The organism is Streptomyces sp. NPDC020898 (assembly GCF_044333925.1).
GTDB lineage: Bacteria > Actinomycetota > Actinomycetes > Streptomycetales > Streptomycetaceae > Streptomyces.
The window spans coordinates 1,281,202-1,395,616 of record NZ_JBIRRV010000001.1 but is presented as its reverse complement, the minus strand read 5'-3'; the positions used below and the strand labels follow the sequence as shown (position 1 = coordinate 1,395,616).

100 protein-coding genes, 1 tRNA gene and 1 pseudogene (2 of these 102 running past the window's edge) are annotated in these 114,415 nt (G+C 70.6%); 63 read left to right on the top strand and 39 right to left on the bottom strand.

The window, feature by feature from the left end; translation table 11 throughout:
- The 3 genes from ACH4TV_RS06090 to ACH4TV_RS06080 all read right to left on the bottom strand — a co-directional run.
- On the bottom strand, positions 1–802 hold the 5' end (the start) of the coding sequence (locus tag ACH4TV_RS06090; protein ID WP_398394648.1) for a heavy metal translocating P-type ATPase. 1,490 nt of this gene lie to the left of the window's left edge; only the first 802 of its 2,292 coding nucleotides appear in the window; the start codon lies at positions 800–802; the stop codon falls past the left edge of the window.
- A gap of 19 nt (positions 803–821) precedes the next feature.
- Positions 822–1,061: a heavy-metal-associated domain-containing protein gene (locus ACH4TV_RS06085; protein WP_398394646.1), complete on the bottom strand. Its 240-nt coding sequence runs from the start codon at positions 1,059–1,061 to the stop codon at positions 822–824.
- A gap of 519 nt (positions 1,062–1,580) precedes the next feature.
- Positions 1,581–1,985 carry an STAS domain-containing protein gene (locus tag ACH4TV_RS06080; RefSeq protein ID WP_398394644.1) on the bottom strand — a complete coding sequence of 135 codons (405 nt, stop codon included), beginning with the start codon at positions 1,983–1,985 and terminating at the stop codon, positions 1,581–1,583.
- Between the two features lie 332 nt (positions 1,986–2,317).
- Here ACH4TV_RS06080 and ACH4TV_RS06075 point away from each other — a divergent pair, with 332 nt between their 5' ends.
- The gene (locus ACH4TV_RS06075; protein ID WP_398394642.1) at positions 2,318–3,361 is read left to right on the top strand and encodes a zinc-dependent alcohol dehydrogenase family protein; all 1,044 of its coding nucleotides are present in this window, start codon (positions 2,318–2,320) and stop codon (positions 3,359–3,361) included.
- Here the strand turns inward: ACH4TV_RS06075 and ACH4TV_RS06070 are convergent.
- The 3 genes from ACH4TV_RS06070 to ACH4TV_RS06060 all read right to left on the bottom strand — a co-directional run bounded on the left by ACH4TV_RS06070 (position 3,264) and on the right by ACH4TV_RS06060 (position 5,494).
- Positions 3,264–3,908: a GNAT family N-acetyltransferase gene (locus ACH4TV_RS06070; protein ID WP_398394640.1), complete on the bottom strand. Its 645-nt coding sequence runs from the start codon at positions 3,906–3,908 to the stop codon at positions 3,264–3,266. The two genes, ACH4TV_RS06075 and ACH4TV_RS06070, sit on opposite strands and share 98 nt — an antisense overlap.
- A 154-nt stretch (positions 3,909–4,062) precedes the next feature.
- A complete protein-coding gene (locus ACH4TV_RS06065) occupies positions 4,063–4,263 on the bottom strand; it encodes a helix-turn-helix transcriptional regulator (RefSeq protein WP_398394638.1) in 201 nt (66 codons plus the stop codon).
- Positions 4,264–4,555: 292 nt separating this feature from the next.
- Positions 4,556–5,494, bottom strand: a complete 939-nt coding sequence (locus ACH4TV_RS06060) for a sugar phosphate isomerase/epimerase family protein (protein ID WP_398394636.1) — start codon at positions 5,492–5,494, stop codon at positions 4,556–4,558.
- Positions 5,495–5,619: 125 nt separating this feature from the next.
- Between ACH4TV_RS06060 and iolC the strand changes: the two genes are divergently transcribed.
- The 9 genes from iolC (at position 5,620) to ACH4TV_RS06015 (ending at position 17,698) form a co-directional block, all read left to right on the top strand.
- Positions 5,620–6,570 carry a 5-dehydro-2-deoxygluconokinase gene (iolC, locus tag ACH4TV_RS06055; protein ID WP_398394634.1) on the top strand — a complete coding sequence of 317 codons (951 nt, stop codon included), beginning with the start codon at positions 5,620–5,622 and terminating at the stop codon, positions 6,568–6,570.
- Positions 6,571–6,872: 302 nt separating this feature from the next.
- Positions 6,873–7,802, top strand: coding sequence for a deoxyribose-phosphate aldolase (locus tag ACH4TV_RS06050; RefSeq protein ID WP_398394632.1), 930 nt, complete (start codon positions 6,873–6,875; stop codon positions 7,800–7,802).
- A gap of 8 nt (positions 7,803–7,810) precedes the next feature.
- Entirely contained in the window at positions 7,811–8,641 is an 831-nt protein-coding gene (gene iolB, locus ACH4TV_RS06045; protein ID WP_398394627.1) for a 5-deoxy-glucuronate isomerase, read from the top strand.
- Entirely contained in the window at positions 8,638–10,530 is a 1,893-nt protein-coding gene (gene iolD / locus ACH4TV_RS06040) for a 3D-(3,5/4)-trihydroxycyclohexane-1,2-dione acylhydrolase (decyclizing) (RefSeq protein WP_398394625.1), read from the top strand. The genes iolB and iolD overlap by 4 nt, the downstream gene beginning before the upstream one ends.
- Before the next feature lie 14 nt (positions 10,531–10,544).
- Positions 10,545–12,047 carry a CoA-acylating methylmalonate-semialdehyde dehydrogenase gene (gene mmsA, locus ACH4TV_RS06035; protein ID WP_398394623.1) on the top strand — a complete coding sequence of 501 codons (1,503 nt, stop codon included), beginning with the start codon at positions 10,545–10,547 and terminating at the stop codon, positions 12,045–12,047.
- A gap of 228 nt (positions 12,048–12,275) precedes the next feature.
- Complete coding sequence (locus ACH4TV_RS06030; RefSeq protein WP_398394621.1) at positions 12,276–12,410, top strand: hypothetical protein; 135 nt, start codon at positions 12,276–12,278, stop codon at positions 12,408–12,410.
- Between the two features lie 38 nt (positions 12,411–12,448).
- Positions 12,449–15,112 carry an alpha/beta fold hydrolase gene (locus ACH4TV_RS06025; protein WP_398394620.1) on the top strand — a complete coding sequence of 888 codons (2,664 nt, stop codon included), beginning with the start codon at positions 12,449–12,451 and terminating at the stop codon, positions 15,110–15,112.
- On the top strand, positions 15,109–15,972 hold the full coding sequence (locus ACH4TV_RS06020; RefSeq protein ID WP_398394618.1) for an ABC transporter permease: 864 nt from the start codon (positions 15,109–15,111) through the stop codon (positions 15,970–15,972). Before ACH4TV_RS06025 ends, ACH4TV_RS06020 begins: the two co-directional genes overlap by 4 nt.
- Positions 15,973–16,129: 157 nt before the next feature.
- The gene (locus ACH4TV_RS06015; RefSeq protein ID WP_398394616.1) at positions 16,130–17,698 is read left to right on the top strand and encodes a von Willebrand factor type A domain-containing protein; all 1,569 of its coding nucleotides are present in this window, start codon (positions 16,130–16,132) and stop codon (positions 17,696–17,698) included.
- Between the two features lie 79 nt (positions 17,699–17,777).
- Here ACH4TV_RS06015 and aroQ read toward each other — a convergent pair whose 3' ends face one another.
- From aroQ to ACH4TV_RS05995, 4 genes are all read right to left on the bottom strand, one after another.
- A complete protein-coding gene (aroQ, locus tag ACH4TV_RS06010; protein WP_398394614.1) occupies positions 17,778–18,395 on the bottom strand; it encodes a gamma subclass chorismate mutase AroQ in 618 nt (205 codons plus the stop codon).
- Between the two features lie 198 nt (positions 18,396–18,593).
- Positions 18,594–19,001, bottom strand: coding sequence for a rodlin (locus ACH4TV_RS06005; RefSeq protein WP_398394612.1), 408 nt, complete (start codon positions 18,999–19,001; stop codon positions 18,594–18,596).
- A 161-nt stretch (positions 19,002–19,162) separates the two neighbouring features.
- Positions 19,163–20,032 (bottom strand): LCP family protein, encoded by an 870-nt coding sequence (locus tag ACH4TV_RS06000; RefSeq protein ID WP_398394610.1) that lies wholly within the window; start codon positions 20,030–20,032, stop codon positions 19,163–19,165.
- Positions 20,033–20,303: 271 nt separating this feature from the next.
- Positions 20,304–20,714 (bottom strand): rodlin, encoded by a 411-nt coding sequence (locus ACH4TV_RS05995; protein ID WP_398394608.1) that lies wholly within the window; start codon positions 20,712–20,714, stop codon positions 20,304–20,306.
- A gap of 252 nt (positions 20,715–20,966) precedes the next feature.
- Between ACH4TV_RS05995 and ACH4TV_RS05990 the strand changes: the two genes are divergently transcribed.
- The 3 genes from ACH4TV_RS05990 (at position 20,967) to ACH4TV_RS05980 (ending at position 22,995) form a co-directional block, all read left to right on the top strand.
- Positions 20,967–21,377, top strand: a complete 411-nt coding sequence (locus ACH4TV_RS05990) for a rodlin (RefSeq protein ID WP_398394606.1) — start codon at positions 20,967–20,969, stop codon at positions 21,375–21,377.
- A 285-nt stretch (positions 21,378–21,662) separates the two neighbouring features.
- Positions 21,663–21,914, top strand: a complete 252-nt coding sequence (locus tag ACH4TV_RS05985) for a chaplin (protein WP_398394604.1) — start codon at positions 21,663–21,665, stop codon at positions 21,912–21,914.
- A gap of 103 nt (positions 21,915–22,017) precedes the next feature.
- Positions 22,018–22,995 carry an LPXTG cell wall anchor domain-containing protein gene (locus ACH4TV_RS05980; RefSeq protein ID WP_398394603.1) on the top strand — a complete coding sequence of 326 codons (978 nt, stop codon included), beginning with the start codon at positions 22,018–22,020 and terminating at the stop codon, positions 22,993–22,995.
- A 107-nt stretch (positions 22,996–23,102) separates the two neighbouring features.
- Here the strand turns inward: ACH4TV_RS05980 and ACH4TV_RS05975 are convergent, their stop codons facing one another.
- Together ACH4TV_RS05975 and ACH4TV_RS05970 are read right to left on the bottom strand one after the other, a co-directional pair.
- Positions 23,103–24,380: an NAD(P)-binding domain-containing protein gene (locus ACH4TV_RS05975; RefSeq protein WP_398394601.1), complete on the bottom strand. Its 1,278-nt coding sequence runs from the start codon at positions 24,378–24,380 to the stop codon at positions 23,103–23,105.
- The gene (locus tag ACH4TV_RS05970; protein ID WP_398394599.1) at positions 24,380–25,678 is read right to left on the bottom strand and encodes an ATP-grasp domain-containing protein; all 1,299 of its coding nucleotides are present in this window, start codon (positions 25,676–25,678) and stop codon (positions 24,380–24,382) included. The genes ACH4TV_RS05975 and ACH4TV_RS05970 overlap by 1 nt, the downstream gene beginning before the upstream one ends.
- Positions 25,679–25,874: 196 nt before the next feature.
- Between ACH4TV_RS05970 and ACH4TV_RS05965 the strand changes: the two genes are divergently transcribed.
- Positions 25,875–27,194: a glycoside hydrolase family 26 protein gene (locus ACH4TV_RS05965; RefSeq protein ID WP_398394597.1), complete on the top strand. Its 1,320-nt coding sequence runs from the start codon at positions 25,875–25,877 to the stop codon at positions 27,192–27,194.
- Between the two features lie 22 nt (positions 27,195–27,216).
- On the opposite strand, the gene ACH4TV_RS05960 is transcribed toward ACH4TV_RS05965, so the two are convergent.
- From ACH4TV_RS05960 to ACH4TV_RS05920, 9 genes are read right to left on the bottom strand one after another with little or no spacing between them, the layout of a single operon-like run.
- The gene (locus ACH4TV_RS05960; RefSeq protein ID WP_398394595.1) at positions 27,217–28,371 is read right to left on the bottom strand and encodes a GNAT family N-acetyltransferase; all 1,155 of its coding nucleotides are present in this window, start codon (positions 28,369–28,371) and stop codon (positions 27,217–27,219) included.
- Positions 28,368–29,015: a lipopolysaccharide biosynthesis protein gene (locus ACH4TV_RS05955; protein ID WP_398394593.1), complete on the bottom strand. Its 648-nt coding sequence runs from the start codon at positions 29,013–29,015 to the stop codon at positions 28,368–28,370. Before ACH4TV_RS05955 ends, ACH4TV_RS05960 begins: the two co-directional genes overlap by 4 nt.
- Positions 29,012–30,169 (bottom strand): glycosyltransferase, encoded by a 1,158-nt coding sequence (locus ACH4TV_RS05950; RefSeq protein ID WP_398395386.1) that lies wholly within the window; start codon positions 30,167–30,169, stop codon positions 29,012–29,014. Before ACH4TV_RS05950 ends, ACH4TV_RS05955 begins: the two co-directional genes overlap by 4 nt.
- 5 nt (positions 30,170–30,174) lie before the next feature.
- Positions 30,175–30,864 carry a polysaccharide deacetylase family protein gene (locus ACH4TV_RS05945; RefSeq protein ID WP_398394591.1) on the bottom strand — a complete coding sequence of 230 codons (690 nt, stop codon included), beginning with the start codon at positions 30,862–30,864 and terminating at the stop codon, positions 30,175–30,177.
- 46 nt (positions 30,865–30,910) lie between these two features.
- On the bottom strand, positions 30,911–32,692 hold the full coding sequence (murJ, locus tag ACH4TV_RS05940) for a murein biosynthesis integral membrane protein MurJ (RefSeq protein ID WP_398394589.1): 1,782 nt from the start codon (positions 32,690–32,692) through the stop codon (positions 30,911–30,913).
- Complete coding sequence (locus ACH4TV_RS05935) at positions 32,689–34,005, bottom strand: O-antigen ligase family protein (RefSeq protein WP_398395384.1); 1,317 nt, start codon at positions 34,003–34,005, stop codon at positions 32,689–32,691. The genes murJ and ACH4TV_RS05935 overlap by 4 nt, the downstream gene beginning before the upstream one ends.
- Before the next feature lie 33 nt (positions 34,006–34,038).
- Complete coding sequence (locus ACH4TV_RS05930; RefSeq protein WP_398394587.1) at positions 34,039–35,487, bottom strand: exopolysaccharide biosynthesis polyprenyl glycosylphosphotransferase; 1,449 nt, start codon at positions 35,485–35,487, stop codon at positions 34,039–34,041.
- Entirely contained in the window at positions 35,484–36,665 is a 1,182-nt protein-coding gene (locus tag ACH4TV_RS05925; protein WP_398394585.1) for a glycosyltransferase, read from the bottom strand. Before ACH4TV_RS05925 ends, ACH4TV_RS05930 begins: the two co-directional genes overlap by 4 nt.
- A 46-nt stretch (positions 36,666–36,711) precedes the next feature.
- Positions 36,712–37,794, bottom strand: coding sequence for a DUF3344 domain-containing protein (locus tag ACH4TV_RS05920; protein WP_398394583.1), 1,083 nt, complete (start codon positions 37,792–37,794; stop codon positions 36,712–36,714).
- Positions 37,795–38,214: 420 nt separating this feature from the next.
- Here ACH4TV_RS05920 and chpG point away from each other — a divergent pair, with 420 nt between their 5' ends.
- The 7 genes from chpG to ACH4TV_RS05885 all read left to right on the top strand — a co-directional run bounded on the left by chpG (position 38,215) and on the right by ACH4TV_RS05885 (position 42,844).
- Complete coding sequence (gene chpG, locus ACH4TV_RS05915; RefSeq protein ID WP_398394581.1) at positions 38,215–38,454, top strand: chaplin ChpG; 240 nt, start codon at positions 38,215–38,217, stop codon at positions 38,452–38,454.
- Between the two features lie 261 nt (positions 38,455–38,715).
- Positions 38,716–39,519 carry a hypothetical protein gene (locus ACH4TV_RS05910; RefSeq protein WP_398394580.1) on the top strand — a complete coding sequence of 268 codons (804 nt, stop codon included), beginning with the start codon at positions 38,716–38,718 and terminating at the stop codon, positions 39,517–39,519.
- A 268-nt stretch (positions 39,520–39,787) separates the two neighbouring features.
- The gene (locus ACH4TV_RS05905) at positions 39,788–40,078 is read left to right on the top strand and encodes a hypothetical protein (protein ID WP_398394578.1); all 291 of its coding nucleotides are present in this window, start codon (positions 39,788–39,790) and stop codon (positions 40,076–40,078) included.
- Positions 40,079–40,231: 153 nt separating this feature from the next.
- Complete coding sequence (locus ACH4TV_RS05900; protein WP_398394576.1) at positions 40,232–40,729, top strand: DUF5949 family protein; 498 nt, start codon at positions 40,232–40,234, stop codon at positions 40,727–40,729.
- Between the two features lie 162 nt (positions 40,730–40,891).
- Positions 40,892–41,401, top strand: a complete 510-nt coding sequence (locus tag ACH4TV_RS05895) for a hypothetical protein (protein ID WP_398394574.1) — start codon at positions 40,892–40,894, stop codon at positions 41,399–41,401.
- A 119-nt stretch (positions 41,402–41,520) separates the two neighbouring features.
- A complete protein-coding gene (locus ACH4TV_RS05890; protein WP_398394572.1) occupies positions 41,521–41,988 on the top strand; it encodes a tyrosinase family oxidase copper chaperone in 468 nt (155 codons plus the stop codon).
- Positions 41,972–42,844 carry a tyrosinase family protein gene (locus ACH4TV_RS05885; RefSeq protein ID WP_398394570.1) on the top strand — a complete coding sequence of 291 codons (873 nt, stop codon included), beginning with the start codon at positions 41,972–41,974 and terminating at the stop codon, positions 42,842–42,844. The genes ACH4TV_RS05890 and ACH4TV_RS05885 overlap by 17 nt, the downstream gene beginning before the upstream one ends.
- Before the next feature lie 65 nt (positions 42,845–42,909).
- Here the strand turns inward: ACH4TV_RS05885 and ACH4TV_RS05880 are convergent, their stop codons facing one another.
- Positions 42,910–43,197, bottom strand: coding sequence for a chaplin (locus ACH4TV_RS05880; protein ID WP_398394568.1), 288 nt, complete (start codon positions 43,195–43,197; stop codon positions 42,910–42,912).
- A gap of 135 nt (positions 43,198–43,332) precedes the next feature.
- Here ACH4TV_RS05880 and ACH4TV_RS05875 point away from each other — a divergent pair, with 135 nt between their 5' ends.
- From ACH4TV_RS05875 to ACH4TV_RS05850, 6 genes are all read left to right on the top strand, one after another.
- The gene (locus tag ACH4TV_RS05875; RefSeq protein WP_398394567.1) at positions 43,333–43,563 is read left to right on the top strand and encodes a DUF2087 domain-containing protein; all 231 of its coding nucleotides are present in this window, start codon (positions 43,333–43,335) and stop codon (positions 43,561–43,563) included.
- 366 nt (positions 43,564–43,929) lie between these two features.
- Positions 43,930–45,141 carry an ATP-binding protein gene (locus ACH4TV_RS05870; RefSeq protein WP_398394565.1) on the top strand — a complete coding sequence of 404 codons (1,212 nt, stop codon included), beginning with the start codon at positions 43,930–43,932 and terminating at the stop codon, positions 45,139–45,141.
- A complete protein-coding gene (locus ACH4TV_RS05865) occupies positions 45,138–45,539 on the top strand; it encodes a roadblock/LC7 domain-containing protein (RefSeq protein WP_319090109.1) in 402 nt (133 codons plus the stop codon). The genes ACH4TV_RS05870 and ACH4TV_RS05865 overlap by 4 nt, the downstream gene beginning before the upstream one ends.
- On the top strand, positions 45,536–45,916 hold the full coding sequence (locus tag ACH4TV_RS05860) for a DUF742 domain-containing protein (RefSeq protein WP_398394563.1): 381 nt from the start codon (positions 45,536–45,538) through the stop codon (positions 45,914–45,916). The genes ACH4TV_RS05865 and ACH4TV_RS05860 overlap by 4 nt, the downstream gene beginning before the upstream one ends.
- The gene (locus tag ACH4TV_RS05855; RefSeq protein ID WP_398394561.1) at positions 45,891–46,484 is read left to right on the top strand and encodes a GTP-binding protein; all 594 of its coding nucleotides are present in this window, start codon (positions 45,891–45,893) and stop codon (positions 46,482–46,484) included. Before ACH4TV_RS05860 ends, ACH4TV_RS05855 begins: the two co-directional genes overlap by 26 nt.
- A 184-nt stretch (positions 46,485–46,668) precedes the next feature.
- On the top strand, positions 46,669–47,988 hold the full coding sequence (locus ACH4TV_RS05850) for a cytochrome P450 (RefSeq protein WP_398395382.1): 1,320 nt from the start codon (positions 46,669–46,671) through the stop codon (positions 47,986–47,988).
- A 101-nt stretch (positions 47,989–48,089) separates the two neighbouring features.
- Here the strand turns inward: ACH4TV_RS05850 and ACH4TV_RS05845 are convergent, their stop codons facing one another.
- From ACH4TV_RS05845 to ACH4TV_RS05835, 3 genes are all read right to left on the bottom strand, one after another.
- Positions 48,090–49,148, bottom strand: a complete 1,059-nt coding sequence (locus ACH4TV_RS05845) for an LPXTG cell wall anchor domain-containing protein (protein WP_398394559.1) — start codon at positions 49,146–49,148, stop codon at positions 48,090–48,092.
- A 153-nt stretch (positions 49,149–49,301) separates the two neighbouring features.
- Complete coding sequence (locus tag ACH4TV_RS05840) at positions 49,302–49,850, bottom strand: PadR family transcriptional regulator (RefSeq protein WP_398394557.1); 549 nt, start codon at positions 49,848–49,850, stop codon at positions 49,302–49,304.
- 45 nt (positions 49,851–49,895) lie between these two features.
- Complete coding sequence (locus tag ACH4TV_RS05835) at positions 49,896–51,911, bottom strand: FAD-dependent oxidoreductase (protein ID WP_398394555.1); 2,016 nt, start codon at positions 51,909–51,911, stop codon at positions 49,896–49,898.
- A 516-nt stretch (positions 51,912–52,427) separates the two neighbouring features.
- Here ACH4TV_RS05835 and icmF point away from each other — a divergent pair.
- The 6 genes from icmF to ACH4TV_RS05805 all read left to right on the top strand — a co-directional run bounded on the left by icmF (position 52,428) and on the right by ACH4TV_RS05805 (position 60,586).
- Positions 52,428–55,655, top strand: a complete 3,228-nt coding sequence (gene icmF / locus ACH4TV_RS05830) for a fused isobutyryl-CoA mutase/GTPase IcmF (RefSeq protein ID WP_398395380.1) — start codon at positions 52,428–52,430, stop codon at positions 55,653–55,655.
- A 113-nt stretch (positions 55,656–55,768) separates the two neighbouring features.
- Positions 55,769–56,854, top strand: coding sequence for an S-(hydroxymethyl)mycothiol dehydrogenase (locus tag ACH4TV_RS05825; RefSeq protein ID WP_398394553.1), 1,086 nt, complete (start codon positions 55,769–55,771; stop codon positions 56,852–56,854).
- The gene (locus ACH4TV_RS05820) at positions 56,854–57,486 is read left to right on the top strand and encodes an MBL fold metallo-hydrolase (protein ID WP_398394551.1); all 633 of its coding nucleotides are present in this window, start codon (positions 56,854–56,856) and stop codon (positions 57,484–57,486) included. The genes ACH4TV_RS05825 and ACH4TV_RS05820 overlap by 1 nt, the downstream gene beginning before the upstream one ends.
- Positions 57,487–57,747: 261 nt before the next feature.
- The gene (locus ACH4TV_RS05815; protein WP_398394549.1) at positions 57,748–58,110 is read left to right on the top strand and encodes a bifunctional 3-phenylpropionate/cinnamic acid dioxygenase ferredoxin subunit; all 363 of its coding nucleotides are present in this window, start codon (positions 57,748–57,750) and stop codon (positions 58,108–58,110) included.
- On the top strand, positions 58,107–59,282 hold the full coding sequence (locus ACH4TV_RS05810; RefSeq protein ID WP_398394547.1) for an NAD(P)/FAD-dependent oxidoreductase: 1,176 nt from the start codon (positions 58,107–58,109) through the stop codon (positions 59,280–59,282). Before ACH4TV_RS05815 ends, ACH4TV_RS05810 begins: the two co-directional genes overlap by 4 nt.
- A 179-nt stretch (positions 59,283–59,461) precedes the next feature.
- Entirely contained in the window at positions 59,462–60,586 is a 1,125-nt protein-coding gene (locus ACH4TV_RS05805) for an aromatic ring-hydroxylating dioxygenase subunit alpha (protein ID WP_398394545.1), read from the top strand.
- Positions 60,587–60,645: 59 nt separating this feature from the next.
- On the opposite strand, the gene ACH4TV_RS05800 is transcribed toward ACH4TV_RS05805, so the two are convergent.
- On the bottom strand, positions 60,646–61,392 hold the full coding sequence (locus ACH4TV_RS05800) for an IclR family transcriptional regulator (protein WP_398395379.1): 747 nt from the start codon (positions 61,390–61,392) through the stop codon (positions 60,646–60,648).
- 201 nt (positions 61,393–61,593) lie between these two features.
- Here ACH4TV_RS05800 and betA point away from each other — a divergent pair, with 201 nt between their 5' ends.
- From betA to ACH4TV_RS05785, 3 genes and pseudogenes are all read left to right on the top strand, one after another.
- Positions 61,594–63,261: a choline dehydrogenase gene (gene betA, locus ACH4TV_RS05795; protein WP_398394543.1), complete on the top strand. Its 1,668-nt coding sequence runs from the start codon at positions 61,594–61,596 to the stop codon at positions 63,259–63,261.
- A gap of 140 nt (positions 63,262–63,401) precedes the next feature.
- Positions 63,402–63,912: pseudogene (locus ACH4TV_RS05790) on the top strand (5,10-methylenetetrahydrofolate reductase); the annotation flags it as partial.
- Between the two features lie 141 nt (positions 63,913–64,053).
- Positions 64,054–64,638, top strand: coding sequence for a TerD family protein (locus tag ACH4TV_RS05785; RefSeq protein WP_398394541.1), 585 nt, complete (start codon positions 64,054–64,056; stop codon positions 64,636–64,638).
- A 169-nt stretch (positions 64,639–64,807) separates the two neighbouring features.
- Here the strand turns inward: ACH4TV_RS05785 and purU are convergent, their stop codons facing one another.
- Positions 64,808–65,680, bottom strand: a complete 873-nt coding sequence (gene purU / locus ACH4TV_RS05780) for a formyltetrahydrofolate deformylase (RefSeq protein ID WP_398394539.1) — start codon at positions 65,678–65,680, stop codon at positions 64,808–64,810.
- A 277-nt stretch (positions 65,681–65,957) separates the two neighbouring features.
- On the opposite strand from purU, the gene ACH4TV_RS05775 reads away from it, so the two are divergent.
- The 8 genes from ACH4TV_RS05775 to ACH4TV_RS05740 all read left to right on the top strand — a co-directional run bounded on the left by ACH4TV_RS05775 (position 65,958) and on the right by ACH4TV_RS05740 (position 79,726).
- A complete protein-coding gene (locus tag ACH4TV_RS05775; RefSeq protein ID WP_398394538.1) occupies positions 65,958–67,433 on the top strand; it encodes an aldehyde dehydrogenase family protein in 1,476 nt (491 codons plus the stop codon).
- A gap of 20 nt (positions 67,434–67,453) precedes the next feature.
- Positions 67,454–68,572 (top strand): glycine betaine/L-proline ABC transporter ATP-binding protein, encoded by a 1,119-nt coding sequence (locus tag ACH4TV_RS05770; RefSeq protein ID WP_398394536.1) that lies wholly within the window; start codon positions 67,454–67,456, stop codon positions 68,570–68,572.
- The gene (locus ACH4TV_RS05765; RefSeq protein ID WP_398394534.1) at positions 68,569–70,587 is read left to right on the top strand and encodes an ABC transporter permease; all 2,019 of its coding nucleotides are present in this window, start codon (positions 68,569–68,571) and stop codon (positions 70,585–70,587) included. Before ACH4TV_RS05770 ends, ACH4TV_RS05765 begins: the two co-directional genes overlap by 4 nt.
- A 12-nt stretch (positions 70,588–70,599) precedes the next feature.
- Complete coding sequence (locus ACH4TV_RS05760) at positions 70,600–71,586, top strand: ABC transporter substrate-binding protein (protein WP_398394532.1); 987 nt, start codon at positions 70,600–70,602, stop codon at positions 71,584–71,586.
- A 414-nt stretch (positions 71,587–72,000) separates the two neighbouring features.
- Positions 72,001–74,448, top strand: a complete 2,448-nt coding sequence (locus tag ACH4TV_RS05755; RefSeq protein ID WP_398394531.1) for an FAD-dependent oxidoreductase — start codon at positions 72,001–72,003, stop codon at positions 74,446–74,448.
- Between the two features lie 135 nt (positions 74,449–74,583).
- On the top strand, positions 74,584–75,816 hold the full coding sequence (locus ACH4TV_RS05750; RefSeq protein ID WP_398394529.1) for a sarcosine oxidase subunit beta family protein: 1,233 nt from the start codon (positions 74,584–74,586) through the stop codon (positions 75,814–75,816).
- Positions 75,817–75,840: 24 nt separating this feature from the next.
- Complete coding sequence (locus ACH4TV_RS05745) at positions 75,841–79,116, top strand: sarcosine oxidase subunit alpha family protein (protein WP_398394527.1); 3,276 nt, start codon at positions 75,841–75,843, stop codon at positions 79,114–79,116.
- The gene (locus ACH4TV_RS05740; protein ID WP_398394525.1) at positions 79,109–79,726 is read left to right on the top strand and encodes a sarcosine oxidase subunit gamma; all 618 of its coding nucleotides are present in this window, start codon (positions 79,109–79,111) and stop codon (positions 79,724–79,726) included. Before ACH4TV_RS05745 ends, ACH4TV_RS05740 begins: the two co-directional genes overlap by 8 nt.
- A gap of 37 nt (positions 79,727–79,763) precedes the next feature.
- Here the strand turns inward: ACH4TV_RS05740 and ACH4TV_RS05735 are convergent, their stop codons facing one another.
- Positions 79,764–80,375 (bottom strand): helix-turn-helix domain-containing protein, encoded by a 612-nt coding sequence (locus ACH4TV_RS05735; RefSeq protein ID WP_398394523.1) that lies wholly within the window; start codon positions 80,373–80,375, stop codon positions 79,764–79,766.
- A 121-nt stretch (positions 80,376–80,496) separates the two neighbouring features.
- Here ACH4TV_RS05735 and ACH4TV_RS05730 point away from each other — a divergent pair, with 121 nt between their 5' ends.
- The gene (locus tag ACH4TV_RS05730; protein ID WP_398394521.1) at positions 80,497–81,291 is read left to right on the top strand and encodes an IclR family transcriptional regulator; all 795 of its coding nucleotides are present in this window, start codon (positions 80,497–80,499) and stop codon (positions 81,289–81,291) included.
- A 28-nt stretch (positions 81,292–81,319) separates the two neighbouring features.
- Here ACH4TV_RS05730 and dmpG read toward each other — a convergent pair whose 3' ends face one another.
- The 5 genes from dmpG to ACH4TV_RS05705 are packed head-to-tail and all read right to left on the bottom strand — an operon-like array spanning position 81,320 to position 86,079.
- Positions 81,320–82,342, bottom strand: coding sequence for a 4-hydroxy-2-oxovalerate aldolase (gene dmpG / locus ACH4TV_RS05725; protein WP_398394519.1), 1,023 nt, complete (start codon positions 82,340–82,342; stop codon positions 81,320–81,322).
- Complete coding sequence (locus tag ACH4TV_RS05720; RefSeq protein WP_398394517.1) at positions 82,339–83,301, bottom strand: acetaldehyde dehydrogenase (acetylating); 963 nt, start codon at positions 83,299–83,301, stop codon at positions 82,339–82,341. The genes dmpG and ACH4TV_RS05720 overlap by 4 nt, the downstream gene beginning before the upstream one ends.
- Positions 83,298–84,101, bottom strand: coding sequence for a 2-keto-4-pentenoate hydratase (locus ACH4TV_RS05715; protein ID WP_398394515.1), 804 nt, complete (start codon positions 84,099–84,101; stop codon positions 83,298–83,300). Before ACH4TV_RS05715 ends, ACH4TV_RS05720 begins: the two co-directional genes overlap by 4 nt.
- On the bottom strand, positions 84,098–85,069 hold the full coding sequence (locus ACH4TV_RS05710) for a 3-carboxyethylcatechol 2,3-dioxygenase (protein ID WP_398394513.1): 972 nt from the start codon (positions 85,067–85,069) through the stop codon (positions 84,098–84,100). The genes ACH4TV_RS05715 and ACH4TV_RS05710 overlap by 4 nt, the downstream gene beginning before the upstream one ends.
- Positions 85,066–86,079 (bottom strand): zinc-binding dehydrogenase, encoded by a 1,014-nt coding sequence (locus ACH4TV_RS05705; protein WP_398394511.1) that lies wholly within the window; start codon positions 86,077–86,079, stop codon positions 85,066–85,068. The genes ACH4TV_RS05710 and ACH4TV_RS05705 overlap by 4 nt, the downstream gene beginning before the upstream one ends.
- Before the next feature lie 101 nt (positions 86,080–86,180).
- Between ACH4TV_RS05705 and ACH4TV_RS05700 the strand changes: the two genes are divergently transcribed.
- From ACH4TV_RS05700 to ACH4TV_RS05655, 10 genes are all read left to right on the top strand, one after another.
- Positions 86,181–87,572, top strand: coding sequence for an aromatic ring-hydroxylating dioxygenase subunit alpha (locus tag ACH4TV_RS05700; protein WP_398394510.1), 1,392 nt, complete (start codon positions 86,181–86,183; stop codon positions 87,570–87,572).
- A complete protein-coding gene (locus ACH4TV_RS05695; protein ID WP_398394508.1) occupies positions 87,569–87,919 on the top strand; it encodes a non-heme iron oxygenase ferredoxin subunit in 351 nt (116 codons plus the stop codon). Before ACH4TV_RS05700 ends, ACH4TV_RS05695 begins: the two co-directional genes overlap by 4 nt.
- Positions 87,916–89,166 carry an NAD(P)/FAD-dependent oxidoreductase gene (locus ACH4TV_RS05690; RefSeq protein WP_398394506.1) on the top strand — a complete coding sequence of 417 codons (1,251 nt, stop codon included), beginning with the start codon at positions 87,916–87,918 and terminating at the stop codon, positions 89,164–89,166. Before ACH4TV_RS05695 ends, ACH4TV_RS05690 begins: the two co-directional genes overlap by 4 nt.
- A gap of 4 nt (positions 89,167–89,170) precedes the next feature.
- Entirely contained in the window at positions 89,171–89,746 is a 576-nt protein-coding gene (locus tag ACH4TV_RS05685) for a 3-phenylpropionate/cinnamic acid dioxygenase subunit beta (protein ID WP_398394504.1), read from the top strand.
- Positions 89,747–89,805: 59 nt separating this feature from the next.
- Entirely contained in the window at positions 89,806–90,681 is an 876-nt protein-coding gene (locus tag ACH4TV_RS05680; protein ID WP_398394503.1) for an alpha/beta fold hydrolase, read from the top strand.
- Entirely contained in the window at positions 90,678–91,514 is an 837-nt protein-coding gene (gene hcaB / locus ACH4TV_RS05675; protein WP_398394501.1) for a 3-(cis-5,6-dihydroxycyclohexa-1,3-dien-1-yl)propanoate dehydrogenase, read from the top strand. Before ACH4TV_RS05680 ends, hcaB begins: the two co-directional genes overlap by 4 nt.
- 82 nt (positions 91,515–91,596) lie before the next feature.
- Positions 91,597–93,186 carry an AMP-binding protein gene (locus ACH4TV_RS05670; RefSeq protein ID WP_398394499.1) on the top strand — a complete coding sequence of 530 codons (1,590 nt, stop codon included), beginning with the start codon at positions 91,597–91,599 and terminating at the stop codon, positions 93,184–93,186.
- Between the two features lies 1 nt (position 93,187).
- Positions 93,188–93,658 (top strand): hypothetical protein, encoded by a 471-nt coding sequence (locus ACH4TV_RS05665; protein WP_398394497.1) that lies wholly within the window; start codon positions 93,188–93,190, stop codon positions 93,656–93,658.
- 549 nt (positions 93,659–94,207) lie between these two features.
- Positions 94,208–97,147, top strand: coding sequence for a glycosyl hydrolase 115 family protein (locus ACH4TV_RS05660; RefSeq protein ID WP_398395377.1), 2,940 nt, complete (start codon positions 94,208–94,210; stop codon positions 97,145–97,147).
- 121 nt (positions 97,148–97,268) lie between these two features.
- Entirely contained in the window at positions 97,269–97,991 is a 723-nt protein-coding gene (locus tag ACH4TV_RS05655) for a cinnamyl alcohol dehydrogenase (RefSeq protein WP_398394495.1), read from the top strand.
- Positions 97,992–98,202: 211 nt separating this feature from the next.
- On the opposite strand, the gene ACH4TV_RS05650 is transcribed toward ACH4TV_RS05655, so the two are convergent.
- The gene (locus ACH4TV_RS05650) at positions 98,203–98,766 is read right to left on the bottom strand and encodes a hemerythrin domain-containing protein (RefSeq protein ID WP_398394493.1); all 564 of its coding nucleotides are present in this window, start codon (positions 98,764–98,766) and stop codon (positions 98,203–98,205) included.
- A gap of 198 nt (positions 98,767–98,964) precedes the next feature.
- Complete coding sequence (locus ACH4TV_RS05645; protein WP_398394492.1) at positions 98,965–99,996, bottom strand: Ppx/GppA family phosphatase; 1,032 nt, start codon at positions 99,994–99,996, stop codon at positions 98,965–98,967.
- 143 nt (positions 99,997–100,139) lie between these two features.
- Here ACH4TV_RS05645 and ACH4TV_RS05640 point away from each other — a divergent pair, with 143 nt between their 5' ends.
- The 3 genes from ACH4TV_RS05640 (at position 100,140) to ACH4TV_RS05630 (ending at position 101,944) form a co-directional block, all read left to right on the top strand.
- Positions 100,140–100,517 carry a DUF6479 family protein gene (locus tag ACH4TV_RS05640; RefSeq protein ID WP_398394490.1) on the top strand — a complete coding sequence of 126 codons (378 nt, stop codon included), beginning with the start codon at positions 100,140–100,142 and terminating at the stop codon, positions 100,515–100,517.
- Positions 100,518–100,619: 102 nt separating this feature from the next.
- A complete protein-coding gene (locus tag ACH4TV_RS05635; protein WP_398394488.1) occupies positions 100,620–101,039 on the top strand; it encodes a CBS domain-containing protein in 420 nt (139 codons plus the stop codon).
- A gap of 116 nt (positions 101,040–101,155) precedes the next feature.
- Complete coding sequence (locus ACH4TV_RS05630; protein ID WP_398394486.1) at positions 101,156–101,944, top strand: Fpg/Nei family DNA glycosylase; 789 nt, start codon at positions 101,156–101,158, stop codon at positions 101,942–101,944.
- Positions 101,945–102,158: 214 nt separating this feature from the next.
- Here the strand turns inward: ACH4TV_RS05630 and ACH4TV_RS05625 are convergent, their stop codons facing one another.
- The 4 genes from ACH4TV_RS05625 to ACH4TV_RS05610 all read right to left on the bottom strand — a co-directional run bounded on the left by ACH4TV_RS05625 (position 102,159) and on the right by ACH4TV_RS05610 (position 106,607).
- Positions 102,159–103,796 (bottom strand): amino acid ABC transporter substrate-binding protein, encoded by a 1,638-nt coding sequence (locus ACH4TV_RS05625; protein WP_398394485.1) that lies wholly within the window; start codon positions 103,794–103,796, stop codon positions 102,159–102,161.
- Between the two features lie 5 nt (positions 103,797–103,801).
- A complete protein-coding gene (locus ACH4TV_RS05620; protein ID WP_398394483.1) occupies positions 103,802–105,943 on the bottom strand; it encodes a hypothetical protein in 2,142 nt (713 codons plus the stop codon).
- Between the two features lie 269 nt (positions 105,944–106,212).
- Positions 106,213–106,335: a hypothetical protein gene (locus tag ACH4TV_RS05615; protein WP_398394481.1), complete on the bottom strand. Its 123-nt coding sequence runs from the start codon at positions 106,333–106,335 to the stop codon at positions 106,213–106,215.
- 199 nt (positions 106,336–106,534) lie between these two features.
- A tRNA-Arg gene (locus ACH4TV_RS05610) sits at positions 106,535–106,607 on the bottom strand.
- A 323-nt stretch (positions 106,608–106,930) separates the two neighbouring features.
- Between ACH4TV_RS05610 and ACH4TV_RS05605 the strand changes: the two genes are divergently transcribed.
- From ACH4TV_RS05605 to ettA, 5 genes are all read left to right on the top strand, one after another.
- Positions 106,931–108,550 carry a dynamin family protein gene (locus ACH4TV_RS05605; RefSeq protein ID WP_398394479.1) on the top strand — a complete coding sequence of 540 codons (1,620 nt, stop codon included), beginning with the start codon at positions 106,931–106,933 and terminating at the stop codon, positions 108,548–108,550.
- 5 nt (positions 108,551–108,555) lie between these two features.
- Positions 108,556–110,604, top strand: coding sequence for a GTPase (locus tag ACH4TV_RS05600; RefSeq protein ID WP_398394477.1), 2,049 nt, complete (start codon positions 108,556–108,558; stop codon positions 110,602–110,604).
- Between the two features lie 359 nt (positions 110,605–110,963).
- A complete protein-coding gene (locus tag ACH4TV_RS05595; protein ID WP_398394475.1) occupies positions 110,964–111,446 on the top strand; it encodes a single-stranded DNA-binding protein in 483 nt (160 codons plus the stop codon).
- A 317-nt stretch (positions 111,447–111,763) separates the two neighbouring features.
- The gene (locus ACH4TV_RS05590; RefSeq protein WP_398394473.1) at positions 111,764–113,185 is read left to right on the top strand and encodes a TQXA domain-containing protein; all 1,422 of its coding nucleotides are present in this window, start codon (positions 111,764–111,766) and stop codon (positions 113,183–113,185) included.
- Between the two features lie 193 nt (positions 113,186–113,378).
- A protein-coding gene (gene ettA, locus ACH4TV_RS05585) for an energy-dependent translational throttle protein EttA (RefSeq protein ID WP_398394472.1) crosses the window boundary here: on the top strand, positions 113,379–114,415 show its 5' portion. Its footprint extends 628 nt past the window's final position; only the first 1,037 of its 1,665 coding nucleotides appear in the window; the start codon lies at positions 113,379–113,381; its stop codon lies off the right edge, out of view.

Below are 114,415 nucleotides of genomic sequence, written 5' to 3'. Positions count from 1 at the left end.
GCACCGAGACGTCTTTCGCGCCCAGTTGCATGAGCGCCCGCAGAGCCGCGCCCGAGCGCCGCTTGGCGCGGGCCTCCAGATAGCGGCCGAGGAGGATGAACGCGACGACCCCGGCGGCGACTTCGAGATAGATCTCCGAGGTGCCACCGGTGCGGGAGGCGGTGAACGAGAAGCTCTCCCGCACCCCCATCCCGTCCATCCCGGCCATGCCCTCCATCCCCGGCATCACGGGTCTGCCCGCGTCACCCCAGAACAGCGCCCACAGGGACCAGCCGTACGCGGCGAGCGTGCCGACCGAGACCAGGGTGTCCATGGTGGCCGCGCCGTGCCGGGCGTTGGTGAACGCGGCCCGGTGGAAGGGCAGTCCGCCCCAGACGACGACCGGCGAGGTGAGGGTCAGGGCGAGCCATCGCCAGTTGTCGAACTGGAGCGCCGGGACCATGGACATCAGCACGACGGGCACGGCGAGGAGCGCGGAGACGGTGAACCGCTGCCGCAGACCGGCCAGTTCGGGGTCCGCCTCCTGGTCGGCCGGGCCTTCCTCGACCGCGACCGGCGGGGGCGGCTCCTCGGCCGTGTACCCCGTCTTCACGACAGTGGCGATCAGGTCGTCGACCCCGACCCCGTCGGGGTACGAGATCTTCGCCTTCTCCGTCGCGTAGTTGACCGTGGCGAGGACGCCGTCCATACGGTTGAGCTTCTTCTCGACGCGGGCCGCGCAGGAGGCGCAGGTCATCCCGCCGATGGTCAGCTCGACCTCATGGGGTGCGGCGGTCGGCGTCTCTGTGCTGGTGCTGGTCATGGTCCCGGCGTATCCGGGGTCAGATCCGGCCGACGAGCTCGAAGCCCGCCTCGTCCACCGCGGCGCCGACCGCGGCCTCGTCGAGCGGGGCCTCTGACACGACGGTGACCTCGCCGGTGGAGGCGACGGCCTGTACCGAGGTGACACCCGCGAGCTCGGAGATCTCACCGGAGACCGAGCCCTCGCAGTGCCCGCAGCTCATTCCGCTCACCTTGTAGACGGTGGTGACGGAACCGGGGGTGTGGGTCTGCGCGGCCATGTAGTTCTCCTCATCGGGGGTAGTCGGGGCGTACGTGTCCCTTGGGACGCCTCAGGACGCTCAGGGTATACCCCTAGGGGGTACTAATCCAACCCGGTCAGTGGACGGTGGCCAGGACTGCCGAGGGGTCCAGTCGCCGTCCAGGGCGCCGGCACCGAAACACGCGGCCCCGCCCCGGCACCGACCCGCGTGCCCGGACCCCGGCACCGGAACACGCGGCCGGGCGCCCCGCCGCCGCGGCGAGCACCCCGGCCGGCTGCCGCTGACGGTGCCTCCCCCCGGTGGGCGCGGCGGGCGAGGACCTTCTGACCAGCCATGGGGCATCGGACCATCCCGCGCCGACGGTGCCCATGGTTCGCCGCGCACCCGGTCGCGTACAGGACAGGGTCGCCGACCGGTCCGCGGACAGGAGGCGCACTCCGGCGCGAGAGGGCCGCGGTCCTCTTACGCCGGGTGACGCCGGGTCGGCCTGGGCGGCGGGGAGCGGCCACGCGGTGGTGGTGCGGCGGTGCGGGTCCGTCAGGTCACGCCCATGGCGCGGGGCGACCGTCCGCCGTCCTGGCCGGAATCCACGGGCAGGTCGTCGGGGTCGAGGAAGACGAAGTCCCGCTCCGCGCACGCCAGCCGGAAGACCCGCATCACCCTTGCCGTGCCGCGTACGACCCGCAGCCTTCCGCCGCGGGCGACGGCACGCTCCTGGACGCGGTCCAGGAGCCGGAGGCCGCCGCCGTCCAGGAAGGTGACCTGGCGCAGGTCGACCACCACTTCGGGCGGATACCCGGCGATGAGCTGATCCGTCCGCGGCGCCAGTGCGAGCGACGCGTGGATGTCGATCTCCCCGCTCAGTTCGATGACGACGGTCGTGCTCGCGCCCTTCCCGGTGACGTGTTCCCGCATGACGAAGGCGGACTCGTCGGTGCTCATGGTGGACCCCCAGCAACATCCTGCGAACTCCCGCCCAGGCACCTGCCGGTCGGGTGGGCGACACCACCGGGGTCCTGGGCAGCGCCATCCTTACTACAGCACGGTGATGCCCGGTTGCCACCGGATTCGTACATGGCGGACGGAGTCGGGTTCACATCGGACAGCATCGGACGCGAAGGCCCGCCCACCGGCGGGCCGTTCCACCGCCCGCCGAGGTGACCGGGCGAGCCGGGCGGGCACGCGGTTGGTGTTCCGCCGCGTGATCCACGAAGCTCGGAGCCCTGGCTCTCCGGCACGGACGAGCACGAGGACGAGGGTGAGGGCGAGAGCGTATGCGCGCGGTGGTGTTCGAGCGGTACGGGGAACCGGCCGACGTACGGGAGGTGCCGGACCCGGCGCCCGCGCCGCACGGGGTCGTGGTGCGCGTCGAGGCCACCGGGCTGTGCCGGAGCGACTGGCACGGCTGGATGGGCCACGACCCCGACATCGCGCTGCCGCACGTGCCCGGCCATGAACTCGCCGGTGTCGTCGAGGCGGTCGGCGCCGGAGTGACCGGCTGGCGGTCCGGCGACCGGGTCACCGTGCCCTTCGTGTGCGCCTGCGGGAGCTGCGCGTCCTGCGCGGCCGGTGACCAGCAGGTGTGCGAGCGGCAGACCCAGCCGGGGTTCACGCACTGGGGTTCGTTCGCCGAGTTCGTGGCGCTGGACCACGCCGATGTGAACCTCGTCGCCGTACCGGAGGGGATGTCCTTCGGCACGGCGGCCTCGCTGGGCTGCCGGTTCGCGACGGCGTACCGGGCGGTGGTCCAGCAGGGGCGGGTGGCGGCGGGGGAGTGGGTCGCCGTGCACGGGTGCGGCGGGGTCGGCCTGTCCGCCGTGATGATCGCGGCGGCCTCGGGAGCACGGGTCGTCGCGGTCGACGTGTCACCGGGGGCCCTGGAACTGGCGCGGAAGTTCGGCGCGGCGGAGTGCGTGAACGCCGCCACGACCGACGACACGGCAGCCGCCGTACGTGAACTGACGGGCGGCGGATCCCAGTTGTCGCTGGACGCGCTCGGCTCACCGGTCACCTGCGCGGCCTCCGTGAACGGCCTGCGGCGCCGCGGCCGTCATGTCCAGGTCGGCCTGCTCCCGTCGGACACCGGCACAACACCCGTCCCGATGGCCCGCGTTGTCGCCCTCGAACTCCAACTCCTGGGCAGCCACGGCATGGCCGCCCACACCTACCCGCCGATGCTGGAGCTGGTACGGGCCGGCGTACTGCGGCCGGACCTCCTGGTCACGTCCACCATCCCGCTGACCGAGTCCCCGGCCGCGCTGGCGGCGATGGGCACGGCACCGGGGGCGGGGGTGACGGTTGTCGAACCGTGGCGCTGACCCGGCCCGCCCACTCGTGGTCGAGGATCGCCATCAGCACCGCGTCGGCCCACTCGCCCTCCCGCAGCTGAACCTCCCGCCGCACGCCTTCCACCACGAAGCCCACCTTCTCGTACACGCGCAGGGCCCGCCGGTTGTGGGCGTAGGCCTCCAACTCGATGCGGTGCAGGCCGAGTTGCTCGAAGCCGTACGCCACGATGAGTCGCGTCGCCTCGGTACCGAGGCCGCGTCCACGGCCCCTCGGGCCCAGCAACGTGCGGAACGTGCAACTCCGGCCGACCGGATCCCACTCGTACAGCACGACCTCGCCCACGAGTTCGCCGGTGGCACGGTCGGTCACGGCGAGGTCGAGGCGGTCGGTCTGGGCGGACCGTGAGCCGTACCAGGAACGCAGGCGGTCCAGGGTGATCACGGTGCCCGGCTCGAAGGTGAAGCGGATGACCTCGGGGTCCTCGACGATCTCGGCGATCACCTCGGCATCGGCCTCGGTGAACGGCCGCAGCACGGTCTTGTCACCGGTGAGCACGGGTTTGACGGAGAAGTCCATGCCCGGATCCTCGGCAGCGGCCCGGCGTACGGGCAAGCCAATAAAGAGGCGTGCCCCTCTCGGGAGGAGAGGGGCAGGAACAGATGGAGATGGAGATGGCGACAGAGGCCGAGATGGAGATGGAGCGTGGAACGGGTCCGGCGGATCAGTCGGATCAGTCGGATCTTCGGCCGCGGTTGCCGGGCCGGGCCGCGACCCAGGCCCGGACGGTGTCCGCGTACCAGTAGGGTTTTCCGCCCTCCACATGGTCGGGCGGGGGCAGCAGACCGTGTTTGCGGTACGAGCGCACGGTGTCCGGCTGGACACGGATGTGTGCGGCGATGTCTTTGTACGACCAGAGCCGTCGATCGGTCATCGGTTGCACCTCCCTGCGCGCACGTCACGGGGTCGGCCAGGGTCGGCCGTCGGGGGAGCCGGACGCTTGCGCTGGCGATCACAAAGCCTGTGCCCGCTGAACGACGCGCGGTGACTGTAGGTCAGTGCCTGTTGGCAGCACGTGACGCAGAACCCGCGTACGTGCGACATGTGTGACAGAAGGGGGGTGTTTGTGGCACAAGTGACGCAAAGGCGTACGCCCGCAGGCCGGAGCGGCGCATTGACCTGCAGGGCGTACGTCGATATGGGAAGGGAACGGTCCGGTCGGCCGGTCAGGCGCCGCAGGACCTCAGGAACGCGCGCGTCCGCTGGGCGATCGGCAGCGGCTTGTCCGGCTCGCACGGGTACATGTCCTGCTCGACGATCGCGAACAGGTCCACGTCCAGCTTCTGCGCGGCGGCCAGGACCGGGCCCAACTCGGGTACACCGGACGGGGGTTCGCACATGACACCGCGGGCGACCGCCGGGCCGAACGGGACCTCGTTCGCCCGTACGTCCGCGAGGATCTCCGGGTCGACCTGCTTGAGGTGCAGGTAGCCGATCCGCTCGCCGTAGGTCTCGATCAGCTTGACGCTGTCGCCGCCGCAGTAGGCGTAGTGGCCCGTGTCCAGGCACAGCGAGACGAGCGAGGAGTCGGTGCCGTCGAGGAAACGGGTGACGTTCTCCTCGCTGTCGATGTGCGTGTCGGCGTGCGGGTGGACGACGATGTCGAGGCCGTACCGCTCCCGCACCTCGTGGCCGAGACGCTCCGTCTGCGAGGTGAGATGGCCCCACTGCTCGGGCGTCAGCGTGTCCGGCTCCAGCACCTCACCGGTCTTGTCGTCCCGCCAGAAGGACGGGATGACCACCAGGTGGGACGCGCCCATGGCCTGGGTGAGGGCGGCGATGTCCGAGACGTGCGCCCAGGTCTTCTCCCAGACGTCGGGGCCGTGGTGCAGGCCCGTGAACACCGTGCCGGCGGACACCTTCAGGCCGCGCCTGGCGGTCTCGTCGGCGAGGACGGCCGGGTCGGAGGGCAGGTACCCGTACGGGCCCAGCTCGATCCACTCGTACCCGGACTGCGCCACCTCGTCGAGGAAGCGCTGCCAGGGGACCTGCTGGGGATCATCGGGGAACCACACGCCCCAGGAATCGGGCGCCGAGCCGATCCGGATGCGCGACAGCGGGGCACCCGACGGGGAGGAAGGGGACTGTGGCGACAACGTAGTCATGGGCGTCAGCTTCAGCTGATCCCGGGACGCGTGTCAAGGTCTGGTCCGAATGTCCGGACAAAGTATTGACAGGGCTCCGGGAACCGGGCTAGATCTGTGTGCTGAGCCGACACGAAGGGAAACCGATGGCGTACGACGTGATCACCATGGGGCGGATCGGAGTGGACCTGTATCCACTCCAGACGGGTGTGCCGCTCGCCCAGGTGACGACCTTCGGGAAGTTCCTCGGCGGGTCGGCGACGAACGTCGCGGTCGCCGCGTCCCGCCTGGGGCGGAGCACCGCGGTGATCACGCGGACCGGGGACGACGCCTTCGGACGCTACCTGCACGAGGCCCTGCGCGACTTCGGCGTGGACGACCGCTGGGTCACGTCCGTGCCCGGACTGGCGACCCCGGTCACGTTCTGCGAGGTCTTCCCGCCGGACGACTTCCCGCTGTACTTCTACCGGCAGCCCAAGGCGCCGGATCTTGAGATCGATGCCCACGAGCTGGACCTGGACGAGGTCCGCGCGGCGAACATCTTCTGGGTGACGGGCACCGGCCTGAGCGAGGAGCCTAGCCGCACGGCGACCCTGGCCGCCCTCACCCACCGCGCCAAGTCCGGTACGACGGTCTTCGACCTCGACTGGCGCCCCATGTTCTGGAAGGACCCGGCGGAAGCCCGCCCCTTCTACGTCGAGGCCCTCCGCCACACCACCGTCGCCGTCGGCAACCTGGACGAGGTGGAGGTGGCCACCGGCGTACGCGAGCCGCACGCCGCCGCCCGCGCTCTCCTCGACGCCGGCGTCGAACTGGCGGTCGTCAAGCAGGGCCCCAAGGGCGTCCTCGCGGTCAACAGCAAGGGCGAGACGGCCGAGGTGCCCCCGCTCCCGGTGACCGTCCTCAACGGCCTCGGCGCGGGTGACGCTTTCGGCGGCTCCCTCTGCCACGGCCTCCTCGAAGGCTGGGACCTGGAACGCATCATGCGGTACGCCAACGCGGCCGGCGCGATCGTCGCCTCCCGCCTTGAGTGCTCGTCCGCGATGCCCACCCCGACCGAGGTCGAGGCGGCACTCGCGGCAGGAGCGGTGCTGTGAGCGCCGGAGCAGCGCAGACGCGGGACGGGAGTGGTTCGGTGGCTGGGCCTGTAGGTGGTCGAGTGGCTGAGCCAGCGAGTGGCCAGGTGGCTGAGCCGGCAAGTGGTCGAGTGGATGAGTCAGCGAGTGGCCCGGTGGCTCAGCCACTGACCGGTCGAGTGGCTGAGCCAGTGACTGGCGGAGTGGCTGAGCCAGTGGGTGGCCGAGTGGCTGAGCCGGCGGGTGGTTCGGTGGCTGAGCCACTGACCGGCCGCGTGGCCGAGTCGGCGAGTGGCCCAGTGGGTCGGCCGCTGGCAGGCCGAGTGGCCGAGCCAGCAAGTGGCTCGGCAGGCAGCCCGGCCAACCCAGTCAGCCCCGTAGACATCTCCGCCCTCGCCGCCACCCGCGCCCGGCACCCCGAGGCGATCGCGGAAGCCGCGGCGCGCCGGACCCGGCGGCCCCTCCTCGGGGACTCCGGCCGGCTGATGATCGTCGCCGCCGACCACCCGGCCCGTGGCGCCCTCGGCGTCGGTAACCGCAAGCTGGCGATGGCGAACCGCGCCGACCTGCTCGAACGCCTGTGCCTGGCGCTCTCCCGTCCCGGTGTCGACGGTGTCCTCGCGACCGCCGACATCCTGGACGACCTGCTCCTGCTCGGCGCCCTGGACGGCAAGGTCGTCATGGGGTCGATGAACCGTGGCGGTCTCTCGGGCGCGTCCTTCGAGCTCGACGACCGCTTCACCGGCCACCGCCCCGAGGACATGGCACGCCTCGGCTTCGACGCGGGCAAACTGCTGGTGCGCATCGACTACGAGGACCCGGGCTCCCTCGCCACCCTGGAGTCCACCGCCCACGCGATCGACGCGATGGCGGAGCGGCAACTCCCCCTCTTCGTCGAGCCGTTCATCAGCCGGCGCGGCCCCGACGGCAAGGTCCGCAACGACCTCTCCGCCGAGGCCGTCACCAAGTCCATCGCCATCGCTTCGGGCCTGGGCGGCAGTTCGGCGTACACGTGGCTGAAGGTTCCCGTCACCGAGAACCCGGACGACATGGCGGAGGTCATGCAGACCTCGACCCTGCCGGCCGTGCTGCTCGGCGGCGAGGTCGGCGACGACCAGGAGGGCGCGTACGAGAAGTGGCGCGGTGCGCTGCAACTCCCCACCGTCCAGGGCCTGGTGGTCGGCCGTTCGCTGCTGTACCCGGCGGACGGTGATGTGGCCGCCGCCGTGGACACCGCCGTCGGACTGCTGTGAGGCGCGCGATGACCGAGCTGTACGTCGAAAGCGGCACCTCCGCGAACGGGCAGTACGCCGTCGACATCGACCCGAAGCGGGCCGGCTGGACCCACAGCAGCCTGCGTGTCGTCGAGTTGGCCCCCGGCGGCACCCACACGTTCACCTCCGGTGACAGCGAGTGGATCGTCCTGCCGCTCAACGGCGGTTGTACGGTGCGAGTAGAGGACGGCACCACGCACGACGAGTTCCAACTCCTGGGCAGGGAAAGCGTGTTCGCGTCGGTCACCGACTTCGCATACGTACCCCGGGACACCCAGGCACAGATCGCCTCCGGCGCGGGAGGCCGCTTCGCCCTGGCAGGAGCGAAGTGTGGGCGACAACTCCCCGCTCGCTACGGCCCCGCGCCGGAGGTCCCCCTCGAAGAACGCGGCACCGGCAACCGCACCCGCCACGTCCGCAACTTCGCCTCCGCCGACGCCTTCGACTGCGACAAGCTGATCGCCGTCGAGGTCATCACGCCCGGCGGCAACTGGTCCTCGTACCCGCCGCACAAGCATGACGAGCACCGGCCGGGCGTGGAAGCGGAGTTGGAGGAGATCTACTACTTCGAGATCGACGGCCCGAACGGTTTCGGCTATCAGCGCGTATCCCCTTCCCGTGAGGGCGGATCCGACGTCCTCGCGGAGGTCCGCTCCGGCGACGCCGTCCTCGTACCCGACGGATGGCACGGCCCTTCCATCGCCCAGCCCGGCCACGACATGTACTACCTCAACGTCATGGCGGGGCCGGGTGAGACGCGGGAGTGGCGGATCTGCTTCCACCCGGCCCACGTAGAAAGCACAGGGGGATACCGATGACCCCGCAGACCTCAATGACGAGGCTCACGGTCGCGCAGGCGCTCGTACGCTTCCTGGCCGCCCAGTACACCGAACGGGACGGCGTCCGCCGCCGGTTGATCGAGTCGACCTGGGGCATCTTCGGCCACGGGAACGTCGCCGGCCTCGGCCAGGCGCTCATCGAGTACGGCGACGAGATGCCGTTCCACCAGGGCCGCAACGAACAGTCCATGGTGCACGCGGCAGTTGGCTACGCCCGCCAGTCCAACCGCCTCTCCACGCACGCCGTGACGACCTCGATCGGCCCCGGCGCGACCAACCTCGTCACCGGCGCCGCGCTCGCCACGATCAACCACCTCCCGGTCCTGCTCCTCCCCGGCGACACCTTCGCGACCCGCACGGCGGACCCGGTCCTCCAGCAGCTCGAAGTCCCGTACGCCGGCGATGTGTCGGTCAACGACTGCCTGCGCCCCGTGTCGAGGTACTTCGACCGCGTCACGCGCCCCGAGGCACTGATCCCGGCCGCGCTGCAGGCAATGCGCGTACTGACGGACCCTGTTGAGACGGGCGCCGTAACTCTCGCTCTCCCGCAGGACGTTCAGGCCGAGGCGTACGACTGGCCGGACGAGTTCTTCGCCGACCGCGTGTGGCACGTACGCCGCCCGGCCGCCGACCCCGACGAGCTGACGGAGGCGGTACAGGCGATCCGTACCGCCCGCCGCCCCCTGATCGTGGCAGGCGGCGGAGTCCACCACAGCCGAGCCGAAGAGACGCTGGCGGAGTTCGCTTCGTCGACCCGCATCCCGGTCGCCTCCACCCAGGCAGGCAAGGGCTCCCTGCGCCACGACCACCCCCAGGACGTAGGCGGTATCGGCCACACCGGCACGGCGACGGCGGACGAACTCGCCCGCACAGCCGACCTGGTGATAGGCATCGGCACCCGCTACACGGACTTCACCACGGCCTCCCACACCCTGTTCGAGTCGCCGGACGTCCGCTTCCTGAACCTCAACATCGCCCCGTACGACGGCCACAAGCTGTCCGCCACCCCGCTGATCGCGGACGCCCGCAGCGGCTTGCAGCAGCTGACCGAGGCGCTCCAGATGCACGACCACCGGGTCACGGACGCGTACGTCGGCGAGTACACCGAGGACAAGGAACGCTGGGAACAGCGCGTCGACGCGGCCTACGAGGCCGACGAGCCGGACGTACGCCCCACGCAGCCCCAGGTCCTGGGCGCGCTGGACGAGATCGCCGACGAGTCGGACGTGATCATCAACGCGGCCGGCTCGCTCCCCGGTGACCTGCACAAACTGTGGCGCGCGCGGTCGCGGGACCAGTACCACCTCGAATACGGCTACTCGTGCATGGGGTACGAGATCCCGGCCGCGATCGGTGTGAAGCTGGCGGCGCCCGAGCGTCCCGTCTGGGCGCTGGTGGGCGACGGCACGTATCTGATGATGCCGACGGAGATCGTGACGGCCGTGCAGGAGGGGATCGCCATCAAGATCCTCCTGATCCAGAACCACGGCTACGCGTCCATCGGCGGTCTGTCGGAGTCGGTGGGCGGCGAGCGCTTCGGCACCGCCTACCGCTACCAGGCGGACGACGGAACCTACACGGGCGCCCCGCTGCCCGTGGACCTGGCCGCCAATGTGGCCAGCCTTGGCATGCGCGTCCTGCGCGCGAAGACGGTACGGGAGCTGCGGGCGGCGCTCGCCGAGGCCCGTACCGCCGACTCTCCCACTTGTGTCTACGTCGAGACCCAAACGGCAGACACAGTGTCGGGCGCGCCTCCGGCGCAGGCCTGGTGGGATGTCCCTGTGGCCGAGACCGCGACCCGCCCGTCAGCGGTCAAGGCACGTGAGCTGTACGAACGGCACGTCTCTACCCGACGCCGCCATCTGTGAAGGAGAACCTGGGCATGACGAAGATCGTCAACCACTGGATCGGCGGCAAGACCGTCGAAGGCGCGTCGGGCACGTACGGGCCGGTCACCGACCCCGCGACCGGCGCGGTCACCACGAACGTCGCTTTCGCCACCGTCGACGAGGTCGACGCGGCGGTAGCGGCGGCCAAGGACGCGTACGCGACCTGGGGCAAGTCGTCCCTGGCCAAGCGCAGCACCATCCTCTTCAAGTTCCGCGCGCTGCTGGACGCGAACCGTGACGCGATCGCCGAGCTGATCACTGCCGAGCACGGCAAGGTGCACAGCGACGCGCTGGGCGAAGTGGCCCGCGGCCTGGAGATCGTCGAACTCGCGTGCGGTATCACCGTGCAGCTGAAGGGCGAGCTGTCGACGGAGGTGGCGAGCCGTGTCGACGTCTCGTCCATCCGCCAGCCGCTGGGTGTCGTCGCCGGCATCACGCCGTTCAACTTCCCGGCCATGGTGCCGATGTGGATGTTCCCGCTGGCCATCGCGTGCGGCAACACGTTCGTGCTGAAGCCGTCCGAGAAGGACCCGTCGACCGCGCTCAAGCTCGCCGAACTGCTGTCCGAGGCGGGCCTGCCCGACGGCGTCTTCAACGTCGTCAACGGCGACAAGGTGGCGGTCGACCGTCTCCTGGAGCACCCGGACGTCAAGGCGATCTCGTTCGTCGGCTCGACCCCGATCGCCCGCTACATCCACACCACGGCCTCGGCGAACGGCAAGCGTGTCCAGGCCCTGGGCGGCGCCAAGAACCACATGCTGGTCCTCCCGGACGCGGACCTGGACTCGGCGGCCGACGCCGCTGTCTCCGCCGCCTACGGCTCGGCGGGCGAGCGCTGCATGGCGATCTCCGCGGTCGTCGCGGTGGGCGCGATCGGCGACGAGCTGGTCGAGAAGATCCGCGAGCGCGCCGAGAAGATCAAGATCGGCCCCGGCAACGACCCCACCTCCGAGATGGGCCCGCTGATCACCGCGGTCCACCGCGACAAGGTGGCCTCGTACGTCACGGGTGCGGCGGCCGAGGGCGCGGAAGTCGTCCTCGACGGCAGCGGCTACACGGTCGAGGGCTTCGAGGACGGCCACTGGATCGGCATCTCGCTCCTCGACAAGGTCCCGACCTCGGCGAAGGCCTACACGGACGAGATCTTCGGCCCGGTGCTGTGCGTGCTGCGCGTCGACACGTACGACGAGGGCGTGGCGCTGATCAACAGCTCCCCCTTCGGCAACGGCACCGCGATCTTCACCCGGGACGGTGGCGCCGCCCGCCGCTTCCAGATGGAGATCGAGGCCGGCATGGTCGGCGTCAACGTCCCGATCCCGGTCCCGGTGGGCTACCACTCCTTCGGCGGCTGGAAGGACTCCCTCTTCGGGGACCACCACATCTACGGCAACGACGGCACCCACTTCTACACCCGAGGCAAGGTCGTCACCACCCGCTGGCCCGACCCGGCGGACGGCCCCTCAGCCGTGGACCTGGGCTTCCCGCGCAACCACTGAGCGAGTTCCTGTTGTACGCCGGTGCCCGCCTCCTTACTGGGGGCGGGCACCGGCGTTACGCGGCCCAGCTGCCGGGGGCCTTGGGGAAGGCGGCGCGGAATCGCGCCCTTCAGGGGCGCGGGGCTGTATCGATCTGCGGCTCCGCCGCGGGGCGCGACCAGCCCCCACGGGCCCGCGGTCAACGAACTACACGCGCCTCGAAGTCCTCACCCGAACAGGTGCTCGGCGGTGGCCACCTCGACGACCGTCACGGCGCGGCGCATCTCCCCAGCCCGCATCTCCAAGGGCCCGTTCGTACCACGGCTGGTGTACGCCGGTCCCGTGCCGTACGCCCGCAGGATGGTGGGAGGTTCCGACCGGTGATGGCCTCGGATGTCAGTGCGGACACGTACCGTTGACGCATGGATCTTCGAATGCCCGGACTGCGAGGGGCGCGGCCCCGGCGGCCACGGCGGCTCGTCGCCGCCGTGGCCGCCGCCGTCGTACTCGCCGGTGCCGGTACGTGGACGGCCGTCGCCTCGGACGACACGCCCGCGGTGCACCGCGCCGACCGCATCATGGACATGGGCGGCGGGGTGCACCTCGACACCTCGTACTTCACCTCGGGGCCGGACTCCGACCGCCGTCCCGCCGTTCTCCTCGCGCACGGATTCGGCGGCAGCAAGGACGACCTGCGGGACCAGGCCCAGGACCTCGCCCGCGACGGATACGCGGTGCTGACCTGGTCAGCACGCGGGTTCGGCAGATCGACCGGGAAGATCGGGCTGAACGACCCGAAGGCCGAGGTCGCCGACGTCTCCAAGCTGATCGACTGGCTGGCCAAGCGCCCCGAGGTCCAGCTCGACAAGAGCGGCGACCCGCGCGTGGGCATGGCCGGCGGGTCCTACGGCGGCGCGATCTCGCTCCTCGCCGCCGGATACGACGACCGGGTCGACGCCATCGCGCCCGCGATCACCTACTGGAACCTCGCGGACGCCCTCTTCCCGAACGGCGTCTTCAAGAAGCAGTGGGCCGGCATCTTCATCAACACCGGCGGCGGCTGCGACCAGTTCGAGGCCACGCTGTGTGAGATGTACGACAGGGTCGCCGAGGCCGGCAAGCCGGACGCCGAGGCCACCACCCTCCTCGCCGACCGGTCGCCGTCAGCCGTCGGCAACCGCATCAAGGTGCCCACCCTGCTGATCCAGGGCCAGACCGACTCCCTCTTCCCGCTAGGCCAGGCCGACGCCGCCGCAAAGGCGATCCGCGCCAACGGCGCCCCCGTGGACGTCGACTGGATCTCCGGCGGCCATGACGGCGGCGACCTGGAGACGAGCCGTGTCCAGTCCCGGGTCACCTCCTGGTTCGACCGCTACCTGAAGAACGACAAGGGCACCGACACCGGCCCCGCCTTCCGCGTCACCCGCACCGGCGGCATCGACTCGACGGACGGCGCGGCAACCCTCCGCGGCGCCACCTCGGACACCTACCCGGGGCTCGAGAGCGGGCAGCGCGCGGTCACCCTGACCGGCAGCGAGCAGACGTTCGACAACCCGGCCGGCGCCAACCCGCCCGCCGTGTCCTCCCTGCCCGGCCTCGGCGCGGCGGGCGGCCTGTCCCAGCTCTCCTCACTCGGCGTCGGCCTCTCGATCGACTTCCCGGGCCAGAACGCGCGCTTCGACTCGGCGCCGGTCGTCGACGACGTACGGATCACCGGTTCCCCCACGGCGACCGTCCACATCAAGTCGACCAGCGAGGACGCGGTCCTCTTCGCCAAGGTGTACGACGTCTCGGCGAACGGCGGCCAGCAGGTCCTGCCCGCCCAGCTCGTCACCCCGATCAGGGTCGAGGGCGCCAAGGAGGGCAAGGACGTCACGATTACCCTCCCGGCGATCGACCACGAGGTCGAACAGGGCCACCGCCTGCGCCTGGTCCTCGCCTCCACGGATCTCGGCTACGCGTCACCGGTCGCCCCGGCCTCGTACACCGTCTCCCTGAAGGGCGACCTGGAGATCCCCACCGCCCCCGGCGTCACCACGGCCTCGGCCGGGCTGCCCGCCTGGGTGTGGTGGCTGCCCCTCGCGGGCGCCGGGCTCGCCCTGGCCCTGCTCCTGTCCGGCCGCCGGCGTACGGCGGCACCCTCCGCCCCGGACCCCGAACTGGCCGAAGTCCCGCTCCAGATCACCGACTTGAGCAAGCGGTACGCCAAGTCCTCGGACCGGTACGCCGTACGGGACCTGTCGTTCCGCGTCGAGAAGGGCCAGGTCCTCGGACTCCTGGGCCCCAACGGCGCCGGCAAGACGACGACCCTGCGCATGCTGATGGGCCTCATCAAGCCGGACGACGGCGAGATCCGTGTCTTCGGGCACGCCATCCGCCCCGGAGCCCCCGTGCTCTCCCGCGTCGGCGCCTTCGTCGAGGGCGCCGGCTTCCTCCCGCACCTCTCCGGCCGCGAGAACCTGGAGCTGTACTGGCAGGCGACAGGCCGCCCGGCCGAGGACGCGCACATGGACGAGGCCCTGGAGATCGCGGGCCTCGGCGACGCACTCGCGCGCGCGGTCCGCACGTACTCCCAGGGCATGCGCCAGCGCCTGGCCATCGCCCAGGCCATGCTCGGCCTGCCCGACCTCCTCATCCTCGACGAACCGACCAACGGCCTCGACCCGCCCCAGATCCGCGAGATGCGCGAGGTGCTGATCCGGTACGCGGAGGCCGGCCGCACGGTGATCGTCTCCAGCCACCTGCTGGCGGAGGTCGAGCAGACCTGCACGCACCTCGTCGTCATGGACCGCGGCAAGCTGGTCCAGGCGGGCCCGGTCAGCGAGATCATCGGCTCCGGCGACACCCTGCTCGTCGGCACCACCACCCCCGTGGAGGAGCCGATCGTCGAGAAGGTGGCCGCCCTCCCGGGCATCGTCACCGCGGTACGCACCGACGACGGCCTCCTGGTCCGGCTCGCCCCCGACGACGGCAGCGCCCAGCGCCTCGTCGTCGAACTCGTCCGCCTCGAAGTGCCCGTGGAGTCGGTGGGCCCCCACCGACGCCTCGAAGACGCCTTCCTCACCCTGATCGGAGGTTCCGCATGAGCACGCTCGTGGAGCGGGCGGAGACCGCCGACGGGTACCGCGCCCGGCGGACACTGCCCCTGCGCGTCGAGCTGGTCCGCCAGCTCAAGCGCCGCCGTACGCTCGTCATGGGCGGCATCCTCGCCGCGCTGCCGTTCATCCTCGTCGCCGCGTTCGCGATCGGCGGCGAGCCCGACGGGCGCAACGGCCAGGTCACCCTGATGGACACGGCCACCGCGTCCGGCGCCAACTTCGTCGCCGTCAACCTCTTCGTCTCCGCGGGCTTCCTGCTCGTCATCCCCGTCGCCCTGTTCTGCGGGGACACGGTCGCCTCGGAGGCCAGCTGGTCCTCCCTGCGCTATCTGCTGGCCGCCCCGGTGCCGCGCGCCCGCCTCCTGTGGTCCAAGCTCGCCGTCGCCCTCGGCATGAGCCTGGCCGCGATGGTGCTGCTGCCGGTAGTGGCCATCGCCGTCGGCACGGCGGCCTATGGCTGGGGCCCCCTGGAGATCCCCACCGGCGGTTCGCTGTCCGCGGGCACGGCGGCCCAGCGTCTGGTGGTGGTCGTGGGATACCTCTTCGTGTCCCAACTGGTCACCGCCGGGCTGGCGTTCTGGCTGTCGACGAAGACGGACGCCCCCCTGGGCGCGGTCGGCGGCGCTGTCGGCCTGACCATCGTCGGCAACGTCCTGGACGCCGTGACGGCCCTCGGAGGCTGGCGCGACTTCCTGCCCGCGCACTGGCAGTTCGCCTGGGCCGACGCCATCCAGCCCCGCCCGGAGTGGGGCGGCATGATCCAGGGGACGGCGGTTTCCGTAACGTACGCCCTGGTGCTGTTCGCCCTGGCCTTCCGGGGTTTCGCCCGCAAGGACATCGTCTCCTAGGTCACCGGAGGATCACCTACCGGTCTCGGAGGCCGCCTGCCGTGGCCACTTCGAGATCCATCCGCAACACCCCGTACCGCACATTCCCGCCCCCTCCGCCGTCACAGTCACAGAGGTTGACGTCGGCCGACGTCAACGGACGGAGGGGGCACGGCAGATGGAGCGGAACAGAATACGGAAGCTGCGGGGCACGCTGATCGCGCTGACGGCCGCGGGCGGCCTGCTGGTCACCGGGTGCAGCGGAGTGAACGGAAGCAGCAGCGACGACAGCGGCAGCGGCAAGCAGAACTCCGGCGGCACCTCGGGCTACCTGCCCGCACCGGACCGGAGCGGCGGGAGCGGCGAACAGGGCGAGGGCGAAAGGGAGGGCGAACAGCGGGACACGGAAGGGGACTTCGCCCCGGCCCCCGACTACCTCTCCACCTTCGCCCTCGACGTCGACACCGCCTCCTACGGCTACGCGCGCCGCACCCTCGCCGACGGCCACCGCCCCGACCCCTCGACGGTCCGGCCGGAGGAGTTCGTCAACAGCTTCCGCCAGGACTACGAACGCCCCGACGGCAACGGCTTCTCGGTCACCGTCGACGGCGCCCGCACCGACCGCGAGGACTGGTCCCTGGTCCGCGTGGGCCTCGCCACCCGCACCGCCGAGCGGGAGGGCGAACGCCCGCCGGCCGCCCTCACGTTCGTCATCGACATCTCCGGTTCCATGGCCGAGCCCGGCCGCCTCGACCTCGCCAAGGACTCCCTCGGCGTGATGACGGACCGTCTGCGCGACGACGACTCGGTCGCGATCGTCACCTTCAGCGACGAGGCCGAGACCGTGCTGCCGATGACCCGCCTCGACGACCACCGCGACCGCGTCCACGAGGCGATCGACGACCTGGAACCGACCGAGTCGACCAACCTCGGCGCAGGCGTCCGCACTGGCTACGCCACCGCCGTCGAAGGTCTGCGTGAGGGCGCCACGAACCGGGTCGTCCTGGTCTCGGACGCGCTCGCCAACACCGGCGACACCGACGCAGACTCGATCCTCGACCGCATCTCCGACGCCCGCCGCGAACACGGCATCACCCTCTTCGGGGTCGGCGTCGGCAGCGACTACGGCGACGCCCTGATGGAAGGCCTCGCCGACAAGGGCGACGGCCACACCACCTACGTCTCGAACGAGACCGACGCCCGCAAGGTCTTCTGCGAGGAGCTCCCGCGCAACATCGACCTCACGGCCCGCGACGCCAAGGCGCAGGTCGCCTTCGACCCGGAGACCGTCGCCGAGTTCCGCCTGATCGGCTACGAAAACCGCGAGGTCGCCGACGACGACTTCCGCGACGACCGTGTGGACGGGGGAGAGGTGGGCCCCGGCCACACGGTCACCGCCCTCTACGCCGTCCGCGCCAAGCAGGGCACCTCGGGCCACCTCGCCACGGCGACGGTCCGCTGGCTCGACCCCGAAACCCGCGAACCCCACGAGGAATCCGGCCAGTTGGAGTCCAAGGCGGTGGACGAAGCGCTCTGGGACGCCCCGTCCCGCCTCCAGGTCACCGCGGTGGCCGCCTACTTCGCCGACGCCCTGCGCAAGAGCGACGACCGCTGGACCACCCTGCCCGGCGCCCCTTCCCTCAACGAACTGGCCGACAGGGCCGACGACTTGGCGGACACCACAGAGGACAAGGCGGTACGCCAACTGGCCGAGGCGATAGAACAGGCCGACCGCTACGAGGACTGAGATGAGCGCCCCTCAGGGGCGCGGGGAACTGCGCGACAAGCCCCCACAGGCCTGCGGCCGACAAACATCCCAAGGCACGCTAACCGCAGACCGACGGCACAGCTCGCCCAAGCCCCGTCAGATGCAAGTAATCCAACCGGTACTCATACGCGGAGCGCCCCGCAGCAGCACCCAACAACAACTCGCACCTGTACCCGTACCCCTTCCTCACCCCTTCCGTCGCTTTCAACGCGTCCAGCAACTCGGTAGTGATCCGATCCAGAATCGGCCGGACCTCCTTGACCAGGTCAGGCCGCTCGGTCGGCCGCAGCTCGGGATGCGCGTCCCAGCGGGCGTACAGCCCACGCTGGACCACCTTGTTCGCCTCGATCTGGTCCCGGAACACCGCGGCCACCGCCTCCGGGTCGAGGCCGAGCCCGACGGCCCGCGCGGAGACGTCGGCCAGGATCTGCTGCTCGCGCACCGGATCGTCGATCGGCTTGTCGGTGCCGTACTTGGCGGCGGCGACCTTGTCGGCGACCAGCAGTCGCTCGGCGAACAGGTCGGTCAGCGGGGTGAGGGAAAAGGATCCGGTGGAAGCAACAGCAGCTGCCCGTACCGGAGTCGAGGCCGGAGTCGAGGTCTGAGCGACGGCGGGCACCGCGCCGGAGACGGCCACGAGGGCCGACGTGCACACGGCGAGAAGAACGGACCGCACGGGATTCCTTTCGGTGGGGGGAGGTCGAGCCGGCGCCGGACCGTCGCCCCGCGCCGTGCTGAAACGTACCCACGCCGTGCGGGGCCGGGTCCGCCGGGTGCCTCCCCTGCGTACCGTGCGGCACCTCGTCCGCCGGAAACGCCGAACGGCGGGTCACCGGAGAACCGGTGACCCGCCGCCGCGACCGAGCGGGGAGGCTCAGTTGTTGTGGGCGCCGTTGCCGGACAGCACGGGGATGTCGCTGAGGATGTGCGACAGGGGCTCGTCACCCTTGGCCTGCGTCGAGTTCTCGACACACTGCTGGTTCTGCGGGGCCGACAGGATCGGGATGTCCTGGACGGCGATCGCCGCCACGCCGGCGAGGGAACCGACGTTGAGCTTGGCCGGGAGGCCGATGCACGGCTTGTTCAGCGAACCCTGGACCAGGGAGAGCTGCGGGCTCATGTCACCGAACGTGGCCGAGTTGCCGAACTCCTGCTCGGCGCCGTTGCCGCTGATGGAGGTGGTGCCACCATCGTTGGCGATCGCCAGGGCCTGGGGTGCTGCCGTCGCCGAGATACCGGCGACGGAGGCGGCGATGGCCGCGGAAGCCCACAGCTTCTTCATATTCGTTCCCTTCGAAATGCGGACTCCGGTGAGGAGCTGCGTGATCGTCAACGCGCCGACCCCGGCCGGGGTTGCGGTGATTGCCCCGTTTGGCCCAGCGATTGAGGTGTGCGAGCAGCCCTTCATGGGCAGGGGACTGCTCGCCCTCGCCGACCACCCGCTCAGGGGCACGCCAGCCTGCTGCCCCGTACCGGTACGTCCTTCCCGAACCGCGGTGGATCGCTGGGCTTGGGGTCCGAACCGGCCGGGATCAGTGGCCGGTCCTCGCGCACCTTGGCGAACATGGCCTTCGCTTTCGCGGCGTCCCAGCGCAGAGTCGAACCGATGCCCGCCTTCGGCGGGTTGAACCCGGCGATCGGCACGGTGGCGAACTCCGTCCGGGCGGCCGGCACCTTGCTCAGCGCCGAGGCGAGGGCGACCAGCGCCTTCGTCCCGTCCTTCCCGAACCCCTGCTGGACCTTGGCCGGACCGAGCAGCGTCCGGGCCACCCACGCCATGGCGACCGGGTCGGTGAGCACCTTCCGGGCGGTCAGCTGCTCCAGTGCCGCGACCAGGGACCGCTGCTGCCGCTGGATCAGCCCCAGGTCGGCGCTCAGGTCGACCTTCCGCGAGCGGACGTACTGCAAGGACTGCCCGCCCTTGAGCCGCCGGTTCGTGCACACCTCGACGCCACCGACCTGGTCGACGGCGTCGATGAACCGCCGGAAGCCGAGCTGCAGATAGTGCTCGACGCTCACCCAGGTCGCCGCCTCCACCGTACGTTCGACGAGCGGGGCCCCGCCCTCCGCGTACGCGGTATTGAGCTTCGCGGGATGCGCGGAGCGCTGCTTCGCGGAGGGTTTGGGTCTGTACGCCGGAATCGTGACGAAGGAGTCGCGCGGCAGGCCGATCACGCTGACGCGGTCACGCGCGGCGGACATGTGGATGAGCATCATCACGCCCGCGCAGTTGCAGGGCACACCGCCCGCGTGGAACTTGCGCCGTTCCTTCTCGGTGATGGTGCTGCGGCCGTCCGTGCCCAGCAGCAGCATGTCGGCGCTCTTGGCGGGGACCGGCGCCGCCCGCGGGTCTCAGCGGCCGCTCCTGGGAGGTGCCACAGCCGATCGCGGTCGCGGCGCACACCAGCGCGACGCCACACAGCCGGGCAAGAACGGGATAACCGGGGCGAAAAGTGCCTCGTTGTCACCTGGCGCAACGTAGGCCAGCGGGCCGCCGGTAATCCGACGGCCCGCTGGTGAAGGCTCGAAGAGAGCCCGGACGTACGCCCGGCTCAGTTGTCGCCGGTGGAACTGGTGGTGCCGGTCAGTTGTTGCCGACGCCGTTGCCGGACAGGACCGGGATGTCGCTGAGGATGTGCGACAGCGGCTCGTCACCCTTGGCCTGCGTCGAGTTCTCGACACACTGCTGGTTCTGGGGAGCCGACAGGATCGGGATGTCCTGGACGGCGATCGGCACCACGCCGGCGGCGGAACCGAGGTTGAGCTTCGCCGGGAGGCCGATGCACGGCTTGTTCAGCGACCCCTGGATGAGCGCCATCTGCGGGCTCATGTTGCCGTACGTGGCCGAGTTGCCGTACTTCTGGATGGCGCCGTTGCCGCTGGTGGAGGTCGTGCCACCGTCGTTGGCGATCGCCATTGCCTGCGGAGCGACCGCGGCGGAGGCACCGATGACGGAAGCGGCGACTGCGGCGGCAGCCATAACCTTCTTGATCACTTGCTAGTCCCTTCGGAAGAAACCCCGTCCACCGGAGCCGCCCTGGTCAACTGTCTCCGGGGCGCATAGTTGCTGCGGTTCACTCCGATGGCCCACATCGGGGAGCGTTTCTGAGGGTTGTGCATGCCGGGCGTTCCACGAATTTCCGGGTGAGGAACGGGCCAACCGGGTGAAGCAGCGAAACCAATCCCCGCGCACCCGGTTGATGAGAGAGCAGGAACAGTTGTGTCTCTGCCAGGAAAGGAAAGCGAAATGCTGAAGAAGGCAATGGCCGCGGCGGCGGTAGCCGCATCTGTCGTCGGAATCTCGGCGGCGACCGCCCCTCAGGCGCTTGCCACAGCGGACGACGGCGGCACCACGTCCGTCAGCGGGAACGGCGCGGTCTCGAAGTTCGGCAACTCCATGACCAAGGGCGACATGAGCCCCCAGATGAGCCTCGCGCAGGGCACATTGAACAAGCTCTGTGTCGGTCTGCCCGTCAAGGGCAACGTGGGCTCCGTCCTCGGCGGGGTGCCGATCGCCGTCCAGGACATCCCGATCCTGTCTGCTCCGCAGAACCAGCAGTGCGCCGAGAACTCGACGCAGGCCAAGGGCGACGAGCCCCTGTCGCACATCCTCAGCGACATTCCGGTCCTGTCCGGCAACGGCCTCGGCAACAGCTGACCTGTCGCCGCCGGCTGACTAGTCGTCAACAGTCGTCCGGTAGCCCGTAGATGCAGCTCGGGCAGCCCTCGCACCATGTGCGGGGGCTGCCCGAGTTTTTTGTCCCCCGAGTTCTTTCCTTCATTCGTGTGATGTGTGTTTCCCCCTGCTTCAGGGCGTTCGAGTGAATTACCAGTGGGAGTACGTTCCGTAGTTTCTTCGGCTGTCTATCTCTCGTTTTACAACTGCCGGTCATGGTGCGAGCCGTCCATGTGTGCTCGCTCGGTCTTCGGCCGACATAGGGGCATGACCGCAGAGAAGGGAAACTTCATGAAGAAGAGCGTTGCTGTCATCGCCGGCGTGATCATGGCGCTCGGAATGGCCTCCCCGGCGTTCGCGGACGCCGAGGCGGAGGGCGTCGCCGCCCACTCCCCGGGTGTGCTCTCCGGCAACGTCGTCCAGGTTCCCATCCACATTCCGATCAACGTGTGCGGTAACTCGATCAACATCATCGCGCTGCTGAACCCGGCGGTCGGCAACACCTGCATCAACGACTGACGTCGTCGCACCTGCCGTTCGGCGGTGTCTGGGCCGGTCTTGGAGAGCCATTCGGTGCCAAGGCCGGCTTTTTCTCACCTCTCCCACCAGAAAGATAATCAGAATGCGATCGACTCTGAGCAGGGGGATGGTCGTGGCGGCCGCCGCGACGAGCATCTTGTCCCTGTACGGCGTGACAGCCCTCGCCGACGCGAGCGGGACCCCCAAGGGCTCACCCGTCGCCGTGTCGGGCAGCACGGCGAATGCGCCGGCGCACGTCCAGGCGGACACCTGCGGCAACTCCTGTGCCAACGGCTCGGGTTCGCACGGAGCGCCTGGCGCTCCGCACGACGACCCGGGTTACGGCAACGGCAACGGCAACGGCAACGGCCATGGCGAGGGCCACGGCCACGAGGAGGGCCACGGCCACGAGGAGGGCAACGGCAACGAGGAGGGCCACGGCAACGGCGGGTCGGACACACCCGGCGGCTACGGCGACACCCCACCCACGAAGCCGCCCACCACGCCTCCGACGACTCCTCCAACGAAGCCCCCGACGACGCCTCCGACGAAGCCGCCCACGGGCCCCCCGACCACGCCCCCGACGACTCCGCCGACGAAGCCGCCCACGGGCCCTCCGACCACGCCCCCGACGACTCCGCCGACGAAGCCGCCCACGGGCCCGCCGACCAAGCCCCCTACGACGCCTCCGACGAAGCCGCCCACGAGCCCCCCAACCACGCCACCCACGACGCCTCCCACGGGCCCGCCGACCAAGCCCCCTACGACTCCGCCGACGAAGCCGCCCACCACGCCTCCGACGAAGCCCCCGACGCCTCCGACAAAGCCGCCCACCACGCCTCCGACGAAGCCCCCCACGGGCCCGCCGAGCACGCCCCCCACGACTCCGCCGACGAAGCCCCCCACGGGGCCCCCCACCGGGTCGCCGACCGCGCCGCCCACCGTCCCGCCGACGAAGCCGCCCACCCTGCCGGAGACCGGTAGCCGGGAGGAACTGTTTGCGGCCGGGGCTGTCAGCGCCGTGCTGATCGCCGGTGGAGTTGTCCTGTACCGCCGGGGCCGATCCGGCGACCATCAGTGACGCACGGGTGACGCACCGGGTGCCGCCCGCGCTCTGAGCGGACCTCGCGAAGTCGAGTGCAGCCCCGCGCCCCCCCTCAGGGGCGCGGGGTGCTGCGCGCCCGGTGCCTAACGCCGTGCCGCCTCCACCGCGCTCGCGCGCCGCACCGGCCCCGGTACCGTCCCGTCGGCGTCCCGGGCCCCCGCCCGCAGCCGGCGTCGTACCCCTCGTACGAGGGTCTGGGCCGTGAAGGTCGCGCCGTGGACGAAGCGCATCGCCGGGCCGAAGCCGGAGGCTGTCACCAGGCCCGCCAGGAACAGGCCGGGGTGCGAGGACTCGAAGTGCCGTCCGACCGCCGGCGAGCCGTCGTCCAACGCGAGGAGGCCGGCGGCGAGTTGGGCGTCCAGCAGGGCCAGTCGGTCGCAGGTCGCCCTGAACCCCGTGGCCGCGATGACGTGTTCGGTCTCCAGGGAGTGCCGCTCGCCGGACCGGGTGACCGTGTCCAGGCGTACGCCGCCACCCGAGCTTCCCCTCAACTCCCTTGCCTCCGCGACCTCCTGGCCGAGGAGCATCTCCACCGCCGGTTCCACGCGGTCGCGTACCCACCAGGCGCCCGCCGGGCCCAGGGCCGTCGCGGCGATGCGGGCGCGGGTCGGGTCCGGGAGGTGGTGGAAGAGACCGGGGCGTTCGGCGTAGAACCAGTTGCGCCAGCCGCAGCCCAGGCCGCTGTGCGGGGCGCGGGCCGAACGCCACCAGGGGCGCTGCCACGGGGGCGGTACGTCGTTCCAGTTCACGTGCTCCGCGCGGGCCAACACCCTTACCCGGGTGCCCTGTTCGGCGAGCAGGGCCGCCGTTTCCAGGGCTGCCTGGCCGCCGCCGATCACCGTGACGTCCCGGTCGCGGAAGCGGTCGAGGTCGCCGTGGTGGCTGCTGTGGGACACCAGGTCCGGGCCGAGGCCGCGCAGGGGAGCCGGGATCTCCACGAAGGGCAGCACACCGACCGCCAGGGCGACGGTCCGGGCGCGGACCGTCTCGCCGTCCTCCGTCAGCGCCTCGAAGCCGCCGGGCACGGGTGTCACCCGGGTCACCGTCCGCTCGTCGACCTCGGGTACCGCGTTGCGGGCGAACCACTGGCCGTACGCGGCGAACATCTCCAACGGGATCGGCTCCCCGTGCCGAGCCTCGACGCCCTGCCCGGCGCAGTACGCGTCCAGGCGCCAGCGGCCGTCGGGGTCGGACAGGTTCGACGCCCACGGCTCCGACTTGAGGTACATGCCCCGGGGCATGTGGTCGCGCCAGGAGGCCATGGGGCGGCCCAGGACGCGCAGGCGGAGTCCGGCGCCCGCGGCGTGGGAGGCGATGGACAGGCCGTAGGGGCCCGCGCCCACCACCAGCAGGTCGTACATCAGTGACTGGTCGCTTTCTCGTCGTCGGTCAGGGAACTGTCGGTCAGGGGCGGTGCGGTGTTCGCCGACTGGCGGACCACGCGGGTGCGCGTGTCGTCCCGCTCGGGTCTCTCGCCCAGCCGTCGCAGCCGGGCCGGCAGCCGGCGGGCCGCGTGCCGGGCCCACAGGGCCCACATCGCCCAGCCGGGGCCGAGGTCGTCCGGGGCGTGCCAGGCCAGTTCGCGGCCGGCCGGCGCCGGGCGCAGCGCGCTGAGCGGCGCGTAGTTCTCGACCACGAACGCCCGCCCGGGCCGGGGCGCCCCCTGCGGCATGGGACGGTGCGTCAGGTCGAGGTGCTGGGCGCGTACGACGTCCAGTCCGGCCGTGTCGGTGAACAGCCGGAACTGGGCGCCGGGGCGCGGGTTGAAGTCGAGCAGGTGGTAGGCGCCGGTGGTGGGGCAGCGGCGGAAGTCGAGGTCGAAGATGCCCCGGTAGCCCAGTTCGCCGACGAGGCGTTCGGTGAGCGCCCGCACCGGCGCGTTCGGCGTCCAGCGGCCCACCGAGGTCAGGCCGGCGCCGCGCGGCCAGGCGTGGAGTTTGCGGCCGGGGCCGCCGCCGCGCACGGTGCCGGTGCGGTCGGCGTACCCGTGGCAGAACCAGTCGAGGTCGGGTCCCGGGGGCAGGAACGCCTGGAGCAGCAGCCGGCTGCCCGCCTCCGCCGTCCGCAGATACAGCTCCCGTGCCTGCCGGGCGGAGCGGATCACGACCGTGCTGCGCAGGTCGCCGGCCGCCGGGAGCAGCCAGGGGCGGCTCCACTTCGCCACCGCCGGCAGGCCGAGCCGCCAGGCCGCGGCGGCGGCCTCGGCCGCGCTGTCCGGGATCAGCGTCAGTGGGTGCGGCAGGTCCAAGGCCGCGCAGACGGCGGCCAGTTCGGCCTTGTCGGCCACCTGTGCGGCCAGTGCGCCGGGTTGCTGCGGCAGGAGAAAGGCGGGCGCCAGCTCGACCCGGGCCCGGCTCACCGCGACGGCGCTCGCGTCGTCGAGCGGGATCAGTACGGCGGGCCGCGCGACCCGGGCGGCCACCCGCAGCAGGACGCGGGCGATGTCGGCGGGGGCCGCGCCGGGTGGCGGCGGCGGATGCAGTTGTCGTACGAAACGGGATCTGCGTACGGGACTTCCGCCGACATCGGCGACCAGGTGCACGTCGACGCCCGCGCGGCCGAGCGAGCGTACGGCGCCCAGCGTTCCGTGGTGGAAGGGATTCCGGTCGATCCGTACGAGGACGGCGGGGACGCGGGTGTCGAGCAGCGATACGGACATGTGTTTTCGGGTTTCCCTCGGGTCGGTTCACTCGTGCGGGCGAGCGGAACACTCGAAAGTCCTAAGCGCGGTGGCGGCATTCATACTCATATGACTGAGTGTCAGTAGGTGAAAAGGCAGAACGAGAACTGGCCTGGCAGTGCGGAACCGAGACAGCGAGAAAGCAGGGAGTACGAGAGTGGAGGAAGGAGCAGGCATGGCCCCACACAAGCGACGGGCCCGCACCGGTCGGCTGGCGTTCATCGCGGCGACGGTGGCCGCGTCGGCCGTCCTGGCGACGGGGCCGGGACACGCCGTGGGCGCGGGGGTGGCCGATCCTCCCGTTCCCGTACCGACCACGGTGTCGCCGCCCACCTCGACGGTGGCACCGGTCGCGCCCGTGGCGCCCGAGCCCCCGGTGGCACCCGAGCCGCCCAGGATCGAGCCCCCCGAGCCGCCGGCGGCACCCCGCCTCCCGGCCTTCGGTGCGTACGTCGACTACGACGGCAGCCGGGGTACGGCCAGGATCGCCGCCCTCAGCCGCTGGCTGGGCGATGCCGATCTGACCGTCGGGCACACCTACCTGCCGGGTGACCGGTGGAGCAACATCGAGGGACTGCCCGGGTTCCTCGACGTGTGGGCGGACTGGCGGCGGGCCGAGGAGGACCGGCTGTTCGTCCTCAACGTGCCCATGCAGGAGCGCAACGAGGAGGGGGTCTCCGACCGCGAGGTCCGGGGGCTGCTGCGGCTGGGCGCGGCGGGTCTCTACGATCACCACTTCCGGGCCCTGGCCCAGCGGCTGGTCGATCTGAAGATCCCGGACACGGTCATCGTGCTCGGCTGGGAAATGAACGGCATTACCTACACCCATCGCTGCGGGCCGGACCCGGAGGCCTGGAAGAAGTACTGGAACAGGATCGTCACCACCATGCGTGCGGTGCCGGGCCAGAAATTCCGGTTCGATTTCAATCCGACCCGGGGCAAGGACGCCATTCCCTGGACGCAGTGTTATCCGGGGGACGACACGGTCGACATCATCGGAATGGACTCCTACGACCAGCCCCGGGGGCTGTCATTCGACGAACAGGTGACAGAGCCCTACGGACTCCAGGCGCACGTCGACTTCGCCAAGGCGCACGGAAAGCCCATTTCCTATCCGGAATGGGGGCTCTTCCGTAACGGTGACAACCCGGAGTACATGCGGCGCATGCTCGCGTGGATGGACGAGCACAAGCCGCTGTACAACACGCTGACCGACTACTGCCCGCACGGCGTGTGGCAGTGCGGCAGCAATCCGCAGGCGTCCGAGGTGTACCGCCAGGTGCTGATGGGCCGTAAGGACACGGTGCCGACCGTGCCGACGCCGGTCCCGACGCCGGTCCCGACGCCCGAGCCGCCGAAGCCCACGGTCCCGGTCACGCCGCCCGTGCCGCTGCCGCCGCCCAGCTGTTCGCCGGTGGAACTGGGCGACTGGGTGGAGTACTGGATCGGCGGGAAGCTGTGTCTGCGCTTCGACTGGTGGTCGCGCAACCGGTGACCGCCCGGTGGCGGCGGGTCGTTCACGATCCGCCGCCACCGTTTCCGTTTCCGCCGCTGTTTCCGCCTCCGTCGCGTTCCCGGAGCCGGCGCAGGAGTTCCTTGCCCCGGCTGCGGGCAGCGACATCGCACAGGACCGCCGACAGCAGCGGTGCCGTCCGCCGCCGGGCCAGCAACAGGCGCTGGTTGACGACCGGTTCGGGGCGCCAGTGGTGCTTGTACGGCTCGTCACCGCGCAGCAGACTCAACGTGCCGTGCCCGCCCGCCCCCGTGTGCTGGGCGCAGGCGTCCAGCAGCATCACGGCGACGTCCGCCTTCCGCTTCCGCAGGCCCGGGTGGGCGCCGTACAGATAGCCGCCCGCGAGGCGTCCCGACAGCAGCGTCAGATCGACGGCGACCACGCTGTCGTCGAGGCGGAACTCGGTGACCACGGCGTCGCCGGAGCGCACCATCGGGCCGACGGACCGGGCGAGGTGCTCGCGGAACCGGGGCTGGAGGTGTTCCGACGTCACCTTGCGGCCCTGCCACTGGAGTTGGTGCAGCTCGAGCAGGCGGGCCAGGGCCGTGTCGACCTCGTCGGGGCGGACGACGCGGCGCTCGACGCCGAGGGCGGTCAGCTTGCGCAGCTTGGCGCGGACCCGCTGTGCCTTCCCGGAGGGGAGGCGGGAGACCAGGCCGTCCATGGAGACCGCGGGGAGTTCCAGACACAGGGAGTCCCTGACCTGGCGGCGGGGGCCGAGCCACCGCTCGTACACGCGTTCCGCCGCGCCGCCCGGACGGACCTCGCGGAAGTCGATGAGCGCGGTGCGGGCCGCGTCCGACAGGCCCTCGGCGAGGGCGGTGGCGGCCTCGTCGGCCGTGTCGTCGTCGAGGAGCACGTCGCTGTAGTCGGAAATCGCGCCGCCGAGAGGCACGAGGGCGGGCAGCGGGAGGTGTACGCGCATCAGCGGGGCGGCGGCGAGGAGTTCGCCCTCCGGATCGCGGACCACGACGATCCGCAGGCGGCCCGGGACGCCGTACGACAGCCACCACGAGTGCAGCCAGGCGTGGCTCTGGAACGGGGTCGCCGCGTTGCACCGCCGGTACAACCGGCCCCAGGCCGGGGCGAGTTCGGCGAAGCCGACTTCGTCGCTGACGACTTCGGTGCGCAGGGCCGCGCCCGTGGTCGTGACCGTCACAGCTGTCCGTGTGCGTCGGCGGCGACGGCCGGGCCCGGCACGGAGGCCGTGGGTGCGGGCTCCTCCGTGCGGCGCCGGGGCCGTACGAGGAGGCCCAGTCCGCCGAGCAGCCCGCCCGCGCTCGCGCCGACCAGACCGGTCACCTTGCGCGAGGCCGACGACGGCGCGGCCGGTTTGACCGCGCGCGAGAACTCGAGCAACTCCACGTGGGTGGAGTTCTTGGTGCCGTTGGCGTGCAGGGTGAGGGAGCGCGCCACGGCGTTGGCCATGGCGGCGGCGCGGTCGCGGCGCGGGGAGGTGGCGGACACGGCGACCATGGGCGCGTCGGGCGAGGTCTCCGCCTGCACGCTCTTCCGCAGCGTCGACACCGGTACGCCGGCCGACGCCTGGGCGTCTGCGAGCACCGCGAGCTGCGTGGCGACCCGCCCGTACGCCTGCGCGAAGCCGAGCGCGGACGCCGGGTCGGACTTCTCGGTCGGTACGGCGACGACGTAGCTCGTGGCCGTGTAGGTGGGCGGCTTGACGGTGCCGTACGCGCCGCCGAGGAGGCCGCCGAGCACGGTGCCGGCCACGAGCACGAACCAGGAGGGCAAAGCGCGGGTGCGTTTCGCGGGGTGGTGGGTTCTGCTGGGGTTCTCGGTCATGAGGAAGGGGCTCCCTGGGGTGAGGGGGACGGGGTCATGGAGGGGGTGATGGTGGCCGCGTACACGTCCATGAGCTGGGCGGCGCTACGGGTGATGTCGTAGTGGTGGGCCGCGGCGGGAGGCGTGCGGTCCCATGGGCCCTGCGCGCGGGCCTCGGCGAGGGCGCGCGCGAAGGAGTCGGCGCCCCCGGGTACACGCCGGGCGCCCTCGGCGGCCTCCGGGGGCAGGTCCTCGACCGCCGGGCAGGAGACGTACCGGACGGGCAGCCCGGCGGCGAGTGCCTCCACGACCGCGAGGCCGAAGGCCTCCTCGGGGCACGGGGAGGCGAGCAGGTCCATCGCGGAGGTGAGGGAGGGCAGGTCGGGGCCGGGGGTGCCGTCCGGCAGATACGGGCGTTCGCCGGTGAACAGCACCCGGTCGGCCACCCCGGCGTCCCGCGCGGTGCGCCGCAGGACCTGCTCCTCCGGGCCGCCGCCGACCAGCAACAGCCAGTAGTCCTCGGGGAGTTGGGTCAGGGCGTCGATGAGGTCGCCGAAGCGCTTGCCCGGCGTGAGCCGTCCGACGGCGCCGACGACGTACGCCCCCTCGGGCAGCCCGAGGCTCTGGCGCGTGCGGTGCCGGGCGACCGGGTCGAAGCGGAAGCGGGCCAGGTCGATGCCGTTGGGGACGACCGCGATGCGGGACGCGGGCACGCCCCAGCGGCGCAGGCGCTCGGCGACCGTGGGCGACACCGCGACGGTGGCGCGGCCGAGCCGTTCGCCGGTGAGGTAGAGGGCGCGGACCCCGGCGGTCAGCCGCCGCCCCTCCATCTGCGAGTCCCCGAGGGAGTGTTCGGTGGCGACGACCGCCCGTACGCCCGCGAGCCGGGCGGCGATCCTGCCGTACACGCAGGCCCGGTAGAGGTGGGTGTGCACGAGGTCGTAGCCGCCGGAGCGGATCACGTTCACCAGCCGGGGGAGGGCGGCCAGGTCCCGGTTGCCGGCCATGCCGAGGTGGACGACCCGGACGCCGTCGGCGATCAGACCGTCGGCGACCGAGCCCGGGTTGGTGAGCGTCACGACATCGCAATCGACCGGCAAGTGCCGCAGCAGCAGCCGGAGTTGCTGCTCCGCGCCGCCGACCCCGAGCCCGGTGATGATGTGCAGGGCCTTCACCGCCGTCACACCCCCTCGACCGGTCGGCGCCGCAGCCGGTGCAGCCGGTACTTGAGATGCAGGCGTGCGGCGGTGTCGTTCTCGCCGATGTGGACGCGGGGGAGGGCGTGCACTCCGTTGAGCTGTCCCGGGTCGATGGCGCAGCCGTATCCGTAACCGGCCGCCTTCACGGCGTCCGCGGCTCGTTGGTCGACGGTTCCGTACGGGTAGCAGAACCCGTCGACCGGAGCGCCGCTCAACTCCGAGAGTGCCGCTCTGCTTTCGGCGACCTCGGCGTGCAGCAGCTCGTCGTCGGCCTTCGTCAGGTCGACGTGCGTCAGCCCGTGCGACCCGATCTCGACTCCGGCCTTGGCGGCGGCACGGATGCCGTCCGCCGTGAGCAGCGGTTTGCGCGGGCCCAGCGGATCCCAGGCGTTCTCGCCGCCGAGCCGTCCCGGCAGCACGAAGAGGGTCGCTCCGCACTCCCAACGCTCAAGTACCGGAAGGGCGTTGGTGAGGAAGTCGGCGTACCCGTCGTCGAAGGTCAGCCCGACGAGCCCCTTCCCCTCGCCCCGGGAACGGGCGGCGAGCAGCTCGGCCACGCCCACACCCCGCAGGCCCCGGCGGTGCAGCCACCGCAGTTGGGCGTCGAGGCGTTCGGGCGTGACCGTGATGCGGTACGGGTCGTCCGAGCAGTCGCCCACGGAGTGGTACATCGCCACCCAGGGAACGGGCCCCGGGCGGGCGCCTCTTCGGGTTCGGTCAGCGGACGCGGCGGTGGCGGGGACGGCGGGGACGGGTGCGCTTGCGGGCATGCGGAAGCCTTCGGGTCATGGAACGTACGGAACGGAGTGCGAGTACGAAGCTCTGCACGGCCTGGGCCCCCATGAGCCGGCCGAGCAGGAAGAAGACGACGGTCACGACCGCGGTACCGGCGGCGAGCCCCGCCAACGGCCCGTCGATCCGGCTGGTCACGAACGCCCCCGCAGCCGCCGCGCACACCGCCGCGCGCACCGGCTTGCTCAGCTCGGCCACCACCCGCCGGGTCCGGATCGGCACACTGCGCGGCCCCATGCCGTACAGCAGCAGGGCGGCCGACACCGTGATCCCGGCCGCGTTGGCGGCGGCGATCCCGCGCACCCCCCACGGACCGACCGCCCACGCGCCGATCCAGGAGGTCGCGACGATGCCCACGGCCATCGCGGCCAGCGGGTACCAGGTGGGCCGGTTCGAGGAGAAGTACGAGCGGACGAGCGCGCCGACCAGCGTGTGACCGAGCAGCCCGACCGCGTACACGCGCATCACGGTGGCCGTCGCGTCGGTGTCCCGGGCGGTGAACGCGCCCTGCTGGAAGAGGAGTTCGATGATCTGCGGTGCACTGGCGACCACCGCCGCCCCGCCCAGCAGCACCACCCAGGCAGCCAGTGCGAGATCCCGCTCCACCCGGTCGCGGGCCCGCTCGGTGTCGCCCTCCGCGATGGCCTGCGCGACCACCGGGAAGGTGACCGTGCACAGCATCAGCGACAGCGTCATCGGGATCTGCGCGACCTTCTGCGCGTAGTTCAGGTGCGAGATGGCCCCGGCGGGGAGCGTGGAGGCGAGGAACCGCTCGATGAGCACCTGGGACTGCCGGGTCAGCGCGAAGAGCAGCACGGGCGCGACGAGCGCGAACGCCATCGGCGCCCCCGACGACGCCTCGTCGACCACGATCTCCTCCGGTACGGCCGACCGGCGCCGCCGCAACTGCCGTAGAACTGAGGGCAGTTGGGTCACGACCATCAGGGCGCCGCCCACCGCCACCCCGACCGCCGCCGAGCGCACCCCCCAGCGCCCGCCCAGCACGAACATCGACGTGATGATGCCGACGTTGTAGGCCACGTAGATCGCCGCCGGCGCCAGGAATCGCCGGTGCGCGCGCAGGGCCGCGCTGCAGTACCCGGCGAGCCCGAAGGTGAGGACGCAGGTGGCGGTGAGGCGGGTGCAGTCCACGGCGAGCGACGGGTCGGGCAGGCCGGGGGCCAGCGCCTCGACCAGGTAGGGCGCGGTGGCGATCAGCAGCGCGCCGGCCGCCGTGAACGCCAGCGCGAGCCGGGGCAGCGTCGTGGCGACCAGCGCCCGCACCGGATCGCCCGAGGCGCCGCGTGCCCGCTGGGCCAGCGCCATGCTGAACGCCGGGATCAGGACGAAGGCCAGCCCGTCCTCGATGAGCAGCGTCGCCGCGAACTCCGGCACGGTCCACGCGACCAGGAAGGCGTCCGTGTCACTGCCGGCTCCGAACAGCCGGGCCAGCGACTGGTCCCGGACCAGCCCGAGCAGCGCGCCCGCGACCGAGAGGACAGCGGTGATGAGGGTGGCCTGGGCAAGGAACTTCCGTGAAACGGGGGCGAGTTCGGCGGGGCTGTCGTCGCCGCTGCCTCGGCTGTACCGGCTGTCCGCGTCGGCCTTCCGGTCTCCCCCGCCGGTCGACTCGACCGGCGAAGCGGCGCGTGCGGGGGGCAGCGTCACCTTGGCGTCTCCCTCGGCCCTGGCGGGCTCCACCTTCATCGCGCCGAGGCCTTCGGCGCTTCGTCGCCGCCGGCGAGGGCCCACCAGGCGACGAGCCCGAAGGCGACGGCCGTCAGCACGGTCGCGGGCCCGCCGATGTCGGCGTACAGGAAGTCGATCAGCTGCCAGATCAGCAGCCCGCAGGCGGCGAGGGCGCAGTCGAGACCGGCGCCGGACTGCGACCGCCTCGCCCGCACCAGGCCCCGCAGGCCGCACACCAGCAGCGCCAGCCAGCTGCCGGCGAGGGCGAGGAGACCGATCAGCCCCTGCTCGCTCAGCACCAGCAGATACATGTTGTGCGGGGACAGCAGCGGCTGTTTGCGGTACGCGGCGCCCGCGCCCTCCGTGTCACTGCCCGAGGACAGGGCCAACGAGGCGTGTCCGTCGCGGTGTTCGGGGAAACCCTTCAACCCGACGCCGGTGAGCGGCTGTTCGCGCCACATGTCGGTCGCCGCCGCCCACATCGTGTACCGGTCGGTGACCGACTGGTCGGGGGCGTCGGCGACTTGGGTGATGCTGCTGATCCGCTCCTGCAACATCGCCGTACCGATGCCGAACCCGCCGACCAGGATCACGGCCGAGGCGGCCACCACCGCGCCCACCTTCAGCGCGCGCCGCATCCCGGCCAGCGCCAGCTGGATCGCGCAGGCCGCCGCCGTGGCGATCCAGGCGCCCCGGCTGAAGGACAGCGCGAGCGGGGCCAGCAGCACCAGGGAGCAGGCGATGGCAACGGCCCGCTGCCAAGGGGCAGTTGACCCCAGGGCCAGCCCCACCGAGCACATCAGCCCGAACGACACGACGGTCGCCATGCCCATCACATCGGCGGGCCCGAAGGTGCCCACGGCCCGGATCTCCTCGCCCTGGTAGGAGGCGCCGGTCCCGGTCGCGTACTGGTGCACCCCGACCGCCCCCTGCCACAGGGCGAGCCCGACGAACGACCAGACGAGCACCCGGAAGTCACGCCGGTCGCGGACCAGCAGCAGCACCGACGCCGGGACGAGCACGAAGATCTGGAGGTAGCGCCCCAGGCCCCCGATCCCCGCCGCCGGCGAGGACGCCCCGACAGCCGCGACCGCGAGCCCCACCACGGGCAGCCCGAGCACCACGGCGGCTGTGCGCGACAGGGGGCGCCGCCGATCCCGTACGAGCCGGATCGAGCAGTACACGACCATGAGCCCGGAGACGGCGTCGGCCGGGGTGGCCCCGCCGTCGGTGCCCTGCGTGGCCGGCAGCCCCAGCAGGGCGATCACCAGGACGACCGGCAGGAGCGGAGCGAAGGAGGCGACGTACGGGAAAGGCACTCGGCGTGGCATCGCCAGTGTGGGGGTGTGGCTGCTCACGTGCGCTCAACTTCCTGTCGGCCGGACGAGCGCGGCGGCGGTGCGCAGCAGGATGCAGATGTCCTGCCACAGCGACCAGTTGTCGATGTAGGCGTTGTCGAACCGGCAGCGGTCCTCGATCGAGGTGTCGCCGCGCAGACCGTGGATCTGGGCGAGCCCGGTGATGCCGGTCTGCATCCGGTGGCGGGCCGCGTAGCCGGGGTAGGTCTGGCTGAACTTGGCGACGAAGTACGGGCGTTCGGGCCTCGGCCCGACCAGGCTCATATCGCCCCAGAAGACGTTCCACAGCTGGAGGAGCTCGTCCATCGAGGTACGGCGCAGGAAGCGGCAGAACCAGTTCATCCGCCCTTCGTCGGCGACGCTCCAGCGGGTCGCCGACTCCATCTCGTCGACCGGACGGTGGGTGCGGAACTTGAGGAGGGTGAAGGGCCGCCCGTCCTTGCCGATGCGCTCCTGCTTGAAGACCACACCCCGCCCACCGGTCAGCCGCAGCACCACCGCGCACAGCAGCAGCACCGGCGAGATCAGCAGCAGCAGACCCCCGGAGACCAGCACATCGAGCAGCCGCTTGCCGATGCTGCCCGGCCGGTCCGGCGCCATCGCGAGCCGTCGGCAGGAGAACCCGGCGAGCCGCTCGGCGTTCTCGTACGAGGGCGACTCGGCGTCGATCTCCCACACCGTGCAGCCCGACTCCGCCAACGCCCGCAGCAGCGGCCCCTGTTCGGCCCGTACGGAGGGATGGACGGCGAGCACGGCCCGCACACCGTTCTGGATCAGCGCCCGCTGGACCTCCTCGCCGGTGGTCAGCACGGGCAGGCCCGCCCCGCCGTCCGGGTGGTCGGTGACCAGCCCCACCGGCCGTACCCCGCAGGCCGGGTGGCGCAGGAACGCGGCGGCCACGTGCCGGGCGGTACCGGCCGGGCCGATGACGAGGGCCGTGTGCGGGCGGCGCAGCAGCGCCCGCCGCCGCCACCAGTGCACGGTCGCCCGCCCGGCGGCACTCGTCGCCGTCTGCGCCGCGCAGCCCAGGACGAGGGTCCGTACGGCCAGCGCGTCGGCGGGCGCGTACGTCCCGACCACGGCCGCGAGCGCCAGCCAGCCCATCGCGATCCGGCCGCAGACGGCGGGCAGTTCGTCGAGGAACGCGGGCATCGACTCGGGCAGGTAGAGCGAGGCCCGCGCGTTCAGCACGACCACGCCGAGCAGCAGCGCGCCCACGAGGAAGGGATGGCGCTGTGGCTCGGTCAGCGCCAGGGCGCCGAGGAGAGCGGCCGCGCAGTCGACGGCGAGCAGCGGCAGCGGGGAGGCCGGCCGGAGCGCGGGGCGCCGGCCGGCCGGGAATCTGAAGCCGTCGGCCGCCCCTCTGGGCGGGAACACCGAGACGGCCGACGCTTTCGAGAATCTGTGCTCCCGCGGCCCACCGCCGGGGGAGGGGACGGTACTTTCCGCAGTCACGAGTGGATGGACTCCCTGTACTCGGCGCGTACGGGCCGCACGGCGTACGCGGTGATCAGCTCGCGGTACACGCCCGCGACGGCCTCGGCGGTGTGCCGCACGTCGTGCGCGGACAGGACGTGCCGGCGCCCCAACCGACCCAGCGACTCGCGCAGCGGCGGGTCGAGAAGCAGTTCGGTGACGGTCCGGGCCAGCGCGGCGGGGTCCTCGGCCGGCACCAGGCAGCGCGGTACGAGAGCGGCCGGCAGACTCTCGCGTCCACCGTCCACATCGGTGACGACCACCGGCCGCCCGCAGGCCATCGCCTCCAGCGGCGCCAGCGCCATGCCCTCCCACCGTGACGGCAGGACGGCCAGATCGGCGGCCCGGTACCAGGGGACGGCATCGGCGACGGCCCCCGCGAACAGCACGGAGTCAGGGGCGAGCGCCCGCAGCCGCTCGGCGTCCGGCCCGTCCCCGACGAGCACGAGCCGCGCCCCCGGCACCCGTTCCACGACCGTGTCCCAGGCCCGGAGCAGCACGTCCTGGCCCTTCTGCCGGCACAGCCGTCCCACGCACACGACCAGCGGAGCGGCCGGATCGACGTCCGCGAGCAGCGGAATCCCGGCCCGTACGGGGTGCACGGCAGCCGGGTGGAAGCGCTCGGTGTCGATCCCGTTCGGGATGACCCGCCACTGCCCGGCGATCCCGGCATCTTCGCCCGTCGTCCGCTCGGCCTCGCTGACGCACACCACCCGGGAGGCCCAACGCGCTCCCCACTGCTCCCACTTGAGAGCCAGTGCCGCCGTGGATCCGCCGACCGCCTCGAACGACCAGGCGTGCGGCTGGAACACCGTCGCCACCCGCCCCCGTACCGCCAGCCGGGCGGCGAGCCCGGCCTTGGCGCTGTGCGCGTGCACGACGTCCGGCCGCACCGCTTCGACCACTCGCCCGAGCCGCCGCACCTCCCCGAGGAGCGAGGGCCCCGGCGCACGCGTCGCGTGCCAGGGGTGTACGTCGGCGCCGAGCGCCCGGAGCTGCGGGGCGAGGCCGCCGCCGTCCGGGCAGGCGACCGTGACATGGAGACCGGCGGCGAGCTGGGCCCGAGCCAGGTCCGTCACGACCCGGGCGGCCCCGCCGTCCACCGGCTGGGTGACGTGCAGGACCCGTGGCCGGGGGTCGGGTGCTGACAGTTGCATGCGCGGTTTCCTCGCTCACGGGTGGCGGCGTTGGACGCGCCTCGGCCTACTGCCGGGCGTCGACGGCGACGAAAAGTGCGCCGGCCCACGCCGCGTCCCGCTGGGAAACGAGCCGGAAGGCCAGCTGGTCACCGCCGCGCCGCAGCGCCGTACCCAGTTCGAACACGTCGGAGTCGTAGCCGAGGGTGTTCGAGTACGCCGGAACGCGCTCCGAGACGGCGCCGCCGATCGTGGAGTTCAGCACGTCGTCAGTGGGGTTCGCCGCGTCCCCGAGCGCGGTTGTGCGCCCCGCGGCGGACACCGTCAGGGAGTCGCCGGTGCTCCCGCGGTCCCCGTTGTAGGCGACCAGACCCGCGCGCCCGTTCGCGCCCGCCGGGAACGCCAGTTCGCCCAACCGGACCAACGGACCGTCACCCTCGCGCGCCCCCAACGCGTCGAACCCGTCCCACACGGCGAGGTGCCGCAGCGGCTCCGCCGCGTTCTCGTACGCCACGACCAGCGTCCAGCCGCCCCACGCTCCGGTCGCCGATCTGCCCATCGCCACGTTCACCTGCGCGACCGTGTACAGCCCCGAACCGCTCTCCCGGACCATGTTCGTGACGTCGGCGGAGGCCTGGAAGGCGTCGGCGCCGCCCGCCACCCGGTGCCCGACGACCGAGTCCGCGAGCAGCTCCTTGTACTCGCCGCCGGGCTCGGCGACCAGCACCCGCCCGTTGTCCTTCGGCGGCTTCTGCTCACCCACCTTGAGGTTGCCGCCCCAGTACAGCCGCGCGTACGAGACCCGGCCGCCCTCGGGCACCCGGACCTCGGCACGGCTGGAGTTGTACGTGTTCGGATCGGTGTCGACATCGACGTAGAACATGTCGAGGTCACCGTTGACCGCCGGGGTCTCGCCGTTGCGGACGCCGGGGCAGGTGCCGAGGGTGGCGCGGCAGCTGATGGACGTGTTGGCCGCGCGGACGATCCCGCCGTGCTGGAGCGCCCGGTACCGCTGGGCGAACGCGAGGCGCTCCGCCTCCTCGTCGGCGGGTGGCGCGGCCGTCGCCGTACCTCCCGGAGTCCAGATCGCGGCGAGGGCAAAGACGCCCACCATCGCACGGCGCAGCAGAAGGCCCGGAGAAATGCGCATGACCGGCGTTGCCCTTTCGGGGAAAAGGTCGTGGACCGACGGACAGACAGAAAAATCGACCAGCGGACGGACGGAAAATCTGCACATCACTTATGTGCCGCGTGCGCTCCCGGTCTGTTTCACGCGACGGATTCCGGTGGCGATCCGGTAATCCGAAGGGATCGGGAGGCGTCGCAGGGGCTGTGAACGGGCGCGGGGAGGGGGTTTTGGGTGGTTTTGGGGTGACTGTGGGACGGTGCGTCACTCTAGCCGCTATGCGTATTTATTGGTGAAACATGGCAACTGTGTCGGAACCGTCAAGCAGGGTGATCCGAGAGATCACCCCATTGGCGGCACAACCTGGGCGCGCGCCACGCGTTGACACAGCACCGGGCATCCCCGCCCGGATGTTTGTGAACAACTTCCAAGGAGCACTTCTCCATGTCGCGTATCGCGAAGGGCCTTGCCCTTTCCACCGTTGCCGTCGCCGCTGTGGCGGGTACCGCCGGTGTCGCCGCCGCCGACAGCGACGCGCACGGCGTCGCTGCCCACTCCCCGGGCGTCCTGTCGGGCAACGTCCTGCAGGTTCCGGTCCACATCCCGGTCAACGTCTGCGGCAACACCATCAACGTCATCGGTCTGCTGAACCCGGCGTTCGGCAACACCTGCGTCAACGACTGACGTAGTCGGCGCGGACCCTTCTGCCGGCCGTCCTCCTTTCCAGGGAGGGCGGCCGGTTCGCGTTTGCGGTGTTGCCCCGAATGGGGGGAGGGGCGGCCAACTCGCAGGGGAGACCTTGACATGGGGCCTCACCAGGCACGACGCACGGGACCGAGCCGACGGTTCGTCACTTTGTGCGCGCGACCGGTTGCAGATGGCAACGGTGGATTCGACGGTGGGCACATCACCCGATGCATCACCGCACCACCGAAAGGAACTTCCATGCGTGCTCTGCCCGCACGGCGTATCGCGTCCACCGCACTCTGCGCCACCCTCCTGCTCGGAATAGGCGCACCGGTCGCCCTGGCGGCCGACGGCGACGCGGCCCGCGAGCGCGGCCACGCGGTTTCCCAGGCGCCCGTGCCCAACGCCGACGCGCTCCTGGCGCAGGTCAAGTCACTGGGCGACGTGGGTGGCGTGCTCAAACCCGTCACCGATCTGCTGACCGCCACGCTCAAGGCGGACAACGGCCAGCTTCCGCTGGACGAGGCGACGAAGCTGGGTGACGCCGTGAAGGAGGCCATCGCGGCGGCCTCGGCGGCGGCACCCGCGGCACCGGCGGTACCGCCGGTGGCCCTGCCGACGACCCCGGAGGCCCCGGCGACCCCGGCCCTCCCTGAGACGCCCGCCGTGCCGACCACCCCGGCCCTCCCTGAGACGCCCGCCGTGCCGACCACCCCGGCCCTCCCTGAGACGCCCGCCGTGCCGACCACCCCGGCGCTCAAGAACGCCGAGGGCGCCGCGGATGCCAAGGCGGTCAAGGGTCCGTTCGACATCAAGGCCGACGCGCTCGTCGCGCTCCAGAAGGCGGTCGACACGCTGCTCAAGGCCGTCACCTCCGGCGATGTCGCCCAGGTGGTGCCGGCCGTCACCGGTGTGGTGACCAGCCTCGTCGGTCTCCTCGCCGCCACGCTGCTCGGCGGCGGGCTGCCGGCGCCGGACCTGGCCGGTCTGCCGGCGCTGCCGAAGCTGCCGGTGGAGGTGCCGCCGCTGCCGGTGCCCGTACCGCCGCTGCCGGTCCGCTGAAGCCGGGGCGGTACTGAGGCGAAGCAGTCGCCACCCCAGCCGTTGTGCCGACCCTCACCGGTCGGCACAACGGCTGTTCTTCTGCCCGTGCGCCAATTGCGCTTGTGCGTCAATCCGTTGAACGCATTCCGCATCCTGCATCCTGCATTCCTGATGGCTGCAGGCCGCAGAAATTTTCTGCGTACGGGGTTTCCGCCGCGACGGGGGCTCGTTAGGCACGGCGACAGAATTCTCTCTGGTGACATGAGTTGCCGAAGAAAGGAACACGATGAAGTCCCTGAAGGCTGCCGCTGTTGTTGCCGGGTCCCTGGTCATCGCCGGAGCCGCCGCGCCCGCGTTCGCCTACGACACCGCCGACCTCACGCCCACCAGCCTCAACGGCGCTGTGAACACGCTCACCAAGGGCCCCCTCGACGTACAGCAGCTGCAGCCGCTCCAGCAGCAGTCGAACGCGCTCGACACCGAGAACAAGGAGTCGGCGCTCAGCACGGTGAAGGGCGCGACGACCGCCCTCAACTCGAACGGCGGGCTGCTCGGCGGCCTCCCCCTCCAGGGCTGAGCGGGAAATCGAAAGGACCGGTTCCGTCGCGCGGAATCGGTCCTTCGTGCTGTTCGAGTACCGTCCCTCTTTCGTGTGGAGACCCGGCGAGAAATCCCCCGGTCGAGTGAGAACGCGGCCGGGCGCACCAATACGCGCCGATAAGGTTCCGCGGTGACCTCAACCTCAAGCGAAACGCGCCCTTTCCGCATCGCCGACCTGGGCACGCTCGTCGTCATGGCGTGGAGCGGTGACGCCCCCGACGGCCACATGCCCTACCTCCTCGCCTACTCCCTCGGGGACGGTGAGGGCGGCCCGGAGGCCTCGGCCGTCGCCGTCGAGCAGCTCCTGGCCAACACCGGTCTGCCGGTCGGCGGCGACATCGTCGACGGTTCCACCCGGCCGAGCCTGCCGGTGACCCTGCTCGTCGAGTCCGGTTCGGCCGTCGTCAACATGCCGCAGCTCAACGCCCAGTGCACCCCGCCCCCGGAGTGGCTCACCGCGGTCGCCGAACGAGGCTTCGCCTACCTCGTGTTCACCACCCGCGCCTGGCCCGAGGCCCAGCCCGGCAAGGTCGTCGAGCCGGAGACGCTGGCCGCCTTCGCGGGCGCCGAGGAGACCCTGACCGCCGCGGCCCACGTCATCCTCCCGGCCCGCAAACTGCGCGGCTGAGGGCCGCCGGCAGACCGGCCCGGACAGCGCTCGGCCGATCCGTCCGACCGGACTGATCGGCCGACTATTGCCCCACTCGGGGGAATCTTGAGCTGATGCGCATCCCAGGATCGTTACGCGGTAAGGACTACACCCCGATTCCCGTAAAGGACCGCACCTGCCATGAAGTCGACCACTCGAACCCTTGCCGCCGCTGTCCTCACCGGCGTGGCGGCGGCGATGGGCGCCGCGGCCCCCGCTGTCGCGGCGGACACGGTCCCCGTCCCCGTACCGCTGGACGGTGTCGAGAAGTCCCTCAACGTCCAGCTGCCCAAGGTCGGTGGCGAGCTGCCGCTGGCCACGCCGGGTGTGCCCGACGGGCCGCGGTACGTCGAGGGCCGGCTGATCCCCGCGTCCGTTTTGCCGCAGGTGCCGTTCGGTGCCGCGCTGCCCGGGCTGTCCGCCGAGACGCCGCTGCCGCAGGTGATCGGGAAGGGCTTCGACGAGGCCGGTCTCAGCGTCCCCGCGGCCGACCTGCGGACCCTGACCCCCGGCCTGTCCGTGGACACCCCGCTGAGCGCGCCGAACCCCGAGGTGTTCGGCCTGCCGACGCTCAAGGAGCCCGAGGCCGCCGTGCTGACCCCGCTGCTGCAGACCGCTCCGACGGCGGCCCTCGGACTCGGCTCCCTGTAAGGGGCGTTGGGGCGAAACCCTGAGAACTGGACCCTCTGGGCCCGGGGTTGCGCACCCGGCCCGGTCACCGGGCGGTCGCCGCTACCGAACGAACCGAACCATGTGACAGGGAGACAGCGTTGTTCGTCAGCAGAGTGCCGCAGGGCCCCCCGGGTCCCCGTGCCCGTACCGGAACGCGGCGGGACGCGCTGCGCGCCCTGTGCGCGTCGGCCCTCGCCCTGGCCGTGGTGCCGGTCGTCGCCGCCGTGTGGCCCCGGCGGGAGGCGGGCGACGAGGTGTCGTCCTTCGACGAGACATACCGGGGCCGTCGGCTGCGCGGTACGAAAACCGGCGCCGGCGCGGACCACCGCGACCACCTGGCCCACGTCCTGCGCGCCCCCGGCGACGGGCGGTGGCACGTCACCGTGGACGGCCGGCCGCTGCACCTGATGCGGCGCGCGGACGGGACGTATCTGAGCATGGTCGACCACTACCGCTCGTATCCCACACCCCTGGAGGCGGCCCGTGCGGCTGTCGACGAGCTGGGGCCCGGGCGGCGGTTGACGGTCGCCGGCGGGGGAGGGGGCGGTCGTGGCGTACACGCGTAAGGACGTCAGCACGCTGACGCGGGGCGAGCGGCGGCGGTTCGTCGGGGCGCTGCTCGAACTCAAACGGCGGGGCGAGTACGACGAATTCGTGCGCACCCACATCGAGTACTACGTCTCCGACGGCGAGGACGGGCTGCGTACGGCCCACATGGCGCCGTCCTTCCTGCCCTGGCACCGGCACTTCCTGCTGGACCTGGAGGCGGCGCTGCAACGTGTCGACGCGTCGGTGACGGTGCCGTACTGGGACTGGACCCGGGACCGTACGGCGACCGCGGCGCCCTGGAGCGAGGATCTGCTCGGTGGTACGGGGCGGCGCTCCGACCAGCGGGTCATGACCGGGCCGTTCGCCCGTGGGCACGGTGACTGGACGATCCGGGAGAGCGTCACCGACGGCGACTTCCTCACCCGGGACCTCGGCCGCGCCCGCGAGCCGCTCGCCCTGCCGACCCGGCAGGACCTCGACTGGGCGCTCGACGATCCCGTCTACGACGTGTCGCCCTGGAACTCGACGTCCGCGAAGGGGTTCCGCAACAAGCTCGAAGGGTGGGGGAGCGGGCGGGGCGTCCGTTCCTGGCGCAATCACAACCGCGTCCACCGCTGGGTCGGCGGGCACATGGTCGGGGGCGCCTCCGTCAACGATCCCGTCTTCTGGCTGCACCACGCCTTCGTCGACCTGTGCTGGTCGCGCTGGCAGCGGCGGCACGGAGCGGGCGCCACGCGCTATCTGCCCGCCGAGCCGCCGGAGTTCGGCGACGCGCAGCGCGACCGGGTCGTGGCCCGGCACGAGACGCTGCCGCCGTGGGACGTGACGCCGGACCAGTTGGAGGACCACAGCCAGATCTACCGGTACGCGTAACGAGGTACGGGCGCGAAAGAGCCCCGACGGTGGGACCGTCGGGGCTCTTTCGGTTGCGTACGACGTCAGCTGCCGTAGCCGCCGGGGCCGGGGTTGCCCTTGTGGTCGTCGTCGCTCACGTTGACGCAGGTGTTGCCGAAGGCCGGGTTCAGCAGGCCGATCACGCTGATCGTGTTCCCGCACACGTTGACCGGCACGTGGACCGGGACCTGCAGGACGTTGCCGGACAGGACGCCGGGCGAGCCGACGGCCTCGGCGTTGGCACCCGCGTCGGCCGTGGCCATACCGGCACCGCCGAGCACCACGGCACCGGTGCCGAGAGCGGCGACGGCTACCTTCGCGATGCGAGACATCACGTTCTCCTTTGGTTCGATGAGTGCGGGCACACGACTCGCGCCCGCACTCCCCCTACAACGCGCCCGCTCACTCCTGGTAACGGCGTCCAGACGGTCGTCACCCTTTTCGAAGCGCACGGGTTAACCTCAGGCATGGCATCCGACCAGGCCGGCCAGAACGAGCGGCAGCAGACCGAGAACGTGTTGCGGACCTTCGTAGGGGAGGACGGTCGTCTCGCGCGGCTGCCCGCCCACCGCAGTCATGAGGTGACCGAGCTCCGGCGGGTTGCCGAGGAGCCCTTCGAGACCGGGGTGGACTATCCGGAGCGGCTCGTCGACGAGCGGCTGCGGGTGTGGTGCGAGGCGGGCGCCGAAGCCGCCTGAGTGACCGTCAGCAGGCCCGCTCTCCGCAGGACAAGGGGGGCGGGCCTTTGTGTGTCCGGACGGGAACGGTATCGGGTCCATAACTGTCGTGGACCAGTTCGCGAATCCTGTGTGAAGGTCTCCAAGTGAGCGTAAGCGGAACCTTTTTGACGCTCCCTTGACTGATAAGATCATCCCACTTTCAGTAGGCTGAGGCGCGCCACGCGCACGGGGGACAGTCTCTAAGGGCCCCATCGCGAAGGAGTGGCTGAGTTGGTTCGCCGGTAACCGCCGGTAAGGTTCGCCAGCGGGCGAGGCCCGGAGTTCCAGGCCAGGACCCAGCGGACTGCAACTGCTCCTGTCGCAAGGCGACTTGAAGAGAGTCTCATGACGTCATTGATCCAGGATCCAATACTGTGGATCTTGTTCGTGGTCTTGGTCGCTGCGGTCGCCGCAGTGATGCGAGCCCGGAGAACCAATATGGCGCTCCGCAGGAAGAGCAACGACCTGCAGAGTGCCCGTGAAGCCGCACAGAACGAGCGTGACCGGCTCTATGCGGAATACACCCAGCTGAACGCACAGCACGCCAACGACCTGGCGGCGGTGCGCAAGGACGCGGAGGAGGACACCAAGGCGGTCCTGAAGTCCGCGATGCGGACGCTCCAGGTTCTCGCCGACGAACAGCAGCTCATCATCGAGAAGTCGCAGCGCCGGTACGGCGACGACGAACAGGTCCTCAGCGACCTGATGATGATCGACCACACCAACAGCCAGTTCGGCCGCCGTGCTCAGGGCATCGCCGTGCTGTGCGGCGGCTGGCTCGGCCGCCGCGAGCGAACCGCCTCCGTGTACGACGTGGCCCGCAGTGCCCAGGGCCGCATCAAGCACTTCGACCGCGTCACCATCAACACCCAGGTGAACGTCTCGGTGGCCAGCCGGGCCGTCGAGCCCATCGCGGTCGTCCTCGCCGAGCTGCTGGCCAACGCCACCAACTACAGCGCGCCCGGCACCCGCGTCGACATCAACATCCAGGCCGTACCCACCGGTGTCTGCCTGATCGTCGACGACGCCGGCCTCGGTATGAACACGGAGGAGAAGGCGCGGGCCACCGTCCTGCTCTCCCCGCAGGCACCGGTCGACATCACGAGCCTCGGCGACCCGCCGAAGTTCGGCTTCGCCGTGTCCGGGATGCTCGCCACCCGGTACGGCTTCAAGGTCTCTGTCGATTCGGTGTCCCCCTACGGCGGCGTACGGGCGGTGATTCTCTTGCCAGAGAACCTGTTGACGACGGACGTTCCCGAGCCGGAGGGCGGGGCTGCCAAGCCCGAGCCCCAGGCGGCCGAGACTCCTCCCGTCGCCCCGCAGCGGCTCACCCCGGTGGCCACCCCCGGCGGACCGCCGCGTCCGATCGGGACGACGGCGGGCGGCCTGCCCAAGCGGCGGCGGCGCGGCAGCCCGGTCGCCGTGGTGCCACCGCCGCCGGAGCCGGCCCAGCCGGAGCACAACAACGAGGTGACGGCCTCACGTATCGGTGCGTTCCAGCGCGGAACGCTGCTCGGGCGGGATACGACCACTTTGGAAGGACCACAGGACCAGTGAATCCCGATCTGTCGTGGGTGCTGAACGATGTGCTGCAGGTGCGCGGTGCCCGTCACGCGATCCTCGTCTCGGCCGACGGCCTGCTGCTCGAACGGTCCAGTGACATCGAACGCGACGCGGCGGAGACCAACGCCGCCGCGATGAGTTCGATGCAGTCCCTCAGCCGGGCCGTCGCCCCCTTCGTCGGCTTCGGGCTCGGCCTGTGGAAGCAGACGCTGATCGAGTACGACGGCGGCTGGATCTTCCTGATAGCCGCCGGCAGCGGTGCCTATCTCGCCGTGTCGGCCGCCCTGGACGTCGACATGGAGGCCATGTCGTTCCGGATGCAGCAGCAGGTGGGGGCGCTCGGGAAGGCGATGACCACCCCGCCGCGTCAGAACGCCGGTGCGGACGCATGAACGCGCACGGCGAGGAAGCTCCGGTCACGGTCACCAGCGACTTCGTCCGCTCGTACGTCATCACGGGCGGCCGCAGCCTGCCGACCGCTGACGACCTGTCCCTGCACACCCTGGTCACCCTGGCTCCGGACCGGGACGTGCCGCTCGGCGCCAGCCCCGAGGTACGGGCCATCTGGGAGCTGTGCGGCGGCGGTTACCTCTCCGTCGCGGAGGTCGCCGCGCACCTGACGCTCCCGGTGGGCGTCGCCCGGCTCCTGCTGACCGATTTATTCGAACAGGGTCATCTCCTGCGCCGTGCCGCGCCCCCACGCGCCCAGTCCGTCGACAGAGGAATCATCGAAAAGGTGCTGCATGGACTCGAATCCCTCTACGGCTGAGACGATCTACGTCTCAGACGCGGTGACCACCACCGCGAAGATCCTTGTCGTAGGGCACTTCGCCGTGGGCAAGACCACGTACATCGGTTCGCTGTCGGAGATCGCCCCGCTGCGCACCGAGGAGAAGATGACCCAGGCGTCCGCTCACGTGGACGATCTGAAGGGTGCGCCGGACAAGGTGACGACCACGGTCGCGCTGGACTTCGGCCGGCTCACGCTGAGCGAGGAACTGGTGCTGTACCTGTTCGGTACGCCCGGTCAGCAGCGCTTCATGCAGCTGTGGGAGGACATGGCCCGCGGCGCGCTCGGAGCCCTGCTCCTGGTCGACCCGTCCCGGCTGGTCGAAACGTTTCCGGTGATCGACCTGGTCGAGAAGTACGGCCTGGAGTACGCCATCGCCGTCAACACCTTCGACGCCGAGGGCGGCGAGTTCGACGAGGACGAGATCCGCGAGGCCCTCGACCTGCTGCCCGACACCCCGGTCGTCTACTGCGACGCCAGGGACCCGAAGTCGTCCGCGGGGGCACTGATCGCCCTCGTCCAGCACCTGCTCACCCGCGCGGCCTGAGCCCGGTCCCTCCCTCGTCCGGCCCCTCCCCGCACAAGGGGCCCGGACAGGGGGTCCGGGCATGGGCCGCGCACAAGGTTTTTCCTCACCCCCGTCCCCCGCCGCGAGGCGAGGGGAACCCAAAGGAACCTCCATGGACATACAGCACGCGGGTGCCACGCCGAGCGCTCCCGCCAGATGCCCCATGCACGGCGCCGACTTCGCCGCCGAACCGCACCGCATCTACGACCAGTTGCGCACCCACGGTCCGGCGGCCCCCGTCGAGCTCGCGCCGGGCGTGGACGCCACGCTCGTCGTCCAGCACGAGATGGCCCTCAGGGTGCTGCAGAACACCACCCTGTTCGCCCGTGACTCGCGCCGCTGGGCAGCGCTCAACGAGGGCCGTATCTCCCTCGACAGCCCCGTCCTGCCGATGATGGCGTACCGGCCCAACGTCCTGTTCACCGACGGTGCGGTGCACCTGCGGCTGCGCAAGGCCGTCACCGAGAGTCTCGCCAAGCTGAACATCAGCCGTATCCGGCGGGACGTCGAGCCCATCGCCGACTACCTGATCGACCAGTTCAGCGAGCGGGGCCGCGCCGACCTCCTCAACGACTACGCCCGGCTGATCCCGCTCCTGCTGTTCAACAAGATGTTCGGCTGCCCGGCCGACATCGGTGACCGCCTCACCACCGGCATGTCCGCCATGTTCGACGGCCAGGACGACGCGCTCAAGGGCATGGAGCAGGTCGCCACCTGCCTCCAGGAGCTGATCACGCTCAAGCGCCGCGAGCCCGGCGACGACGTGACCTCGTGGCTCATCCAGCACCCCGCGGGCCTCAACGACGAGGAACTCCGGGACCAGTTGATCGTGCTGATGGGCGCGGGCCTCGAACCGCAGCGCAACCTCATCGCCAGCTCCCTGCTCCTGCTGCTGTCCGACACCTCGTCGGAGCGTGGCAGCGGCATGCTGGTCGAGGAAGCCATCGACCACGTGCTGTGGAACAACCCGCCCATCGCCAACTACGCCACGCACTACCCGATGCAGGACGTCGACCTCGGCGGTGTACCGGTCGACGCGAACACCCCGGTCGTCATCAGTTTCGCCGCCGCCAACAGCGACCCGGCCCTCAACGAGGCCCGCCAGATGGCCAGCAAGGGTGCTCATCTGGCCTTCGGCGCGGGTCCGCACGCCTGCCCGGCGAAGGACCCGGCCCTGGTCATCGCGCTGACGGCGATCGAGAAGATCCTCAACGCGCTGCCCGACCTGACCCTCGCGGTCCCGCAGGACAGCCTGATGTGGCGCCCCGGCCCCTTCCACCGCGCGCTGTCCGCGCTCCCGGTGCGGTTCAGCCCGACGCCGGCCACCCGGATGGCGGCGGCGATGAGGAACCAGGCCCCGATGCCCGCGGCGACCGAGCCGGCCCACCGGCCCGCCCCGCAGCCGGCGGAGGCCCCGGCGGCCCGGCAGGAGCAGCGGAAGAAGGGGTTCTGGAGTTCCTTCCTCGATGTCTTCCGGATCTGAGGACCGACTGCCCACCCATTTACGCCGGTTGAGTCGAGGACCACGGCGAAGGGGCCGCACCTGCTGATGGCAGGTGCGGCCCCTTCGGGTGGGGACGACGGTCAGGCGGCCGTACCGGCGCCACCGGCGTTGCGGCGGCGGACCAGGAAGACCGCGCCGGCGCCGACGGCGACCGCGGCGCCGCCCGCGAGGGCGAAGGCCGGCAGCATGGAGCCGGCGCCGGTGCTGGCGAGGCTGCCCTGCGGGTCGATCTGCGTGTCGCCGGCCGGCTTGGCCGGCAGGGGGTCGCTGCCGCCCTGCGGCTTGGAGTCGTCCACATCGCCGGGCTCGGATCCGGCGGCGAGGATGTCGAACTCGTAGTACTCGCCGCCGGAGTAGACGCAGTTGCCCTCGTCGTCGGCGTACATGCCGATGCTGATGGCGAAGCCGAGACCGGCCGGGGCCTTCTTGTCCACGGACAGGCGCAGGTCGACGGAGAAGGACTCCTTGGCCTTGATGTCGGTGTAGCCGAGGTAGCCGGCGCCCTCGTCCTCCCCGTCGAGGGAGATGTCGGTCCAGTTGCCCGTGGACGGGTCCTTGAACTGGAGGGTGAGGTAGCTGGTGTCGAGGAAGAAGTCCTCCTCGTCGATCTGGCCGGCGAAGACGCCGAGGTCGACGCGCTGGTAGCTGTGGCTGCCGGTGTTCTCGACGTCGAGCTTGAAGCCGTGGAAGCCGCTGCCCGCGACGATCTTCGAGGGCAGGCCGGACAGGCCGGTGTGCAGTTCGTCGTCGAACCCGATGTCCTCGCCCTCCTCGCCTTCCGCGCACTCCACGGGACCCGGCGAGGACGTCGTCGACGCGGAGGCGGAGGGCGAGGCCGACACGGAGGCGGAGGCGCTGGGCGAGGCGCTGACCGAGGCGCTCGGCGACGTGGAGTCGGAGGCGGACGGGCTGGGCTCCTCCTCGGCCGGCGGGGACTCGCTCTCGGCCGGGGTCGACTCGGGGGCCGTCGGCGTGGTGTCGTCCGCCGGGGGCGTGGACTCCTCCTCGGCCGGGGTCGACTCACTGACCGTCGGCGACGGGCTGCCGTCCGTGGCGTACGCGGCCGGAGCCGCGAGCAGGACGGCCGGGGCGATGGCGGCTGTCGCGGCAGCGAGGGCCAGCGAACGACGAAGCTTCATGCAAACCTCAGAGGCAGGAGTGGTCGATGTGTTCGCAGACATGACCAGGAACGAGCACAAAGGGTTGTTCTAAACCTCACAACTTCCTTACGTGACGCGCGTCACAGGACGGCTCGGGGGGCTTGAGGGTTCGGCCGAGGGGCGGCCTGGGCGTTACGGGGTGTTGCCGGGCAGCTCTGCGAACTCCGCCAGTGCGTGGGTGAGCCACTGGGTCCAGAAGGTCTCCAGGTCGATGCCGGCGCGCAGGACCAGATGCTGGAGCCGGTCCTGGGGACTGTCCGTGCCGGGTGGGAAGTCCCGCTGCTCGATCTCCTGATATTCCGTCAACTGCCGCTGGTGCAGGGCGAGATGGCGGCGCAGGTCGGCCTCGATGCCCTCGGTGCCGACGACCGCCGAGGCGCGCAGACGCAGCAGCATGGTGTCGCGGTGGGGCTTGGGCTCCTGGGAGGTGGCGGTCCAGCGGGCCAGTTCGGCGCGGCCCGCGGGCAGGACCTCGTAACTCTTCTTCTGCCCGCGGGTCGGTTGGGTGCTCGCGAGGGCGCGGATGTGTCCCTCGGCCTCCAGTTTTCCCAGCTCGCGATAGATCTGCTGATGGGTGGCCGACCAGAAGTAACCGATCGACCTGTCGAACCTGCGGGTCAACTCCAGCCCCGAGGACGGCCTTTCGAGCAGGGCGGTGAGAATCGCGTGCGGGAGTGACATGCGTTCAATCCTAGGGATTCGATCCTGGAGATCCTCCTACGACGGTCAGAGCGCCGCCGCCAGCTCGGTGCCCTGCTTGATGGCGCGTTTGGCGTCCAGTTCGGCGGCCAGGTCGGCGCCGCCGATCAGGTGGACGCCGCGGCCGGCGGCGAGCAGCTCGTCGTACAGGTCGCGGCGCGGGTCCTGGCCGGTGCACAGGACGACGGTGTCGACCGGCAGGACGGTGCTGGTGCCGTCGACGGTGATGTGCAGGCCGGCGTCGTCGATGCGGTCGTACTGGACGCCCGGGGTCATGGTGACGCCCCGGTGCTTGAGCTCGGCGCGGTGGATCCAGCCGGTGGTCTTGCCGAGTCCGGCGCCGACCTTGGTCGCCTTGCGCTGGAGCAGGTGGACGCTGCGGGGAGGAGCGGGGCGTTCGGGTGCGGCCAGTCCTCCCGGGGTGCGGTGGTCCATGTCGACGCCCCAGGCGCGGAAGTACGCCGCCGGGTCCTCGCTCGTCTTGTCGCCGCTGTCGGTGAGGTACTCGGCGACGTCGAAGCCGATGCCGCCCGCACCGAGGATCGCGACGCGGTCGCCGACGGGCACGTTGTCGCGCAAAACGTCGAGGTAGCCGACGACGCTCGGGTGGTCGACGCCGGGGATGTCGGGGGTGCGGGGGGTGACGCCGGTGGCTATGACGATCTCGTCGTACGTGGTCAATGCCGCTGCGGTCACAGGGGTGTTGAGGCGTACGTCCACCTCGTGGGCGTCGAGCTGGTGGCGGAAGTAGCGCAGGGTCTCGTCGAACTCCTGCTTGCCGGGGACCTTGCGGGCGACGTTCAGCTGGCCGCCGATCTCGGGGGAGGCGTCGAAGAGGGTGACGTGGTGGCCGCGTTCGGCGGCGCTCACCGCGCAGGCGAGGCCCGCCGGACCCGCGCCGACGACCGCGACGCGTTTGCGCAACCGGGTGGGCGAGAGGATCAGTTCCGTCTCGTGGCAGGCGCGCGGGTTGACCAGGCAGGAGGTGATCTGGCCGCTGAAGGTGTGGTCCAGGCAGGCCTGGTTGCAGCCGATGCAGGTGTTGATCGCTTCGGGGGTGCCGGCTGCGGCCTTGTTGACGAAGTCGGGGTCGGCGAGCATCGGGCGGGCCATCGACACCATGTCCGCGCACCCGTCGGCGAGCAACTGCTCGGCGACTTCTGGGGTGTTGATGCGGTTGGTGGTCACGAGGGGGATGCCGACCTCGCCCATGAGCTTCTTCGTCACCCAGGTGTACGCGCCGCGTGGCACCGAGGTGGCGATGGTGGGGATACGGGCCTCGTGCCAGCCGATGCCGGTGTTGATGATGGTCGCGCCGGCCGCCTCGACGGCCCGGGCGAGTTCGACCACCTCGTCGAGGGTGGAGCCGCCGGGGACGAGGTCCAGCATCGACAGGCGGTAGATGAGGATGAAGTCCTCGCCGACGGCTTCGCGTACCCGGCGGACGATGTCGAGCGGGAAGCGTGTGCGGTTCTCGTACGAGCCGCCCCAGCGGTCGGTGCGGTGGTTGGTCCGGGCGGCGATGAACTCGTTGATCAGGTAGCCCTCGGAGCCCATGATCTCGACGCCGTCGTAGCCGGCCCGGCGGGCGAGGAGGGCGGTGCGGGTGTAGTCCTCGATGGTCTGCTCGACCTCGGCGTCGGTGAGTTCGTGTGGGGGGAAGGGGCTGATCGGGGCCTGGAGGGGGCTGGGGGCGACCAGGTCCTGGTGGTAGGCGTAGCGGCCGAAGTGCAGGATCTGGAGCGCGATCTTGCCGCCCTCGCGGTGCACGGCGGCGGTGATCTCCGTGTGCTGGTCGGCCTCCGCGTCGGTGGTGAGTTTGGCGCCGCCCTCGTAGGGGCGGCCGGCGTCGTTGGGGGCGATGCCGCCGGTGACGATGAGGCCTACGCCGCCTCGGGCGCGGGTTGCGTAGAACTCCGCCATGCGTTCGAAGCCGCGGTCGGCTTCTTCCAGGCCTACGTGCATGGAGCCCATGAGTACGCGGTTGGGGAGGGTGGTGAAGCCCAGGTCCAGCGGGCTGAGCAGGTGGGGGTAGCGGCTCATGGGGGCCTCCGGGAGGGGGTGGGGCGTTTTTGTATTTGTAGAGGACGCCGGAAGGGTTGTGCAACTAGTTGCATAATGGCGTGCGGCACATCGTAGGGGTTTTTCGCCCCCGCCGCCCCTACCCGTTCCCATCCCTGGGGGCTGCACCCCCAGACCCCCCTTACGGCCCTGAACGGGCCTTGTCCTCAAGCGCCGGACGGGCTGGGATGTCTGGGTCTCGGCTGCAGAAGCGGCGGGAGGGTGGTGCTGAACGGGGTCTTGTCCTCAAACGCCGGACGGGCTGGAGATGCCGGCCGGTGCTTGAGAGGTGCCGCCCGCGCTCGAGAGGTGCCGCCTGGGCTGCAGAAGTGGCGGGGGCGGGTGGGTGGGCGGGAGGGTGGTGCTGAACGGGCCTTGTTCTCGGATGTCGGGCGGGCGGGGTGGAAATGTCGGGCCTGGGCTGGGGAGGTATTTACTTGGACGTCCTAGTATCCTGTTTGCTAGGACGTCCAAGTAAATGGGAAGGCCCCCATGACCGTGAACGATCTCCACCGCCCCGTGCACCCCGTCCGGCTGGTCACCGCCTCGGCGCTGTTCGACGGGCATGACGCGTCGATCAACATCATGCGGCGGATCTTCCAGTCGCAGGGAGCCGAGGTGGTTCACCTCGGGCACAACCGGTCGGTGCGCGAGGTGGTGGACGCGGCGCTGGAGGAGGATGCGCACGGGGTGGCCGTGTCGTCCTACCAGGGCGGGCATGTGGAGTACTTCGAGTACCTGGTGGAGTCGCTGCGCGGGCAGGGGGCCGAGCATATTCAGGTGGTGGGGGGTGGCGGCGGCGTCATCGTGCCCGAGGAGATCGCCCGGCTGCGCCGCAGCGGCGTGACCATCTTCTCGCCCGAGGACGGTCAGCGGATGGGCCTCGCCGGCATGGTCAACTCGGTGATCCGGGACTGCGACTTCGACCTGTGGGACAGCAAGGCCGTCGACGCCGCCGCCGTTCTGACCGGTGACCGGTTCGCCATCGCCCGTGCCATCACCGGCGCGGAGCTGGGCAAGCTGCCCCCGGAGCTGTTGGAGCAGGTGCGCGCTGCTGCCGCTGCGCGGGTCACGCCCGTCCTCGGGATCACCGGGACCGGCGGCTCCGGGAAGTCGTCGCTGACGGATGAGCTGGTACGCCGGTTCCGGGTCGACCAGCAGGACAAGCTGCGGATCGCGGTGATCGCCGTCGACCCGACCCGGCGTCGGGGCGGTGGGGCGCTGCTCGGCGACCGGATCCGGATGAACTCCCTGGACGGCAGCCGGGTCTTCTTCCGTAGCCTGGCCACCCGAGGGAGTCATGAGCTGCCCGAGCATCTGTCCGACGTGATCGACGTGGTCAAGGCCGCCGGGTTCGACCTGGTGATCGTGGAGACGCCGGGGATCGGGCAGGGCGACGCGGCGATCGTGCCGTTCGTCGACACGTCGATGTACGTGATGACGCCGGAGTTCGGCGCCGCCTCGCAGCTGGAGAAGATCGACATGCTCGACTTCGCCGACGTCGTGGCGATCAACAAGTTCGAGCGGCGCGGCGCCAAGGACGCGATGCGTGACGTGGGCCGGCAGCTCGTGCGCAACCGCGAGGCGTTCGGCATGCGGCCCGAGGACATGCCGGTGTTCGGGACCTCGGCGGCCACGTTCAACGACGACGGGGTCACCGCCCTCTACCAGCACCTCACGACCGGTCTGGCCGAGAAGGGGCTGCCGCTGTCCGAGGGCACGTTGGCGCCGGCCGGCGTGCGGCACTCCTCCGGCATCCGGCGGGTGGTGCCCGCGGAGCGGGTGCGCTATCTCGCCGAGATCACGGAGGCGGTCCGGGCGTATCACGCGGAGACCGAGTCGCTCTCCGAGGCGGCCCGGCGGGTGCAGCGGCTGGACGTCGTCGAGGGTGAGCTGGTCGAGGCCGGGGCCGACGCCGGGAGCGTCCGGGCGCTGCTGGCGGACGCCCACCGGCGACTCCCGCACGACATCGGGGAGCAGATCCGGAACTGGCCCGCGGTAGTGGCGTCGTACTCCGGAGACGAGCAGGTCGTGAAGGTACGGGACCGGGAGATCCGTACGCCGCTGAACCGCGAGTCCCTCTCCGGTAACAAGATCCCCCGGGTCGCGCTGCCCGCCTTCACCGACCACGGGGAGCTGGTGCGGTTCTGGCGCCGGGAGAACCTGCCCGGCCTCTTCCCGTTCACCGCCGGGGTGTTCCCCTTCAAGCGCGACGGCGAGGACCCGGCGCGGATGTTCGCCGGAGAGGGCGACCCGTTCCGTACGAACCGCCGGTTCAAGCTGCTGTCCGAGGGCCAGCCGGCCACCCGGCTGTCCACGGCCTTCGACTCCGTCACCCTCTACGGCCGTGACCCCGACGAGCGCCCCGACATCTACGGCAAGGTCGGCACCTCGGGGGTCTCGGTGGCCACCCTGGACGACATGAAGGCGCTGTACGACGGCTTCGACCTCGTCGCGCCCACGACCTCGGTGTCGATGACGATCAACGGCCCGGCGCCGACCGTGCTCGCCTTCTTCCTCAACACCGTCATCGACCAGCAGATCGAGAAGTTCCGGGGAGTGGAGGGGCGCGATCCGTCGGTCGAAGAAGCCGCCCAGCTGCGGGCGTACGCGCTCGCGAACGTGCGGGGCACCGTGCAGGCCGACATCCTCAAGGAGGACCAGGGGCAGAACACCTGCCTGTTCTCCACCGAGTTCTCGCTGCGGATGATGGCGGACATCCAGGAGTGGTTCATCGAGCAGAAGGTCCGCAACTTCTACTCCGTGTCCATCTCCGGCTACCACATCGCCGAGGCGGGGGCGAACCCGATCAGCCAGCTCGCCTTCACTCTCGCCAACGGGTTCACGTACGTCGAGGCCTATCTCGCGCGCGGGATGCGCATCGACGACTTCGCGCCCAATCTGTCCTTCTTCTTCTCCAACGGCATGGACCCGGAGTACTCCGTGCTGGGCCGGGTGGCGCGGCGGATCTGGGCCGTCGCCATGAGGGAGCGGTACGGGGCCAACGAGCGCAGCCAGAAGCTGAAGTACCACGTCCAGACGTCCGGGCGCTCCCTGCACGCCCAGGAGATGGACTTCAACGACATCCGCACCACGCTGCAGGGCCTGATCGCCATCTACGACAACGCGAACTCGCTCCACACCAACGCCTACGACGAGGCCGTCACCACCCCGTCCGAGGAGTCGGTGCGGCGGGCGCTGGCGATCCAGCTGATCATCAATCGGGAGTGGGGGCTCGCCATGAACGAGAACCCGCTCCAGGGGTCGTTCATCATCGACCGCCTCACCGACCTCGTCGAGGAGGCCGTGCTCGCCGAGTTCGACCGGATCAACGAGCGCGGCGGTGTGCTCGGCGCGATGGAGACCGGCTACCAGCGCGGGCGCATCCAGGACGAGTCGATGCTGTACGAGCAGCGCAAGCACGACGGCACGCTGCCGATCATCGGCGTCAACACCTTCCGCCGGCCCGGCGGCGAGGGGGCGCCCCAGGAGGTCGAGCTCGCCCGTGCCACGGAGACGGAGAAGGAATCCCAGCTCACGCGCGTCCGCGACTTCCAGAACGCGCACGGTTCGGAGGCCGCGCAGGCGCTCGCCCGGCTGAAGGACGCGGCCGTGGGCGGCGACAACGCCTTCGAGGCCCTGATGGCCGCCGCCCGGGTGTGCACGCTGCGCCAGGTTACCGAGGCGTTCTTCGAGATCGGCGGTCAGTACCGGAGGAACGTCTGAGGACCCTCCAGATTCTTGACCGCCGCTCGGTGCTCCACGATGCTGTGTTGCGACACATGAGATGTGTGCCGTAATGAGCAACATCCAGGTTTCGTATCAGCCGAGGAGCGGTCATGACTCATCAGGTCCGTGCTGTCGTCGCGAAGGGGGAAGGCGCCCCCGTCAGTCTGGAAACGATCCTCGTGCCGGACCCCGGTCCGGGGGAGGCGCTGGTGCAGATCCAGGCCTGCGGGGTCTGCCACACCGACCTGCACTACCGCGAGGGCGGGATCAACGACGACTTCCCCTTCCTGCTGGGCCATGAGGCGGCGGGCGTCGTGGAGTCGGTGGGGGAGGGGGTCACGGACGTGGCGCCCGGTGACTTCGTGATCCTCAACTGGCGTGCCGTGTGCGGGAACTGCCGGGCCTGTCTGCGGGGGCGGCCCTGGTACTGCTTCAACACGCACAACGCCAAGCAGAAGATGACCCTGCTCGACGGCACCGAGCTGTCCCCGGCTCTCGGTATCGGTGCCTTCGCCGAGAAGACGCTGGTGGCGGCGGGGCAGTGCACCAAGGTCGACCCGTCTGCCTCCGCGGCGGTCGCGGGCCTTCTGGGGTGCGGGGTCATGGCCGGTATCGGCGCCGCCATCAACACCGGGAACGTGGGGCGCGGTGACACCGTCGCCGTCATCGGCTGCGGCGGTGTCGGGGACGCGGCCGTCGTCGGGGCGAACCTGGCGGGCGCCGCGAAGATCATCGCGGTTGACATCGACGACCGGAAACTGGCCACCGCCCGCACGATGGGCGCCACGCACACGGTCAACTCGAAGGAGACCGATCCGGTCGAGGCGATCCGTGAGCTGACCGGCGGCCACGGTGCCGACGTGGTCATCGAGGCGGTCGGCCGTCCGGAGACGTACAAGCAGGCCTTCTACGCCCGGGACCTGGCCGGGACGGTGGTTCTCGTCGGGGTGCCGACTCCCGACATGAAGCTGGAGCTTCCGCTGATCGACGTCTTCGGGCGCGGCGGCTCACTGAAGTCGTCCTGGTACGGGGACTGCCTGCCCTCCCGCGACTTCCCCATGCTCATCGACCTCCACCTCCAGGGGCGCCTCCCCCTGGACGCCTTCGTGACCGAGACCATCGCGCTCGACGACGTGGAGAAGGCGTTCGAGCGGATGCACGGCGGCGACGTACTTCGCTCGGTGGTGGTGCTGTGATGACCGGCGCCCGTATCGAACGTCTGGTCACCTCGGGCACCTTCTCGCTCGACGGTGGCACCTGGGACGTCGACAACAACGTGTGGATCGTCGGCGACGGCCAGGAGGCCATCGTCGTCGACGCGGCGCACGACGCCGGGGCGATCGTCGAAGCCCTCGGCGGGCGCAGCCTTCGGGCCATCGTGTGCACCCACGCCCACAACGACCACATCGACGCCGCGCCCGAACTCGCGGCGCGGACGGGTGCCCCGATCCTGCTTCACCCCGACGATCTGCCGCTGTGGAAGCAGACCCATCCCGAGCGGGCGCCCGACGGCGAACTGGCCCATGGGCAGGTCCTCACGGTGGCCGGTGTCGGGCTGACCGTGCTGCACACCCCGGGTCACGCCCCCGGCGCGGTCTGCCTGTACGCACCGGGCCTGAAGGCGCTGTTCAGCGGTGACACGCTCTTCGCGGGCGGGCCGGGGGCGACGGGACGGTCGTACAGCGACTTCCCCACCATCGTCGGCTCGATCCGCAACCGGCTGCTGCATCTGCCGGGCGCCACCGTCGTGCACACCGGCCACGGGGACACGACCACCGTCGCCGCCGAGGCCCCGAACCTCCAGGAGTGGATCGACCGCGGTTTCTGACCGGCCGGCGATCCTTGCGCCCCACGCGCCCCACGGAGTGGGGTCATTACCGCCCGATGCCTGCTTGAGCTGTTCGAACGCGCTCATTCCGGCATCGGGCTCGCTTCGTTCGCTGTTGTGCAATGTGCGTCGGGTTGTTCATGGTGCAACTCGTGGCAATGGCTTATCCCGCTCCCTGGACTTCTTGACAAGGGTTCTGGGGCGCCCTCAAACTGGCGTTGCGCTTACCGCAATCCGTTTCGCTATACGCACCGAGGTGTCATGATGATTCCCGCGTGCCGTCTCGCGGATCTCCCGCGAGGTGAGGCCTACCGGCTCGACATCGACCCGCCCGTCTCGGTGTTCCACACCGACGACGGCGAGGTCTTCGCCATCGACGACACCTGCACCCACCAGGATGCCTCGCTCGCCGACGGCTGGCTGGAGGGCTGCGAGGTGGAATGTCCGCTGCACGCCTCGAAGTTCGACCTGCGGACAGGTGCCGTCGACTCCCCGCCGGCCAAGCTCCCGGTGCGGACGCACGAGGTCGTCGTCGAGGACGGCATGATCTACGTCAGGGTGTCCACCGACGCCCCCAACCTGCCGCCCTGCATCGCGTCCCGGCTCGCCGGGGGTCCCGCGTGAGGACGGTGGCGGTGGTGGGAGCCTCGCTGGCCGGCCTGTCGGCGGCTCGTTCCCTGCGCACACAGGGCTACGACGGGCGGCTGGTCCTCATCGGGGACGAGGCCCACCGCCCGTACGACAGGCCGCCGTTGTCCAAGGAGTTCCTCGCCGGCACCCTCGGCGAGGCGGACCTCGGGCTGGAGACCGACGGCGAGGACCTGGGCGCGGAGTGGCTGCTCGGCGCCCGCGCGATCGGCCTCGACCGTACGGACGGCACGGACCGGACCGTCCGCCTCGCCGGCGGCCGGAAGGTCCGCGCCGACGGCGTCGTCATCGCGACCGGCGCCGTCGCGCGCACCCTGCCGGGTGCCGACGGCCTGGCCGGCGTGCACACCCTGCGCACCCTGGACGACGCCCGCGCCCTGCGCGACGAACTGGCCCGCGGCGGACGGCTGGTGGTGATCGGCGGCGGGTTCGTCGGCGCCGAGGTCGCCTCCACCGCGTACGCCCTCGGTCTGGACGTGACGGTGATCGAGGCCGCCCCGACACCGCTCGCCGGACCGCTGGGCGAGACCATGGGCGCCGTCGTCTCCGGTCTCCACGCGGACCACGGCGTACGGCTGTTGTGCGGGGTGGGGGTGAAGGGGCTCGGCGGGGAGCGCACGGTCGAGGCCGTTCTGCTTGAGGACGGGCGCAGTGTTCCCGCCGACATCGTCGTCGTCGGAGTGGGTGCGCGGCCCTGCGTCGAGTGGCTGGGAGGGTCCGGCGTCGCCCTCGAGAACGGCGTCAAGTGCGGCTCCGACGGGCGCACCAGCGTCGCCGGGGTGGTCGCGGTCGGCGACTGCGCCAACTGGTACGACCCCCGGGTGGGTGCCCATCGCCGGGTCGAGCACTGGACGGGGGCGGTGGAGCGTCCCGCTGCCGCGGTGGCTGCGCTGTTGGCGGGGGGTGGGGTGGAGTCCGGGGGGCCCCGGCCGCCTTATTTCTGGTCCGACCAGTACGGGGTGAAGATCCAGTTCGCCGGGTACGCGGGCGGCGCGGACAGTGTGACGGTCGAGGCGGGTGCTGTCGGTGACCGGAATGTGCTGGCTGTTTATCGGCGGGCCGGGGAGGCGGTTGCTGTGCTGGGGATGAATCAGCCTCGGCTGTTCGTCCGCTGGCGTAAGCAGTTGGCTCTGCCGGGTTTGCGGTGATTCGCCTGCGGGCCGGTGGGGGCTTGTCGCGCAGTTCCCCGCGCCCCTAGCGGGTGGGCCCCTGCGGGGCCCTACACGCTAGAGGGCGATCCGCTTGGCCAGCTGCCCGCTAGGGCGCTTCGCGATATCTCGTTGACCGATCCTGACCACCACCACGACGTCTCTCCGAGGAGTGCACCGTGACCTCGAGCAGCCTGCCCGACAGTCTGATCGCCACCCTGCCCGGCTCCTCCTACACGGACGCGGGGATATTCGCCCAGGAGCAGGAGCGCATATTCGAGACCATGTGGTTCTGTGTCGCGCGCGCGTCCGAGCTGGCGAAACCCGGTGCCTTCCGGACCGTCGACGTGGGGCGCGAGAGCATCCTCGTGACGCGGGCGCGGGACAACTCGATCCGCGCGTACTTCAACGTGTGCCGGCACCGGGGCGCGAAACTGTGTACGGAGGAGAGCGGTGAGGTCAAGCGGGCCTTCCAGTGCCCGTACCACGCCTGGACGTACGGCCTGGACGGCAAGCTCGTCGCGGCGCCCAACCTCACCAAGATGCCCGACGTCGGCCGTACCGAGTACGGCCTGGTGAATGTGGCCGTCCGGGAATGGCTCGGCTATGTCTGGGTCTGCCTGGCGGAGAACCCGCCCTCCTTCGAGGAGGACGTCATCGGTGAGATCGTCGGCCGGCTCGGCGACGTCGAGTCGATCGAGCATTACGACATCGACAACCTCTCGGTCGGCAAGCGGATCGTCTACGACGTGAAGGCCAACTGGAAGCTCATCATCGAGAACTTCATGGAGTGCTACCACTGCGCCACGATCCACCCCGAACTCACCGAGGTGCTCCCCGAGTTCGCCGACGGCTACGCCGCGCAGTACTACGTCGGCCACGGCGCCGAGTTCGGCGGGGAGGTCCAGGGGTTCACGATTGACGGCTCCGAGGGGCTGGACCGCATCCCGGGCGTCGCAGAGGACCAGGACCGCCGCTACTACGCGATCACCGTCAGGCCGCAGGTGTTCATCAACCTCGTACCCGACCATGTGATCTTCCACCGGATGTACCCGGTGGCCGCCGACCGCACGATCGTCGAGTGCGACTGGCTGTATCTCCCGCACGTCGTCGAGAGCGGCAAGGACGTCAGCCGGTCCGTGGAGCTCTTCGACCGCGTCAACCGCCAGGACTTCGAGGCCTGCGAGCGCACCCAGCCCGGGATGAGTTCGCGGTTGTACGCCAAGGGGGGCGTGCTGGTGCCGAGCGAGCACCACATTGGCGCGTTCCACGACTGGGTGAACGAGCGCCTGGGGGCGCGGTAGCGCCCTCCAGGGGCGCGGGGAACTGCGCGACAAGCCCCCACCGGCCCGCGGTCAAAGAACTAGCCCAAGTACCCCATCCGGTGACTGATCTCCTCCGCCCCCTTCAGCAGCACCGGGGCGAGCTCGTGCAGACGCTCCTCGGTGAACCGGTACGAAGGGCCGGAGGCGCTCAGCGCCGCGACAACCTCTCCGTGCCGGTCGCGGATCGGGGCGGCCATGGCGTGCAGGCCTATCTCCAGCTCCTCCTGGGTCCAGGCGTACCCCCGTTCCCGCGCCTCCGCGAGGTTCTTCTCCAGCTTCGCCTTCGTGGTGATGGTGTGCGGGGTGACCTTCTTCAGGCCGGCGCCGAGGAGCAGTGCGGCGCGCTCCTTCGCGGGCATGTGGGCCAGCAGGATCTTGCCGCTGGAGGTGGCGTGCAGCGGGGTCAGTTGGCCGACCCAGTTGTACGCGCTGACGGCGCCGGGGCCGCGCACCTCGTACAGGTTGACGGCGTAGTGCTCCTGCATCACCGCGATGTTGACGGTCTCGCCGATCTCCTCGGCGAGTTGTTCGCAGACCGGGCGGCCCTGCTGGGTGATGTCGATGCTTCCCGTGACCGCACCGGCCAGCCGCACGATGCCGAAGCCGAGGCGGTACTTGCCGCGTTCACCCGCCTGCTCCACCAGACCACGTGCCTCCAGCGCGCCGAGCAGCCGGAACGCCGTGGATTTGTGAACATCGATCTCGGCCGCCACCTCGCTGACGCCCGCCTCACCGCGCTGGGCCAGAATCTCCAGAACGCTGATCGCACGGTCTACCGACTGCACTCCGCCGGCCTGGGAACTGGACGTTTCGGTGTCTGTGCTGTGGTTGCTCACAGCGAAACTATACGCGCAGTAAACAACGCACCTGCAAGTAACAGCACGGAAACCAAGAGCGCGCATGTTGCGCTTCCCGCAACCTGGTGCGTATGACGCTACTGGATTAGCATGCCTCGCGTATCTACGGCGCGAGCGAGACGAGAGATCATGGCTCCCCTGCAATACGACTTCGTCATCGTCGGCGGCGGATCGGCCGGCAGTGCACTGGCGAACAGGCTCTCCGCGGACCCGGCGAACAAGGTGCTGGTCCTGGAGGCCGGCCGGTCCGACTACCCGTGGGACGTCTTCATCCAGATGCCCGCGGCGCTGACCTACCCGATCGGCAGCCGCTTCTACGACTGGAAGTACGAGTCCGAGCCCGAACCCCACATGGGAGGCCGACGCGTCTACCACGCGCGCGGCAAGGTGCTCGGCGGCTCCAGCAGCATCAACGGCATGATCTTCCAGCGCGGCAACCCCATGGACTACGAGCGCTGGGCTGCCGATCCCGGCATGGACAAGTGGGACTACGCGCACTGTCTGCCGTACTTCCGGCGGATGGAGAACTGTCTCGCCGCCGACCCGGACGACGAGTTCCGCGGCCATGACGGCCCCCTCGTCCTCGAACGCGGCCCGGCCACCAACCCGCTCTTCGGCGCCTTCCTCAAGGCCACCGAGCAAGCGGGGTACCCGGCCACGGACGACGTCAACGGCTACCGGCAGGAGGGGTTCGCGAAGTTCGACCGGAACGTTCACCGGGGCCGTCGGCTCTCGGCCTCGAAGGCGTATCTCAAGCCGGTCCGGACGCGGCCCAACCTGACGGTGAAGACGCGTGCTCTCGTCACCCGCGTGCTCTTCGAGGGCAAGCGGGCCGTCGGTGTCGAGTACCGGCGCGGACGGGGGCCGGTCCAGCGGGTCCGCGCCAAGGAGGTCATCCTCTGCGGCGGCGCGATCAACTCCCCGCAGCTGCTCCAGCTGTCGGGGGTCGGCAACGCGAAGGAACTGCGGGCGCTGGGCGTCGACGTGGTCCACGATCTCCCCGGTGTCGGCGAGAACATGCAGGACCACCTGGAGGTGTACATCCAGTACGCCTGTAAGCAGCCGGTGTCCATGCAGCCGTACTTGGCGAAGTGGCGGGCCCCCTTCATCGGGCTCCAGTGGCTGTTCCGCAAGGGACCGGCGTCCACGAACCACTTCGAGGCGGGGGGCTTCGCCCGCAGCAACGAGGACGTCGCCTACCCCAACCTGATGTTCCACTTCCTGCCCATCGCGGTCCGCTACGACGGCTCCTCGCCGGCCGGCGGCCATGGCTACCAAGTGCACGTGGGCCCCATGTACTCCGACGCCATCGGCTCCGTGAAGATCAAGAGCAAGGACCCGCACGAACACCCGGCGCTGCGCTTCAACTACCTCTCCACCGAGCAGGACCGGCGGGAGTGGGTCGAGGCGATCCGGGTGGCGCGGAAGCTGCTCAACCAGCCGGCCATGGCCCCGTACAACGACGGGGAGGTCTCGCCGGGGGCGAAGGTGGAGACCGACGAGGAGATTCTCGACTGGGTCGCGAAGGAGGGCGAGACGGCTCTGCATCCGTCCTGCACCTGCAAGATGGGTCCCTCGACCGACGAGATGGCTGTCGTCGACCCGGAGAGTCTGCGGGTGCACGGGGTGGAGGGGCTGCGGGTCGTGGACGCGTCGGTGATGCCGTACGTCACCAACGGGAACATCTACGCGCCGGTGATGATGATCGCCGAGAAGGCGGCTGATCTGATCCTCGGTAAGCAGCCGCTGCCGGCTTCCGAGGCGGCGTATTACCGCCACGGCGCCGGGGAGGTCTGAGCGAGGCCTGAGGCGCCGAGGCCCGTTCAGTGGGCGACCCTGGGGGCTGCCGCCCCCAGCCCCCCGCTACGGCCCTGAACGGGCCTCGTCCTCAATCGCCGGACGGGCTGGGGGTGCGGGCCGGCGTCGAGAGGTGCGAGGAAGACGTCGTCGACCGGTTGCGTGAGACGGGAACGGGCGATGTCTTCGTGCCGGCGGGCGACGTGGATCCGCCCGCCGGGGCCTACGAGGGTGCCCTGCCGGTGCTGCGCAGGCTGGGTGCGCTGGGCAGCCCGTTCGCGCAGGTCGGCGTCACCGGCTACCCCGAGAGCCATCCGCTCGTCCATGACGACGTCACCATCCAGGCCATGTGGGACAAGCGCGAGCACGCGACGTACATCGTGAGCAACCTGTGCTTCGACGCCCGTGTGCTGGGGGAGTGGGTCGGTTGTCGGGGCCGGGAAGTCGCCCTGCCCGGGTACGTGGGCGTCGCGGGGCCCGTGCAGCGGGCGAACTGCTGTCCACGGCCACGAAGATCGGGGTGGGCGAGTCGACGCGCTTCCTGACGAAGCACGCGTCGTGGTTCCTGCGGTTCGCGGCGCCCGGGGGTTCAACCAGGTGGCGGAGACGGAGCGGTGGCGGCGGGCTGTGCTGGACCGGCTGGGCGGCTGAGGGTCGCCTCAGGGGTGCCAACTCCTCCACGCGGTCCCGGCGGACCCGACTCAGCCCTGATGGTGAACCGTGGCCAAGGAGTCTCTGGTCATCATGGGGCCCGTTCTGGGACCTCGGTGAAAGCCCAGGCAGTATGGACCCATGATTACGCTCACGAAGGAAGACGGCCCGGCGGACCTGGACGGGGTGACCCATCTGTCCATCGGGGCCTCCTGGGACCCCACCTCCGGCGCGAGCGGCGGAGTGATGGGCAAACTCCGCCGCAAGACCGGCACCGACCTCGACCTGATCGCCATCGCCCTGCACGACGGCGACCCGGTACGCCTGGCGGGTCTCGACTCGCTCGACCCCATCGGCAACGGCTCCCTGCTCCACAGCGGGGACAACCAGACGGGGCACGGGGACGGCGACGACGAGACCGTCACGGTCGAGTTCGCGAAGATCCCGCCCCACATCACCTCGATCGTGTTCATCGCCGCCGCCTACAAGAAGGGCAGTTCCTTCCAGAAGGCGCGCAACATCAGTTTCAAGGTGTACGACGCGAGTGGCGGCAGCACCCAGCAGGTCGCCGACATCTGGCCCAGCATGCTCACCACGGACAACGGCTGCGCCGTCGCCAAGGCCGTGCGGTCCGGCGCCGCCTGGAAGCTGGAGGTGATCAATACGACGGGGAACATCAAGCAGGGCGACCAACTCGCCCTGATGCGCTTCGCCGCAAGCAAGTAGACGTACATCGCAGGGAGTGAGGGGTCGTCGGCCCGTCGCCGGCGACCTCCCTGCGGACGCTTCGCTTACGAGCATGAGGTGGGCGGACTGCGCGTGAGGTGTCCGGCGCTGTATACGGACGCGCACCCCGCACGTGGAGACGCACCCCTCACGCGCAGCAGCGCACCCCTCAGCGGAACACCACCGTACGGTTCCCGTACACCATCACCCTGCTCTCGCTGTGCCACTTCACCGCGTGTGCCAGCACCTGTGCCTCCACGTCCCGGCCGACCGTGACCAGTTCCCCGGGGTCCAGGGAGTGGTCCACCCTCACCACGTCCTGTTCGATGATCTGCCCCTCGTCCAGCTCCGGCGTCACATAGTGCGCCGTCGCCCCGACGAGCTTCACGCCGCGGTCGTAGGCCTGCTCGTACGGGCGCGCGCCCTTGAAGCTGGGGAGGAAGGAGTGGTGGATGTTGATCGCGCGGCCCTCCAGCTGCTTGCACAGGTCGTCCGACAGAACCTGCATGTAGCGGGCCAGCACCACCAGGTCGACGTCCAGATCCCGCACCAGCTCCAGTAGCCGCGCCTCCGCCTCCGGCTTGGTGTCCCTGGTCACCGGGACGTGGTGGAAGGGGATGCCGTAGCTCTCCGCCAGGCTCTCGAAGTCGCGGTGGTTGGAGACGATCGCGGGGATCTCGATGTTGAGGGCGCCGGTGCGGCAGCGGAAGAGGAGGTCGTTCAGGCAGTGGCCGAACCTCGACACCATGAGGAGTGTCCGGGTCGGGGTCGACGCGTCCCGCAGGGTCCAGGAGATGCCGTAGGCCTCCGCGACGGGACCGAATCGGTAACGCAGGTTTTTCAGGTCCACGGTCGGATCGGAAACATCGAAGTGGACCCTCATGAAGAAACGGCCCTGGAGCCGGTCATCGAACTGCTGGCTCTCCAGGATGTTTCCCGAGTTCCTGACGAGAAAGCCGCTCACGGCGTGGACCAGGCCCGAGCTGTCGGGGCACGAGAGGGTGAGGACGTACTCGCGGCCAGGCTGCGGTCGAGGGGACATGTGCGACCTCCGTCGGTGCGTAATGCACAACAAGGTGAGCGATACGCAACATGGTCGGCTCGGCGCCCGCTGTGGTCAAGGGCGGCAGGGCAACTGCGCGCATACCCGCACGGGCAACCGCGCGGGCAACCGTACGGACACCGCGCGCATGTCGAAATCGTCATCCGCCAACTACTTGACGTATGTCCGCACATTCGCCATGGTGTTCCACCACAAGCAATTGGATGCACGATGCGCAACGAATTTCCTTTGGAAGGCCCTTTGAAAGGCGCGGCGCGTGGCAGATCTGTATGTGGACGGGGAATGGCGGGAACCGGTGGCCGGCGGTCACCGCGAAATCCGATGTCCCGCTGACGGCAGCCTCACCGCCACCGTCTCGGAAGGGACGCGCCCCGACACCGAGGCCGCGATCGCCGCCGCCCGCCGTGCCTTCGACACGGGACCCTGGCCGCGTACCCCCGAGCGGGAGCGCGGTCAGCTGCTGCTGCGTGCCGCCGACATCATCGAGCGGGACGGCAAGGAGTTCGCCCGCGCCGAGTCGCTGGACACCGGCAAGCGGCTGGTGGAGAGCGAGTACGACATCGCCGACGTCGTCTCCTGTTTTCGCCACTACGGCGGGATCGGGGGAACGGATGCCGGGCGGGTCATCGACACCGGCCGGGACGACGCCGTCAGTCGTGTCGTCTATGAGCCCGTGGGTGTCTGTGGGCTGATCACCCCTTGGAACTACCCCCTCCTGCAAGCCAGTTGGAAGGTCGCTCCGGCCCTTCTCGCGGGCAACACGATGGTCCTCAAGCCCAGTGAGCTCACCCCCTCCACCTCGATCCTGCTGATGCGGGCGCTCGCGGAGGCCGGGCTGCCGGCCGGCGCGGCCAACCTCGTCCTCGGGGCCGGGCCCGAGGTGGGGGCGCCGCTCTCCGAGCACCCGGACGTCGACATGGTCTCCTTCACCGGGGGGCTGGAGACCGGTAAACGGATCATGGCCACCGCTGCCGCCGGGGTGAAGAAGGTGGCGCTGGAACTCGGCGGCAAGAACCCCAACGTCGTGTTCGCCGACGCCGACTTCGAGGCGGCCGTGGATTTCGCCCTCACGGCCGTCTTTCTGCACTCCGGGCAGGTCTGTTCCGCCGGGGCGCGGCTCATCGTCGAGGATTCCCTCCACGACCGGTTCGTGGACGAGGTCGTGCGGCGCGCGGCGCAGATCCGGCTCGGCGGGCCCTTCGACCCCGAGGCCGAGACCGGCGCGCTGATCTCCGCCGGGCACCGGGAGAAGGTCGAGGCGTACGTCGCGGCCGGACTCGCCGAGGGCGCCGTGCTGCGGTGCGGCGGTGAGCGGCCCGACGACCCCGCCCTCGCCGACGGCCACTACTACCCGCCCACCGTGCTCGACGAGTGCACGCAGGACATGCGGGTCGTGCACGAGGAGTCCTTCGGGCCCGTTCTCACCGTGGAGCGCTTCCGCGACGGGGACGAGGACGACGCCGTACGCATCGCCAACGACACCGAGTACGGCCTCGCGGGAGCTGTGTGGACGCAGGACGCGGGCAGGGCCCAGCGGGTCGCCCGGCGGCTGCGCCACGGCACCGTGTGGATCAACGACTACCACCCCTATGTGCCGCAGGCGGAATGGGGTGGCTTCGGACACTCGGGCGTGGGCCGTGAGCTGGGACCGAGCGGCCTGGACGAGTACCGAGAGCCCAAGCACATCTGGCAGAACATCCAACCCCGGCCGCAGCACTGGTTTCGCGGCTGAACGCCGAAAAGAGGTCGATCGTGACCCCAGTACAGACCGAGGTGCCGCAGCGGCGCGGCACGTCCCAGGACTCGGACGCCACGCCGGTCATCTCCGTGCGCGGACTGTGGAAGGTGTTCGGGCCGAAGGCCGACCAGGTGCCGGACTCGGAGGAGCTGCGCGGGCTCACCCGGCGAGAACTCATGGACCGTACGGGATGCACCGCCGCCGTACGCGATGTGCACTTCGACGTGTCGCCGGGTGAGGTCTTCGTGGTCATGGGGCTGTCCGGCTCCGGCAAGTCCACGTTGGTCCGATGTCTTACGCGGCTGATCGAACCCACCGCCGGCCAGATCGTCTTCGAGGGCGAGGACATCCGCGAAGCGGACGAGAAACGCCTGCGCGAGCTGCGCCGCCAGAAGTTCTCCATGGTCTTCCAGCACTTCGGGCTGCTGCCCCACCGGCGGGTCGTCGACAACGTCGGGTTCGGGCTCGAGATACGTGGCATGAGCCGGACCGAGCGCATCAAGCGGGCGCTGGAGGTCGTCGAGCTCGTCGGGCTCTCCGGGTACGAGAACTCCTACCCGGATCAGCTCTCCGGCGGTATGCAGCAACGCGTGGGCCTGGCAAGGGCGTTGGCGGGGGACCCGGACGTCCTCTTCTTCGACGAGCCGTTCTCCGCGCTCGACCCGCTGATCCGGCGTGACATGCAGAACGAGGTCATCCGGCTGCACCACGAGGTCGGCAAGACGATGGTGTTCATCACCCACGACCTCTCCGAGGCGCTCAAGCTGGGCGACCGCATCCTCATCATGCGCGACGGCAAGATGGTCCAGTGCGGTACGGGCGACGAGCTGGTGGGCGCGCCCGCCGACGACTACGTCCGTGAGTTCGTGAAGGACGTGTCGCGTGCCGACGTCCTCACCCTGCGGTGGATCATGCGCCCGCCGGTCGACGGCGACGAACTCGACGGCCCCGAGCTCGGCCCGGACGTCGTCGTACGGGAGGCCACCCGCGTCGTCCTCGCCGCCGAGAAGCCCGTCAAGGTCGTCGAGAACGGCAAGCTGCTCGGCATCGTCGGCGACGAGGAGATCCTCGCGGTGATCGCCGGAGTACAGGTGCAGGAGCAGAAGCGGCAACCGGAAGGCGACGCGCGATGACCGTCGCCATGGAGAAACCTCCGACACCGGAGGCGCCCGGGCCACAGGACGCCGTACCCGAGGCCGCGCCTTTCGCGGCCGTACGCCGGGTCAGCCGCCGTATGGTGATCGGCGCGATCCTGGCCGTCTGGCTGGTGCTGTTCGCCGTACTGCGCGGAACGCACACCCTGACCCTCGCGGCGGCCGACCTCACCGATCTGCACCGGTGGCTGAACGACGTCAACGACTCGATCGGCGCCAACCGCAACTCCAACCCGCTGTTCCTCTACTTCTTCAACGAGATACGTCTGGTCATCGACAACCTGGTGACCTTCATCCAGCAGCTCATCTCGCAGCCCTCCGACACCCGCCCCCTGCCGCAGATCGGGTGGCTCGGCGTCGTCGGCATCGCCGGGTTCGTCTCCTGGGCCGTGGGCAACTGGCGGGTCGCCCTGCTGACCGTGGCCGGCTTCACCTTCTTCGGGCTCCAGGGTCTGTGGCAGGAGAGCATGGACACCCTGGCGCTGACGCTCTCCGCGGTGTTCGTGGCGCTGCTGATCGGCATCCCGCTGGGCGTGTGGGCGGGGCTGTCCGACCGGGTCAACAAGATCATGACGCCCTTCCTGGACTTCATGCAGACGATGCCCACCTTCGTCTACCTCGCCCCGCTGACCCTGTTCTTCCTCATCGGCGGCGCCTCCGCCACCATCGCCACCGTGATCTACGCGGCCCCGCCGGCGATCCGCATCACCGCGCACGCCATCCGCTCCGTACCGGAGACGACCGTCGAGGCGGCCGACTCGCTGGGCGCGACCCGATGGCAGTCGCTGCTGAAGGTCCTGCTGCCGATGTCCAAACGGACCGTGGTGATGGGCGTCAACCAGACGATCATGGCCGCCCTCGCCATGGTGACCATCGCCGCCCTGATCGACGCGCCCGGCCTCGGCAAGACCGTCATCCAGGCCCTCCAGTCGCTCGACGTGGGTACGGCCTTCAACGCGGGCCTCGCCATCGTCGTCATGGCCATCGTCCTGGACCGGGTCACGACCGCGGCGAGCGTCCGCGCGGAGACGGCTCGCAACTCGGGCGGCAGACTCCTCGCCTGGCGACGGAAGCTGGTGGTCGCGGGAGCGGCGGTCACCGCGGTGCTCGTCTATATGTCGCACACCTACGTATGGGCGGCGGAGTTCCCCGGCGAGGGCGATCTCGGCAGCACCGTCGCGAGCGCCGCCGACAGTGCGAGCACCTGGGTGCAGGACAACCTGTCGGGCCTCACCAACGCCTTCCGCGACGCCCTCACCAACGGTCTGCTCAACCCGTTCCAGTCCCTGCTCACCGACTCGCCCTGGTGGCTGGTCGCCGCCGTCCTGATCGGGATCGGCACGGTGCTCGGCGGCTGGCGGGCCGGGGTCACCACGGCCGTGTGCGTCGGCCTGCTGGTCGCCACCGGTCTGTGGTCGGACAGCATGACGACACTGGCGTCCACGATGGTCGCCACGGTCATGACGATGCTGCTGGCCGTCGTCGTCGGCGTGTGGATGGGGCGCAGCCCGCTCGCGGACCGGCTGATCCGGCCCACCCTCGACGCGGCGCAGGTCATGCCGCCGTTCGTCTACCTCGTACCGTTCCTCGCGCTGTTCGGCGCGACCCGCTTCACGGCGATCGTCGCGGCCATCGTCTACGCGGCGCCCGTCGCCATGAAGATCATCGCGGACGGGATACGGAACGTGCCCGCGACCACCGTGGAAGCGGCCACCTCCGCCGGGTGCAGCACCTGGCAGCTCATCACCAAGGTCCAGCTGCCGATGGCACGCGGAGCCCTGACCCTCGCCACCAACCAGGGTCTGATCTACGTGCTGTCGATGGTTGTTGTGGGCGGCCTGGTAGGCGCGGGCGCCCTCGGCTACGACGTCGTGGCCGGCTTCTCGCAGGGGCAGCTGTACGGGAAGGGGCTGGCGGCGGGGCTGGCCATCGTCCTTCTCGGAGTCATGTTCGACCGGATCACTCAGGCAGCGGCGCGGCGTACCAGCGCGTAAGGAGCTACCACCATGGCAAGGCAAGCAACAAAGTGGAGAGTCGGCGCGGCCGGCACAGCCGTTCTCGCTCTCGCTCTCACCGCCTGTGGCGGCGCGAAGGTCGGCGACGACTCCGCGGGCTCCGACACCTCCTCCGGGACCGGAGGCTCCGCGAAGTGCGGCACCTTCAACCTCGCGGTCAACCCGTGGGTGGGTTACGAGGCGAACGCGGCGGTCGTCGCGTACGTCGCGGAGCAGGACCTCGGCTGCAAGGTCACCAAGAAGGACCTGAAGGAAGAGATCGCCTGGCAGGGCTTCGGGACGGGTGAGGTCGACGCCGTCATCGAGAACTGGGGTCACGACGACCTGAAGAAGAAGTACATCACCGACCAGAAGACGGCCGTCGACGCCGGCGCGACCGGCAACGAAGGTCTGATCGGCTGGTACGTACCGCCGTGGCTCGCCAAGGCCCACCCGGACATCACCGACTGGAACAGCCTCAACAAGTACGCCGCGGAGTTCAAGACCTCCGAGTCGGGCGGCAAGGGTCAGCTCCTCGACGGTGACCCGTCGTTCGTCACCAACGACGAGGCGCTGGTGAAGAACCTGAAGCTGGACTTCAAGGTGGTGTACGCGGGCAGCGAGACGGCGCTCATCCAGGCCTTCCGCAAGGCGGAGAAGAACAAGGAATGGGTGATCGGCTACTTCTACGAGCCCCAGTGGTTCATGGCCGAGATACCCCTGGTCAAGGTCAAGCTGCCCGAGTACACGGCGGGTTGTGACGCGGACGCGGAGAAGATCGCGTGCGACTACCCCGTGTACAAGCTCGACAAGATCGTCAGCGCCAAGTTCGCCAAGTCGGGCAGTCCCGCCTATGACCTGGTCAAGAACTTCACCTGGACGAACGAGGACCAGAACACCGTGGCCAAGTACATCGCCGAGGACAAGATGACCCCGGAGGCGGCGGCGAAGAAGTGGGTCGACGCCAACCGGGCGAAGGTGGACGCCTGGATCCAGTAGTGCCTGAGGTGTGTTGAGGGCGAGTGCCCGGTGGGCGGTGCGCGTATGTGTGCGCCGCCTGCCGGGCGTTGTTGTGTCTCGCCCTCGCCGCCCTTACCCGTGCCCATCCTCGAGGGCCCCGCCCCCGAACCCCTGTTCGCGCTGAACGCGCTCGTCCTCAAACTCCCCCAGAGGGGGGACCCCCAACGGGCTGGATGGTGCCGGCCGGCGCTTGGGTTTTCAGCCCGTCCGGCGTTTGAGGACAAGGCCCGTTCAGGGCCGTAAGGGGGGTCTGGGGGCGCAGCCCCCAGGGATGGGAACGGGTAAGGGCGGCGGGGGCGAGACCCCTCTTGACACCCACCTGCACGGCAGGCACATTGAGTTGCGCAACCTGAATCATGTTGCGTGGACAGCAACTGAACCGGAGGTGCGGCGATGGCGGGACCCCGAGTGGTCATCATCGGAGCGGGCGTCGTTGGCGCGGCACTCGCGGACGAGATCTCCGCGCGAGGCTGGACCGAAGTGACCGTCGTCGACCAGGGCCCGCTGCCCGCCACCGGGGGATCGTCGTCGCACGCCCCGGGCCTGGTCTTCCAGACGAACTCGTCCAGGACGATGACCGAGATGGCCCGCTACACCGTCGAGAAGTTCTGCTCCCTCGACGTCGACGGCAAGCCCTGCTTCCTCCAGGTCGGCGGCCTCGAAGTGGCCACCACCCCCGAGCGCCTCACCGAACTGCACCGCCGCCACGGCTGGATCACCGCCTGGGGCATCGAAGCCCGCCTGCTGAGCGCCGAGGAGTGCGTCGCCCAGCACCCGCTGGTGAACCCGGACAGGGTCCTCGGCGGCCTCCTGGTCCCCACGGACGGCCTCGCCAAGGCGGTCCTCGCCGTCGAGGCGCAGATCCGCCGGGCCACGGAGCGCGGCGTGACCTTCCTGCCCGGCCACGAGGTACTGGACGTCCAGCAGGCCGACGGCCGCGTGACAGGCGTCCTCACCTCCCAGGGGGAGATCCCCGCCGACATCGTCGTGTGCTGCGCCGGCATCTGGGGCCCGAAGATCGCCCGCATGGTCGGCCTGAACCTCCCCCTGACCCCGCTGGCCCACCAGCTCGCCTGGACCGGCCCGGTACCGGCGCTGGCCGGTCAGACGGAGGAGGCGGTGCGCCCGATCCTGCGCCACCAGGACGCCGACCTCTACTACCGCGACCGCTTCGACACCATCGGCATCGGCTACTACGGCCACCGCCCGATGCCGATCTCGGCCGACGACATCCTCTCGGTGGAGGAGTCGGACACGGCCGGGGCGATGCCCTCGGTTCTGAAGTTCACCGAGGACGACTTCGAGCCCGCCTGGACGGAAACCCAGTCGCTGCTCCCCTCGACGAAGGACGCGAAGGTCGAGGAGGGCATCAACGGCCTGTTCTCCTTCACCACCGACAACTTCCCGCTCATGGGCGAGTCACCGGACGTCAAGGGCTTCTGGGTCGCGGAGGCGGTGTGGGTCACGCACTCCGCGGGCGTGGGACTGGCCATGGCGGAGTGGCTGGTGGACGGTTACTCCTCCACCTTCGACCTGCACGAGTGCGACCTCAACCGCTTCGAGCCGCACCAGCTGTCCCCGGAGTACGTCCTGGCCCGCGACTGCCAGAACTTCGTCGAGGTCTACGACATCCTCCATCCCCTCCAGCCGTCCGGGCACCCCCGTCCCATCCGTACCAGCCCCTTCCACGCCCGCCAGCAGGAGCTGGGCGCCTTCTTCCTGGAGGCGAACGGCTGGGAGCGCCCGCAGTGGTACGAGGCCAACGCGCCCCTGGTGGAAGGCCGTTCGCTCACGACCCCGAACGACTGGGCGGCGCGGTACTGGTCGCCGATCGTCGGCGCCGAGGCCCAGGCCACCCGCGAGACGGTCGCGATGTACGACATGACGGCCCTCAAGCGCCTGGAGGTGACCGGCCCGGGTGCCGCGGCCTTCCTGGAGGGCCTGACCACCAGCAAGGTCGCCAAGTCGGTCGGCTCGGTGACGTACACCCTGCTCCTCGATCACGACGGCGGCATCCGCAGTGACATCACGGTGGCCCGCCTGGCTCGCGACCTCTTCCAGGTCGGGGCCAACGGCAACCTGGACCTCGACTGGTTCACCCGCCACCTCCCGGCCGACGGCACCGTCCAGGTCCGCGACATCACCCCCGGCACGTGCTGTATCGGCCTGTGGGGCCCGCTGGCCCGCAAGGTCCTCCAGCCCCTGACGGACGAGGACTTCACGAACGAGGGCCTGAAGTACTTCCGGGCCAAGCGGGCCTACATCGGCTCCGTCCCGGTGACGGCGATGCGGCTGTCGTACGTCGGCGAACTCGGCTGGGAGTTGTACACCACTGCCGACCAGGGCCAGAAGCTCTGGGACACCCTGTGGCAGGCGGTCCAGCCGCTGGGCGGCATCGCGGCCGGCCGCGGTGCCTTCAACAGCCTCCGCCTGGAGAAGGGTTACCGCTCCTTCGGCACCGACATGACCTACGAGCACGACCCGTACGAGGCCGGCGTCGGCTTCGCGGTGAAGCTCGACAAGGGCGACTTCGTCGGCAAGGCGGCACTGGAACGCCGTATGGCGGATGTACGACGGAAGCTCACCTGCCTGACCATCGACGACCCGCGGTCGGTGGTGATGGGCAAGGAGCCGGTGTACGAGGGTGACCGGGCCGTCGGCTATGTGACGAGCGCCGCGTACGGCTACACGATCGGCAAGGGCATCGCGTACGCCTGGCTGCCGACCGAACTGGCCACCCCTGGAACGGTGTTGCACATCGGCTACTTCGACCAGCGGGTGGAAGCGGTCGTGGCCGAGGAGCCCCTGTTCGACCCGACGATGTCCCGCCTCCGTGGGTAGGCGTTCCGCTGGGAGGGCGGCGCGGGGTTGTCGGTTCGCTGCGGCGCCGTCGTGGCTGGTCGCGCAGTTCCCCGCGCCCCTTTGGGGCGCTGCCGAGCCCCCCGGTCCACTCACCGCAGAAGACGGAGACGTCCGATGAGCCCCCGTACCCCCGGCGCCGAGCTGCCCGAGCACCCCGACTGGCTGTGGCGCACGCCCGAGCCGAAGCGGTCGTACGACGTGATCGTCGTGGGCGGCGGTGGACACGGCCTTGCCACCGCCCACTATCTGGCGAAGAACCACGGCATCACCAATGTCGCGGTGCTGGAGAAGGGGTGGCTGGCGGGCGGCAACATGGCCCGCAACACCACGATCATCCGCTCCAACTACCTGTGGGACGAGAGCGCGGGCATCTACGAGCACGCCCTGAAGCTGTGGGAGGGCCTGGAGGAGGAGCTGGACTACCCGATCCTCTTCTCCCAGCGAGGCGTGCTGAACCTGGCGCACAGCCTTCAGGACGTCCGCGACAGCGTGCGCCGTGTGGAGGCGAACCGCCTGAACGGCGTGGACGCGGAGTGGTTGGACGAGCGGCAGGTCAAGGAGGTCTGCCCGATCGTCAACATCTCACCGGACGTGCGCTATCCGGTGATGGGCGGCACCTACCAGCCGCGCGCCGGCATCGCCAAGCACGACCACGTGGCATGGGGTCTGGCGCGCTCGGCGGACGCGGCGGGCATCGACATCATCCAGAACTGCGAGGTCACCGGCCTGGACGTGGTCGGCGGCCGGGTGGTGGGGGTCCGGACGACCCTGGGTCCGATCGCGGCGGGCAAGGTGGCGCTCTGCTCGGCGGGCCACACGTCCGTCCTGGCGGCGATGGCGGGCATCGAACTCCCGCTCCAGAGCCACCCGTTGCAGGCGCTGGTCTCCGAACTCCTCGAACCCGTGCACCCGACGGTCGTGATGTCCAACGCCGTCCATGTGTACGTCAGCCAGGCGCACAAGGGCGAGTTGGTGATGGGCGCGGGCATCGACTCGTACAACTCGTACACGCAGCGCGGGGCGTTCCACATCATCGAGGAACAGATGTCGGCGGCCCTGGAACTCTTCCCGGTCTTCGCCCGCGCCCATGTGCTGCGCACCTGGGGAGGCATCGTCGACGTGAGCCCCGACGCCTCGCCCATCGTCGGGCTGTCCCCGGTCGACAACCTCTACCTCAACTGCGGCTGGGGGACGGGCGGGTTCAAGGCCACCCCGGGCGTCGGCTGGGTCTTCGCCCACACGATCGCCCACGACACCCCCCACCCGCTCAACGCCCCCTTCTCGCTCGACCGTTTCACCACCGGCGCGCTCGTCGACGAGCACGGCGCGGCCGCGGTGGCCCACTAGGGACCCTCAAGGGAGCCGAACGACATGCTGCTCATCCCCTGCCCGTGGTGCGGGCCCCGTGACGAGGCCGAGTTCCACTACGGCGGCCAGGCACACGTGCCGTACCCGGAGAACCCGTCGGCCCTCACCGACGAGGAGTGGGCCCGGTACCTGTTCTTCCGCGACAACCCGAGGGGCCCCTTCGCGGAACGCTGGAGCCACGCGGCGGGCTGCCGAAAGTGGTTCAACGCGGTACGGGACACGGGGACGAACGAGCTCCTGGCGGTGTATCGGGCGGGGGAGCAGCCTCCGGTGACCTCTTCAGCCCGGTCGGCACCCCCAGCCCGGTCAGCAACTGTTGAGCCCCGGCCGGCACCCCCAGCCCGTCCGGCGTTTGAGGACGAGGCCCCCTCAGGGCCGACCGGGGGCCTGGGGGCGGAGCCCCCAGAACTTTCGGGAAGGGGCGGGGTGGGGGAAGAATCCCAGCCGTTCCGCATCCCCACCCGCGGCCGAATCAACCGCGACCACACCCTGACGTTCACTTTCGACGGCACCGAACACCAGGGCTACGAAGGCGACACCCTCGCCTCCGCCCTCCTCGCCAACGGCATCATCCACACCGGCACCAGCATCAAACGAGGCCGCCCCCGAGGCATCTTCTCCGCCGGTGTGGAAGAACCCAACGCCGTCATCCAGATCGAGGCCCCGTTCCCCGAGCCGATGCTCCCCGCCACCACGGTCGAGCTGTACGACGGCCTGGTCGCCACCAGCCTCCCCGGCCAGGGCCGCCTCGCCACCGAACCGGACCCCGCCCGCTACGACGCCGTACACGCCCACTGCGACCTGCTGATCGTCGGCGCGGGCCCCGCGGGCCTCGCCGCCGCCACGGCAGCCGCCCGCACCGGCGCCCGCGTCATCCTCGCCGACGACCGGCCGGAACCCGGCGGCAGCCTGCTGGGCACAGGCGAACACACCGACTGGCTGGAGGCGACCGGCACCGCCCTCGACGCGGCACCCGACGTACGGGTCCTGCGCCGCACCACGGTCTTCGGCTACTACGACGACAACCACCTCCTCGCCGTCGAACGCCGCACCAACCACCTGGGCGCCGCCGCCCCCGAGAACGTCTCCCGCGAACGCGTCTGGCGCATCCGGGCACGCCGAGTCGTCCTCGCGACCGGCGCCCACGAGCGCTCGCTGGCCTTCGCGGACAACGACCGCCCCGGAGTGATGCTGGCCGCCTCGGCGCGTACGTACGTCCATCGTCACGGCGTCCTGCCCGGCCGCAGGGCGGTCGTGTTCACCACCAACGACAGCGCGTACGCAGCCGCACTGGACCTGTCCGCAGCGGGTGCGGACGTGGTCGCGATCGTCGACACCCGCACCGAACCGGGACCGTGGGCGGAGCGCGCGAGGGCGGCCGGTATCGAGGTGCTGGCCGGGTACGCCGTCGTCGGCACGGAGGGCGACGCACGCCTGAGTGCCGTGACGGTCGCCCTGTACGGAGAGTCCACGGTGTCCGGAAAGGCCACGGGACAGCGGGAGTTCGCCGCCGACCTGCTGCTGGTCTCCGGCGGCTGGAACCCGGTGGCGCACCTGTTCAGCCAGGCGGGCGGCAGGCTCCGCCACGACGACACGCTCGGCGCCTTCGTCCCCGACAGCTGCCGGCAGGCCGTCGAGGTCGCGGGCAGCGCGACCGGCGCCCTGGACCTGCCCACGGTCCTCGCCCAGGGCGTGGGCGCCGCGTCCCGCGCGCTGGAGGCGGAGGGCTACGCGCCACAAGCCCCCCGGCTCCCCGCCCCCGACCCGGCCGCCCAACCGCACACCCCGCCCATGCACGTGTACGCCATCCCCGACGCCTCCGACACCCACAGCTTCGTCGACCTCCAACGCGACGTCAGCGTGGACGACCTGGCCCGTGCGACCGGCGCCGGTATGCGCTCGGTGGAGCACACCAAGCGCTACACCACCGCCGGGACCGCCAACGACCAGGGCAAGACGTCCGGTCTCCTGGCCAGCGGCATCGTCGCCGCACTGCTCGGCGTCGACATCTCGGCCCTCGGCACGACCACGTTCCGGCCGCCGTACACGCCGGTCTCCTTCGCCGCCCTCGCGGGCCGCGACCGGGGAGCGCTGCACGACCCGGTCCGGACGACCGCCCTGCACACCTGGCACGCCGAGCACGGCGCGCTGTTCGAGAACGTCGGCCAGTGGAAGCGCCCCTGGTACTACCCGCGGGCCGGCGAGGACATGGAGGCGGCGGTACTGCGCGAGTGCGCCGCCGCCCGCGAGAGCGTGGCCTTCATGGACGCCTCCACCCTCGGCAAGATCGACGTCCAGGGACCGGATGCGGGCGCCTTCCTCGACCTGCTCTACACCAACATGATGAGCACCCTGAAGGTCGGCATGATCCGCTACGGCGTCATGTGCCGCCCGGACGGCATGGTCTTCGACGACGGCACCGTCATCCGCCTCGCCCAGGACCGCTTCCTGGTCACGACCACGACGGGCAACGCCGCCGCCGTACTGGACTGGATGGAGGAGTGGTCCCAGACCGAGTGGCCCGACCTGCGCGTCCACTGCACCTCGGTCACCGAGCAGTGGGCCACGGTCGCCCTCGTCGGCCCCCGCTCACGCCAGGTCCTCGGCTCCCTCGCGCCCCAACTGGCCGTGGACAACGCGGACTTCCCCTTCATGGCCTGGCGGGAGACGAGCGTCGCGGGCATCGCGGCCAGGGTCTGCCGGATCAGCTTCTCCGGTGAACTGGCCTACGAGATCAACGTGTCACCGTGGGAGGCCCTCGCCCTCTGGGAGGCGCTGTACGAGGCCGGCTCCCCCTACGGCATCACGCCCTACGGCACGGAGAGCATGCACGTCCTGCGTGCCGAGAAGGGCTACCCGATCATCGGCCAGGACACCGACGGCACCGTCACCCCGCAGGACCTCGGCATGAACTGGGTGGTGTCGAAGAAGAAGCCCGACTTCATCGGCAAGCGGTCGTACGCCCGTGCCGACGCCGTCCGCCCCGACCGCAAGCACCTGGTGGGCCTGCTCCCCGACGATCACGGCACCTTCCTCCCCGAGGGCACGCAACTGGTCGCCGACAGCGTGCTGCCCGCGCCGCCCGTCCCGATGCTCGGCCATGTCACCTCCAGCTACCGCAGCGCCGCCCTGGGCCGGACCTTCGCGCTCGCCCTGATCAAGGGCGGCCGGGAACGCGTCGGCGAGCGCCTGTACGCCCCCGTGGGCGACCGGCTCGTCCCGGTGACCGTCGCGAGCCCCGTTCTCTACGACCCCGAGGGAGCCCGCCGAGATGGCTGACACACCCGTCCTCAGCACCGCCCCGCTCAGCGGCCCCCTGTCCGCCCTGTCGCACGCGGCCGATCGGCTGGCCGCCGCCACCCGCACCTCCGGGGGAGCGGTCCGGCTGGCCGAACTCCCCTTCCTGACCCAGCTGAACGTGCGCCTCGACGCCAAGGGGGCGGCGGCCGACGCGGTCGGCCTCGCGCTGGACCTTCCCCTGCCGCTCGCCCCCAACAGCGTCGTACGCGCGGGGGAGTTGACGGTGCTGTGGCTGGGGCCGGACGAATGGCTGCTGGTGGGTCCGCCGGGCAGCGAACGGGACCTGGAGAGCCGTATCAGGAAGGCCGCCGGGGACGAGCACGTCTCCGTCATCGACGTGTCCGCCCAGCGCACCACGCTCCTCGTCGCGGGCCCCCGCGCCCGTGATCTGCTGGCCCATGGCTGCCCGCTGGACCTGCACCCGCGCGTCTTCGGCGCCGGACACTGCGCCCAGACGACCCTGGGCCGCACCCAGGTCGTGCTGGTCGCCCGGGACGAACCCCGGGCCGGATTCTGGGTACTGGTCCGCTCGTCCTTCGCCGGCTACCTGACGGACTGGCTGCTCGACGCGGCGACGGAATACGTCTGAGGGCGTACGTCTGACGGGGCACGTCTGCGCGCCTCCGTCAGCCGGTGCCCTGGATGACCGTCGGGCTCATCTGCCGTACCTGCGGCAACGTGGTGACCATGTGGGCGACCACCCGGTCGCTCAGACAGACGTGCCGGTGGGGGATGTCGCCGGGGAAGCGGACGAAGTCACCGGCGGCGAGGTCGACCGGTTCGGCGAGCGGGCCCGTGCGCAGCTTGCCGGTGATCACGTAGATGTGGTGCAGCGTGCCGGCGGCGTGCGGGGCGACGGGCTCCGGCTGCCGGCCGCCGCGCTCCAGGCGCAGGACCAGGGTCCGGACGTACCCCGAGCCGTAGACCTCGTCCAGCAGCCGCTCCGACCAGTCGCCGGCGTCGGACCACTGGCCCTCGTCGTGGCGCTGGACGTAGACCGGTGTGCCCCACTCGGTCAGCAGGCGGCGGGCCGGGACGTCCAGGGCCGCGCCGAGCTGGGAGAGGGTCTCCACCGTGGGGTTGCCCGCGCCCTGCTCGATCTTCGACAGGGTCTGCTTCGACAGGCCCGACCGGCGGGCCAGTTCGCCCAGCGACATGGCGCGCTCCAGCCGGAACCGGCGGACGTTACGGGCCACCAGCTCGTTCTCGTGAGCCTGGTCGTCACTTTTAATGTACATCCCGTCATTGTTGACGGACGGGCGGTCGGCTGGCCATGCTTGTCACCTAAAAGTTTCCCAACGGCGTATTGAAATTGACACCAGCCACTCGAAGCTCCCCTCGAAGATGAGGTGAACCGCCATGAGCACCGCTTCCGTCGCTACCCAGGTCCGTGACGACCGGGCCGCCGTCGACAAGGCCATCAGCCTCCTCGTCGCCTTCGGCGACCGGGCGAGCAGCGGGCTCGGGGTCAGTGAACTCGCCCGGCGGGCGCGGCTGAGCAAGTCGACCGCCCACCGGGTGCTGGGCATGCTGGAGCGCAACGGCGTGGTGGAACGCGTGGGCACCGACTACCGGCTCGGCGAGCGTCTGCACGCACTGGGCCTGGCCGTGTACGCCCCCGGTCACGAGGGCGTCCGCGACCTGCTGCTGCCCTTTCTGACCGACCTCTACGAACTCACCCACCACACCGCCCACGTCGCCGTCCTGCACGGCACCGACGTGGTCTACCTCGCCAAGCTCCACGGCCACCGCCCGGCGCCGGTCCCCTCCCGCATCGGCGGGCGCCTGCCCGCACATGTCACCGCGGTCGGCAAAGTCCTGCTGGCGTACGACTTCGACGCCGCCGAACAGGCGCTGGCCGGGCCGTTGCCCCGCTTCACCGACCGCACCCTCACCGACCCAGGGGAGCTGTCGGCCGAGCTGGACCGTATCCGCCGCACCGGTGTCGCCTTCGACGACGAGGAGAGCCAGCCCGGCCTGAGCTGCGTCGCCGCCCCGGTACTGGACCGCACCGGCCGTGCGGTGGCCGCCCTGTCCGTCGCCGGCCGGCGCGGCCACATCGACACCCAGCGGCTGAGCGCCGAGGTGCGCCGGGTCGCCGCGGGCGCCTCGCGCGCATGGATCGGACGGGCCGCCCGTCCGCCGCGCGCGTAACCGCCAGCTGCCAACTGCCGTACGCCTCTCAGACGTTGGCGGGCCCCAGCAGATCCAGGGCGATGTCCACGATCATGTCCTCCTGCCCGCCGACCAGTCCGCGCCGCCCGACCTCCAGCAGGATGCTCCGTACGTCGATGCCGTACTGCCGTGAGGCCGCTTCGGCGTGCCGCAGGAAGCTGGAGTAGACACCGGCGAAGCCGAGGGTGAGGGTCTCCCGGTCGACCTGGACGGGGCGGTCCTGGAGCGGCCGTACCAGGTCGTCGGCGGCGTCCTGGAGGGCGAAGAGGTCGCAGCCGTGCTTCCAGCCGTTCAGGGTGGCCACCGCGATGAACGGTTCGATCGGGCAGTTGCCCGCGCCCGCGCCGTGCCCGGCGAGGGAGGCGTCCACTCTGGTGACCCCCTCCTCGACGGCCACGACGGAGTTCGCCACGGCCAGGGAGAGGTTCTGGTGGGCGTGGATGCCGATCTGGGTCTTTGGGTCGAGTACGTCCCGGTAGGCGCGGACGCGTTCCCGGACGCCGTCCATCGTGAGCCGGCCGCCCGAGTCGGTGACGTAGACGCAGTGGGCGCCGTACGACTCCATCAGCCGTGCCTGCTCTGCCAGTCGGTCCGCCGGGGCCATGTGGCTGAGCATCAGGAAGCCGGAGACGTCCATGCCGAGTTCGCGGGCCGTGGCGATGTGCTGGGCGGAGACGTCGGCCTCGGTGCAGTGGGTGGCGACGCGGACCGAGCGGACACCGAGCGCGTAGGCCTGCTTCAGCTCGGCGATGGTGCCGATGCCGGGGAGCAGGAGCGTGGTGAGGGTGGCGCGCTCCAGGGCGGAGGCGGCGGCCTCGATCCACTCCCAGTCCGTGTGGCTGCCGGGGCCGTAGTTGACGGAGCCGCCCGCCAGTCCGTCGCCGTGCGCGACCTCGATGGCGTCCACCCCGGCCGCGTCGAGGGCGGCGACGACGCGGGCGACATCGGCGGGGGCGATGCGGTGCCGTACGGCGTGCATGCCGTCCCGCAGGGTGACGTCCTGGACGTACAGGCCGGTGTCGGTGGTCATGCGGAGGCCTCCTGCCGGGTGTGCCGGGCGATGCGTTCGGCGGTGCGCAGGGCGGCCGAGGTCATGATGTCGAGGTTGCCGGCGTAGGCGGGGAGGTAGTGGGCGGCGCCCTCCACCTCCAGGAAGACCGAGACGCGGGTCGTCACCTTCGGCGCGTCGGCGGGCAGGAGGGTGTGGACGGGTTCGTCCGGCGGTACGGGGGTGAACTGGACCTCCTGCTTCAGCCGGTAGCCCGGGACGTACTGGGCGACCTCGGCCACCCGCTTCTCGACGGCGGCCCGGATCGCGTCGTGGTCGGCGTCGCCGATCAGGCAGAAGACGGTGTCCCGCATGATCAGCGGGGGCTCGGCGGGGTTCAGGACGATGATCGCCTTGCCGCGCGCGGCACCGCCGACGGTCCGGATCGCGGCCGACGTGGTCTCCGTGAACTCGTCGATGTTGGCCCGGGTGCCGGGACCGGCCGACTTCGAGGCGATCGAGGCGACGATCTCCGCGTAGGGAACGGGAGTTGTGCGAGCCACGGCGTGCACGACAGGGATCGTGGCCTGGCCGCCGCAGGTGACCATGTTGACGTTGCCGGCGTCCAGATGGTCGTCCAGGTTGACGGCGGGGACGACGAACGGGCCCACGGCCGCCGGGGTGAGGTCGACGAGGCGTTTGCCGTACGGGGCGAGCCGGGCCGCGTTGGCGAGGTGCGCCTTGGCGGAGGTGGCGTCGAAGACGATGCCGATGTCCTCGAAGTCGTCCATCGCGACGAGGCCCTCGACGCCCTCGTGGGTGGTGGGGACGCCGAGGCGGCGGGCCCTGGCGAGGCCGTCGGAGTCCGGGTCGATACCCACCATGGCCGCCATCTCCAGGGTGTCCGAGAGACGCAGCACCTTGATCATCAGGTCGGTCCCGATGTTGCCGGAGCCGATCACGGCCACTTTCGTCGTCTGCACGGCGGGCACGGCGGTCATGACGGCTCCTTGTCGGCGAACGTGGCGGTGACCGTGCCGAGGCCGGTGATCTCCGCGAGCACGGTGACGCCGGGGGAGACGCCGACCATGGGGCCGAGGGCGCCGGAGAGGACGACCTGGCCGGCGCGCAGGGGGTCCCCGTGGTCGCGTGCCGTCCGGGCCAGCCACAGCAGGGCGTTGAGGGGGTCGCCGAGACAGGCGGCGCCGTCGCCCTCGGACACGAGGGTGCCGTCGGCGTACATCCGCATCGTCGCCTCGCGGGGCTCGAACGCGTCGAGGGGGAGCCGGGATTCACCGAGGACGTACAGGCCGCTGGAGGCGTTGTCGGCGACGGTGTCGGTGAGGGTGATGTCCCAGTCGGCGATCCGGCTGTCCACGATCTCCAGGGCGGGCGTCGCATGGCCGACCGCCGCGCGCACCGCCGCCAGGTCCAGGCCGTCCGTGTCGAGGTCGGCGGCGAGGACGAAGGCGATCTCCGCCTCGGCCTTCGGCTGGAGCAGCCGGGACATCGGCACCTCGGCGCGGCCGGAGACGTCCATGTCGGCGAAGAGGACACCGAAGTCCGGCTGGTCCACGCCGAGTTGCTTCTGCACGGCCGGCGAGGTGAGGCCGATCTTGCGCCCGGTGACGACGGCCCCTGCGGTCAGCCGGCGTGCGGTGAGCAGGCGTTGGACCTCGTAGGCCCTGACGACGTCGGTGCTGCCCAGGAGGTCACGGACCGGGCCGCAGGGCCGCTTCTTGTCGGCGGCGCTCTCCAGCCGGTCCGCCGCTTCGGTGACGATCTGCTCGCGGTGGTTCATCGGAGCGGCTCCTGTTCCGCGGTCGCCACGGCGAAGCCGGCGATCCACTCGGGGATGGGGGCGTAGAAGCGGGAGGTCACCCGGTAGGCGCCGGCGCCGGTGGGACCAGTAGGGCCGGTGGCGGCGAGGGAGGCGAACGCGGCGATCCAGGTGCGCACTTCGTGCGCCGAGCCGCCGCCCTCGGTGCCCATCCACTCGACGGTCCAGTCGTCGACGTCCGCCAGCCGGCCGCTTTCGAGGGTGTCCAGGACGTGGTTGTCCCAGACGGGGTTGAGGGGGATCATCCGGGTCGACCCGGCGGCGTAGTCGCGGCCGGCCTGCACGACGCGCTCCTCGCCCCGGGCGCGCTGCTCGGGCGTCGGCGGGCGGCCCTCGATGAGGGCGTCGGCGACGCGGGGCGGGGCGCCGTCGAGCACCGGGACGGGCGGGTCGTGGGAGAGGCCGCCGGAGCCGAGGAACAGCACCCTGCGGTCCAGCTCGGCCGCCGCCTCGCCGATGGCCGTACCGAGGGCTCTGATGCGGCTGACCGGACCGAGCGGTGTGGCGACGCCGTTGATGAACACCGGGACCACCGGGACCTTGTCGATGCCGCCGAACAGGACCTCCAGCGGCTGCACGAAACCGTGGTCGACGGTCATCCGGGCCGAGACGGTGAGGTCGATCCCACGGTCCAGCACCCCACGGGCCAGGGCCCGCGCCGCGTCCGTGTCGACCGACAGGGGACCCGCCGACGAACCGAAGTCGCCGACCGCGCTCGCCTCGGTGGCCAGGCAGAACGGGGGCATCTCCTTGTAGAAGAAGCCGTTGTAGTGGTCGGGGGCGTACAGGACGACCAGTTCCGGGTCGAAGGCACGGACGAAGGAGCGGGCACCCTCGACGGCTTCCTCGACGGAGGCCAGGACCTCGGGTGCGGGGTCGTTCTTTCCGATCAGCGGGGAGTGGGACAGCCCGACGGCTGCGGCGGTCACGATGACTCTCCGGTCGTTGTTGTCTCTTCGGTCTCTTGGTGCGGTGGGTGCACGACGAGCTTTCCGGTCAGCCGCCCGTCGATCATGAGCTGGAAGCCCTTGTGGATCTCGTCCAGGGGCAGCGTGCGGTCGATGACCGGGCGCAGACCGGTGGCGTCCATCAGCTTCAGCAGCGCGACCAGCTCACTGCGGGTGCAGCCGGTCGAGCCGAGGATGCGCTGCTGGAGGTAGAAGACGCGGCCCAGGTCGGCGGGCGGGTTGGTGCCGCTCGTCGCACCGGCGATCACCAGCGTGCCGCCCGGCCGCAGCGACTTCAGCGAGTGTGCCCAGGTCGCCTCGCCGACCGTCTCCACGACGATGTCGACCCGCTCGGGCAGCCGCTCCCCGGTCGGTACGGCCTTCCGCGCGCCCCAGGACTCGGCCTGCGCCCGCTTCTCCGTGCTGCGGCTGGTCGCGTAGACGACGGCACCGGCCGCCACGGCCAGCTTGATCGCCGCCGAGGCCACGCCCCCGCCGGCGCCCTGCACGAGGACCCGGTCACCGGCGCGGATCCGGGCCTGGGTGAAGAGCATGCGGTACGCGGTGCCCCAGGCGACGGGCAGACAGGCGGCCTCGTCGAAGGTGAGCCACGGCGGTTTCGGGACGAGGTTGCGGGTCGGGACGGACAGGTACTCGGCGAAGGAGCCGTTGTGCCGCTCGGACAGCAGCGCGCGGTTCGGGTCGAGCGTCTCGTCGCCCATACCGGCGTCGGTGTCGGCGAGCACGGGGTGGACGAGGACCTCGGTGCCGTCCTCGTCGTATCCGGCGGCATCGCAGCCGAGGACGATGGGCAGCCGCTCGGGCGGGTGGCCCACCCCGCGCAGCGTCCACAGGTCGTGCATGTTGAGCGACGACGCGACGACCCGGACAAGGGACCACCCGGGCCGGGGTCCTGGCTTCGGAACGTCCCCGACGACGAGGCCGGCCAGTGGGTCGGTCGCGCTCTGGGAGACGGCGGTTGCGGCAAGCATGGGTGCACGCTCTCCCGGGGGCCGGGCCCGCCGACAGCCCGTGTGCCGTCGTACGGAACGACGGATGGAAGCGGCCCGACCTGCTGCTGTTGCCTGTGGCCATGACCTCGACGATCGAACCCCAGGGCATCGAACCCCAGGGCATCGAAGCTCGGCGCGCGGCCACCCCGGCCCCGCGCGGAGCCCTGCGGCGCCCGGCGGACCTCGCGCGGAACACCGACGTCTCCGGGCTCGTCGACACCGAGGGCGGACTGCTGGACCGCGTCGTCTTCACCGACCAGGAGCTGTACCGGCAGGAGCTGCGCCGCGTGTTCGCGCCGAGCTGGCTGTTCCTCGCGCACACCGACCAGTTCCACAAGCCCGGTGACTTCTTCACCACGTACATGGGCGAGGACCCGGTCATCGTCACCCTCGACCGGGACCGCCGTGTCCGCGCCTACCTCAACTCCTGCCGCCACCGCGGCGCCCGCGTCTGCCGCGCCGACTTCGGCACCACCCGCAACTTCACCTGCACGTACCACGGTTGGTCCTACAACCTGGACGGCTCGTTGGTCAGCGTGCCCAACAAGGACGGCTATCCCGACTCGTTCGCGACGGGGGAGTGGGGCCTGGTGGAGGTCCCTCAGGTGGAGAGCCACCGCGGGCTGATCTTCGGCACCTGGAACCCGGACGCGGCTCCGCTGCGCGAGCAACTCGGCGACATGGCCTGGTACATGGACGCCATGCTCGACCACGACGACGAGGGCACCGTCGTGGTCGGCGGGGTCCACAAGTGGGTCCTGGAGGGCAACTGGAAGCTGGCGGCCGAGCAGTTCGCGACCGACTGGTACCACGTCAACATGAGCCACGCCTCGGCGCTCATGCTCCTCGCGCCCCCCGGCAAGCAGCCCAAGGGCGAGGTCGTGCACCGCACCGGCCGCCAGTACCTGGACGCGAACGGCAACGGCGCGGGCTTCCCCGTCCACCCGAAGAACCGCTTCGACGCCCGGACCGTGCACGAGTGGACGGACTACGACGCCCTGCGGGAGCGGCTCGGCGAGGCCCGCGTCGAGGGCCCCCTGACCAACGGACACGCCACCGTCTTCCCCAACTTCTCCTACCTGCCCGTCAACGGCTCCATCCGGATCTGGCACCCCAAGGGCCCCGACCGGATGGAGGTGTGGGCCTGGACCGTCGTCGACAGATCGATGCCGGAGGAGGTCCGCGAGGCCCAACGCCTGTACAACCTGCGGACGTTCGGGCCCAGCGGGATCTTCGAGCAGGACGACGGTGAGAACTGGAGCGAGGTCCAGGCGATCTCGAACGGCTTCATCACCAACGGTGTCCCCCTCAACTACCAGATGGGCATGGGCAGCGAACGCGAGGACGGCCGCCACCCGGGCCGGACGAGCGACCTGTACAGCGACGCGGCCGGCCGGGCCTTCTACGGACGCTGGCGCGAACTGATGAACACCCCTGCCTGGCACGAGACGTGCCACGAGGAGACGAAGTGAGCAGCACGAGCACCGGCACCGGTATCCGCGTGGCGGCCCTGGCCGACATCCCCCAGGGCGAGGGAATCGCCGTCGCCAGGGCCGTCACCGGAACCGCGGACGACATCGCCCTGCTGCGTGACACCGACGACACGGTGTACGCCCTCGACGACACCTGTACCCACGAGGACGCCTCGCTGGCGGACGGCTGGGTCGAGGACGGTTTCGTCGAATGCCCCCTGCACTCCAGCAAGTTCTGCCTGAAGAACGGCGAGGTCCAGGGCCTGCCCGCGACCAGGAACGCCTGCCCGCACCGCGTCGAGGTCCGCGACGGCCAGGTCTACCTCTTCCCCGGACAGACACCATGACCGGCGACCGTGTGGCCCGCGTGGTCGTCGTGGGCGGCGGCATCGCCGGCGTCAGCACGGCCGGCGCCCTGCGCGCGGGCGGCTTCGACGGCGACCTGACACTCGTCGACCCCGGCGAGTTCCCGTACGACCGCCCGCCCCTGTCCAAGGACTTCCTGTCCGGCGCCAAGAACATCGGCCAGCTCGCCCTCCAGTCGTCCCGGTGGTACGACGACCAGCGCGTCCGCCTCCTCAACCGCACCGCCGTCACCGCCCTGCGCCCCCGCGAAGGCAAGGTCGAGCTGGCGGACGGCACCCTGCTGCCCGCCGACCGCGTCGTCCTCGCCACCGGCGGCGGCGCGGCCCGCCCCCCGGTCCCCGGCCTCGACAGCGAACGCGTCCACGTCCTGCGCACCGCCACCGACGCCGACCGGCTTCGCCCACAACTCACCCCGGGCGCCCGGGTGTTGGTCGTGGGCGCCGGTCTGATCGGGTCGGAGGCCGCCTCCACAGCCGTACGCCTGGGCTGCGAGGTCACCCTGGTCGACCCGCTGGCCACGCCCCTCGTGTCCGTGCTCGGCACGGAGCTCGCCGGCTGGCTGCACGACCTCCACACCTGGCACCACGTCACGACCGCGCAGACGACCGTGGAGGCCCTCACGGACCGCGGCGGCCACATCGAGGCACGGCTCGCGGGCAGGACCGGGCTGCGGTCGTACGACGTCGTCGTGCTCGGCGTGGGCATGGTGGCGAACACCGAACTCGCCGAGCGGGCGGGGCTGGAGACCGACCGGGGGATCGTGGTCGACACCGGACAGGTGACGTCGAACCCGGCGGTGCTCGCCGTCGGCGACCCCGCCCGCACCCGGCACGACGGGGTGCTCCTGCCCCGCACCGAGCACTGGGAGGCGGCCCAGCACGACGGGGCGCGGGCCGCCGCGACGATCCTCGGCGCCCCGGCACCGGCACCGACGGTCCCCTGGTTCTGGACGGACCGGCACGGCCGGCACATCGAAGCCGTCGGCCACATGGCCGACGCGGAACGGACCGTGCTCCGGGGCTCCTGCGACGACCCGGCGTTCACGGTCTTCGGCCTGCGCGGCGGACACGTCGTCGCCGCGGCCTCGGTCGACGACTCCGCCGCCGTACGCGCCGCCCGCCGCATGATCGACCGCCGGGTCCCGGCCGACGCCGGGCGGCTGTCCGACCCCGCCGTGAACCCGCGCGCCCTGCTGCGTACCGCCCCCGACGGAGAAAGGACCGGATGACACCGTGACGACGACCACCGGACCGGCCGGCACCCGTGCGGGCCTGCGCGCCGACCGCGACACCCACTTCGAGGTCGAGCAGTTCTACTACGAGGAGGCCGCCCTCCTCGACGACGGCCGCTACGCCGACTGGCTCGACCTGCTCGCCGACGACCTCGACTACTGGATGCCCACCCGCTCCAACCGGCTGCGCCGGCAGCAGGCGCTGTCGGTGGCCGCGCGGGGCGAGGCCGCCTTCTACGACGAGACCAAGGAGAGCCTCGCCTGGCGCATCCGGCGCTTCGACTCGGGCATGGCCTGGGCCGAGGACCCGCCCTCCCGCACCCGCCACCTGGTGACGAACGTGCTGGTCCGGCATGTCGACCCGGCCGACAACCCGGAGTTCACGGCGGACGACCTCTCCGTACGCTCCGCGTTCCTCGTCTACCGCAACCGCCTCGAACGCGAGGAGAACGTCTTCGCCGGCAGCCGCACGGACATCCTGCGGCGCGTCGACGACGGCGCCCTGCGGGTGGCCCGCCGGACCGTCCTCCTCGACCAGAACATCCTGCTGGCGAAGAACATCTCCACGTTCTTCTGACCTCTCCTGATCTCTCCCAGCCTCTGCTGACTCCTGCTGACTTCTTCTGACTTCTTCTGATGGGGACCGTCGTGACCGACCTCGACCTCGAACTCAAGCACCATCGCGTCGCCACCTCGCTGGGTGAGGTCGCCGTGGCCGAGACCGGCGACGGGCCGGTGCTGGTGATGCTGCACGGTGGCGGACCGGGCGCGTCCGGCGTCAGCAACTACCACCAGAACCTCCCGGCGTTGGCCCGGCACTTCCGCGTCGTCCTGCCCGACCAGCCGGGATTCGGGGCCAGTTACCGCCCGACCGAGACGGACCTCGACGCACGGTCCATCACCGAGATCACGGTCGACGCCCTCTTCCAGGCACTCGACTCCCTCGGCATCGGCACCTTCCACCTGCTCGGCAACAGCCTCGGCGGCGCCGCCGCGATCGCCATGGCCCAGCAGCGCCCCGAGCGCGTCACCCGGCTGGTGCTGATGGCCCCCGGCGGCGGCTGGCTCCCCTTCGGGCCGACGCCCACGGAGGGCCAGAAGGAGATGTTCCGCTACTACAACGGCGGCGGCCCGACCGAGAAGAAGATGGCCGCGTTCATCCGGACCATGGTCTTCGACCACCGGCAGTTCGGCGAGGACGTCGTCAGGGCCCGCTACGAGGCCTCGCTCGACGCGAGCCACATCGCCTTCTACCACCGCTACAACGCCGCCTTCGGCAAGCGCGGCGGCATGGACCCCCTCTGGCGGGACCTGCACCGGATCGAGTCGCCGACCCTGCTGCTCTGGGGCCGCGACGACCGCACGATCACCCTCGACGGCGCCCAGTTGATGCTCCGGCAGATCCGCGACGTTCAGCTGCACGTGTTCGGCCGCTGCGGTCACTGGGTGCAGCTGGAACGGCAGCGCGAGTTCGAGACGCTGGTCGCGGACTTCCTGGCGGAGCGGTCGTGAGCGGCGGCTGGCTGGACGGATACGCCGTCCTGATCACCGGCGGCGGCACCGGCATCGGCCGCGCGGTCGCCGAACGCTTCCTCGCCGAGGGCGCGTCGGTCACGGTCCTCGGCCGACGGAAGGACCAGCTGGACGAGGTGGTGGCCGCCGCCCCCGACCCGACCCGCGTCCACACCGTCACCGGTGACGTACGGGACTCCGAACGGCTGCACACCGCCGTCGCCGAGACCGTCGAACGCTTCGGCAAGCTCGACACGCTCGTCGCCAACGCCGGTGTGTGGGACTACCAGCGTCAGCTCACCCGGCTGGGCGCCGAGGAACTCGACAGCGCCTTCGACGAGGTCTTCTCCATCAACGTCAAGGGCTATCTGCTCGCCGCCGAGGCCTCCTGGCGGGAACTGGTGAAGACCCGCGGCAGCATCGTCATGACACTGTCCAACGCCAGTTTCTACGTCAACGGCGGCGGCCCCCTCTACACCGCCAGCAAGCACGCCTGCCTGGGCCTCATGCGCGAACTCGCCTACGAACTCGCCCCCAGGGTCCGCGTCAACGGCGTCGCCTGCGGCGGTATGAACACCGACCTGCGCGGCCCCGAGTCCCTGGCCCTCGGCGACCGCTCGATCTCCGCGTCCTTCGCCAGGAAGGGCCCGGACACCCCGCCCCCGCTCATCCCGCTGCACGACTCCAGCACGGACCCGCGTGACTTCACCGGCCCGTACGTCCTGCTCGCGGCCCGCGAGCAGAGCGGCCCCATCACCGGCCACGCCATCTCCGTCGACGGCGGGATCGGCGTACGAGGGTTCGCACGTGCCGCCGGTGGCGACGATCTCTGAGACGCCCGGCGGACCGACCGACACGTGCTCACTACCGATCTACAACGACCGGCAACTGACGAAGCTCGACGAGGAGCCGACAGTGACGAGACCCCACCCGCGCAACTCCGGCCTCCAGGTCGACCTCAATCCGGCGGCGGCGGTCGCCCGCAACGCGCGCCACCAGGGCGACAGTGTGGTTGTGCGGTATCCGGGAGGCGACCTGACCTACGCCCAACTGGACGACAGGGCGGCCAGGCTGGCGAGCGTCCTGGCGACGGGAGGTGCCACCGACGGGGACCGGGTCGCCTATCTGGGCCTCAACAGCCCGGCGTTCCTGGTGACCATGCTCGCGGCCTTCCGCATCGGCGCCGTCTTCGTCCCGGTCAACTTCCGCCTCGCCGAACCCGAACTGCGCGGTGTCCTGAACGGCAGCGGCGCCACGGTGATCGTCTGCGAGGAGGGACACCGCGCGAGTGTCGAAGCGGTGCGCGGGGACACGGAGTTGGGGCGCCTCCTCCTGGTGGACGACGACCCGGAGATCCCGGCGGCCACGGAGGAAGCCGCCGGCTGGGAACCCTGGTCGGCGCTGATCGGCACCGCACCCCCGAGCCCCTCCGTCGTACCGAAGAAGGCCGACGACCCGGCCGTCCTGATGTTCACCTCGGGAACCACCGGTACGCCCAAGGGAGTTGTCCTCACCCACGGCAACAACTGGTGGAACGCCGTCAACGTCGAACTGCGGCTGGACACCCGGCGCGGAGACGTGACCTACGCCGCCGCACCGCTCTTCCACATCGGGGCCCTCAACAGCTTCGCCCTGCGCACCCTCGTCCGCGGCGGCACCGTCGTGGTGCGGCGCGGGTTCGACCCGGCGGTGTGTCTCGACGACCTGGTGACCCACCGGGTCAACTCGATGTTCGGCGTCCCGCAGATGTTCGCCGCGCTGGCCCGCGTCCCGGGAGTCTTCGACCAGGATCTGAGCGACCTGCGGGCGATCGTGGTCGCGGGCGCCCCGGTGCCGCCGTCGCTCGTCGAGCTCTACGCCGGGCACGGGATCGTCCTCCAGCAGGCATGGGGTCTGACCGAGACGGCGCCGTTCGCCACGCACCTGCCGGCCGAACGCACCCTGGACAAGCTCGGATCCGCGGGCATCGCCATGCCGTTCACGGAGGTACGGGTCGTCGACGCCGGCACCGGCGAGCCGCTGAAGCCGTGCGAGACCGGGGAGATCGTGGTCCGTGGACCGAACGTCACGGCGGGCTACTGGAACAGCCCGCAGGCCACGGCCGCGGCCTTCGACGACGAGGGCTGGTTCCACTCGGGGGACGTCGGCCACCTCGACGAGGACGGCTGCCTCTTCATCGTCGACCGACTCAAGGACATGATCATCAGCGGCGGTGAGAACGTCTATCCCGCCGAGGTCGAGCGCGTCCTGGCCGCCATGCCGGGCGTCGTGGACGTCGCCGTGGTCGGGGTCGCCGACGAGCAGTGGGGCGAGACCGTCGCCGCCGTGGTCACCGCGACCGACGACACACTGATCACCTTGGATGAGCTGCGCGAGTACGCCGCCCTCCACCTGGCCCGCTACAAGCTGCCCCGGCGCCTGAAACTGGTCCGGTCGGTCCCGCGCAACGCCTCGGGCAAGCTCGACAAGGCCCTGATCCGCCGCCTGGCCGCAGAGGAGCGCTGAGATGTTCACGGTGCCCGCCGTCCCGACGCGGCTCACCCTGGGACCCGGATGGGAGACGGTCCAGGAGTCCGGCGGCCGTGTCGCGGCCGACCTCCGCGTACGGCGCGGCGGCGGGAACGGGGTGACCGTGGACGTACGTCTGGAACGCTGCGTGTCGGGCCGCCTGCGCGACACCTACCCCGTCGGCGCGCACGACGTGGAGGTGCGTATCGGCGCCGGGTGCCCGCAGGACGTACGGCCCGCGCTGCTGAGAGCGGTCAGGGAAGCCGTTCAAGCAGCCGATCCCCGCTGCCGACGCGTCGTCCACGCCGTGCCCGTCGGTGAGGGGGAGTGGACGGCGGCTGCCGAGTCCGCCGGGTTCCGGTACGCCGTCGACGTGGACCTCGGGCTGGAGCAACTCGGCCTGCTGGTCGCGGAGCCGGACTGGGTGACCGGCCCCGACCTCGACCTGGACCGCGTGCCGGGCGCCTGACCGTCGCCGGGGGCGGCCGGGGGCGTGACCGTCGCCGGGGGCGTGACCCGGGCCGGGGGAGTTCGTGCGGGGCGACCGACGGTTGCCGGGTTGGGGACGTTCGGGGTTTGGGACGCCCGGGGTTCGGCACGTCCCGGGTTCGGGACGTCCGAGGTTCGGGACGTCCCGGGGTTCGGGACGTCCGAGGTTCTGGACGTCCGGGCCGGGCCTGTCCTAGGGTGCATGGCAAGCGCTTTCTAGCCTGACCATGCCAACGCGCCCAGCGTGGGCGCGCGCACCTTTCGCCTGCTCATCCCCCCACCCGCAGTCACCCCCAGCCACTCAAACGCCCAGCTCCCCTGACCGGCTGTGCGAAGAGCCGGCGCGGGCCTCTGGGCGGAAAGGGAGCGTCTCGTGCCGCACCACGAACCCCAGGGCCGGTCACAGCAACCGCAGAGTCCGCGACAGCCGTCCGGGAATCCGCCCCAGGGCCCGTCCCGAGAACCTTGGACCCCGGCGACGGCTTCGACCCCGGCGACGCCATGGAGCCGCAAGTCGTTCCTGCGCGGACTGGCCGCCGCCGGAGTGGCCCCGCTGATCCCCGGGATACTGCCTGCGACCGCCCACGCCGCCCCCTCAACCGGCTCCGGCGGAACCGGCGGGGCCGAATTCCCGCTGGTGCGGGACGGGTTGGCCACCGACGTGTTCGTGGACGCGGCCGACGCCCCCGCCGTGACCCGCGCCGCCGGTGACCTCCAGGCGGACGTCGAACGGGTCAGCGGCATACGGCCGGGACTGCTGCACACCGTCCCGGACAAGGCCACGCACCTGGTCGTCGTCGGCACGATCGGCGCGAGCCCGGTCATCGACACGCTCATCGCCCGGGGCCGCCTGAACGTCTCCCGGGTGAAAGGGCGTTGGGAAGCCTCGGTGACCCAGGTGGTCGACCGTCCGTTCCCCGGCGTGGACCGCGCACTGGTGATCGCGGGCAGCGACCGGCGCGGCACGGTCTACGGGATCTACGACACCTCGGAGCGTATCGGCGTCTCGCCCTGGTACTGGTGGGCCGACGTCCCGGTGGAGCACCGCGACGAGGTGACCGTGCAGGCCGGCCCCTTCACCCGCCGCGAGCCCTCCGTCCGCTACCGGGGCATCTTCATCAACGACGAGCAGAACCTGACCACTTGGTCCCGCCGCACCCAGGAACCGGACAAGAACATCGGACCCGAGACGTACAAGCGGGTCTTCGAACTGCTCCTCCGCCTGAAGGCCAACTACCTCTGGCCGGCCATGCATCCGTACTCCGACTTCTTCAACAAGCACCGAGAGAACCCCGAACTGGCCGAGCGGTACGGCATCGTCGTCGGCTCCAGCCACCCGGAGGCCCTGCTGCGCAACGGCGTCCACGAATGGGACCCGTGGGCGGCGGAGCACCCGGGCCCGGACGGCACTTTGCCCGTGTACGACTACACGGTGAACCCGGGCGTCATCTCCGACTACTGGAGAGCCCGGGCCCGGCAGAACGCCACGTACGACAGCAGTTGGACGCTCGGCATGCGAGGCCTGCACGACAGCGCGCTGGAGACCAGGTACGCCACGACGATCCCCGAGAAGGTCGTGGTGATGAACGACATCATCGCCGACCAGCGCCGCATCCTGGCCGAGGAGGTCGGCGCGGCGGCCGCGCCGCAGATCTTCATCCCGTACAAGGAGGTCCTGGACCTCTACAACGCGGGCGTCCAGGTGCCCGACGACGTCACGCTCATCTGGCCGGACGACAACCACGGCAACATGCGCCAGCTGCCGAACGACGCGGAGCGCGGGCGTGAGGGCGGCAACGGCATCTACTACCACCTCTCCTACTGGGGCCGTCCCAAGAGCTATCTGTGGCTGGACACCACCCAACTGGCCAAGGTCTGGCAGGAGTTGCGCCGGGTGTACGAGCACGGCGTCGACCGGATGTGGATCTTCAACGTGGGGGACGTCAAGTCGATCGAGACGGGTCTTTCCTTCGCCATGGACATGGCCTGGGACGTGGACCGATGGGACGCCGAGGGAGTGGAGGGCGTCAAGGGCGTGGAGGGCGTGGAGGGCGTGGAGGCCTTCCTGGTCGAGTGGGCCGGCCGGCAGTTCGGGCGTCGCCACGGCCGTGAGATCGCCGCGATCCGCACCGAGTACTACCGCCTCGCGGCGGAACTGCGCCCGGAGTTCATCGCCAAGGGCCTCCTCTCCGTGGTCCACCACGGCGACGAGGCGGGACGCAGAATGGCCGCGTACGAGCAACTGCTGGCGCGGGCGCGGGCCCTCGGCGCCAAGCTGCCCGAGCCGTACCGGGACGCCTACTTCGAACTGGTCGAATACCCGGTGCACGGCGCGTACTTGATGAACCTGAAGTACTACTGGGCGGAGCGCAACGCACTCGCGGTACGCCAGGGACGCGGCGCGGGGACCAACACCTTCGCGGACCTGGCCGAGACGGCGCACGCCACGGAGGTCGCGCTCACCAAGCGCTACAACACCGAGGTGGCGGGCGGGAAATGGGACGGGATCGTCAATCCGTACCCCTCACAGATCCCGAAGGCGCCGGGCCGTCCAAGTGTCAGCAGGGTCGCCCGGCAGGAGACGTCCGGGCTGGGGGTGGCGACCGAGGGCAACGAGACGGGGACGGCACGCCCCCTGTCCTTCTCCTCCTACACGAGGGACCGCCGCTTCGTGGACGTCTTCAACACCGGTTTCCTGCCGGTGAGTTGGACGGCGGAGGCCAGTCATCCCTGGGTCCGGCTGAGCGAGGCGGCGGGCTCCCTGACCGACCAGACCCGGGTGTGGGTGGACATCGACTGGGCGCGGGTGCCCGAGGGCGCGTACGACGCGACGGTCACCGTCACCGGTGCCGGGCAGCGGGTCGACGTACCGCTGAGTGTGCGCAACGACGGTGAACGGGCCCGCCGTTCGTCCCGCGGGTTCGTCGAGGCGCACGGGTACGTCTCGATCGACGCCGCGCACACCGACCGCCGGGTGGCGCGTGGCGGGGCCCGCTGGCGGACCGTGCGCGGGCTGGGCCGTCGTACGGGCGCGGTGGAGGCGGTGCCGTCGACGGCGGCGCCGGTCACCGCCGACTTCGCGGCGCGGGCACCGGAGTTGAGATACCGGGTGAGTTTCCGCAGTACCGGCACCTTCCGGGTCACCGTCTTCCGGCTGCCGTCCCTCGACGAGCGGGGCCACCGCCGGGTGGCGGTGTCCCTCGACGACCAGCCGGTGACGGTCCTGTCGGGGCAGTCCGTCGCGACGGGCAACCGGGGCGACGCCTGGGCCCGCAACGTGGAGGACGGCGTCGAGAGGCTGACCGCCACGGTGACCGTCACCGAACCCGGCGAGCACGATCTGCGGATCTTCATGGTCGACGCCGCGATCGCCGTGGACCAGATCGTCATCGACACGGGAGGACTGCCCGTCAGCTACCTCGCCCCGCCGGAGAGCTACCACCCGGTGTTCGGCCGCGCGGTGAAGTAGAGGTATTGGGTAGGGGCATTGGCCTGAACCTTCGGTTGTGCACATCGGATCTATCTTCGGCATGGTGTGAACGTTGACGCACTTCGCGGTCAGTTCTACGATCCGCCGAAAGATAGATCCGATGACTGACCGAAAAGGTGGACGTGACGTGAACCCATCAAGGCGCACGGTCCTGGCAGCCGGAGGCTTACTCGCCGGAGGTGCGGCGTGGGTGACGACGCAGGCGACGACGGCCTCCGCCTCCTCCGTAACCTCCGCTTCCTCCGCCGCGTCGCCCACCGACGGCTGGACCAGGACAGCGTTCACGTACGGCATGCAGAAGCCGTGGAACCTGGCCCTGGGTGACCGGTACGCCAGCAGCGGCGGCGTCCACCGTATGTGGGTCCACGACACCGACGAGCCCATGTCGCAGGGCAGTTCGACCGACCCGCGTACCGAAATGCGCTGGCGTCAGGAGTACACGTCCGGCCGGCACATGTGGGACGCCGACGTGTACCTCCCGGCCGGTACGAACGGCGCGACCTTCGTCCAGATCCTCCGCGTGATCCACCCCGAGGGCACCCCGGCCACGGACTTCATGCTCAACGCCTACAACACGAGCGGCGGCACGGTACGGGCGTACGACCGCACGGTCCTCAAGACCAACGCCTACGACACATGGTTCAACGTCAAACTCGCGCACAACGCGTCGACCGGCAGCGTCGAGGTCTATTTCGACGACGCCCTGGTCCTGACGGCGGCGGACCGGGGCCCCGCCACCCGGCACTTCAAGAACGGCGTCTACCACCACGGCACCGGCCGCGCCGAGGCCCGCTTCCGCAACATCACGTACTGGACCCGGTGAGACGTGGGTGTGCCACGGCGGGGTGAGCCACCGCGGGGTGTGTCACCGCCCGGGGCTGTCCCCGGGGTTCGCATCGGGTCGGGATCAGGAGTCGTCATGACGGACGCTCCTTTCGGTTTCGGCGCTCGGTCGAGGACGCGTGGCGCCCACGTCGTTCGTCGACAGGCACGGCCTGCCCGTCGGCGGGCGGAGGGGCGGCGGGGTGGCAACGTCAGCCGGGCTTGCCCCGCCCCGTCACCGCGTCGCGCAGGCGGTCGATCGCGCCGACTCCCGGCGCGAGCAGCTTGCTGGCCGGGGGCTCGTCCGGGGCGGAGGGGTGCGGGCGGGTCGGCGCCAGCTTCTTCGCCCGGCGGACCTTGTCGCCCAGTTCGGCCAGGTCATCGGTGGGACACGAGGCGCGCAGCCTGGGGAAGAGGTCCTTTTCCTCCTCGGCGATGTGCGCCCGGACCTCGCTCATGAGCGAGGTCACCAGCCGGTCGAATCCGGGGGTGTCCGCCTCGCAGCTTTCCAGGTCCTTCATGATCAGCTCGGCCTTGGAGTGGTCCTCGATCTCCTTGTCGGCCAGTGCGTCGCCGCCCGCCACATGTGCGCGGACCGCAGGGTAGAGGTACTCCTCCTCCGCCACCGAGTGCCGGACCAGTTCCATCGTGGCCTGGTCGGCGTACAGCTTGCGGTTCTTGTCACCGGGGGGCAGCGCCTCGATCTTCGAGAAGAACTCCTCGACCTCCCGGTGATCGGCCGTCAGCTCGTCGATCACGTCTCCACCGTGTCCCATGTCCTCTTCACCTCCGGTCCCGGCAGGGCGGCCCGGACGGATCCGCCCCGACCACGAGTGCCCCGCAGGGGTCGGCTGACACGGAAGGGGCGCCATCCGCCCCCTGAGTCCCGGAGCCGCGTGGACACGCGAGGAGTCAGAGGAGCCGGAGGAGCCGGAGGCGTCAGCAGGCCCGCTGCTCCGAAGGACCCGCGCAGATCACGATCTGGATCCGCTCCGATCGCGCGGCGGGGAGGGCAGGACGGCCAGCCGCAGGGGATCGTGCGGCGTCATCGGGAGGGTGTCGCCGTTGGTGCCTGGCCACCAGTCCCCGCCGTCCTCCATGTGGCGCAGCAGCACACCTTCACGGACCGCCCACGGACAGACCGAGACCACGGGCGCGGCCATGAGTTTCAGCGCGGTGTGGCCGACGATCGCGCCGGCCAGGCTCTGGCCGGCGCGCGGCGCGGAGATACCGGCCAACTCGGCGCGCTCGGCGGTGGGCATCGCGGCGAGGACACGGATCGCCCTGCACAGATCCGCGCGCCGCATGGTGCGCGGCTCGAAAGGGCCGTGGCGCCCAGGAGCGGCTCCGCACAATCGGGCCAGCTGCTGGAACGTCCGGGAGGTGACCACGACGGTGCGCGGGCTCTCCCAGCGGATCCGGTCCGCCGCGTCCCGCAGTTGATGGCGGACCGCACGGCGCAACGCCTTGATCTCCAGCCTCGTGGGCGGGTCCTCGGTGGTGAAGAAGTCCCTGGTCAGCCGGTTCGCACCGAGGGGCAGCGAGACGGCGAAGTCGGGCAGACGGCCCCGGCCGAAGGCCACTTCGAGCGAGCCGCCTCCGATGTCGAGCACCGCCAGGGGGCCGGCGTGCCAGCCCATCCAGCGGCGGGCCGCCAGGAACGTCAGCTCTGCCTCGGTCTCGCCGGGTAGAACACACATGCGGATACCGGTCTCCGCCCGCACGGTGGCCAGCACCTCCTGGCGGTTCGGGGCGCGACGCACCACGGCTGTCGCGAACGCGAGCAGGGCGGTCGCGTTCCAGTCCTGCGCCTTCTTCCCGGCAGCCGCCACGGCCAGGACCAGCCGCTCCAACGACTCGTCGCCGATGGTCCCGTCGGGCTGGACCTGCTCGGACAGCCGCAGCTTCCACTTGACCGTGTGCACCGGGAGCGGCACACCCCCGCCCGTGTCCGCGATCGCCAACCGCACCGTGTTCGAACCCGCATCCACCACGCTGACCCGCATGCGCCCGCGAGTACCCCGTTCGCCAGAGAGGAGTCACCCGACGACGGAGACCGCACGAACCACGAACCCCGGCCGCACTCCGTATTCGCGGCCCGGACCTGGGTACTCGGCATTCGCGGCCCGGACCTGGGTACTCGGCCGAGATGAACGCCATCGCCGATCAGATCGCCTATCAGACAGCCGCGACCAACCCGGCCGGTGTGATCGCCGTCCTCGTCTGCGGTCTCCTCATCGCCGGAGCCCTGGTGTGGTCCGTACGGCTCGGCATCAAGGTGAAACGCCGCGAACCGGGACCTCCGGGACGACACGAACAGCCCACGCTCCCCGCATCCGGGCCGGTCCACGAGACCCGGCAGATACGGGAACCGAACGAGGTTCCCCGAGCCTCGGACGAGGGCGAGCGGCTCACCCCGCACAATCTCCAGGCCTCCGGCACCAAACGCAGCGAGAACCAGAAACGCCGGCGCTGGAGTCACCGCTCCGGCGGCTCGTTCGGCAGCGGAGGCCCGGGCGGGACCTGACCGTCGGCCCGAATTCGGTGGACCACGTGCGCGGCCGTACGAAGCGGGTACCCGGCCGGCTCAGCGACCTCGACACCCTTCAGATCAGAGGAAGGAAGCGCCATGGCGCAGCACGTACGCGACATCATGACGAGCGCACCCCTGTCGGTGGAACCGCAGGCATCCGTGAGGGCGGTGGCCCAGCTGATGCGCGATCAGGACCTCGGAGCCGTCCTGGTGACCGACGGCGACCGGCTCCGCGGCCTCGTCAGCGACCGCGACCTGGTGGTGCGGGCGATCGCGGAAGGCGTCGACCCGGAACAGACCACGGTGGTTCAGGCCTGCAGCGAGGACCTGGTCACGGTGGGCCCCGACGAGGACCTGACGCACGCGGTGCAGCTGATGCGGGAGCACTCCGTACGCCGGATCCCGGTCGTCGACGGCGACAGGCCGGTGGGCATCGTCTCCCTCGGGGACATGGCCATCGAACGTGATCCGGAGTCGGCGCTCGGCGACATCAGCGCCGCCACATCAAACACGTAGCACGTAGATCGAACGTGTAGCGCGCAGCACGGAGCCCGAATCCGGAAGCGTGTGCCGAGCCCTGTTTCCCCGGTTTCCTACGGCAAGGGCTGGTGGCCCCAGAGCGGATGTGTCCCATGCCTGAACTGCCGGACGTCGAGGGGTTCCGGAAGGTGCTCGACTCCTGCGCGAAGGGCAAGGTCATCCAGCGCGTCGACGTGCGCGACCCCGGGGTACTGCACGGGGTGAGCGCACGGCGGCTGCGTGACGCGCTGCAAGGCCGGCGGCTCACCGAGCCGGAGCGGCACGGCAAGTGGCTGCTCGCACACACCGGCGGCCCCACTCTCATGCTGCACTTCGGCATGACCGGCCGGCTGCTCTGCGCCCACCCCGACGACGAGGTCGAGGCACACGACCGCGTGCTGTTCACCGTGGCCCGCGACCGTCAACTCCGCTACCACGACCAGCGCAAACTCCAGGGCCTCTGGCTGGCCGACGACGAGTCGCAGGTCGCACGGCTCCTGGCCGGCCAGGGACCCGACGCCCTGGCGGTGGACCGCGAGGAGTTCACGGCCGTGCTCTCCGCACGCCGGAGCAGCGTCAAGAGGGCCCTCACCGACCAGTCCGTCCTGGCCGGCCTCGGCAACCTCCTCGCCGACGAGATCCTGTGGCGCGCGAGACTGCGCCCCACCAGCCGGGCGAGCGATCTCACCGAGGACGACTGCCGCCGCCTGTACACACACATGCGCCGCACCCTGCGCTCCGCGGTCACCGCCGGCCGCGTCCCACCCCGCGCCTCCTGGCTGACCGGCCACCGCGACGACCCCACCCCCACCTGCCCCCGCTGCGGCAACTCCCTACACCGATCCCGCACGGCGGGCCGCACCACGGTGTGGTGCCCGCGGTGTCAGAGGAACGGTCGGTAGAACGGAGAACAGCCCCTCCAGTCCCCGGCCGTGTCTGGAACAAGCCCCGAGAGCGGGCTGGCCGGAGCCAGGGCGTTCGATGCGGATAGGTAAAGGGTCTGTGACTGCGCACCCAGTGAGCGCTCATTCCGAGCCCGGCAGGGAGGAGCGCGACAGCGAACCGAGGAATCGCCGAGAGTCTGCTGGGGGTGAGCTGAGAGAGGGGTCGGCCGGCTCAGGAGGTGCCGCTCGGGATCACGCAGTTCTTCGGCTGTTCCTTGCCGGTGGGCCAGCCCAGACCGACGAACTTCAGGGTCCCGCGCACGCCCTGGCCCGGGTTCAGTTCGACCACCGCGACCGGCTTGTCGTACGGGTTCCCGCCACTGGTCAGGCAGATCAGGCCACTCGTGCCCCTCACCCGGTGCACCGACTGGAGTTTCGACCACTCCTGGCGGACGTCCGCGAGGCTGGGCGACTGCTCGGCGTCGTTGCCCTGGACCTCGTGCAGGGCCGTGCCGATGGTGATGAGGCCGTCGTAGACGAGCATGGTGCGGGAGTCCTCCAGGTTCGGGCTGGAGCCGAGACCCGTGCCCGCCGTGCTCGTGCTCTTGATCAGGTCGCTGAGGCCGTCCAGGGCTGCCTTGGGCTCCGTGAGGTACTGGGGGAGTTCGTTCGCAGTGGGCTCGCGGCGGTGGGTCTCCTTCCACCGCTTGGTCCAGGCGGCCAGTTCGGTGTCCCAGGCGGCCGGGTGCGCGGGGGCGGCGTACTGGACCGTCACCTTCGCCGCGCCGCCCTCGCCGCGCAGCTGCGCCCAGTCCTTCTCGGACATGGCCTGCCGCAGCGAGGCGGCATCGGAGCCGCTGACCAGGGTGAAGTGCCGGTTCGCGCAGGTCTGCTTGGCGAGCGTGAGTGCGAAGATCCGCAGGTGCAGCGTGCGCCCCGCGAAGTAGACGGTGTCGGCCGCAGAACCGCAGATGTTGTTGGCGATCTGCTCGAACTGGCTGCCGGTCGAGCCGGCCTTGTCGATCCCCGGGGATTCGAAGGACATGTCGGCGGGACCGGCCGGACCCGTCTCCTTGATCCCCCGGAACGCGCTCGCCAGCGACTCGTCGTAGGCATCCGGGCGGGCGTCGTAGACCAGCACCGTCCTGGCATCCTCCCGGCCCCGCTCGCCGTTGAAGTTGGCCAGGGCCTCGGCCGCGTTGCCGTTGGTGGGGATGATCCGGGCCAGGCCGGGGAACCGTTGCTTCTTTCCGTCGACGTTCGCGATCCCGTCTCCACTGATCCGGGAGGCGAGCACCGGGACGCCGTTTTCCGTCAGACGTTCTACGGCCTCCTCGGTGGCGTCGAGGGTGAGGTTGAAGCCCGTGACGGCCCGCAGCTTGTCCTTGTCGGATTCGGCCATGTCGAGCAGCGTGCTCACGACCTTGTCCTGATGGCCGTAGTTCAGCCCGGGGTTGGCCAGCACCAGCCGGATCTTGGGCACTTGGCCCTCCCCTGAGTTGGCCTGCCGCTGTCCCAGATACGCGCCCTGGAGGTCACTGCGCATCTGCCGCCGCAGCCCCGCCGTGTCCGACTTGAGGGGCAGCATCATCGCCACGGTGACGTGAGGCTGGTTAGCGATCCTCTTGTTCTCCTCCGAGATGGCCTTGGCCACGGCGCTGATCTCCGGTGTGCCGAAGTCGTAGCCCGCGCCGTCGACGCCGATGCACTCGCCGCCGATCTTCTCGATGCCGTCGTGGCAGGTGTCCGGCTTCTGGAGGGCGGGAACGCCGTATACGCCGGCGGCCACGAGCACCGCCACGCCCGCCAGCGCGTAGAGGATCTTTCCCCACCTGGGCAGTCTGTTCCACCTGGGTATCCAGCTGGGCATCCCCGTTACCTCCTTCGGCCGAGCTGATCGGTGCAGTCGCAGCGGAGCAACGGCTGCTCGTTCGCGGCCAGGTGGCTCCACTCGGTGGCTGTCGGGCCGAGTTCTCCGGCGCCGTCGAAGTCCATGGTCGACAGTTGCCTCAGCAACTGCTCCAGCGTGCGGGCCATTTCGCCCCCGGTCGGCCTGGTGCGCTCCTCGCACAGCCATACGGCGTGCAGCAGTTGGTCGACGGTGCGGCGCAGCGGCGGCCCGTCCACTCGTACCAGGCCCTGAGCGCGCTTGCGGCGCTCGTCCGCCCCGCCCGGATAGGGCGCCTGGGCGATCTCCAGCAAGTCCTCGCACCACTGACGGGGGCGGCCGGGGAGGGTGGCGGCGAGGTGGCGGACCACGTCGTCGACGCCGCCGGAGACGAGGTGGTGGTTCATCTGATGGGTCGTCACCGAGTGGAACGCACCGCCGTTCGGCTCGCTCACGGCGTAGTGGTCGCGCAGCAGATGGTGGTCGGCGTACCAGACGGCCCCGTCGCGCTCCAGCCCGTACAGCCGGTGCACCAGCAGTTGGCGCAGGCCGAAGTCCCCGATGAAGTGCCGCTTGCAGTGGGGCCACCCGGTGTCGTTGAGTAGCCGCGCGACCTCATGTGCCGTCAGGCGCAGGACACGGTCCGCCTGGTGATGGCGCAACAGGACGTCCGCGCACTCCGGGTCGTGCGCCACCGACAGATGGGTGAGGAGATCGAGCCACTGGTCATGGTGATCGGCCGGAAGCCGCACCGGCAGCTGGTCGCGGATCAGTTCCTGAAGCAGTACGTCCGTCACCGGCCGCTCGGGGCCGCCGTCCGGGTGGTGCAGCTTGGCGGCCAGGATGGCCCGGTCGTTGGCGTCCGTCTCCATCCGGTGGTCGGCGGCAGCGGTGGCCAGCCGGATCACCGTGTGCGGTCGGCCGCCGCTCAGCTGGGCCACGGCGGCGGTGATACGGCGGCGATGCATACCGCCCTCCCGCTCCGCGCCCAGCTGTATTCGCTCGGTCGCCCGGCGGAGCTGGTCGCCGGTGAGGAAAGGCATCCGCAGCATGAGCACCCCGGCGGACAGTGGGCCCCGGTCCTCCTCCGGGTCCTCGCGGCGGGACCAGGTGGTCGGCACCCCGTCGGCGGGCCTGAACGCCGCCACCTCCCTCGGTGGCAGACCCCCGAGCAGGAAGTCGCCGCCGTCCGCCCGCCGTGCTGTGCCCACGATCACCACGCGGTCGCGCTGCCCGTCCCGGCGGTCGGTGAGCACGGCGCGCAGCAGCCGCTCGCCCAGCGGTTCTTCGGCGTGGTCCAGCAGCAGTCCCGGGCGGCCGACCCGGCCCAGCCAGCCCCCCAGACCGCCGTACGCCGCCTCCAGATCCTCGCGCAGCGCCCGGAACAAGAAGCGCTCCGCGTCCTCCCGCCGCTCGCCGCCGGCCCGGAAGTCGGCGGCGAGCCTGCGCAGCCCGTGCTTTGGCTGGCCGGCCGCGCCGGGATACTCGCCGTAGATCCGGGTCAGTTCCGCCTCGCCCCGGGGCGTCAGGCGCTCGAAGAGGGCGTCGAGCAGCGCGGTGAGCGCGGCGGCCCCATACGGGCCGAGCGCCTGTCCGGCCATGACCTCCAGCATTTTCCGTACGGCCCCGAGAAGCGCGCCGCGCCAGAAGTCGCGCGCCCCCAAACCGCGCAGGCGCGGCTGCTGGATCAGCTCCTCGTACCGCTCGACCTCTGTCCTGATCGCCTCACCGGTGCCACCCGCGACGCCGGTCGCGATCACCGCCAGGCCTGCGAAGAACCGCGGGAAGGTGAACGCGCCTCCCGTTCCCCGCCAGGTGTGCAGCAGCAGAGCGGCCTCGACCAGGGCCTCGGTCACCGCCGAGCGGGCACCGGGCTCCGGCCCGGCCCGATCCGCGTACATCGGTGAGGCGCAGTCCAGACGGATCACCGGCACCTGGCGGGCGAAACGGTCGTGCACCGCCTGCAGCAGCCGCCCCTTGCCCATCCCCGGGCCGCCGGTGAGCAGCACCACGGGCAGGTCAGGGCCGTACAAGGGCTTGCAGTCGGCACCCGAGGGCGACCGCCCTAACAGGCGTGCGAAGAAACCGCTCGCGTCGAGGAGTTTCTCGAAGCCCAAGTCCTCATACACGCATCTCCCCCGTGGATGCTGTCCCGCCCGGGAGCGGGTGGTCGATGTGGCGGATGGAGATTAGTGGAACACGAGACCTTCAGCCAGGACAACGGCTGTTATGTGAAGGGAAGTTGGTGGTGAGGATCCTTGGTGCCTCATGTCGTTGCTTCATGGCGCGGTGGGGGCCGACGTGCCTGAGCTCCAGAGGGTATGAGTACGTCCGCCCAGCGCGGAGTTGGCGCTCGGCGTGGCGTCGTACGTGACGGAGTCGCCGCGGTCGACTTCCTTCACGTCCTCAGGAGGGCGGCCACCACGTTCGCCGACCGGATCTCACCGCACACCACCAGTTCGGCCACCTTCTCCAGAGGCGCCCGCTCACGGCGCGCGGACTCGATGACATCGACCGGCATGTCCCGTACTTGCTCGGCCCGGTCAGACCAGGGGACTCGGTGGTGACTCGTCGGGATCCCTGGCATCGGGTCGAGCACGGGCATCAGCCGCGTCGGACCCGGCGGCAAAGTGGGATGAAAAGCCCAATGAGGGTGTCAAAAAACCCGCCTCAAGCGATCTTGTGGCGGGTGAAGAGCGTCTCTGACCTGCAAAAATGGGCGCCCCCGGCAGGACTCGAACCTGCGGCCAAGCGCTTAGAAGGCGCCTGCTCTATCCACTGAGCTACGGGGGCCGGGTGTGGTGGCCTCGGTCGTGATGCGCCCGGGTGTGGGCTGATCCGTGACGCTGCCGGGGACAAGGATAGGGCTCCCGGGTCCTTGTCCAGGTTGCTTCACCTCCGTGGCTCAATGTGGAGGTTCAGTGAAGCGGTCCTGATAATCGCAGGCAGGTACGAATCGTGCACCGCTTTTGCCCTCTCGCGCATCGGGTGTTGTGCACTCGTTATGCCTGGACTGCACCTACGTCCCAGTCGTCCCTTCCATCCCTTGTGTCCCGTCGGCGCGCAGACATGCTCATATGCTTCAGAATTCCCCTAAAATTGGGCATTCTTCGCATGTGGTGACCTTGGACGTACGGCCTCAGCTGCTCGACGCACTCTCCGCTCTGCGTGACCGTGTCGCCGCCGCACGCTTCCCGCTGCCCCTGGCGGGGGCTCCACGCGCGCGTGCCAACCGCGACGAACTGCTTGCGCAACTCGACGACTACTTGGTGCCCCGCCTGAGAGAACCTGAAGCGCCCTTGCTCGCAGTTGTGGGCGGGTCCACCGGGGCAGGGAAGTCGACGCTCGTCAACTCCCTTGTGGGGCGCCGGGTCAGCGAGGCCGGCGTGCTGCGGCCCACGACCCGGACGCCGGTGCTGGTGTGCCATCCCGAGGACCATCACTGGTTCAGCGGGATGCGGGTACTGCCCGACCTCACACGCGTGTGGGTGCCCCAACAGGAGCCGGGCCAGGACCCCGGCGACGATCTGCTGCTCCCCGGGGAGGACGGTTCGCGGGTGCTGCGCGTCGAGACCGCCGACAGTCTGCCGCGCGGGCTCGCCCTCCTCGACGCCCCCGACGTCGACTCCCTGGTCGCCGACAACCGTGTCCTCGCCGCCGAACTGATCTGCGCCGCCGACATCTGGATCATGGTCACGACGGCAGCCCGGTACGCCGACGCCGTCCCCTGGCATCTGCTGCGTACCGCCAAGGACTACGGCGCCTCGCTCGTCACCGTCCTCGACCGGGTGCCCCACCAGGTGGTCTCCGAGGTGTCCCGGCAGTACGGCGCCCTCCTCACCAAGGCCGGACTCGGCGACGTACCGCGCTTCACTGTGCCCGAACTGCCCGAGTCCGCCTGGGGCGGTGGGCTGCTTCCGGCCACCGCGGTGGCGCCGCTGCGCGCCTGGCTCACCCAGCAGGCGCAGGACCCGGCCAGCCGGCAACACGCCATGGCCCGTACGGCGTACGGCGTCCTCGACTCCCTCAAGTCCCGCATGCCCGAGCTGGCCAGTGCCGCCGCCGCGCAGTACTCCGCCGCGCTGCGGCTCACCGCAGCCGTCGACGGGGCCTACGACAGCGAGCACGCGCGCGTGCGGGGGCGGTTGCAGGCCGGCGCCGTCCTCGCCGGGGACGCGTTGAAGCGGTGGCGTGCCTTCCCCCTCGACTGCTCCGCGGGTGAACTCCTCGACGCCCTCGTGGAGAGCCTCTGCGCCCTCCTGCTCTGTTCCGTCACCGCCGCCGACGAACGCGTCGACGACGCCTGGCGGCGCGAACCGGCCGCCGCCGCTCCGGAACTGACGGGCCGCGATCCGTCCCCGGAGAGCGCCGAGCACCGTATCGGGATGGCGGTACGACGGTGGCGGCGCGAGCTGGAGGAGTACGCCGAGGAGGAGTTGCGCGACCTCGACCGGAGTGCCGCCCCGGACGTCGAGGCGGTCGCCGCGCTCGTCGCCACCGCGCTGCTGGGCGGCCGGCGGGCCCGGTCGGCGGGCGAGGGGCTCGCCGAACGGATCGGCGCCCACGGCGCGCTCAGGCTGCGCGACCGCGGCGGGCGACTGCTCGCCGATCACCTGGACCGGGTCATGCACACCGAACGCGAGCGCCGGCTCGCCCCGCTCGACGCCCTTGACGTCCATCCGGAGCCCCAGGCCGAACTCATCGCCGCGCTGTCCGTACTGCAGAAGGAGAGGTGACCGCGGTGACCGCCGTCACTGACCACGACCACCACGACCCCACGGAACACGCCGACGACCACGACAGCCACGACGCCGAAAACGCGCCTCCATTGGAGGGCCTTTCCGACAGCGAGGAAGCCGAGGAGAAGCAAAAGGTGAAGGAGGACAACGAGAAGGGGAGAGAGGAAGAGAGCGAGAACAGGAGCAAGAAGGGCAGCGAGAAGGAGAAGGCCGACGGCAGCGGGCCGCCCGCGAACGATGCCTCCGCGGAGACCCCTTCCGCCAACGGCGACGCACGCGCGCGCGTGCCGAGCGATTCCGGCTCCGGCGCCCCCGGGGGCAGCCGTACGGAACCCGAGGCCTCCGGCGTCTGGGACGACGGGCTCATCGCGCGGCGCGTGTCCGAGACCGACCCTCCCACGCGCGAGACGGTCGTCGAGACCCGGGTCTCCAGCAGCGTCTCCCAGCCGGTGATGCCACTGGCGTACGACGGCCCGCTCCGGTCCCGCCTGGACGCGCTGCGTGAACTCGTCGGGCTCTCCCGTACCCGGCTCGACAGCAGGTCGCTCTCCGAGGCCGGCCGGGTCCTCGACGAAGCGGCGGCCCGGCGCAGGCTCTCGGGGCAGCACACCGTCGTCGCCATCGCGGGCGCCACCGGCAGTGGCAAGTCCCAGCTGTTCAACGCCCTCGCCGGAGTGGCCATTTCGGAGACCGGGGTACGCCGGCCGACCACCGCCGCGCCCATCGCGTGCAGTTGGAGCGACGGCGCGGCGACCCTCATCGACCGCCTCGGCATCCCGGGACGGCTGCGCCGGCGCCCCTTGCAGAGCGCGGAGGCGGAGGCACAACTGCGTGGCCTGGTCCTGATCGACCTGCCTGACCACGACTCGGCGGCCGTCCAGCACCGCGAGCAGGTGGACCGCGTACTGGCACTGGTCGACGCAGTCATCTGGGTCGTCGATCCGGAGAAGTACGCGGACGCGGTACTCCACGAGCGCTATCTGCGGCCCATGGCGGGGCACGCCGAGGTCATGTTCGTCGTCCTCAACCAGGTGGACCGGCTCCCCGGGGAGGCCGCCGACCAGGTCCTCGACGACCTGCGACGACTGCTCGACGAGGACGGCATCGCCCTGGGGGAGTACGGCGAACCGGGCGCCACCGTACTGGCGCTGTCCGCGCTCACCGGGAACGGCATCGGCGAACTGCGCGAGGCGCTCGGGCAGTTCGTGGGTGAGCGCGGGGCCGCCGTACGCCGGATCTCGGCCGACCTCGACGCCGCCGCGTGGCAGCTGCGGCCCGTCTACGCCACCGGACGGCGGACCGGGCTGAGCGAGCAGGCCCGGGACGAGTTCGCCGACCGGCTCGCCGACGCGGTGGGCGCCACCGCCGCCGGCCAGGCCGCCGAACGCGCCTGGCTGCGCAACGCCAACCGGGCCTGCGGCACACCGTGGCTGCGGTTGTGGCGGTGGTACCAGGACCGGCGCGAACCCTCCACCGGCCGCTTCGCCGTACGCGCGCAGCCGGACGAGGAGGCCACGGCCCGCCAGAGAGTCGAACAGGCGGTGCGTACGGTGGCGGAGCGGGCCTCGGCCGGACTGCCCGCGCCGTGGGCGCTGGCGGTGCGCGAGGCGGCCGTACGCGGGGCGCAGGGACTGCCCGAGGCGCTGGACGAGCTGGCGACGCGGGCTGGGGCACCCCCGGGACGGCCGCCCCGGCCGGGCTGGTGGCCGGTGGCCGTGCTGGCACAGGCGTCCATGACGGTCCTTCAGATCCTCGGCGGGCTGTGGCTGGTGGCCCAGATCGTCGGCGCCATGGCACCGAACCTGGGCGTGCCGGTGCTGCTGATGTCGGTGGGCATCGTCGGTGGTCCGGGCGTCGAGTGGAGCTGCAGACTGGCGGCGCGTGGACCTGCCCGCCGGTACGGCCTGGAAGCGGAACGGCGGCTGCGGGAAGCGTCGGCCGGCTGCGGCCGGGCCCGGGTGCTGGACCCGGTGGCGGCGGAGCTGCTGCGGTATCGCGAGGTACGGGAGCAGTTCGTGCGGGTCACGGGTGCTCGGGCGGTGGTGGGGTGAGCGTGGGCGACCGGCGGCGGACCGGGGATGCGTCACCGGGTTCGTGTGTGCGTTCGGGCAGGGGGATGGAGGACCGGCAGGTCACAGCTGTCTGACCCCGGTGGAGTGAGCCGAAGGGGACACGGGGGTCCCTCGGTCGGGTGACGGAGTTTTCCACAACCGGTCGGTAGTCCACAGGGCTCAGCGGGCTCGGCCCGACGGATGCATTCTGGCTTCGCGGCGATCACGACGGACGTGATCGCCGACGAAGCGGTGACCGGGGATTCTCGCGGTCGCTGTGCCAGACGCAGCCGTACGGGACGGGCCCGTACGTGTACCCGCCCGGCGTGAGCGCGCCGGGGCAGAGAGGGGTGGTTCACGTGAACGAGACGATGGTGTGCGCGGTGGGCAATGTGGCGACGCAGCCGGTGTACCGAGACCTGGCGGCGGGGGCGTCGGCGCGGTTCCGGCTCGCGGTGACCTCGCGCTACTGGGACCGCGAGAAGAACACGTGGACGGACGGGCACACCAACTTCTTCACGGTGTGGGCGAACCGGGCGCTCGCGACGAACGTCGGGGCGTCGTTGACGGTGGGCGAACAGGTCATCGTGCAGGGCCGGTTGAAGGTGCGCACGGAGATCCGCGACGGGCAGAGCTGGACGTCGGCGGACATCGACGCCGTGGCGATCGGCCACGACCTCGCGCGGGGTACGTCGGCCTTCCGGCGCTCGGCCGGCCCGGTCAGGGGAGAGAGCGGGCCTGTCGGGACACCGCCCCGCCCCGAACCCAGTTGGGAGACACCGGTGCCCGACGAGGGCGCCTCGGCGGATCGACAGCGGCGGGAGCCGGCTGCGGTGACGTGACATCAGGCCGGGCCCCGCGCCGGTGCTGACCGAACTGGGGCTTATCGATGAACTGTTCGGTGAAAGGGGCGTTATCGATGAATGCGTTCCGAGCGAACCGGTGCATTTGTCGATAAGCCACACCCGTGAACAGCCCTCGACCGGCACGCCGATGATCTTGGCGATAACGATTCCGAGTCGGATCGGTTATCCGATCACAGGACTGGAAAGTGCGGTGCGCCACGTCTCTAGGATGCCGGGCATAGCTCACGGGGCTTCTGATTCCGCTGGTGGGACCGCACCCCCACGTCAACAGGTCCCGCTCGAAGGGGAATTCTGTGTTTTCTTCGTTCTCTGCGTTGTCCAGGCGCAGGCGAGCGGCGGCGGCCCGGCTCGCCGCCGCGACGATGGTGTCCGGTCTCGCCGTCACCGGCGCGATGATCGGCGCCGGCACGGCCGTCGCCGACGGGACTCCGTGGCAGGGGGGCGGGGCGACCGCCACCATAGGCGCGCTGAAGACGTTCGGCGCGGCCGTCATTCATGAGGACGGCGGCGAACAGCAGGTGTCCGCGGGCCTGTTCGAGATGTCCGTCGACAACGGCGGCACGCTCCAGACGTACTGCGTGGATCTCCACAACCCGACCCAGAAGGACGCCAAGTACCAGGAGACCTCCTGGAGCGGCACCTCTCTGGGCGTCAACAAGGACGCGGGCAGGATTCGCTGGATCCTGCAGAACTCCTACCCGCAGGTCAACGACCTCGCGGCGCTGGCCGGCCGGGCGGGTGCGGCCGGTCTCACCGAGCAGGACGCGGCGGCGGGCACCCAGGTGGCCATCTGGCGGTACTCGGACGGCGCGGACGTGGACGCGGTCGACCCGCAGGCCGAGAAGCTCGCGGACTATCTGGAGAGGAGTGCGCAGGATCTCGCGGAGCCCGAGGCCTCGCTGACTCTCGACCCGCCCGCGGTCTCCGGCCACCCCGGGGAGCGGCTCGGACCGGTCACGGTGCACACCAACGCGGACAGCGTCACGGTGATACCGCCCGCCGACGCGGCGACGAGCGGGGTGCGGGTCGTCGACAAGGACGGCAAGGCCGTCACGTCCGCGGTCGACGGCGGCCAGGTGTTCTTCGACGTGCCCGCTGACGCCGTGGACGGTTCGGCCGCACTGAGCGTGCAGGCCTCGACCAGTGTGCCGGTCGGCCGTGCCTTCGCCTCCGACAGCAGGAGCCAGACCCAGATCCTGGCCGGCTCCAGCGAGTCCACGGTCTCCGCGATGGCGACCGCGAACTGGGCGGCGACCGGTCCGGTCCCCGCGCTGTCGGCACAGAAGAACTGCGCCAAGAACGGTGTGGACATCACGGCGGCCAACAAGGGCGACGAGGCGTTCACCTTCCAGCTGATGGGGTTCGAGCACACCATCGAGGCCGGGGCGTCGCGGACGGTGACGATTCCCTTGCAGGAGGACCAGCCGTACGACTTCACGATTGTGGGACCGAACGGCTTCGAGCAGCGGTTCGCGGGTGTCCTCGACTGCGAGATCCAGGGCGGCGCGGGCGGTGACTCGGTCCAGACGCTCAGCGAGCCCAGCCCGGCCCTGGCGGGCGACGCCCCCGCCGAGGGCGTCAATCTGGCCGAGACCGGCGGCTCCAGCGCGACGCCGATGATCGCCGGCATAGCGATCGTCCTGCTCGTGATCGGCGGCGGAGTGGTGCTCCTCGTCGGCAAGAAGGAGTCGCACGGGCCGGGCGGCCTGAAGTGAGTGTGAGCGACATCGCACCTTGACAACTCAACAGTGTGTGACCGCACGGTGACCCACTGAGTGAAGCGGCCCCGGCCCGCCCGCCAGGCGTCCGGGGCCGCTGACGTACTGGTTTCCTACGAGAGGTAGCCGTCAGGCAAGATGGGGTGTATCGCTGCCCACTGCCAGATTTCAAGCTGCCGGACGGTTTCTCTTGGCTGAGTACATTTACACCATGCGCAAGACGCGCAAGGCGCACGGCGACAAGGTCATCCTTGACGACGTGACGCTGAGCTTCCTGCCCGGCGCGAAGATCGGTGTGGTCGGCCCGAACGGTGCTGGTAAGTCCACCGTTCTGAAGATCATGGCGGGCCTGGAGCAGCCGTCCAACGGTGACGCGTTCCTGTCGCCCGGCTACACCGTCGGCATCCTCATGCAGGAGCCGAAGCTGGACGAGTCCAAGACGGTCCTGGAGAACGTCCAGGACGGCGCAGCCGAGATCATGGGCAAGCTCAACCGCTTCAACGAGGTCGCCGAGCTGATGGCGACCGACTACTCCGACGCGCTCCTCGACGAGATGGGCAAGCTCCAGGAAGACCTGGATCACGCCAACGCCTGGGATCTCGACGCGCAGTTGGAGCAGGCCATGGACGCGCTGGGCTGCCCGCCCGGCGACTGGCCGGTCGTCAACCTCTCCGGCGGTGAGAAGCGTCGCGTCGCACTCTGCAAGCTGCTGATCGAGGCTCCGGACCTGCTTCTCCTCGACGAGCCCACCAACCACCTCGACGCCGAGTCGGTGAACTGGCTGGAGCAGCACCTCTCGAAGTACGCGGGCTGCGTCATCGCTGTCACTCACGACCGGTACTTCCTGAACAACGTCGCCGAGTGGATCCTCGAGCTGGACCGCGGCCGTGCGATCGCCTACGAGGGCAACTACTCCACGTACCTCGAGAAGAAGTCCACCCGCCTCAAGGTCGAGGGCCGCAAGGACGAGAAGCGGCAGAAGCGGCTCAAGGACGAGCTGGAGTGGGTCCGGTCCAACGCCAAGGGCCGGCAGACCAAGTCCAAGGCGCGCCTCGCCCGTTACGAGGAGATGGCGGCCGAGGCCGACAAGATGCGGAAGCTGGACTTCGAGGAGATCCAGATCCCGCCGGGCCCGCGTCTGGGCTCCATCGTCGTCGAGGTCAACAACCTCTCCAAGGCGTTCGGTGACAAGGTCCTCATCGACGACCTGTCCTTCACCCTGCCGCG

Excerpts from the sequence above, each read along its gene's own strand:
- ACH4TV_RS06085 (WP_398394646.1), bottom strand. The coding sequence starts at position 1,061 with ATGGCCGCGCAGACCCACACCCCCGGTTCCGTCACCACCGTCTACAAG.
- ACH4TV_RS06080 (WP_398394644.1), bottom strand. The coding sequence starts at position 1,985 with ATGAGCACCGACGAGTCCGCCTTCGTCATGCGGGAACACGTCACCGGG.
- ACH4TV_RS06075 (WP_398394642.1), top strand. The coding sequence starts at position 2,318 with ATGCGCGCGGTGGTGTTCGAGCGGTACGGGGAACCGGCCGACGTACGG.
- ACH4TV_RS06070 (WP_398394640.1), bottom strand. The coding sequence starts at position 3,908 with ATGGACTTCTCCGTCAAACCCGTGCTCACCGGTGACAAGACCGTGCTG.
- ACH4TV_RS06065 (WP_398394638.1), bottom strand. The coding sequence starts at position 4,263 with ATGACCGATCGACGGCTCTGGTCGTACAAAGACATCGCCGCACACATC.
- ACH4TV_RS06060 (WP_398394636.1), bottom strand. The coding sequence starts at position 5,494 with ATGACTACGTTGTCGCCACAGTCCCCTTCCTCCCCGTCGGGTGCCCCG.
- iolC (WP_398394634.1), top strand. The coding sequence starts at position 5,620 with ATGGCGTACGACGTGATCACCATGGGGCGGATCGGAGTGGACCTGTAT.
- iolB (WP_398394627.1), top strand. The coding sequence starts at position 7,811 with ATGACCGAGCTGTACGTCGAAAGCGGCACCTCCGCGAACGGGCAGTAC.
- iolD (WP_398394625.1), top strand. The coding sequence starts at position 8,638 with ATGACCCCGCAGACCTCAATGACGAGGCTCACGGTCGCGCAGGCGCTC.
- mmsA (WP_398394623.1), top strand. The coding sequence starts at position 10,545 with ATGACGAAGATCGTCAACCACTGGATCGGCGGCAAGACCGTCGAAGGC.
- ACH4TV_RS06025 (WP_398394620.1), top strand. The coding sequence starts at position 12,449 with ATGGATCTTCGAATGCCCGGACTGCGAGGGGCGCGGCCCCGGCGGCCA.
- ACH4TV_RS06020 (WP_398394618.1), top strand. The coding sequence starts at position 15,109 with ATGAGCACGCTCGTGGAGCGGGCGGAGACCGCCGACGGGTACCGCGCC.
- ACH4TV_RS06015 (WP_398394616.1), top strand. The coding sequence starts at position 16,130 with ATGGAGCGGAACAGAATACGGAAGCTGCGGGGCACGCTGATCGCGCTG.
- ACH4TV_RS06005 (WP_398394612.1), bottom strand. The coding sequence starts at position 19,001 with ATGAAGAAGCTGTGGGCTTCCGCGGCCATCGCCGCCTCCGTCGCCGGT.
- ACH4TV_RS06000 (WP_398394610.1), bottom strand. The coding sequence starts at position 20,032 with ATGCTGCTGCTGGGCACGGACGGCCGCAGCACCATCACCGAGAAGGAA.
- ACH4TV_RS05990 (WP_398394606.1), top strand. The coding sequence starts at position 20,967 with ATGCTGAAGAAGGCAATGGCCGCGGCGGCGGTAGCCGCATCTGTCGTC.
- ACH4TV_RS05985 (WP_398394604.1), top strand. The coding sequence starts at position 21,663 with ATGACCGCAGAGAAGGGAAACTTCATGAAGAAGAGCGTTGCTGTCATC.
- ACH4TV_RS05980 (WP_398394603.1), top strand. The coding sequence starts at position 22,018 with ATGCGATCGACTCTGAGCAGGGGGATGGTCGTGGCGGCCGCCGCGACG.
- ACH4TV_RS05975 (WP_398394601.1), bottom strand. The coding sequence starts at position 24,380 with ATGTACGACCTGCTGGTGGTGGGCGCGGGCCCCTACGGCCTGTCCATC.
- ACH4TV_RS05970 (WP_398394599.1), bottom strand. The coding sequence starts at position 25,678 with ATGTCCGTATCGCTGCTCGACACCCGCGTCCCCGCCGTCCTCGTACGG.
- ACH4TV_RS05965 (WP_398394597.1), top strand. The coding sequence starts at position 25,875 with ATGGCCCCACACAAGCGACGGGCCCGCACCGGTCGGCTGGCGTTCATC.
- ACH4TV_RS05955 (WP_398394593.1), bottom strand. The coding sequence starts at position 29,015 with ATGACCGAGAACCCCAGCAGAACCCACCACCCCGCGAAACGCACCCGC.
- ACH4TV_RS05945 (WP_398394591.1), bottom strand. The coding sequence starts at position 30,864 with ATGTACCACTCCGTGGGCGACTGCTCGGACGACCCGTACCGCATCACG.
- murJ (WP_398394589.1), bottom strand. The coding sequence starts at position 32,692 with ATGAAGGTGGAGCCCGCCAGGGCCGAGGGAGACGCCAAGGTGACGCTG.
- ACH4TV_RS05935 (WP_398395384.1), bottom strand. The coding sequence starts at position 34,005 with ATGCCACGCCGAGTGCCTTTCCCGTACGTCGCCTCCTTCGCTCCGCTC.
- ACH4TV_RS05925 (WP_398394585.1), bottom strand. The coding sequence starts at position 36,665 with ATGCAACTGTCAGCACCCGACCCCCGGCCACGGGTCCTGCACGTCACC.
- ACH4TV_RS05920 (WP_398394583.1), bottom strand. The coding sequence starts at position 37,794 with ATGCGCATTTCTCCGGGCCTTCTGCTGCGCCGTGCGATGGTGGGCGTC.
- chpG (WP_398394581.1), top strand. The coding sequence starts at position 38,215 with ATGTCGCGTATCGCGAAGGGCCTTGCCCTTTCCACCGTTGCCGTCGCC.
- ACH4TV_RS05910 (WP_398394580.1), top strand. The coding sequence starts at position 38,716 with ATGCGTGCTCTGCCCGCACGGCGTATCGCGTCCACCGCACTCTGCGCC.
- ACH4TV_RS05905 (WP_398394578.1), top strand. The coding sequence starts at position 39,788 with ATGAAGTCCCTGAAGGCTGCCGCTGTTGTTGCCGGGTCCCTGGTCATC.
- ACH4TV_RS05895 (WP_398394574.1), top strand. The coding sequence starts at position 40,892 with ATGAAGTCGACCACTCGAACCCTTGCCGCCGCTGTCCTCACCGGCGTG.
- ACH4TV_RS05880 (WP_398394568.1), bottom strand. The coding sequence starts at position 43,197 with ATGTCTCGCATCGCGAAGGTAGCCGTCGCCGCTCTCGGCACCGGTGCC.
- ACH4TV_RS05875 (WP_398394567.1), top strand. The coding sequence starts at position 43,333 with ATGGCATCCGACCAGGCCGGCCAGAACGAGCGGCAGCAGACCGAGAAC.
- ACH4TV_RS05870 (WP_398394565.1), top strand. The coding sequence starts at position 43,930 with ATGACGTCATTGATCCAGGATCCAATACTGTGGATCTTGTTCGTGGTC.
- ACH4TV_RS05860 (WP_398394563.1), top strand. The coding sequence starts at position 45,536 with ATGAACGCGCACGGCGAGGAAGCTCCGGTCACGGTCACCAGCGACTTC.
- ACH4TV_RS05855 (WP_398394561.1), top strand. The coding sequence starts at position 45,891 with ATGGACTCGAATCCCTCTACGGCTGAGACGATCTACGTCTCAGACGCG.
- ACH4TV_RS05850 (WP_398395382.1), top strand. The coding sequence starts at position 46,669 with ATGCACGGCGCCGACTTCGCCGCCGAACCGCACCGCATCTACGACCAG.
- ACH4TV_RS05845 (WP_398394559.1), bottom strand. The coding sequence starts at position 49,148 with ATGAAGCTTCGTCGTTCGCTGGCCCTCGCTGCCGCGACAGCCGCCATC.
- ACH4TV_RS05840 (WP_398394557.1), bottom strand. The coding sequence starts at position 49,850 with ATGTCACTCCCGCACGCGATTCTCACCGCCCTGCTCGAAAGGCCGTCC.
- ACH4TV_RS05835 (WP_398394555.1), bottom strand. The coding sequence starts at position 51,911 with ATGAGCCGCTACCCCCACCTGCTCAGCCCGCTGGACCTGGGCTTCACC.
- ACH4TV_RS05825 (WP_398394553.1), top strand. The coding sequence starts at position 55,769 with ATGACTCATCAGGTCCGTGCTGTCGTCGCGAAGGGGGAAGGCGCCCCC.
- ACH4TV_RS05820 (WP_398394551.1), top strand. The coding sequence starts at position 56,854 with ATGACCGGCGCCCGTATCGAACGTCTGGTCACCTCGGGCACCTTCTCG.
- ACH4TV_RS05815 (WP_398394549.1), top strand. The coding sequence starts at position 57,748 with ATGATGATTCCCGCGTGCCGTCTCGCGGATCTCCCGCGAGGTGAGGCC.
- betA (WP_398394543.1), top strand. The coding sequence starts at position 61,594 with ATGGCTCCCCTGCAATACGACTTCGTCATCGTCGGCGGCGGATCGGCC.
- ACH4TV_RS05785 (WP_398394541.1), top strand. The coding sequence starts at position 64,054 with ATGATTACGCTCACGAAGGAAGACGGCCCGGCGGACCTGGACGGGGTG.
- purU (WP_398394539.1), bottom strand. The coding sequence starts at position 65,680 with ATGTCCCCTCGACCGCAGCCTGGCCGCGAGTACGTCCTCACCCTCTCG.
- ACH4TV_RS05765 (WP_398394534.1), top strand. The coding sequence starts at position 68,569 with ATGACCGTCGCCATGGAGAAACCTCCGACACCGGAGGCGCCCGGGCCA.
- ACH4TV_RS05760 (WP_398394532.1), top strand. The coding sequence starts at position 70,600 with ATGGCAAGGCAAGCAACAAAGTGGAGAGTCGGCGCGGCCGGCACAGCC.
- ACH4TV_RS05755 (WP_398394531.1), top strand. The coding sequence starts at position 72,001 with ATGGCGGGACCCCGAGTGGTCATCATCGGAGCGGGCGTCGTTGGCGCG.
- ACH4TV_RS05750 (WP_398394529.1), top strand. The coding sequence starts at position 74,584 with ATGAGCCCCCGTACCCCCGGCGCCGAGCTGCCCGAGCACCCCGACTGG.
- ACH4TV_RS05745 (WP_398394527.1), top strand. The coding sequence starts at position 75,841 with ATGCTGCTCATCCCCTGCCCGTGGTGCGGGCCCCGTGACGAGGCCGAG.
- ACH4TV_RS05740 (WP_398394525.1), top strand. The coding sequence starts at position 79,109 with ATGGCTGACACACCCGTCCTCAGCACCGCCCCGCTCAGCGGCCCCCTG.
- ACH4TV_RS05735 (WP_398394523.1), bottom strand. The coding sequence starts at position 80,375 with ATGTACATTAAAAGTGACGACCAGGCTCACGAGAACGAGCTGGTGGCC.
- ACH4TV_RS05730 (WP_398394521.1), top strand. The coding sequence starts at position 80,497 with ATGAGCACCGCTTCCGTCGCTACCCAGGTCCGTGACGACCGGGCCGCC.
- dmpG (WP_398394519.1), bottom strand. The coding sequence starts at position 82,342 with ATGACCACCGACACCGGCCTGTACGTCCAGGACGTCACCCTGCGGGAC.
- ACH4TV_RS05720 (WP_398394517.1), bottom strand. The coding sequence starts at position 83,301 with ATGACCGCCGTGCCCGCCGTGCAGACGACGAAAGTGGCCGTGATCGGC.
- ACH4TV_RS05715 (WP_398394515.1), bottom strand. The coding sequence starts at position 84,101 with ATGAACCACCGCGAGCAGATCGTCACCGAAGCGGCGGACCGGCTGGAG.
- ACH4TV_RS05705 (WP_398394511.1), bottom strand. The coding sequence starts at position 86,079 with ATGCTTGCCGCAACCGCCGTCTCCCAGAGCGCGACCGACCCACTGGCC.
- ACH4TV_RS05700 (WP_398394510.1), top strand. The coding sequence starts at position 86,181 with ATGACCTCGACGATCGAACCCCAGGGCATCGAACCCCAGGGCATCGAA.
- ACH4TV_RS05690 (WP_398394506.1), top strand. The coding sequence starts at position 87,916 with ATGACCGGCGACCGTGTGGCCCGCGTGGTCGTCGTGGGCGGCGGCATC.
- ACH4TV_RS05680 (WP_398394503.1), top strand. The coding sequence starts at position 89,806 with ATGGGGACCGTCGTGACCGACCTCGACCTCGAACTCAAGCACCATCGC.
- ACH4TV_RS05665 (WP_398394497.1), top strand. The coding sequence starts at position 93,188 with ATGTTCACGGTGCCCGCCGTCCCGACGCGGCTCACCCTGGGACCCGGA.
- ACH4TV_RS05655 (WP_398394495.1), top strand. The coding sequence starts at position 97,269 with ATGACTGACCGAAAAGGTGGACGTGACGTGAACCCATCAAGGCGCACG.
- ACH4TV_RS05650 (WP_398394493.1), bottom strand. The coding sequence starts at position 98,766 with ATGGGACACGGTGGAGACGTGATCGACGAGCTGACGGCCGATCACCGG.
- ACH4TV_RS05645 (WP_398394492.1), bottom strand. The coding sequence starts at position 99,996 with ATGCGGGTCAGCGTGGTGGATGCGGGTTCGAACACGGTGCGGTTGGCG.
- ACH4TV_RS05640 (WP_398394490.1), top strand. The coding sequence starts at position 100,140 with ATGAACGCCATCGCCGATCAGATCGCCTATCAGACAGCCGCGACCAAC.
- ACH4TV_RS05635 (WP_398394488.1), top strand. The coding sequence starts at position 100,620 with ATGGCGCAGCACGTACGCGACATCATGACGAGCGCACCCCTGTCGGTG.
- ACH4TV_RS05630 (WP_398394486.1), top strand. The coding sequence starts at position 101,156 with ATGCCTGAACTGCCGGACGTCGAGGGGTTCCGGAAGGTGCTCGACTCC.
- ACH4TV_RS05625 (WP_398394485.1), bottom strand. The coding sequence starts at position 103,796 with ATGCCCAGCTGGATACCCAGGTGGAACAGACTGCCCAGGTGGGGAAAG.
- ACH4TV_RS05615 (WP_398394481.1), bottom strand. The coding sequence starts at position 106,335 with ATGCCGGTCGATGTCATCGAGTCCGCGCGCCGTGAGCGGGCGCCTCTG.